Source organism: Psychroserpens sp. Hel_I_66 (assembly GCF_000799465.1).
GTDB lineage: Bacteria > Bacteroidota > Bacteroidia > Flavobacteriales > Flavobacteriaceae > Psychroserpens.
This window is the reverse complement of sequence record NZ_JUGU01000001.1, coordinates 2,367,844-2,483,186: the sequence shown is the minus strand read 5'-3', so window position 1 is coordinate 2,483,186 and position 115,343 is coordinate 2,367,844. Positions and strand designations below refer to the sequence as shown.

General features: G+C 35.0%; 98 protein-coding genes and 2 tRNA genes (2 of these 100 only partly in view). 57 read left to right on the top strand and 43 right to left on the bottom strand.

The features are described from left to right. The 13 genes from GQ40_RS11135 to GQ40_RS11075 form a co-directional block, all read left to right on the top strand. Positions 1–1,339, top strand: partial view of a TonB-dependent receptor gene (locus tag GQ40_RS11135; protein WP_047548200.1) — the 3' portion only. It extends 1,295 nt beyond the left edge of the window; the window shows 1,339 of its 2,634 coding nt (coding positions 1,296–2,634); its start codon lies beyond the left edge, outside the window; it ends in the stop codon at positions 1,337–1,339. A gap of 136 nt (positions 1,340–1,475) precedes the next feature. Then, positions 1,476–2,780 (top strand): MFS transporter, encoded by a 1,305-nt coding sequence (locus GQ40_RS11130; protein ID WP_047548198.1) that lies wholly within the window; start codon positions 1,476–1,478, stop codon positions 2,778–2,780. After that, on the top strand, positions 2,773–3,945 hold the full coding sequence (locus GQ40_RS11125; RefSeq protein ID WP_047548196.1) for a hypothetical protein: 1,173 nt from the start codon (positions 2,773–2,775) through the stop codon (positions 3,943–3,945). The genes GQ40_RS11130 and GQ40_RS11125 overlap by 8 nt, the downstream gene beginning before the upstream one ends. A 1-nt stretch (position 3,946) precedes the next feature. After that, a complete protein-coding gene (locus GQ40_RS11120) occupies positions 3,947–4,876 on the top strand; it encodes a carbohydrate kinase family protein (protein ID WP_047548194.1) in 930 nt (309 codons plus the stop codon). A 168-nt stretch (positions 4,877–5,044) separates the two neighbouring features. Further along, entirely contained in the window at positions 5,045–7,333 is a 2,289-nt protein-coding gene (locus GQ40_RS11115; RefSeq protein WP_047548192.1) for an NADP-dependent malic enzyme, read from the top strand. Positions 7,334–7,404: 71 nt separating this feature from the next. Next, positions 7,405–7,986: a Holliday junction branch migration protein RuvA gene (ruvA, locus tag GQ40_RS11110; RefSeq protein ID WP_047548190.1), complete on the top strand. Its 582-nt coding sequence runs from the start codon at positions 7,405–7,407 to the stop codon at positions 7,984–7,986. 4 nt (positions 7,987–7,990) lie between these two features. After that, positions 7,991–15,469 (top strand): cell surface protein SprA, encoded by a 7,479-nt coding sequence (gene sprA, locus GQ40_RS11105; protein WP_047548188.1) that lies wholly within the window; start codon positions 7,991–7,993, stop codon positions 15,467–15,469. Positions 15,470–15,528: 59 nt separating this feature from the next. Continuing rightward, the gene (gene gcvH / locus GQ40_RS11100) at positions 15,529–15,909 is read left to right on the top strand and encodes a glycine cleavage system protein GcvH (RefSeq protein WP_047548186.1); all 381 of its coding nucleotides are present in this window, start codon (positions 15,529–15,531) and stop codon (positions 15,907–15,909) included. Beyond that, positions 15,881–16,264 (top strand): VanZ family protein, encoded by a 384-nt coding sequence (locus GQ40_RS11095; RefSeq protein WP_047548184.1) that lies wholly within the window; start codon positions 15,881–15,883, stop codon positions 16,262–16,264. The genes gcvH and GQ40_RS11095 overlap by 29 nt, the downstream gene beginning before the upstream one ends. Positions 16,265–16,328: 64 nt before the next feature. Then, positions 16,329–17,054, top strand: coding sequence for an energy transducer TonB (locus GQ40_RS11090; protein ID WP_047548182.1), 726 nt, complete (start codon positions 16,329–16,331; stop codon positions 17,052–17,054). A gap of 120 nt (positions 17,055–17,174) precedes the next feature. Continuing rightward, positions 17,175–17,969 (top strand): energy transducer TonB, encoded by a 795-nt coding sequence (locus GQ40_RS11085; RefSeq protein WP_052184232.1) that lies wholly within the window; start codon positions 17,175–17,177, stop codon positions 17,967–17,969. Between the two features lie 140 nt (positions 17,970–18,109). After that, positions 18,110–20,227, top strand: a complete 2,118-nt coding sequence (locus GQ40_RS11080) for a hypothetical protein (RefSeq protein ID WP_047548180.1) — start codon at positions 18,110–18,112, stop codon at positions 20,225–20,227. Positions 20,228–20,272: 45 nt separating this feature from the next. Next, positions 20,273–20,746: a hypothetical protein gene (locus tag GQ40_RS11075; protein WP_047548178.1), complete on the top strand. Its 474-nt coding sequence runs from the start codon at positions 20,273–20,275 to the stop codon at positions 20,744–20,746. A 42-nt stretch (positions 20,747–20,788) separates the two neighbouring features. Here GQ40_RS11075 and GQ40_RS11070 read toward each other — a convergent pair whose 3' ends face one another. After that, entirely contained in the window at positions 20,789–21,673 is an 885-nt protein-coding gene (locus tag GQ40_RS11070) for an MBL fold metallo-hydrolase (protein WP_047548176.1), read from the bottom strand. A 157-nt stretch (positions 21,674–21,830) separates the two neighbouring features. Between GQ40_RS11070 and cyoE the strand changes: the two genes are divergently transcribed. The 15 genes from cyoE (at position 21,831) to tsaB (ending at position 35,229) form a co-directional block, all read left to right on the top strand. Next, positions 21,831–22,694 carry a heme o synthase gene (cyoE, locus tag GQ40_RS11065; RefSeq protein ID WP_052184231.1) on the top strand — a complete coding sequence of 288 codons (864 nt, stop codon included), beginning with the start codon at positions 21,831–21,833 and terminating at the stop codon, positions 22,692–22,694. A 1-nt stretch (position 22,695) separates the two neighbouring features. Beyond that, positions 22,696–23,277 carry a heme-copper oxidase subunit III gene (locus GQ40_RS11060; protein WP_047548174.1) on the top strand — a complete coding sequence of 194 codons (582 nt, stop codon included), beginning with the start codon at positions 22,696–22,698 and terminating at the stop codon, positions 23,275–23,277. Between the two features lie 138 nt (positions 23,278–23,415). Next, positions 23,416–24,393, top strand: coding sequence for a cytochrome c oxidase subunit 3 (locus GQ40_RS11055; protein WP_047548172.1), 978 nt, complete (start codon positions 23,416–23,418; stop codon positions 24,391–24,393). A gap of 20 nt (positions 24,394–24,413) precedes the next feature. Further along, the gene (locus GQ40_RS11050) at positions 24,414–24,854 is read left to right on the top strand and encodes a cytochrome C oxidase subunit IV family protein (protein ID WP_047548170.1); all 441 of its coding nucleotides are present in this window, start codon (positions 24,414–24,416) and stop codon (positions 24,852–24,854) included. Positions 24,855–24,922: 68 nt separating this feature from the next. Continuing rightward, positions 24,923–25,639 (top strand): hypothetical protein, encoded by a 717-nt coding sequence (locus GQ40_RS11045; RefSeq protein ID WP_047548169.1) that lies wholly within the window; start codon positions 24,923–24,925, stop codon positions 25,637–25,639. A 6-nt stretch (positions 25,640–25,645) separates the two neighbouring features. Next, on the top strand, positions 25,646–26,401 hold the full coding sequence (locus GQ40_RS11040) for an SCO family protein (RefSeq protein ID WP_047548167.1): 756 nt from the start codon (positions 25,646–25,648) through the stop codon (positions 26,399–26,401). 6 nt (positions 26,402–26,407) lie between these two features. Further along, complete coding sequence (locus GQ40_RS11035) at positions 26,408–26,956, top strand: DUF420 domain-containing protein (RefSeq protein ID WP_047548165.1); 549 nt, start codon at positions 26,408–26,410, stop codon at positions 26,954–26,956. Between the two features lie 4 nt (positions 26,957–26,960). Further along, entirely contained in the window at positions 26,961–27,188 is a 228-nt protein-coding gene (locus GQ40_RS11030) for a hypothetical protein (protein ID WP_047548164.1), read from the top strand. 135 nt (positions 27,189–27,323) lie between these two features. Then, entirely contained in the window at positions 27,324–28,025 is a 702-nt protein-coding gene (locus tag GQ40_RS11025) for an ABC transporter ATP-binding protein (protein ID WP_047548161.1), read from the top strand. After that, a complete protein-coding gene (locus GQ40_RS11020; RefSeq protein ID WP_047548159.1) occupies positions 28,018–29,262 on the top strand; it encodes an ABC transporter permease in 1,245 nt (414 codons plus the stop codon). Before GQ40_RS11025 ends, GQ40_RS11020 begins: the two co-directional genes overlap by 8 nt. A 1-nt stretch (position 29,263) precedes the next feature. Next, on the top strand, positions 29,264–30,523 hold the full coding sequence (locus GQ40_RS11015) for an ABC transporter permease (RefSeq protein WP_047548157.1): 1,260 nt from the start codon (positions 29,264–29,266) through the stop codon (positions 30,521–30,523). Positions 30,524–30,563: 40 nt separating this feature from the next. Further along, positions 30,564–31,721, top strand: coding sequence for an efflux RND transporter periplasmic adaptor subunit (locus GQ40_RS11010; protein ID WP_047548156.1), 1,158 nt, complete (start codon positions 30,564–30,566; stop codon positions 31,719–31,721). 55 nt (positions 31,722–31,776) lie between these two features. Continuing rightward, the gene (locus GQ40_RS11005) at positions 31,777–33,219 is read left to right on the top strand and encodes a TolC family protein (protein WP_047548154.1); all 1,443 of its coding nucleotides are present in this window, start codon (positions 31,777–31,779) and stop codon (positions 33,217–33,219) included. 3 nt (positions 33,220–33,222) lie between these two features. Beyond that, positions 33,223–34,527: an efflux RND transporter periplasmic adaptor subunit gene (locus tag GQ40_RS11000; protein WP_047548151.1), complete on the top strand. Its 1,305-nt coding sequence runs from the start codon at positions 33,223–33,225 to the stop codon at positions 34,525–34,527. Positions 34,528–34,551: 24 nt separating this feature from the next. Beyond that, positions 34,552–35,229, top strand: coding sequence for a tRNA (adenosine(37)-N6)-threonylcarbamoyltransferase complex dimerization subunit type 1 TsaB (gene tsaB, locus GQ40_RS10995; RefSeq protein ID WP_047548149.1), 678 nt, complete (start codon positions 34,552–34,554; stop codon positions 35,227–35,229). On the opposite strand, the gene GQ40_RS10990 is transcribed toward tsaB, so the two are convergent. From GQ40_RS10990 to GQ40_RS10975, 4 genes are all read right to left on the bottom strand, one after another. After that, complete coding sequence (locus GQ40_RS10990) at positions 35,226–36,038, bottom strand: mechanosensitive ion channel family protein (protein ID WP_047548147.1); 813 nt, start codon at positions 36,036–36,038, stop codon at positions 35,226–35,228. The two genes, tsaB and GQ40_RS10990, sit on opposite strands and share 4 nt — an antisense overlap. An 80-nt stretch (positions 36,039–36,118) precedes the next feature. Then, entirely contained in the window at positions 36,119–36,832 is a 714-nt protein-coding gene (locus GQ40_RS10985) for a hypothetical protein (protein WP_156115571.1), read from the bottom strand. Positions 36,833–36,914: 82 nt separating this feature from the next. Next, entirely contained in the window at positions 36,915–37,115 is a 201-nt protein-coding gene (locus tag GQ40_RS10980; protein WP_047548143.1) for a dodecin family protein, read from the bottom strand. 41 nt (positions 37,116–37,156) lie between these two features. Next, entirely contained in the window at positions 37,157–38,059 is a 903-nt protein-coding gene (locus tag GQ40_RS10975) for a NifU family protein (RefSeq protein ID WP_047548141.1), read from the bottom strand. Between the two features lie 349 nt (positions 38,060–38,408). Here GQ40_RS10975 and GQ40_RS10970 point away from each other — a divergent pair, with 349 nt between their 5' ends. Both GQ40_RS10970 and GQ40_RS10965 read left to right on the top strand, forming a co-directional pair. Then, positions 38,409–44,951 carry a T9SS C-terminal target domain-containing protein gene (locus GQ40_RS10970; RefSeq protein ID WP_047548139.1) on the top strand — a complete coding sequence of 2,181 codons (6,543 nt, stop codon included), beginning with the start codon at positions 38,409–38,411 and terminating at the stop codon, positions 44,949–44,951. Positions 44,952–44,957: 6 nt separating this feature from the next. Next, positions 44,958–45,971, top strand: a complete 1,014-nt coding sequence (locus tag GQ40_RS10965; protein ID WP_047548137.1) for a type IX secretion system membrane protein PorP/SprF — start codon at positions 44,958–44,960, stop codon at positions 45,969–45,971. A gap of 90 nt (positions 45,972–46,061) precedes the next feature. Here GQ40_RS10965 and GQ40_RS10960 read toward each other — a convergent pair whose 3' ends face one another. Genes GQ40_RS10960 through GQ40_RS10950 form a run of 3 tightly spaced genes read right to left on the bottom strand, consistent with a single transcriptional unit; the run spans position 46,062 to position 48,816 of the window. Next, entirely contained in the window at positions 46,062–47,216 is a 1,155-nt protein-coding gene (locus GQ40_RS10960; RefSeq protein ID WP_047548135.1) for a vWA domain-containing protein, read from the bottom strand. 21 nt (positions 47,217–47,237) lie between these two features. Continuing rightward, positions 47,238–47,789: a rhodanese-like domain-containing protein gene (locus GQ40_RS10955; RefSeq protein ID WP_197052672.1), complete on the bottom strand. Its 552-nt coding sequence runs from the start codon at positions 47,787–47,789 to the stop codon at positions 47,238–47,240. 10 nt (positions 47,790–47,799) lie between these two features. Further along, on the bottom strand, positions 47,800–48,816 hold the full coding sequence (locus GQ40_RS10950; protein ID WP_047548131.1) for an SIMPL domain-containing protein: 1,017 nt from the start codon (positions 48,814–48,816) through the stop codon (positions 47,800–47,802). A gap of 233 nt (positions 48,817–49,049) precedes the next feature. On the opposite strand from GQ40_RS10950, the gene GQ40_RS10945 reads away from it, so the two are divergent. From GQ40_RS10945 to GQ40_RS10935, 3 genes are read left to right on the top strand one after another with little or no spacing between them, the layout of a single operon-like run. After that, entirely contained in the window at positions 49,050–51,215 is a 2,166-nt protein-coding gene (locus GQ40_RS10945; protein WP_047548129.1) for a histidine kinase, read from the top strand. Beyond that, positions 51,216–51,950, top strand: a complete 735-nt coding sequence (locus GQ40_RS10940) for a LytR/AlgR family response regulator transcription factor (RefSeq protein ID WP_047548127.1) — start codon at positions 51,216–51,218, stop codon at positions 51,948–51,950. Between the two features lie 32 nt (positions 51,951–51,982). Then, positions 51,983–52,498 carry a gamma carbonic anhydrase family protein gene (locus tag GQ40_RS10935; protein WP_047551867.1) on the top strand — a complete coding sequence of 172 codons (516 nt, stop codon included), beginning with the start codon at positions 51,983–51,985 and terminating at the stop codon, positions 52,496–52,498. 34 nt (positions 52,499–52,532) lie between these two features. Here the strand turns inward: GQ40_RS10935 and murI are convergent, their stop codons facing one another. The 8 genes from murI to GQ40_RS10895 form a co-directional block, all read right to left on the bottom strand. Next, complete coding sequence (gene murI / locus GQ40_RS10930) at positions 52,533–53,315, bottom strand: glutamate racemase (protein WP_047548124.1); 783 nt, start codon at positions 53,313–53,315, stop codon at positions 52,533–52,535. Positions 53,316–53,385: 70 nt separating this feature from the next. Continuing rightward, positions 53,386–53,895: an OmpH family outer membrane protein gene (locus GQ40_RS10925; protein WP_047548123.1), complete on the bottom strand. Its 510-nt coding sequence runs from the start codon at positions 53,893–53,895 to the stop codon at positions 53,386–53,388. 32 nt (positions 53,896–53,927) lie between these two features. After that, a complete protein-coding gene (locus GQ40_RS10920; RefSeq protein WP_047548121.1) occupies positions 53,928–54,962 on the bottom strand; it encodes an OmpH family outer membrane protein in 1,035 nt (344 codons plus the stop codon). A gap of 180 nt (positions 54,963–55,142) precedes the next feature. Then, a complete protein-coding gene (gene bamA, locus GQ40_RS10915) occupies positions 55,143–57,728 on the bottom strand; it encodes an outer membrane protein assembly factor BamA (RefSeq protein ID WP_047548119.1) in 2,586 nt (861 codons plus the stop codon). Next, positions 57,700–58,440: an isoprenyl transferase gene (locus GQ40_RS10910; RefSeq protein ID WP_047548117.1), complete on the bottom strand. Its 741-nt coding sequence runs from the start codon at positions 58,438–58,440 to the stop codon at positions 57,700–57,702. Before GQ40_RS10910 ends, bamA begins: the two co-directional genes overlap by 29 nt. Before the next feature lie 2 nt (positions 58,441–58,442). After that, positions 58,443–59,132 (bottom strand): DUF6089 family protein, encoded by a 690-nt coding sequence (locus tag GQ40_RS10905; RefSeq protein ID WP_047548115.1) that lies wholly within the window; start codon positions 59,130–59,132, stop codon positions 58,443–58,445. A 109-nt stretch (positions 59,133–59,241) separates the two neighbouring features. After that, on the bottom strand, positions 59,242–60,117 hold the full coding sequence (locus GQ40_RS10900; protein ID WP_047548113.1) for an NAD kinase: 876 nt from the start codon (positions 60,115–60,117) through the stop codon (positions 59,242–59,244). Between the two features lie 3 nt (positions 60,118–60,120). Next, complete coding sequence (locus tag GQ40_RS10895; protein ID WP_047548111.1) at positions 60,121–60,777, bottom strand: CBS domain-containing protein; 657 nt, start codon at positions 60,775–60,777, stop codon at positions 60,121–60,123. A gap of 92 nt (positions 60,778–60,869) precedes the next feature. Here GQ40_RS10895 and GQ40_RS10890 point away from each other — a divergent pair, with 92 nt between their 5' ends. The 6 genes from GQ40_RS10890 to clpX all read left to right on the top strand — a co-directional run bounded on the left by GQ40_RS10890 (position 60,870) and on the right by clpX (position 66,370). Then, entirely contained in the window at positions 60,870–61,583 is a 714-nt protein-coding gene (locus GQ40_RS10890) for a pyridoxine 5'-phosphate synthase (protein ID WP_047548109.1), read from the top strand. Between the two features lie 62 nt (positions 61,584–61,645). Further along, positions 61,646–62,419: an alpha/beta fold hydrolase gene (locus GQ40_RS10885; RefSeq protein WP_047548108.1), complete on the top strand. Its 774-nt coding sequence runs from the start codon at positions 61,646–61,648 to the stop codon at positions 62,417–62,419. 12 nt (positions 62,420–62,431) lie between these two features. Continuing rightward, positions 62,432–62,779, top strand: a complete 348-nt coding sequence (locus tag GQ40_RS10880) for a phage holin family protein (protein WP_047548106.1) — start codon at positions 62,432–62,434, stop codon at positions 62,777–62,779. A gap of 110 nt (positions 62,780–62,889) precedes the next feature. Continuing rightward, positions 62,890–64,212, top strand: coding sequence for a trigger factor (gene tig / locus GQ40_RS10875; protein ID WP_047548104.1), 1,323 nt, complete (start codon positions 62,890–62,892; stop codon positions 64,210–64,212). Positions 64,213–64,300: 88 nt separating this feature from the next. After that, a complete protein-coding gene (clpP, locus tag GQ40_RS10870) occupies positions 64,301–64,975 on the top strand; it encodes an ATP-dependent Clp endopeptidase proteolytic subunit ClpP (RefSeq protein WP_047548101.1) in 675 nt (224 codons plus the stop codon). Between the two features lie 162 nt (positions 64,976–65,137). Beyond that, complete coding sequence (gene clpX, locus GQ40_RS10865) at positions 65,138–66,370, top strand: ATP-dependent Clp protease ATP-binding subunit ClpX (RefSeq protein ID WP_047548099.1); 1,233 nt, start codon at positions 65,138–65,140, stop codon at positions 66,368–66,370. A gap of 396 nt (positions 66,371–66,766) precedes the next feature. Here clpX and GQ40_RS10860 read toward each other — a convergent pair whose 3' ends face one another. After that, positions 66,767–68,287 carry a GH3 auxin-responsive promoter family protein gene (locus GQ40_RS10860; RefSeq protein ID WP_047548097.1) on the bottom strand — a complete coding sequence of 507 codons (1,521 nt, stop codon included), beginning with the start codon at positions 68,285–68,287 and terminating at the stop codon, positions 66,767–66,769. A gap of 53 nt (positions 68,288–68,340) precedes the next feature. Here GQ40_RS10860 and GQ40_RS10855 point away from each other — a divergent pair, with 53 nt between their 5' ends. Beyond that, positions 68,341–69,135: a DUF2797 domain-containing protein gene (locus GQ40_RS10855; RefSeq protein WP_047548095.1), complete on the top strand. Its 795-nt coding sequence runs from the start codon at positions 68,341–68,343 to the stop codon at positions 69,133–69,135. Between the two features lie 170 nt (positions 69,136–69,305). Here the strand turns inward: GQ40_RS10855 and rpsU are convergent, their stop codons facing one another. From rpsU to GQ40_RS10835, 4 genes are all read right to left on the bottom strand, one after another. Continuing rightward, a complete protein-coding gene (gene rpsU / locus GQ40_RS10850) occupies positions 69,306–69,500 on the bottom strand; it encodes a 30S ribosomal protein S21 (protein WP_033957818.1) in 195 nt (64 codons plus the stop codon). A gap of 28 nt (positions 69,501–69,528) precedes the next feature. Then, positions 69,529–70,392: an RNA polymerase sigma factor RpoD/SigA gene (locus GQ40_RS10845; protein ID WP_047548084.1), complete on the bottom strand. Its 864-nt coding sequence runs from the start codon at positions 70,390–70,392 to the stop codon at positions 69,529–69,531. 141 nt (positions 70,393–70,533) lie between these two features. After that, positions 70,534–73,170, bottom strand: coding sequence for an AsmA-like C-terminal region-containing protein (locus GQ40_RS10840; RefSeq protein WP_047548082.1), 2,637 nt, complete (start codon positions 73,168–73,170; stop codon positions 70,534–70,536). Between the two features lie 178 nt (positions 73,171–73,348). Beyond that, on the bottom strand, positions 73,349–74,053 hold the full coding sequence (locus tag GQ40_RS10835) for a queuosine precursor transporter (RefSeq protein WP_047548081.1): 705 nt from the start codon (positions 74,051–74,053) through the stop codon (positions 73,349–73,351). Positions 74,054–74,124: 71 nt separating this feature from the next. Between GQ40_RS10835 and folK the strand changes: the two genes are divergently transcribed. Both folK and GQ40_RS10825 read left to right on the top strand, forming a co-directional pair. Continuing rightward, positions 74,125–75,261 carry a 2-amino-4-hydroxy-6-hydroxymethyldihydropteridine diphosphokinase gene (gene folK / locus GQ40_RS10830; RefSeq protein ID WP_047548079.1) on the top strand — a complete coding sequence of 379 codons (1,137 nt, stop codon included), beginning with the start codon at positions 74,125–74,127 and terminating at the stop codon, positions 75,259–75,261. Positions 75,262–75,286: 25 nt separating this feature from the next. Next, positions 75,287–75,646: a hypothetical protein gene (locus GQ40_RS10825; RefSeq protein WP_047548078.1), complete on the top strand. Its 360-nt coding sequence runs from the start codon at positions 75,287–75,289 to the stop codon at positions 75,644–75,646. A gap of 77 nt (positions 75,647–75,723) precedes the next feature. On the opposite strand, the gene GQ40_RS10820 is transcribed toward GQ40_RS10825, so the two are convergent. Next, positions 75,724–76,260 carry an RNA methyltransferase gene (locus tag GQ40_RS10820; RefSeq protein ID WP_047548075.1) on the bottom strand — a complete coding sequence of 179 codons (537 nt, stop codon included), beginning with the start codon at positions 76,258–76,260 and terminating at the stop codon, positions 75,724–75,726. Positions 76,261–76,510: 250 nt separating this feature from the next. Here GQ40_RS10820 and mutS point away from each other — a divergent pair, with 250 nt between their 5' ends. From mutS to GQ40_RS10805, 3 genes are all read left to right on the top strand, one after another. Next, positions 76,511–79,159, top strand: coding sequence for a DNA mismatch repair protein MutS (mutS, locus tag GQ40_RS10815; protein WP_047548073.1), 2,649 nt, complete (start codon positions 76,511–76,513; stop codon positions 79,157–79,159). 102 nt (positions 79,160–79,261) lie between these two features. Further along, positions 79,262–79,333 (top strand) — tRNA-Gly (locus GQ40_RS10810). Between the two features lie 47 nt (positions 79,334–79,380). Beyond that, positions 79,381–79,464, top strand: a tRNA-Leu gene (locus tag GQ40_RS10805). A gap of 235 nt (positions 79,465–79,699) precedes the next feature. Here the strand turns inward: GQ40_RS10805 and GQ40_RS10800 are convergent. Beyond that, complete coding sequence (locus GQ40_RS10800) at positions 79,700–80,827, bottom strand: formylglycine-generating enzyme family protein (RefSeq protein WP_047548071.1); 1,128 nt, start codon at positions 80,825–80,827, stop codon at positions 79,700–79,702. A 243-nt stretch (positions 80,828–81,070) separates the two neighbouring features. Between GQ40_RS10800 and GQ40_RS10795 the strand changes: the two genes are divergently transcribed. After that, positions 81,071–82,447, top strand: a complete 1,377-nt coding sequence (locus GQ40_RS10795) for a sugar porter family MFS transporter (RefSeq protein ID WP_047548069.1) — start codon at positions 81,071–81,073, stop codon at positions 82,445–82,447. A gap of 76 nt (positions 82,448–82,523) precedes the next feature. Here GQ40_RS10795 and GQ40_RS10790 read toward each other — a convergent pair whose 3' ends face one another. Beyond that, on the bottom strand, positions 82,524–82,775 hold the full coding sequence (locus GQ40_RS10790; RefSeq protein WP_047548068.1) for a hypothetical protein: 252 nt from the start codon (positions 82,773–82,775) through the stop codon (positions 82,524–82,526). A 107-nt stretch (positions 82,776–82,882) separates the two neighbouring features. Further along, positions 82,883–84,109 (bottom strand): 3-deoxy-D-manno-octulosonic acid transferase, encoded by a 1,227-nt coding sequence (locus GQ40_RS10785; RefSeq protein WP_052184230.1) that lies wholly within the window; start codon positions 84,107–84,109, stop codon positions 82,883–82,885. Between the two features lie 89 nt (positions 84,110–84,198). Between GQ40_RS10785 and GQ40_RS10780 the strand changes: the two genes are divergently transcribed. The 3 genes from GQ40_RS10780 (at position 84,199) to GQ40_RS10770 (ending at position 86,889) form a co-directional block, all read left to right on the top strand. After that, positions 84,199–85,353 (top strand): DegT/DnrJ/EryC1/StrS family aminotransferase, encoded by a 1,155-nt coding sequence (locus GQ40_RS10780; protein WP_047551863.1) that lies wholly within the window; start codon positions 84,199–84,201, stop codon positions 85,351–85,353. 1 nt (position 85,354) lies between these two features. Beyond that, a complete protein-coding gene (gene galE / locus GQ40_RS10775) occupies positions 85,355–86,377 on the top strand; it encodes a UDP-glucose 4-epimerase GalE (RefSeq protein WP_047548067.1) in 1,023 nt (340 codons plus the stop codon). A 320-nt stretch (positions 86,378–86,697) separates the two neighbouring features. Then, positions 86,698–86,889, top strand: coding sequence for a hypothetical protein (locus GQ40_RS10770; protein WP_047548066.1), 192 nt, complete (start codon positions 86,698–86,700; stop codon positions 86,887–86,889). A 32-nt stretch (positions 86,890–86,921) separates the two neighbouring features. Here the strand turns inward: GQ40_RS10770 and lspA are convergent, their stop codons facing one another. The 4 genes from lspA to GQ40_RS10750 all read right to left on the bottom strand — a co-directional run bounded on the left by lspA (position 86,922) and on the right by GQ40_RS10750 (position 90,895). After that, entirely contained in the window at positions 86,922–87,416 is a 495-nt protein-coding gene (lspA, locus tag GQ40_RS10765; protein ID WP_047548065.1) for a signal peptidase II, read from the bottom strand. Positions 87,417–87,421: 5 nt separating this feature from the next. Further along, positions 87,422–88,315, bottom strand: a complete 894-nt coding sequence (gene fabD / locus GQ40_RS10760; RefSeq protein WP_047548064.1) for an ACP S-malonyltransferase — start codon at positions 88,313–88,315, stop codon at positions 87,422–87,424. Between the two features lie 71 nt (positions 88,316–88,386). Beyond that, on the bottom strand, positions 88,387–89,940 hold the full coding sequence (locus GQ40_RS10755) for an NAD(P)/FAD-dependent oxidoreductase (protein ID WP_047548063.1): 1,554 nt from the start codon (positions 89,938–89,940) through the stop codon (positions 88,387–88,389). Between the two features lie 25 nt (positions 89,941–89,965). Continuing rightward, positions 89,966–90,895, bottom strand: a complete 930-nt coding sequence (locus tag GQ40_RS10750; RefSeq protein ID WP_047548062.1) for a dihydrofolate reductase — start codon at positions 90,893–90,895, stop codon at positions 89,966–89,968. Between the two features lie 299 nt (positions 90,896–91,194). Between GQ40_RS10750 and GQ40_RS10745 the strand changes: the two genes are divergently transcribed. Next, the gene (locus GQ40_RS10745; protein WP_047548061.1) at positions 91,195–91,494 is read left to right on the top strand and encodes an isoamylase early set domain-containing protein; all 300 of its coding nucleotides are present in this window, start codon (positions 91,195–91,197) and stop codon (positions 91,492–91,494) included. 50 nt (positions 91,495–91,544) lie between these two features. Here GQ40_RS10745 and GQ40_RS10740 read toward each other — a convergent pair whose 3' ends face one another. From GQ40_RS10740 to GQ40_RS10715, 6 genes are all read right to left on the bottom strand, one after another. Next, positions 91,545–92,075, bottom strand: coding sequence for a hypothetical protein (locus tag GQ40_RS10740; protein WP_052184229.1), 531 nt, complete (start codon positions 92,073–92,075; stop codon positions 91,545–91,547). 39 nt (positions 92,076–92,114) lie between these two features. After that, positions 92,115–92,939, bottom strand: coding sequence for a thymidylate synthase (locus GQ40_RS10735; protein ID WP_047548060.1), 825 nt, complete (start codon positions 92,937–92,939; stop codon positions 92,115–92,117). 221 nt (positions 92,940–93,160) lie between these two features. Further along, a complete protein-coding gene (locus GQ40_RS10730; protein ID WP_047548059.1) occupies positions 93,161–94,873 on the bottom strand; it encodes a nucleoside transporter C-terminal domain-containing protein in 1,713 nt (570 codons plus the stop codon). 10 nt (positions 94,874–94,883) lie between these two features. Further along, positions 94,884–95,504, bottom strand: a complete 621-nt coding sequence (locus tag GQ40_RS10725; protein WP_047548058.1) for a bifunctional nuclease family protein — start codon at positions 95,502–95,504, stop codon at positions 94,884–94,886. A 115-nt stretch (positions 95,505–95,619) separates the two neighbouring features. Further along, complete coding sequence (locus GQ40_RS10720; RefSeq protein WP_047548057.1) at positions 95,620–96,582, bottom strand: electron transfer flavoprotein subunit alpha/FixB family protein; 963 nt, start codon at positions 96,580–96,582, stop codon at positions 95,620–95,622. Between the two features lie 88 nt (positions 96,583–96,670). After that, positions 96,671–97,417, bottom strand: coding sequence for an electron transfer flavoprotein subunit beta/FixA family protein (locus GQ40_RS10715; RefSeq protein ID WP_047548056.1), 747 nt, complete (start codon positions 97,415–97,417; stop codon positions 96,671–96,673). A gap of 330 nt (positions 97,418–97,747) precedes the next feature. Between GQ40_RS10715 and GQ40_RS10710 the strand changes: the two genes are divergently transcribed. Both GQ40_RS10710 and GQ40_RS10705 read left to right on the top strand, forming a co-directional pair. Then, the gene (locus GQ40_RS10710; RefSeq protein WP_047548055.1) at positions 97,748–98,725 is read left to right on the top strand and encodes a pyruvate dehydrogenase complex E1 component subunit beta; all 978 of its coding nucleotides are present in this window, start codon (positions 97,748–97,750) and stop codon (positions 98,723–98,725) included. A gap of 153 nt (positions 98,726–98,878) precedes the next feature. Then, positions 98,879–101,389, top strand: coding sequence for a DUF5686 and carboxypeptidase-like regulatory domain-containing protein (locus GQ40_RS10705; RefSeq protein WP_047548054.1), 2,511 nt, complete (start codon positions 98,879–98,881; stop codon positions 101,387–101,389). 91 nt (positions 101,390–101,480) lie between these two features. On the opposite strand, the gene mddA is transcribed toward GQ40_RS10705, so the two are convergent. From mddA to GQ40_RS10685, 5 genes are all read right to left on the bottom strand, one after another. Then, entirely contained in the window at positions 101,481–102,218 is a 738-nt protein-coding gene (gene mddA / locus GQ40_RS10700; protein WP_047548053.1) for a methanethiol S-methyltransferase, read from the bottom strand. Between the two features lie 30 nt (positions 102,219–102,248). Continuing rightward, positions 102,249–102,764: a nuclear transport factor 2 family protein gene (locus GQ40_RS10695; RefSeq protein ID WP_047548052.1), complete on the bottom strand. Its 516-nt coding sequence runs from the start codon at positions 102,762–102,764 to the stop codon at positions 102,249–102,251. Positions 102,765–102,922: 158 nt separating this feature from the next. Further along, positions 102,923–104,929, bottom strand: coding sequence for a helix-turn-helix domain-containing protein (locus tag GQ40_RS10690; RefSeq protein WP_047548051.1), 2,007 nt, complete (start codon positions 104,927–104,929; stop codon positions 102,923–102,925). A 242-nt stretch (positions 104,930–105,171) separates the two neighbouring features. After that, on the bottom strand, positions 105,172–105,348 hold the full coding sequence (locus GQ40_RS17735) for a hypothetical protein (protein WP_197052671.1): 177 nt from the start codon (positions 105,346–105,348) through the stop codon (positions 105,172–105,174). Between the two features lie 375 nt (positions 105,349–105,723). Beyond that, positions 105,724–106,104, bottom strand: coding sequence for a DUF4174 domain-containing protein (locus GQ40_RS10685; RefSeq protein WP_047548050.1), 381 nt, complete (start codon positions 106,102–106,104; stop codon positions 105,724–105,726). Positions 106,105–106,306: 202 nt separating this feature from the next. Here GQ40_RS10685 and GQ40_RS10680 point away from each other — a divergent pair, with 202 nt between their 5' ends. The 5 genes from GQ40_RS10680 to GQ40_RS10660 all read left to right on the top strand — a co-directional run bounded on the left by GQ40_RS10680 (position 106,307) and on the right by GQ40_RS10660 (position 112,355). Continuing rightward, positions 106,307–106,834, top strand: a complete 528-nt coding sequence (locus GQ40_RS10680; RefSeq protein WP_047548049.1) for an inorganic diphosphatase — start codon at positions 106,307–106,309, stop codon at positions 106,832–106,834. Positions 106,835–106,966: 132 nt separating this feature from the next. Then, on the top strand, positions 106,967–109,405 hold the full coding sequence (locus GQ40_RS10675) for a sodium-translocating pyrophosphatase (RefSeq protein ID WP_052184228.1): 2,439 nt from the start codon (positions 106,967–106,969) through the stop codon (positions 109,403–109,405). A 112-nt stretch (positions 109,406–109,517) separates the two neighbouring features. Continuing rightward, positions 109,518–110,039: a hypothetical protein gene (locus GQ40_RS10670; protein ID WP_047548048.1), complete on the top strand. Its 522-nt coding sequence runs from the start codon at positions 109,518–109,520 to the stop codon at positions 110,037–110,039. A gap of 36 nt (positions 110,040–110,075) precedes the next feature. Continuing rightward, positions 110,076–111,344, top strand: a complete 1,269-nt coding sequence (locus tag GQ40_RS10665) for an MgtC/SapB family protein (protein ID WP_047548047.1) — start codon at positions 110,076–110,078, stop codon at positions 111,342–111,344. Between the two features lie 9 nt (positions 111,345–111,353). Next, the gene (locus GQ40_RS10660) at positions 111,354–112,355 is read left to right on the top strand and encodes an App1 family protein (protein WP_047548046.1); all 1,002 of its coding nucleotides are present in this window, start codon (positions 111,354–111,356) and stop codon (positions 112,353–112,355) included. Positions 112,356–112,360: 5 nt separating this feature from the next. Here GQ40_RS10660 and ppk1 read toward each other — a convergent pair whose 3' ends face one another. The 3 genes in view from ppk1 to GQ40_RS10645 are tightly spaced (at most 53 nt apart) and all read right to left on the bottom strand, a layout consistent with a single transcriptional unit that may run on beyond the window. Next, entirely contained in the window at positions 112,361–114,379 is a 2,019-nt protein-coding gene (gene ppk1 / locus GQ40_RS10655) for a polyphosphate kinase 1 (RefSeq protein ID WP_047548045.1), read from the bottom strand. A 53-nt stretch (positions 114,380–114,432) separates the two neighbouring features. Next, on the bottom strand, positions 114,433–115,047 hold the full coding sequence (locus tag GQ40_RS10650) for a deoxynucleoside kinase (protein ID WP_047548044.1): 615 nt from the start codon (positions 115,045–115,047) through the stop codon (positions 114,433–114,435). 2 nt (positions 115,048–115,049) lie between these two features. Beyond that, a protein-coding gene (locus tag GQ40_RS10645; protein WP_047548043.1) for a hypothetical protein crosses the window boundary here: on the bottom strand, positions 115,050–115,343 show its end. It continues 489 nt past the right edge of the window; 294 of the gene's 783 nt are visible here — the last part of the coding sequence; the start codon falls outside the window, past its right edge; its stop codon occupies positions 115,050–115,052.

Below are 115,343 nucleotides of genomic sequence, written 5' to 3'. Positions count from 1 at the left end.
AGCGGGTGATTTCGCTACAAACAATGGATATGACTCATTAGTTTACGCAAATGGAGATGGTGTTGTAAGCGGGACATCTTTATTAACACCAGTAGTCTTATTTGATACGCAATTAAACAACTTTAACAACTTTATGAATGACATCCGTTTGACTAAAAAGTTTGACAATCTAGATGTTACTGTTGGTTACTTTAAAGGTATTCAAAATGTATCTATGTCTTGGTTATGGAATTCTTACTTGTTAGAAGCGTCTGGTGACGATGCGAGATTGATTGATGCGCTTGATAGTACAGGTAATCCACTTTCTGTAAATGGATTGGTAGCTTACGGTGCTGCTTTTTTCGGAAACTGTTGCCAACGTAGCTACGATACAAGGTACAATACGTCTGCACCATATGTGGCTTTAGCGCTTGAAGCTTCTGAAAAATTGAATTTCGATGCAAGTATCCGCTATGATAAAGGTAAAGTAGATGGAACATTCTCAGGACCTGTAACATCTCAATACGACATTAACAATGATGGTGAGATTTCATTGCCAGAGCAAACAGTTCAAGCTATAGATTTAGCAAATCCAACAACCGTAAACTATGATTATGATTACGTATCTTTTTCAGTTGGTGCTAACTATTTATTAAAGGATAACGAAGCTGTATTTGCTCGTTACAGTAGAGGTGGAGCAGCAAAAGCAGATCGTATTTTATTTGCAGGTTTAGATTATACAAACAGCGATGCGATAAATGCTTTGGATTTTATCAATCAGGCAGAAGTAGGTTACAAAAGAGGTTTTGAAAAAGGATCACTTTACGCAACAGTATTCTTTGCAAAAACAATTGAAGAAGGTGGTTTCGAGGCAACATCAAACAGTATTATAGAAAATGATTATAAATCAGTTGGTATAGAATTAGAAGGATCTTATAGATTTACTGAAGATTTTGATATACGTGGTGGACTAACGTTTACAGACGCACAAATAGACTCAGGAGACAATGATGGGAATACACCAAGAAGACAACCAGATTTTATTTACAATTTCATTCCAACCTATAACTTCGGAAAAACAAATAAAAATGCAATCGGTTTAAGTTTCATTGGGCAAAGCAAAGCTTACGCTCAAGATTCTAATGAGTTAGTATTGCCAGGATTTGTAATTATAAACAGTTTTATAAACATAGGTATTACAGATAATTTAAACGCTAACCTTTCAGCAAACAACCTTTTCGATTCTCTAGGCATTACAGAGTCTGAGGAAGGAAGTATAATTGAAGGTCAGACTAATTATTTGAGAGTAAGACCAGTGCCAGGACGATCAATCTCATTGGGTCTTAACTATAGTTTTTAATAAATTTTAAGTGTTAATAAATTTATTGAGTTTTAAATTGATTTGAGTTAAGAGAGTCAATGCCTTCATATAGCATTGGCTCTTTTTACTAAAAATTATAATACATTAGTTACTTTAACAGTTAAGAACGAATTAAATGATTACGAAACCAAAATTAAGCTTCTGGCAAATTCTAAATATGAATGTTGGTTTCTTCGGAATTCAATATAGTTTTGGTTTACAACAAAGTGCGGTAACTCCAATTTATGACTTCTTGGGCGCAAGTCCAGATCAAATACCTTTATTACATCTTGCTGGTCCAGTAACAGGATTATTGGTACAACCTATTATTGGAGCATTAAGCGACAAAACATGGAGTCCAAGATTCGGTAGGCGTAAACCCTACTTTTTAATAGGTGCTATTTTATGCAGTTTAACGTTGCTGGCATTTCCTTTTAGTAGCTCATTGTGGATGGCTGCGGGTCTATTATGGATTTTAGATGCAGGAAACAATACAGCTATGGAACCTTACAGAGCACTCATAGCAGATAAATTAGATGACGAACAGCAACCTATGGGCTTTCAAATGCAAAGTTTTTTTACCGGTTTAGGACAGGTATTGGCTAATCTATCTTTATTCATATTCCCGTTAATTTTTATTGGTACAACAGGTTCATTGCCAACTTGGGTTTACGCGTCATTTTTCTTGGGAGCAGCGTGTTCTATTGGTACAATCTTGTGGAGTATTAGCAAAACAAAGGAAATCCCTCCAACCCAGGAAGAGTTGGCAAAACTGAAAAGTGAAAAAAGAAGTCTTTTAGGTCCTTTAATAGAGATTTTTGCAGCAATCAAAGACATGCCAAAAGTACTGTGGCAATTAGCATTGGTTTATTTGTTTCAATGGTATGCTTTATTTTGTTACTGGCAAAACTCATCCAAGAGTGTAGCACTTTCCGTTTGGAATGCCACACCCCAAAATAAAGAAGCTTACAGTGAAGCGGTGAGCTGGACGGGTTTGGTAAACGGTTGGTACAACGTAGTGACTTTTTTAGTGGCTTTTGCATTAGTGGGATTTGCAAAACGATATAGTGCAAAAAAAGTACATGCATTCTGTTTAGTAATTGCAGCATTAGGTTTCTTGGCATTTCCGCACATAGAAAATAAAAATTTATTGTTCTTTGCTATAACTGGTTTTGGTATTGGCTGGGCAAGTATGATGGGAATTCCTTATTTAATGGTTGTCGCAGATATCCCTAAAGAACGTTATGGTGTTTACATGGGGATAATCAATATGATGATTGTAATCCCAATGATTTTTCAAACATTATCTTTTGGATATATCTTGAAAAATTTTCTAAATAACGACCCAAGAAATGCAATCACCTTTGCAGGAATATTATTATTGGTAGCGACGGTATGTACATTATTTATAAAAACGAAAAAAGCAAAGGTAGATGAGTGAAGCATATAAAAAATCAATAGACTTATTGTTTAAATGTTCTTCTTCGGAAGGATTTCTGGCAAGCGCCCAAGATATTTCGAACTATAAAAGAGTTTGGGCGAGAGATGGTGTTATCTGTGGATTAGCTGCTTTGGCATCTCAAGATGAAGAACTTATATCTACATTTAAAAAAACGTTAGAGACACTATCAAATCATCAGCATGAGGTTGGTACAGTTCCTTCAAATGTTGGATTTCAAAATAATTCTGTAGATGTGAGTTATGGTGGATTGGCAGGAAGAGTTGATGCTGTGACATGGTATATAATAGGTATTTGTCAATACGCATATAATCAAAGTAAGCCAGAATTTGTTGAAAAATACAAAACCAATATAAATAAGTGTATTAGTTTATTGGATGCTTGGGAATTTAACAACAAACACCTTCTATATGTGCCTTTATCTGGTAATTGGGCAGACGAATACATAACAGATGGTTATGTGCTGTACGATCAATTATTAAGGGTTTGGGCATTAAAAAGCTACAATTATTTTAAAAAGAGTGAAGAGCTTTCAAATAAAATTGAAAAGATAATAAGTCAAATTGAGGCTAATTTTTTTCCAGATTCCGAAGAAGAGAAATTTCATGAAAGAGCTTATAATGAAGTTAAATTTGATAGATATCTTCCCTGCTCGTTCTCGCCATCTGGTTACAGAACACAGTTTGACGCTTTTGCAAACTCATTAGCATTATTGTTAAATATAGGAGACAGCGCATTTCAGGAAAAACAAATTGAGTATGCATTTGATTTGGCATCCAGTACCAAATTGGGGTTATTGCCTGCGTTTTGGCCACCAATATTTCAAACAGATGAAGAGTGGAGTTTGCTAAAAAACAATTGCAAGTACGAATTTAGAAATTTTCCAAACGAATTTCACAATGGTGGGAGCTGGTCTATGGTCAATGGCTTTTTTGGTTTGGCGTTGTACAATAAACACAAAATACAAAAGGCAGATTTTATTTTAGAAAGAATAAATCTTACTAATGAGATAGAGGCATTTTCTTTTTATGAGAATTTCAACACAAAAACCAGAGAACCAAATGGAGTTAAATATTGCGCATGGAGTGGAGCAGCAACAATTTTATTACATCAAACGAGGTTTAACGATTTTAAAATTTTAGTGTAATTTGAAAAGTATAGATATCATAAGTGTTGGAGAGGTTTTAATAGATTTTATTGGTCATGAGGTCAATACGTCAATAAATAGAACCAAAAATTACCACCGCTTTTTAGGAGGTTCACCAACCAACGTAGCTGTGAATGCAGCGCGATTAGGATTAAATTCTTTGCTCGTTGCATCATGTGGACAAGATGGACTTGGTGATTACATATCAAGAAAATTAAAAAAGAACAATGTAGATATTACTTGTTTAAATAGATGTGAATTAGAACCAACCTCAGTAGTATTTGTGTCTAAATCTACCGAAACTCCAGAGTTTATAGCGTATAGGCAAGCCGATTGTAAAATTGTTAAAAATCAATTATCTAACGATAAAATTGCTCAAGCCAAATTTTTTCACACTACATGTTTTGCATTGAGCAAGAATCCTGCTCGCGAAACTATTTTAGAAAGGTCAAAAAAAGCAAAACAATTAGGTTTAAGATTGAGTATAGATATTAATTTTTCTGAAAAAATATGGTCAAATAGGGAAGAGGCTAAGATGGTTTTAAAAGAATATTTATCTAATGATCCTCTGGTTAAATTAAGTGAAGATGATTGTTACAGATTATTTGCTGAAGTTAAAACTGAAGATTTTATTTTTGAATACTTTCATGGTTTGGGAGCTACAACAATTTGTCTCACCAAAGGAAAAAATGGAGTTGCAGTCTCAGATAAAAATGAAGGAATAATTTTTCAAGAGGCTAATAAGATAAAAAAAATTAAAGATGCAACAGGCGCTGGTGATGCTTTTTGGACTGGATTTTTATTCGCTCAAATCCAAAATAAGACTCTAGAAGAAAGTATTACCATTGCTCAAAAACTTGCTGCAATCAAACTTCAAAATGTGGGAAGGTTACCAACCAAAATGGATATTAACAAAATTATCTTAGAATAATCTATTCTAAACATATTAATATTTTACTTCAAAAAAAACACTTGAAAAAAGTCAATTAAGAATCTATATTGAGAGCACTCTTTAGTAAAAATTGTCTCATAAATCACTTACATTTGTATCTAGGTTTTTCAACACCTAATAAATGTAAATTGGTTAATCCACAAATATATGAGCAAGCAAAGCAGACGAAGAGAAGCATTAGTATATCATGCAAAACCAAAGCCTGGTAAAATTCAAGTTGTACCAACAAAAAAATATGCAACCCAAAGAGATTTATCTTTAGCATATTCTCCAGGTGTTGCTGAGCCTTGTTTAGAAATAGAAAAAGATAAGAACAACGCTTATAAATATACTGCCAAAGGTAATCTCGTTGCTGTAATTTCTAATGGTACTGCTGTTTTGGGATTAGGTAATATTGGTCCGGAAGCTTCTAAACCTGTAATGGAAGGAAAAGGAGTTCTATTCAAAATATTTGCAGATATTGATGTATTTGATATTGAAGTTGGAACCGAAGATATCGAAGAGTTCATCCAAACCGTTAAAATGATTGCACCAACATTTGGAGGCATCAATCTGGAAGATATCAAAGCCCCAGAAGCGTTTGAAATTGAACGTCGACTCAAAGAGGAATTAGATATTCCCGTAATGCACGACGACCAGCATGGGACAGCCATTATTTCGGCAGCTGCGTTAATTAACGCATTGGAAATTGCTGGAAAAAAAATTGATGAAGTTCAAATAGTCATTAGCGGTGCTGGAGCAGCAGCTATCTCATGTTCACGATTATATCAGGCATGCGGCGCCAAGCGCGAAAATATGGTCATGTTAGATAGTAAAGGTGTGATTAGGGATGATCGTGAATATCTTTCAATAGAAAAAGCAGAATTTGCAACCCATAGAAAAATCGATACTCTGGATGAAGCCATGAAAAATGCCGATGTTTTCATCGGTTTATCTATGGCAGATATTGTTAGTCCAAGTATGCTTTTAGCAATGGCAAATGACCCTATAGTTTTTGCTATGGCAAATCCAGATCCAGAAATCCCTTATGATATCGCTATTGCGACTCGTAAGGATATTATTATGGCAACAGGGCGAAGTGATCATCCTAATCAAGTAAACAACGTACTTGGTTTTCCTTTTATTTTTAGAGGTGCGCTTGATGTGAGAGCTACAAAGATCAATGAGGCCATGAAAATGGCTGCAGTTTATGCTTTGGCAAATTTAGCGAAAGAGCCAGTGCCTGAGCAGGTTAATATCGCTTATGGTGAAACGCGTTTGACCTTCGGAAGGGATTACATCATCCCAAAACCTTTTGACCCAAGATTAATTGCTGAAGTGCCTCCTGCAGTTGCAAAGGCAGCGATGGAAAGTGGAGTGGCAAAAGAACCAATTGAGGATTGGGAAAAATATCGCGATGAATTATTAGAACGTTTAGGGTCTGATAATAAAATTGTAAGACTGCTTATCAACAGAGCAAAAATGAGCCCTAAGCGCGTTGTTTTTGCTGAAGCAGACCAACTTGATGTTTTAAAGGCAGCTCAAATTGTTCATGATGAAGGAATTGCCATACCAATATTATTGGGCAGACGTCAAACCATTGTGAAATTAATGGAAGAGATTGAGTTTGATGCAGATATTGAAATAATCGATCCAAAATCTGACGAAGAAGAAGAACGAAAAAACCAATATGCAAAAGTGTATTGGGAACAGAGAAAGCGCAAGGGTGTGACGCTTTATTCCGCAGAAAGAATAATGCGTGAGCGTAATTACTATGCTGCAATGATGTTAAATGTTGGTGATGCAGATGCACTGATTTCTGGATATTCAAGAAGTTATCCTTTAGTGGTAAAGCCCATATTAGAACTTATTGGCTTAGCTCCAGGATCTACAAAAGCAGCTACTACTAATGTGATGATGACCCAGCGCGGACCAATGTTTTTGAGTGATACGTCCATAAATATTAATCCGTCGGCAGAGGATTTAACTCGAATTGCGCAAATGACAGCAGGTGTCGTGAAAATGTTTGGGATGGAGCCTGTAATGGCAATGATTTCATTTTCAAACTTTGGATCATCCAAATCCCAAACTGCAATTAAAGTGAGAGAAGCTGTAGATTATTTGCATAAAAGACATCCTAATTTACTTGTAGATGGAGAATTGCAAACGGATTTTGCGCTTAATAGAGAACTTTTGGAGGCAACATTTCCATTTTCAAAATTAGCTGGTAAAAAGGTGAATACATTGATTTTCCCTAATTTGGAATCTGCAAATATCACCTATAAATTATTGAAAGAGCTTAACAAAGCAGATTCCATAGGACCAATTATGATGGGTCTGAAAAAACCTGCTCATATTTTACAATTACATGCTAGTGTTGATGAAATAGTAAACATGACAGCAATTGCTGTTATTGATGCACAACAAAAGGAAAAACAAGCTGAAATGAAGTCATAGTCTTTAGCTTGATAATCGCCTTTGAAATGCAAATAATTTTATTACATTTGGTTTTTTAACCCAAATGAGTAATGATTACGCATATTCAAGGTAAATTGGTAGAAAAGAATCCTACAGATGTAGTGATAGACTGTAATGGTGTAGGCTACCTTTTAAATATTTCGCTGCACACATTTTCTCAAATCCCAGATCAAGAGGCGCTCAAATTATTCACACATTTAATTGTTCGTGAAGATTCCCATACATTATTCGGGTTTTCTTCCACGACAGAACGTGAAATTTTCAAGCTTTTATTGTCGGTTAGTGGGATTGGAGCAAATACTGCGCGCACTATGTTATCCTCATTATCACCACAACAAGTCAAAGAAGGAATCGTGCATGGAGATGTCGCTTTAATACAGTCAATAAAGGGTATCGGAGCTAAAACTGCTGCACGTGTGATATTGGATTTAAAAGATAAAGTGCTTAAAGTATATGATATTGACGAAGTTTCTGTTAATAAAAACAATACCAACAAAGATGAAGCGTTATCTGCTTTAGAAGTTTTAGGATTTAATAAAAAACAATCCGAACGTGTCGTAGATAAAATTGTATCTCAACAACCAGACGCAAGTGTAGAAAACATTATTAAAGCAGCCTTAAAAAATTTATAGAAATTTGATTACATCTAACTATACGCTACAAAAATCATACCGACTAGTATCTATAATTGCTTTAGTGTTGTTTAGCGGTTTTGGATACGCACAAACAGATCCAATAGAACAAGATTCTACTAAAACAGGATTTTCTTTAGGTAGATTAAGTATCCCAAATCCTCAAAGTATAGTATCAAAATATACTTACGATCCAATTACAGATAGATATATTTATACTGAAACCGTTGGGAAATTCAATATCAACTACCCGATTATTTTAACACCTGCGGAATTTCAAAGACTTGTATTATTAGAACAACAACAAAAATATTACAAGCAAAAAATTGATGCTGCTGCTGGTCAAAAAGAAGGTACAGAAGAAGAGCAAAAAAATCTATTACCAGAATTTTACGTCAACTCTGGGTTTTTCGAAACGCTTTTTGGAGGCAACACGATTGAAGTGATTCCTCAAGGTTCCGCAGAAGTAGATTTAGGAATTTTATTTACAAAACAGGACAACCCAACATTCTCGCCAAGAAACCGAAGTAACTTTACCTTTGATTTTGATCAACGTATTAGTTTAAGTTTACTGGGAAAAGTAGGTACACGACTACAGGTAACGGTTAATTATGATACCGAATCTACATTTGATTTTCAGCAATTAACAAAATTAGAATATACACCAACCGAAGATGATATTGTAAGAAAAATTGAAGTTGGTAACGTAAGTATGCCACTTAATAGTTCTTTAATTACAGGAGCACAAAGTTTATTTGGTGTCAAAACAGAATTACAATTCGGAAAAACCAGAGTGACAGCTATTTTTTCTGAACAAAAATCCCAGTCCCAATCTGTCGTTGCAGAAGGTGGTGGTACTGTTGAAGAATTTGAATTCTTTGCAAGGGATTATGACGAAAATAGACACTATTTCCTGTCTCATTACTTTAGGGATACGTACGACCAATCCATGTTGCGCTATCCTTATATAGCCAATAATGTACAGGTTACACGTATAGAAGTTTGGGTAACCAATAGAAGTAACCAAACAGAAAACGTTAGAAATATCGTCGCTTTACAAGATTTAGGGGAGTCAGATTTTGATCCTGCAGATCCAGCTAATGATAATATAGGTCTTGCAAATCCACCAGCAGGATTTATAAATGTTCCTCCAGGATCGTTTCCAGACAATGGAAACAATGATTTTGATCCTACAAATATAGGTGGAGCAGGTTCATTGCTTTCTACTGCAGTTAGAGACATTACAACAGCAGAGCAAGGTATTTTGGTGCCTGCAAATGAAGGTTTTGACTTCGGAAAATTAGAAAACGCAAGAAAATTAGAGCAAGGAAGAGATTACCAGTTAAGCCAACAATTAGGTTATATATCTTTAAACCAAAGGTTGCTAAATGACGAAATCCTTGCAGTAGCATTTCAATATACCATTGGTGGTGAAGTGTACCAAGTTGGTGAATTTGCAAATGGTGGCGTAAGTTCTACCTCAGATGGTAACGATATTGACGGTGATAACATTCCAGACTCTATTGATGCAGATGCAGAAGGAGATGGCACAATAGAAAACGGTCCAGATACAGATGGCGATGGCATTAATGATGTTGGTGATTCAGATGTAAATGGCGACGGTATTATAGATAACGGTCCAGATGTAAATGGAGATGGTATCAATGATAACTTTGTAACCGTTCAGGAAGGGACAACGCAAAGTTTAATTGTTAAAATGTTAAAGAGTCCAATTACAGATGTCAATCAGCCAATCTGGGATTTAATGATGAAGAACATTTATGATACTGGCGCATTTCAGCTTGATCGAGAAGATTTTAGACTTAATATTTTTTATACTGAAACGTCGCCTTTAAACTATATCGTGCCTGTTGATGGGACAAATTTCCCAATATTTGAAAATAATACACCTTTTGATACTAATGATGATCAAGAAATTGTAGATACACCATTAATACAGTTATTTCATTTAGACCGATTAAACTTTAATAATGACCCACAGTTAGGTGGTGATGGATTTTTTGATTTTGTTCCAGGTCTCACGGTTTTGACACAAAACGGAAAAATTATATTCACAAAAACAGAGCCTTTTGGTCGTTACCTATTTGATATTTTAGATGATGATGGTAGTGCGATAGACAATGAGGCAGATTACAATTACGATGGTCCGGTTATGGGTAGCCCCTATAACTTAAACCAGGAGAAATACGTATATGATATTCTCTATAAGCAAACCAAAACAGCAGCATTGGATGAAGCTGAAAAAAATAAATTCCAAATTAAGGGACGTTATAAATCTTCGGGAGGCGATGGGATTCCCTTGGGAGCTTTTAATGTGCCAAGAGGATCTGTAATTGTTACAGCAGGAGGTCGAACGTTAGTAGAAGGTCAGGATTATACGGTAAATTACCAAATAGGTCGTGTTTACATTATTGACGAGGCGTTGAAATCATCTAATATACCAATTAATGTTTCCGTAGAAAATAATGCAGTATTTGGTCAACAAACACGTCGTTTCACAGGAATAAATGTGGAGCATCAATTCAATGAGAACTTTGTAGTTGGTGCAACATTATTAAATTTAAGTGAGAGGCCAATAACACAAAAAGCAAATTACAACACAGAGCCAATCAATAATACAATTTTTGGTTTTAATGGAAACTATTCTACTGAAGTTCCATTTTTTACGAGATTAGTTAATAAACTTCCAAATATAGATACAGATGCCCCTTCAAATCTTTCGTTTAGAGGTGAGTTTGCATATCTAGCTCCAGGAGCTCCAAAAGGTACCGATTTTAATAACGAAGCCACTGCTTACGTTGATGATTTTGAAGGGACACAAGGTGCTATAGATTTACTGTCACCTCAATCTTGGTTTTTATCAAGTAGGCCAAGAAATTTAGGTAAAATTTATGCAGGTTTTGGTGATGAAGATGCTAATGGGATTCAAAACGGATTTGATAGAGCATTCTTAAACTGGTACACTATTGACCCTATATTTTATAGCAATCAACGTCCGGGAGATATTAGTGACGATGATGTTTCAGATTTATATACCAGGCGTGTATTTATCGATGAGGTATTCCCAGAGATTGATATAGCACAAGGTCAAAGTACAATAATCAACACACTGGATTTAGTGTATTACCCTACGGAAAGAGGTCCATATAATTTTGAGCCAGATGCTGTAAGTGGGCTTACCGCATCAGATAGTTGGGCGGGAATTACGAGACAGATCACCTCTACAGATTTTGAACAAGCCAATGTGGAATACATTGAGTTTTGGTTGATGAATCCGTTTATGGATGATGACGGAAATACAATACCTGGTTCATCTCCAGGAAAGCTATTTATCAATTTAGGTAACATTTCCGAAGATGTATTAAAAGATGGTAAAAAGCAGTATGAAAATGGCCTTCCGGAAGATGGAAACATTACACCATTACTTCCAGCTACAGCTTTTCAAACTGTAGTACCAAGAAATCAATCTTTGATTTATACATTTTCTACAGGAGGTGAAGAGCGCGCCAACCAGGATGTTGGATATGATGGATATGATGATGTTGAAGAGTTGGCACAATTTGGTGGTGGTTTTGGAGATGACCCTTCAAAAGATAACTATTTATACTATTTAAATACTGAAGGTAATATTTTTGACCGCTACAAGCAATATAATGGCCAACAAGGTAACTCGCCAGATGTATTTACAGACACCAATCGTGGATCTACTCCACAACCAGATGTTGAGGATATCAATAGGGATAATACAATGAATACAATTGATAGCTACTTTCAATATGAAGTAGAAATTGATCCAAACACATTAAATATAAATAATCCACAAATTAATGATATTAAAGATCGAGTGGTCAACTTGCCAAATGGTCAATCTGCAACAGTAACTTATTACCAGTTTAGAATTCCAATTTCTGAACCTACGGAAGCTATTGGTGGTATTTCAGATATTAGATCGGTTCGATTTGCACGTTTGTTTTTAACAGATTTCGCAGAGCGAACAGTGATGCGTTTTGCGACCTTAGATTTAGTTCGCAGTGACTGGAGACGTTACACGTTGACTTTAGATGATGAACCAAATAACGATGGAGATACAGATACAGAATTCACCGTTGGTGTAGTTGGTTTACAACAAAATGATGGAAATTATGTATTACCTCCAGGCGTCGTTTTAGAACAACTTAATAACAACAACAATATTATAAGACAAAACGAACAGTCCCTACAATTGGAAGTTTGTGAGTTAGAACCAGAAGATTCTCGTGGTGTATTCAAAAACATAAATGTAGACATGCGACAGTATAACAAGTTGCGTATGTTTATTCATGCAGAAGATGGAGAGACAGGATCACTAAATGATGGAGATTTGGTAGGGTTTATCCGTATGGGAAATGATTTTACACAAAATTATTACCAAATTGAAGTGCCTCTTACGGTCTCTTCTGGATTATCTTCACCAGAAACCGTTTGGCCAGAAGAAAATGAAATCAATATCAAATTAGATGTTTTAGAGCAGATAAAATCCTTAGGTATTGCAAATGGTACGCTAGCGAATATTGAACCAACATTTTATGATGTTGTTGGAGATCAACTTACCGAGGTTGGTGAATTTGATGCCTATCCTCCAACAGGCACAGAAAAAGTGCAAAGGGTAGCTATCAAGGGTAATCCTAATTTTGGTGATGTAAGGGTGTTGATGGTAGGTATAAAAAATCCAGGCCAATCAGGTATGAATGCCTGTGGTGAAATATGGTTTAATGAATTGCGCCTTTCAGACCTTGATAACGAAGGTGGTTGGGCAGCAGTTGCAGCGATGGATACAAATCTTGCAGATTTTGCAAACGTAAGTGCAACAGGAAGAAAAAGCACAATTGGTTTTGGTTCTGTAGAGCAAAGACCAAATGAGAGAAGTAGAGAAGATGTTGAGCAATACGATGTCGTTACGAATGTTAATTTAGGACAGTTGTTGCCAAAAAAATGGGGTATTCAATTGCCATTTAACTATGCCATTGGAGAGCAAACCATTACACCAGAGTATGATCAATTTTATAAGGATATAAAACTAGATGCAAGGCTGGAAGCTGCAACCTCAGCTGAAGAGCGAGAAAATGTATTAACACGATCTGAAGATTATACAAAGCGTAAAAGCATCAATTTTATAGGCGTACGAAAAAACAGAACAGGTGATACCAAACCACGTTTTTATGACGTAGAAAATCTAACTTTCAATTACTCCTATAATAAAGAGGAGCATCGTGATTTTGAAATTGAAAATGCATTGAGCCAACAAGTAAGAGCTGGAGTTAATTACGCTTATAGTTTTGAGCCTAAAAATATTGAGCCTTTTAAAAATAATGATTCTTTATTTAGAGGTAAATATTGGAAGATTTTAAAAGAATTCAATTTCAACCCAATACCAACTAGTTTCACTGTAAATACAGATATCATCCGCCAGTTTAATAAACAGAAATTCAGGGAGGTGGATTTGGTAGGTGACAATATTGGTTTGGATGAACTTTTCCGAAGAAATTATAATTTTAACTCACAGTACGCCATCAATTATAACTTGACTAAGGCATTGAGCTTAAACTTTACTGCAGCTAACTCTAATATTGTAAGAAACTATTTTGTTGATGATATCATTAACGGTAGGCAAAATCCAAATCTAGATGTTTGGGATGGATTCTTTGATTTGGGCGATCCAAATATTCAAAGCCAGCAGTTACAGGTAAATTATGAAATTCCGTTATATAAAATTCCAACTTTGAGTTTTATGCGTGCAACGTATTCATATACAGGTGATTTTCAATGGCAAAAAGGGTCGGATATTAATAACAGTTTACCGGGAATTCCAGACTTAGGGAATTCTATTCAAAATGCAAACACACATAATATAAATTCTACATTTAATATGGAGACCTTATATAAATATGTTGGTTTGACAAAAAAGAAAAAAAATACCCGTGCTGCAAGACGACCAACTCCAGCAGGTTTAGATAAAAACGGAAAAGCAAATGAGGCAGCAAATCCTCAAAATCCAAATAGTAAAAAAGGGGCAGGCTCAAGAATTTTGGATGGAGCCATAGATTTGGTCACAGCTATAAAACGAGTTCAAATTAATTATACCGAAAATAATGGTACATTTTTACCGGGATATTTAAAAACACCAGGTTTTATAGGGACATTCAAGCCTACTCTAGGTTATACGTTTGGTAGTCAAAGTGATATTAGAGATTTGGCTGCTCGAAATGGATGGCTAACCGTTTTCCAGGATTTTAATCAACAATACAGTGAGACTACAAATAGGATTCTTGATATTTCAGCAGATGTTGAATTGATAGAAGATTTAAATATAGACATTACAGGAGGTCGGGTTTATTCAGAAAACCAAACGCAAAATTTTAGAGTGGAAGACTTAGATGGAGACGGTGTTTTAGATTATAATCCTTTGATTACGAATGCCTTCGGAAATTTTAATATTTCAACCGCTTTAATAAAAACAGCCTTTAGTAAAAGTGATGAAAACCAGTCTGAAGCATTTGATGATTTTAGAACCAATAGGTTAGTAGTCGCAAGGCGATTGGCGAGAGAATTTTATGGTAATGATAACTTTGATGTAGATGCAGAGGGTTATCCGTTAGGTTTTGGCAAAAACAACCAAGCTGTATTGTTACCTTCGTTTTTAGCAGCATATAAAGGAACCACTCCCGATAAAATTAGTTTATCTGCATTTAGGGATATACCAATTCCTAACTGGCAATTAAAATATACCGGTTTCATGAAAATGAAATGGTTTAAAAAGAATTTTAAGCGTTTTTCTTTGACTCACGGTTACCGTTCCAGCTATACCATTAATCAATTTAGAACAAATCTAGATATAGATCCAAATGATTTGCAACGAGGAGTAGCTTATGAAGATCAACCAAATTTAATTGATGTTGTTGACCAATCTGGTAACTTTAAAAATCGTACCATTTTCAGTAATATCAATTTAGAGGAGCAATTTAGCCCATTATTTAGATTAGACTTTGAGATGCAAAACTCGGTCAAGATTTTAGCTGAAATGAAAAAGGATAGAATTCTTTCTTTGAGTTTTGATAATAATCTATTAACCGAAATACAAGGGCACGAATATATTTTAGGCTTGGGTTACCGTATTAAGGATTTAAGGATTCGATCAAAATTAGCAGGACCAAAGCAAGTCATAAAAAGTGATTTGAATATGAAGGCAGATATTTCAGTAAGAAATAATAAAACCATAATAAGGTATTTAGATATTGATAACAACCAAATCACGCAAGGTCAAACAATTTATGGATTAAAGTACACTGCAGATTATGCGTTTACTAAAAACCTTACTGCAATTTTTTACTTTGATTATACATTCTCAGAATATGAGATTTCTACTGCATTTCCTCAAACGACAATTAGATCAGGTTTTACGTTGCGTTACAATTTTGGAAATTAAGTAGTAAATACTATCTAAAAAAATTACATTTGTAATCATACATAATTCTAATTTATAAGATGAATATACCATCAAATTTAAAATACACCAAAGATCACGAATGGGTGAAAATAGAAGGTGATACAGCTACGATTGGCATTACGGATTTTGCACAAGCAGAACTTGGGGATATCGTTTATGTTGAAGTTGAATCGGTTGATGAAACCTTAGATATCGAAGAGGTATTTGGCACTGTTGAAGCTGTCAAGACAGTTTCCGATTTGTTTTTGCCATTATCTGGTGAAATTGTTGAATTCAACGAAAGTTTAGAGGACGATCCAGAAAAAGTGAATACAGATCCTTATGGAGATGGTTGGATGATTAAAGTAAAATTTTCTGATGCTTCAGAAATAGATAACCTTTTATCTGCCGATGATTATAAAGCTCTTATCAACGCTTAAAAAGTGGGCCTTACCCTTAGTGGTTGTCTACACGATTGCTTTATCTGTAGGAAGTCTTATCAAATTAAATGATATCCCAAGTATTGGTTCTTCATTCGATGATAAAATTTACCATTTTATTGCTTACTTTTTATTTACAATATTAGGCTATAACTATTGTAAGGTAAACAAATTGAATAATCCTGTACTAATTTCAGCAGTGGTAATCATTATTTATGGCATTATTATTGAGGTAATGCAATATGTGATGACAACGTATAGATCACTAGATGCATATGATGTTTTAGCAAATTCATTAGGAGCTGCATTTGCAGCTTTAATCTTAATTTACAGGAATAAACTAAAGTTAAAATAAAATAATAGCTTGCTTTTTTAACAAAAAATTGGTTAATTTAGCATTCAGAAAACCTTTTAAGCACATGGAACCTAAAAAAAATATTAAATCAGATGTTAGCAGAAACAGTTCGCTGTATTTTGCTGTCGGTATGGCTTTAATGATGGCATTAACTTACATTACCATTAATTACAAGTCATATGAAAAAGAGGCTATAGATATAGGTCAGTTAGATTTGGAAGATCTTGAAGAAGAAGATATTCCAATTACTGATCAAAAAATAATTCCACCACCACCACCACCTCCACCACCAGTTGTGCCAGAGGAAATTGAAATCGTGGAAGATGAGAAAGAAATTGAAGAGACTGTAATTGAGTCTACTGAAACTGATCAACAAGAAGAAATTGTTGAGGTTGAAGAAATTGAAGTAGCTGAAGTCGAAGAGGACATCGATGTGCCTTTCAACGTTATTGAAAATGTTCCAATTTTCCCAGGTTGTGAAAACGAAAAAGGAAACGAGGCTAAAAAGCAATGTATGTCTGATAATATCACTAAATTTGTAGGTAAGAAATTTAATACAGAATTAGCTGGTGATTTAGGTTTATCAGGAAGACAACGTATTAATGTGATATTTAAAATTGATAAAACTGGAAACATTGTTGGAATTCAAGCAAGAGCTCCTCACCCAGGTTTAGAAAAAGAAGCTAAACGTGTTATTGGTTTATTGCCTAGAATGAAACCAGGTAAGCAAAGAGGTAAGCCAGTTAATGTGCCTTATTCTTTACCAATTTTATTTCAAGTACAAGACTAGTTATAGTATATTATAAAATTATAAAATTTCAAAATCCCATCTAAATTAATTAGATGGGATTTTTACTTTGGTATGCTTATTGTGATTTTATCATAATATTAACATTATAAATCAAATATTATGAAAGATTTTAAAAAATCGCACGATATTGCTGGTCAGAGCAATAAAGAAGTGCAAAAATCACAAAAGCACGATGCAAATTTACAAAAAAACTCGTCGTTGTATTTTCAAATCGGACTCATTCTTTGCCTACTGGGCACTTACGCTTTGTTTGAGATGAAGTTTGAAAATAAAGTTTACGAGGATGATTATGTATTAGCCGACTTTGAGGATAAACCGTTTTTTTCACCAACTATTGTTATTGAACCAAATGCTCCAAAAGTTGTTGAAGTTAAAAAGACTAAACAAATTCGCATTACTAAGGATCCAATTATCGTAGATGACAAAACCCCAATTATAGAAAGTATTGACGTTACAACCGATCCTCCAACGGTAGATCAACCCGTACATCCAACTAAGGTAAAAGATCCGGTAAAACCTGAACCATCCATTGAGGGACCTGTTTACCTTGATAAAGTAGAAATCGTACCAGTATATCCAGGTTGTGAAAAAATGAATTCAAATAATGATCGCATTAAATGTATGAACGAGAAAATAACTAAGCTGGTACAACGTAAGTTTGATGTGGACTTGGCTAGTGAGTTAGGGTTATCTGGTACACAGCGAATTAATGTTCAGTTTAAGATTGACCAAAATGGTAATGTTACTGAAATCTTAACTAGAGCGCCACACCCGAGCCTTGAGAAAGAAGCAGAACGTGTCACGAATAAGATTCCTCAAATGACACCAGGTTTGCAAAGAAAGAAGCCAGTATCGGTAATTTACAATTTACCAATCGTATTTAAGGTAAATTAGAGTAATCTATTTTCCGAATAAAAAATGAAAGCGGTCATGAACTATAATGGTTTTGAGACCGCTTTTTAATTGGCTAAACGTATCCCATCTATTTTCAAAAAAATAGTATCTTTCGGCAACTAATACGATGCAATTGCTCTATGAAGAATAGCTTCTTATTCCTTTTTTTATGTTTAGGTTTTTTGTTGTCTGCTCAAGAGATTTCAAATTTTGAGAAATCACCAATATTTCCAGGTTGTGAGTCAAAACCGATAGATGAATTAAAGACGTGTTTCAATACTAAAATGAACACTTTTATTTTTGAGGAATTTAAAGTTCCGCAGGTAGCAATAGATAGTAATTACAAAGGAGAGGTCAATGTGCTTTTTGAAGTTGGCAAAGATGGCGAAATATCAATAATTTACGTTGATGCTGTTTATGACGAGCTCAAAATAGAGACTCAACGTGTTTTTGATTCCTTGCCAAAAGCAAAGGCAGGCTCATACAATGGTAAACCCATATTTTTTCAATACTCTCTGGGTATAAAAATACCTTTGGTTAATCCTTCGGAAATTCAAACCCAAGAAGTCATCAACAATAAAATTGATATTAAGGCTCTAACGGAAGAGGATTTAAATACAGATGTGAGTTCAGAATATGAAAATGTAAACGATAGCATCGTCAAATACACAAAAAAAGAATATAGTAGCCAGTTAAATATCCCATTCACACATAATTATTATGCAAGGTTCGATCAGCAAATGAATGGTCTGGGTACAAATAGCCATACAGCTGCAAAACCATTTACCTATGACGAAGTTTCAACCTATTATGATTTTAAGGCAGAAAAAGAAGCCTTAATTAAGGGAAGTGACAGTTGGTGGTCAAAAAAATTATGGAATGAGCATCTCGTTGAGGTCCAGGGAAAAGACTATTGGTTTACGGTAGATCCTATTTTTGATTTACAAGTTGGAAAGGATACCGAAGCAGATTTTAATACAACCTACAATAACACAAGAGGTATTTTTATACAAGCAGGATTGGGGAAAAATTTCAATTTTTCTACATCTATCTATGAGAGTCAAGGTAGATTTGCGCAATATTTCAATCAATATGCTGAAAGCTTGCAAGCCGAAGGTGGCGAACCAATTGTACCGGGAAGAGGATTGTCTAAGCGTTTTAAAAATGGCGGATTTGATTACCCAGTTGCAGAAGCCTACTTATCATACACACCAGCTAAGTTTTTAAACATCCAATTTGGTCATGGTAAAAACTTTATTGGTGATGGTTACCGCTCACTATTGCAAAGCGATGCCACAAGTCCATATCCTTTTTTGAAATTGAACACCAAATTCTGGAAAATTAAATACACCAATACGTGGATGTGGTTAAGAGATGTAAGAGCAGAAGTTACAGAGGATGGTGCATTTTTAACCAAATATATGGCAAACCACTATTTAAGCTGGAATGTTTCAAAACGGTTAAACGTAGGTTTGTTTGAGTCTGTGCTTTGGGCAAACGACAATGATCGAGGTTTTGATATCAATTACTTAAACCCGGTGATTTTTTACAGAGCCATAGAATTCTCTACAGGTCAAGATGCAGGTAATGCAATCTTGGGAGCTTCAGCAAAATATAAATGGAATAATAAAGTCAATATTTACGGTCAATTTATTTTAGATGAATTTGCCATTAATGATATTACAGCAGGTAATAAAAGCTGGAGAAATAAATTTGGTTACCAAGTAGGTTTCAAATATTTTGATGCATTTAAAATTGATAATCTATTACTTCAGTTAGAATATAATAGAGTTCGTCCTTACACGTATTCTCACAATTCCATTATATTAAATTACGCACACAATAACCAACCTATGGCACATCTTTGGGGAGCTAATTTTAGTGAAGCCATTGCCATTGGTCGATACAATTACAAACGATGGTTTGCAGATGCCAAATTTATCTTCGGAAAGCGAGGCTTTGATTTCAATGAAGGCGAGGATTTTGCAAACTACGGAAGCAATATTTTCCGAAGCGAGGTCAACCGAAACGCAAATACAGGAGTTACCGTAGGACAAGGAAACACAACAAATGTCTTTCAAGCAGATTTAGGTGGTGGTTACATCATTAACACTGCAACCAATTTAAGACTCTTTACAAATATTACGTTTAGAAATTATAACCCACAAGCCAATACAGCAGCAGCTTTAAATACAAGCACAGCTTGGTTTACCGTTGGCGTTAGAACAGATTTGTTTAACTGGTATAATGATTTTTAATTATAAAGTTAAATTAAGTTTATACCTTTAAAGAAAAATCCAAATATGAAATATTCTAAAATTTTTTCAATATTATTTTTTTGCTCTGCAGTATGTTTTTACAGTTGCGATGACAAGAATAAAAATTCAAAAAAAGAAACTGTGGAGACTGTAAATGTTCCAGATACAAAAGAAGAGAAAGCTCCCACTGCAAAACTTAAGGAGCCAGCTCAAAACGCAGATGGTGTTTGGCACTACACTTGCAAAATTGGATGTTCTGGTGGTGCAGGAACCGCTACAAAATGCAAAACATGCGGAAGTTTTTTAGCACACAATACCGAATATCACGCTAAATCCAGTAGTTCATCTACAGCTGCACCCTTTGCAAATCCATCGTCAGCAAAAACTCCAGAGCCGGCTCAAAATGCTGCAGGAGTATGGCATTACACATGTAAAAATGGTCATGCAGGTGGAGCAGGATCTGCTGTGGCTTGCAATACTTGCAGTACAACTTTAACTCATAATTCAGCCTATCATTAATAGGTGGTGAAGGTGTTGGGGAGAAATAAAGATTACCATATTTTAGTTGGTCAAACTCAAATAAAAAGTACGCCTTATCTTTTCAGAATTAATAAAACCAGTTCCATAATCTAAATCATCGTACATTTTAGTTAATGCTTCGTTTTTAGCGACGTCATCTTCGGTTTTGCCTGCTTTTATTTCTTCGGAAATGTTTGTTTTTAAATACTCGAGCATTTTTAAAAAGGATTGATATTCATCTTTATTGGATAAACTCCCATGACCTGGTATGACTTTGGTATCTTCATCAATAAATTGAAGACCGAGCTTTACAGCATTGATATAGCCATCAACACTTCCGCCAGAATCTAAATCTATATAAGGATAGCGACCTTTAAAATAGGTGTCTCCTGTATGAAGAACGTTGCTCTTTGTAAAATAAAGAAGTACGTCACCATCGGTATGTGCATTATCTGCATGAAATACTCCAATTTTCTCTCCGTTGATATATAAGCAAAGCTCATCGTTAAAGGTGATGATTGGCAAGGCTGCTTTAGCTTCCGAAGTGCCATCACGCTTTGGAGTTGTTTCTAAACGTTGTCTCACATTATCGTGGGCAATTATAGTTGCGCCAAGTTGTTGCATATTTTCGTTGCCACCCGTGTGGTCGCCATGGTGATGCGTATTGGCCAAAAATTTAATGTCTTTGTCGCTTAGGGCCTTTATTGCTGTATGAATTTTTTCTGTAAGCGGAGCAAATTGGTCGTCAATCATAAAAACGCCATCTTCTCCAATGGAAACTCCAATATTTCCGCCTGCGCCCAATAGCATATATACGTGGTCTGAAACTTTTACGGTTTCGATTGTGACATCGTCAAAGCGTTGTGCGCTGGCGAAATTTCCGAAGAGAAAAAAGAGGATACTTGTTAAAACAAATACATATTTCATGTGAGATCAGTTTTTAAAAGAGTCTCATAAAGATAATCAAACTTACAATGCGTTTAATTAATTAAGTTTTGAATTGTTCAAAACCTTTTTTAAAAGTATCTTTGCAAACGCAATAAAATCTCTCATATTGAGCACTGTAAAATCATCTGTGAACGACATGTCTTTAATTTCCGATTTTAAGGAAATTACAAAAATGAGGCTGTCTATAAGTGTCGTTTTTTCTGCACTTGCAGGTTACTTGCTTGGAGCAGTTCAAGTTGATTTTTACACTTTGTTATTATTGGCTTTTGGCGGTTATTTTATGGTTGGCGCATCTAATGCATTTAACCAGATCATTGAGAAAGATTTGGATGTATTGATGGATCGTACAAGAAACCGACCGGTTCCCGCAGGTAGAATGAGTGTGAAATCTGCATTTATTATCGCTACTGTTTTTACGGTTTTAGGGCTTATGGTTCTTTATGTTATTAATGAAAGGACTGCTATGTATGGTGCAATTTCAATTTTTATTTATACCTGCGCTTATACGCCTCTAAAAACAAAAACCCCTTTAGCTGTGTTTGTTGGTGCCATACCGGGAGCCATCCCATTTATGTTAGGTTGGGTTGCTGCAAGAAATGATTTTGGTATAGAGGCTGGAACTTTGTTTGCCTTACAGTTTTTTTGGCAATTTCCGCACTTTTGGGCTATTGGCTGGTTTTTGTATGAAGATTATGAAAAAGGAGGTTTCTATATGTTACCAACCAGAAAAAGAGATAAAGGTACAGCTGTACAAACTATTATGTATACGATTTGGACGATTCTCATCTCCATTGTTCCCGTTTTTGGAGTAACAGGTGATTTGAAGCTTTCTATAGTAGCAGCAATTATTGTCTTTTTATTAGGCATGGTAATGTTGTATTATGCTTTTGAATTATTTAAAAAGAGAACTGCAAAGTCAGCAAAGCAGTTAATGCTTTCAAGTGTATTATATATTACTTTAATACAAATTGTTTACGTTGCAGATAAATTTATAAGATAGAATGGATTTAACAGAAGGAACATTAAAAGAAAAAACCAATAGAGCTAAGAGCATGATGCTTTGGTTTGGGATTGGTTCTCTCATCATGTCTTTTGCTGGGTTGACCAGTGCGGTTTTGGTGAGTAGAAAACGCGAAGATTGGATGCATGATTTTGAAATGCCAAGTGCTTTCTTTATTAGTTGTGCATTGATTCTTGTAAGTAGTTTAACTTTCATTTTAGCTAAAAGAGCATTAAAAAAGAACAAGAGGAGTTTAACGACAGCAATGTTGCTTACAACTTTTGGCTTAGGTGTCGCTTTTATTTTGAGCCAGTTTGAAGGTTTTAAACAAATTGTAGATTCTGGGTATTATTTAACAGGAGAGACGTCTAATGTAACAATGAGTTTTATTTATGTTATTGCTGCAGTTCATATTTTGCATGTAGTAGCTGGTCTTTTGTCTTTATTGGTCGTAATTTATAATCATTTTAAACAAAAATATTCACCAACAGAAATGCTTGGTATGGAACTCTCTGCTACCTTTTGGCATTTTGTAGATATACTGTGGTTATTCTTGTTTTTATTTTTGACATATTTGGTTTAATTTTTTAATCATTTTAATAGGCGTAAAGGTGTGATTTAGGCTAGTAAAGAAGTATGTTTCTAATTTTTAGAAAAGGATGTTTTTTTAGATAGATAAAATCATTATTTTTGTGCAACTTTTAACAACTAAATGCTTTATATGGATACTACAGTAGCAAATACTGGAACAGAGGGCAAAGTTTGGGGTGGCGGAAGAGCTCCACTTCAATCAAGTTATGGCAAAATGATGATGTGGTTCTTTATCGTGTCTGATGCCTTAACGTTTTCTGGATTTTTAGCAGCTTATGGCTTTTCAAGATTTAAATATATTGGGTCTTGGCCAATAGCAGATGAGGTGTTTACACACGTACCGTTTTTTCATGGGAATTATCCAATGATTTATGTTGCGTTTATGACATTCGTACTTATTATGTCTTCTGTAACTATGGTTTTGGCTGTAGATGCAGGTCATCATATGAATAAAACAAAAGTAACTTGGTATATGTTCTTGACCATTATTGGTGGTTTGATATTCGTTGGCTCTCAAGCTTGGGAATGGGGAACATTCATTAAAGGAGATTATGGAGCAGTACAAACTCAAGGAGGTAATATTCTTCAGTTTGTTGATAAAGACGGTCATAGAGTTGCAGTTAGTGATATTGCGTTACACGGGGAAAGTGAACGTGTAGCACATGAGAATAAAAACGGACTTTGGTTTGTAGATGAAGGAACACTTCCAGAATTCACTGTTGACGAAGTATATAATGGTTTAATCGCAAACCCAGATGTTGTTATAAGAACCCAAATAATTAACGAAGAAGGAGAAAAGACAGTATTGTCTAGAGAAGAATCTTTAAGCAAACTTAAAAAAGAAGGTAGATTGGTAGTTCATGGTGCTAACTTAAAAGTTAACGAATATGGAACTTCGCTATTTGCAGATTTCTTCTTCTTTATAACTGGTTTTCACGGTTTTCACGTATTCTCTGGAGTTGTAATTAATATTATTATTTTCTTCAATGTAATTCTTGGTACTTATGAAAGACGAGGAAGCTACGAAATGGTTGAAAAAGTTGGATTATATTGGCACTTTGTCGATTTAGTATGGGTATTTGTATTTACATTCTTCTACCTAGTATAATCAAGAATAAAATTTAAAAAATGGCACACGAGCATAAATTAGAAATATTTAGAGGAACTTTAAAGTTTAAATCTAACACCCAAAAAATTTGGGGTGTTTTAATTTTCTTGACACTTGTAACAGCAGTAGAAGTTGTTCTTGGTATTTATAAGCCAGAATTCTTAATGCATAACTGGATGACCCCTTTTGAAGGTGGCTTTTTTGCAACACTTGGTAACATTTTATTGTCACCATTCATATATATGAAACCATTAAACTTGATATTTATCTTTTTAACAATTGTTAAGGCATATTATATCACTTGGGATTTCATGCACATGAGAGATGAAACTAGTGCCTTAAGACGCATGGTAGTTTGGACAGGCGTATTCTTGATCTGTTATTTGATTTTTATCTTATTACAAGAAGGAGGTTATATAGAAAGCGTATATTCTAATGGTTATATAAAAAGAGATTTTTAACATACCATTATCATTATAAAGTATAGTAAAAGACGGTTTTTTAAACCGTCTTTTTTTATTTTTGCACTATGGATAAAAGCAACATAAAACGTAACCTTGTATTAGGCATATTATTCTTTTTGCCTGTCGCATTTTTGTTGATGTTGTATCCATCAACTCACAATTACGACCCTTTAGAAGTCGTTGATGATAGCGTGACCGATCTAGAATTGTTTTTATCAAATTCTGAAACCGATGTTCTTCTCAAAGATCATATAACCATTCTTGGTTTCCTCGGAAATGAGCCCACAAACCACGTCATCGCTGCTTCAAACCTAAAAGAACTCGTTTACGACAAGTTTAAAGGCTTCAAAAAATTTCAAATTGTTATTATACTGCCAAAAGGAAATGAAGCCAATGCAGATGCGCTTCAAAAAAAAATCAATAATTACGATGATATGCGTTTTTGGCATTACGTTTTTGGAGAACCAAATGATATCAAAAAGGTTTTTAATAGCTTAAAATCGGAAGAATCCTTAACCAATGATCTATTTACAGACCACATTTTCATCATAGATAAAGATTTAAAACAGCGCGGAAGATTAGACGATCGTAGCGACAAAGAAAAAGAACGAAAGGAAGCGATTTATCCATTGTATTCCTACGACTGTATTGAAATAGATGAAATGAAAAATAAAATGAGTGATGACTTACGCATTTTATTTACCGAATACAGGCAAAAACGAAAAGGCGATTTTGATTCTTCAACCAGACGTGCAGACGAGTTAAACGCTAAAGATAAATAAAACGTTATGAGCACTAAAAAAACAAACTATTCTTACATAGGTATTGCTTTTATTCTTTTAGTCTTCGGAATTATTTTTATTCCTAAAATAGTAGATAGAATAAAAGGTAATGATATCACAAGAGATGAGAGCAGATCAAAAAATGTTTCAACAACTGCAGATGGTTTTGTTTCAGATTTGATGTTTTTAGAAATAAATGGAGAGCCAAAAAAAGTACCGCCATTCTCATTCTTAGACCAAAATGGTGATACTATAACCAACCAAGATTATGCAGGTAAAGTCTATGTTGTCGAGTTTTTCTTCACCACATGCCCTACAATTTGTCCAAGAATGAACCGCAATCTAGTACAGATTCAAAACACATTTTCAGAATTTGAGGATTTTGGTGTCGCATCTTTCACAATTAATCCAGAGTATGATACGCAAGAAGTCCTTAAAACATATGCAGATAACTACGGAATCAAAAATCCTAATTGGCATTTAATGACAGGAGACCAAAAAGCAATCTATGCTTTGGCAAATGTTGGTTTTAACATTTATGCAGGAGAAAACCCAGATGTTGATGGTGGTTTTGAGCACTCCGGAAATTTTGCGCTTATTGATAAAAACGGATTTATGCGCTCCAGACAAGATAACTTCGGAAACCCTAAAATCTTCTACAAAGGCATCATAAGCGAAGAAGAAAAAATGGATGAGGATGGCGAAACCGAAGAAATAAGCATGCTTAAAGAAGATATTGCCAAACTATTAAAAGAAGATTAAGATAGTATGAATACTCGCGAAACAATTTCTGCAGAAAAAAAATATAATAAATGGATAGTCATTTTGGCAATTGTAGTACCTATTCTCGTTGCGATTTTGTCAAGAGTAAAATTACAAGATTTTGGTATTGAGGTAGAGCCCTTATCGTTTTTGCCTCCAATATATGCATTGATAAATGGATTGACTGCTGTTATTTTAATTATTGCATTTATTGCAATAAAAAACAAAAAAATAGTACTTCATGAGAATTTAATGACCACTGCGATTGGCTGTTCGGGAGTTTTTCTAATCATGTATGTTGCTTATCATATGACGAGTGACTCCACAGAGTTTGGTGGAGAAGGTGCTGTGAAATATGTATACTATTTTATTCTTTTGACGCATATCCTATTATCAATTATTATCATTCCTTTTGTTTTGATTACCTATGTAAGAGCAATTACCAATAATTTTGAGCGTCATAAAAAAATCGCAAGAATCACATTTCCGCTTTGGCTGTACGTTGCTGTAACGGGTGTTATAGTGTATTTAATGATTTCACCTTATTACGTATAATTATATGAAGCAAAAGATTGTCATTTCAATTTTCTCCATGTTTCTTTTTATAGAAACAAATGCTCAATGTGCTATGTGCAGAGCGGTTTTAGAAAGTGAAGAAGGTCAATCTACTGCAGAAGGTGTTAACGATGGGATCATGTATTTAATGACAATCCCATATTTACTTGTTGGTGGAATCGGGTTTATGATTTATTGGCAATTCTTCCGAAGTAAAAAGGAAAAGCTATAAATTATTGTCTCTAACTGTAACATTTTTGATTTCTTATCGTCTTCTATATATCAATCAAAAATCAAATTCTTAACAAATACTTGGCATAAACCGTTTTTGGTTTTTATTAGTTTTGTGAGCATTAACCATCCAGCTATGATTCAAATTAAGGATTTACATAAGTCTTATCACATGGGAAGCAACTCGCTTCACGTTCTAAAAGGTATAAATTTTGATGTAAAAGAGGGGGAATTAGTCTCTATAATGGGTTCTTCGGGATCTGGAAAATCTACTCTTCTTAATATTTTAGGAATGCTGGATGAAGCAGACGAAGGTCAGTATATACTTGATAATGTGCCTATCAAAAATCTAAACGAAAAAATAGCTGCAAAATATAGAAATGAATTTCTCGGGTTTATTTTTCAATCTTTTAACCTTATCAATTACAAATCTGCACTAGATAACGTATCAATGCCATTGTACTACAAAGGTGTTAAGCGAAAAGAACGTACCGAAAGAGCAATGCATTATCTCGAGAAAGTAGGTTTAGATAAATGGTCACATCATTTACCGAGTGAATTATCTGGTGGGCAAAAACAACGTGTAGCAATAGCACGAGCACTAGCAAGTGATCCAAAAGTATTATTAGCAGATGAGCCTACAGGCGCACTGGATACCAAAACATCTTACGAAGTTATGGATCTTATTCAAGGTATTAATGATGAGGGAAAAACAATTTTAGTCGTTACACACGAGCACGATATCGCACAAATGACCAAACGTATTGTCAACCTAAAAGATGGATTGATAATTGACGATAGTAAAGTAGAACAGGTTAGAGCGTCACAACATGTTTGATATAGAACGTTGGCAAGAAATATTTGAAACGCTTAGCAAAAATAAATTGCGAACGTTTTTAACCGGGCTTTCGGTAGCTTCCGGGATTTTTATTTTGGTTGTGCTTCTTGGTTTTAGTAAGGGAATAGAAAATGGGGTAACATCTCAGTTTGAACAGGATGCAACTAATAAGATTTCAGTTTGGACAGGGGTAACAACAAAGGGCTATAAGGGTCTAAATCCTGGTCGGTACATTCAGCTAAAAAATTCTAGTTTTGATGCTGTTGAGCAAAAGTATGATGACTATTTTGAATACCGATCTAAAGATTATATGATTTGGGGAGGAACAGTTTCTTATAATAACGAATCTGGAAACTATAGAGTACGTGGAACCTTACCAGACAATCAATTTATTGAAAATGCAGATATAGGTTCTGGACGGTTTATAAGTCAGTCAGATATAAATAGCTCCAAAAAAGTCGCAGTAATTGGTAATAAAATGAAAACCGATCTTTTTAAAGGAGAAGACCCAATTGATAAAAATATTCAAGTCTTCGGAATGAACTTTAAAGTCGTTGGTGTCTATTTTGATCCAGGTGGAGATCGTGAAGAAAGTCAGGTATATATTCCAGTTAGTACTGCTCAAAAAGTATTTAATGCTGGAGAGGATATTAGAAACATGTCATTCACAGTTAAAATGGCAGACAATTTTGATGAGGCAGTAGCAATGTCAAATGGTATTGCTACAGGAATGGAACAGCAACTTAAGGAAATCCATACGGTTGCTCCAGATGATTTAAGTGCTGTTAGAGTTAATAACACATTGGAAGAAGCCAGGAAAATTTACTCATTGATAGCAACTATACAAGGGGTATTTTGGTTTGTCGGTATTGGTACTATCATTGCGGGAATTGTGGGTGTTGGAAATATAATGCTCATCATAGTTAAGGAAAGAACAAAAGAAATTGGAATAAGAAAGGCACTTGGCGCTATGCCAATGTCTATTGTTGGTATGATTTTACAAGAAGCTGTATTTGTGACCATGTTTTCTGGATTATTTGGATTGATATTTGGGCTTGGTCTATTAGAGGCAGTTGGGCCATTAATAGATAGTGATTTTATAAAATACCCTCAAGTAGATTTTAATGTAGCATTAACAACAGTGTTTTTGCTTGTTTTTGCAGGAGCTATAGCAGGTTTTATTCCAGCTTACCGAGCAGCCAAGATAAAGCCTATTGTAGCACTAAGAGACGAATAATATGTTTAGCAGAGACCGTTGGGACGAAATATTAGAAGCATTAAATGCAAATAAGTTTAGAACTTTTTTGACAGCATTTGGTGTGTTTTGGGGAATTACAATACTTGTCCTATTGTTAGCATTAACCAACGGGCTTAAAAATGGAGTAACTGCAGATTTTGGTGATTTCGCAACCAACTCCATGTTTATGTGGACGCAAGGCACATCTAAACCATACAAAGGCTTACCAAAAGGACGTAACTTTAACTACAAAATAGGTGATGTTGCAGCTATAAAATCTGAAGTTCCAAATATCAAATATGTATCTCCAAGAAACCAGTTAGGAGGTTACAATGGAGCAAACAATGTTATAAGAGGTACTAAAACAGGTGCCTTTGAGATTTATGGTGATTATCCAGAATATATTAAACAGCAACCAATGGATATTCTTCAGGGTCGTTTTATAAGTTATTCAGATATTGAATCAAAACGTAAAATATGTATTATTGGCACTGGAGTTGAACGTGGACTTTACGATAAAGGCGAAGAGATTTTAGGAACTTACATAAAAATCAACGGTGTTAATTTTTTGGTCGTTGGTACTTTTAAAATGAGTAATAGTCAAGGTGATGGCGAACAAGATGCAAGTACAATTTATATTCCGTTTACAACATTCGGACAAGCATTTAACAGAGGCGAAAATGTAGGTTGGATGGCTATAACTGCGGAAGACGGAACAACAATTACCTCTCTAAAACAGCAAATTTTTGATCTAATGAAGTCAAGGCATAAAGTGCATCCAGATGATGAGCGAGCAATTGGTCATTTTGACTTATCAGAGCAATTTGGACGCGTGAATGGATTGTTTTCAATTTTAACGCTTGTAGGTTATTTTGTTGGAGCATTGGTGCTTATGTCTGGAATAATTGGTATTAGTAATATAATGCTAATCGTTGTGAAAGAGCGTACCAAAGAAATTGGCGTTAGACGAGCTTTAGGGGCTTCTCCTTGGATGATCAAATCTCAAATTTTACAGGAAAGTCTAATATTGACGATATTATCTGGTATGGTAGGTATCTCATTTGCAGCATTTGTAATTTGGCTAATGAATACTATTTTGGACAGCGTTGGCACTGTAGAAAATTTTGCCAACCCAAGTGTGAGTATGCAAGTCGTATTCACTGCCTTGTTAATATTAGTTTTTTCTGGAGTTTTAGCAGGATTGATTCCAGCTAATAGTGCGACCAAAATGAAGCCAGTAGATGCACTAAGAATAGAATAATAGAAATCAAAATAAATAGAAATTATATAATCATCAACCAATGAAAAGAACAAGAACTGTAATATTATTGATTTTAATCGTCGTCGTATTTGGAGGCGCATTATTTTATTTATGGCAAAAAAATCAAGAGGACCCAATAAAATATACTTCGGAAAGCCCAACCGAGCAAACCATAGTCGTAAAGACAGTAGCAACTGGTAGTATTGTTCCGAAGGAAGAAATTTTAATCAAGCCAAACATTTCTGGAGTTATTGAGGAGATATTTATTGACGCAGGAGAATATGTGAAGCAAGGTGACTTAATTGCGCAAATTAGGGTAATCCCTAATGTGTCTTCTTTAACCAGTGCAAAAAACAATATAGCCTCAAATCAAACTGCTTTTCAAACTGCAAAAATCAATTTACAAACGCAACAATCTAATTATGATAGACAAAAAGCTTTGTTTGATAAAGGTGTGATTTCAGCAAATGATTTTGAAGGTGTGAAAAATACATATTTACAGACCAAGCAAGCGGTCGAGCAGGCTAGGATCAATGTGAATTCTGCAAATCAAAATTATGATATCATAAAAACAGGTACTACGAGCGGTTTGGGTAACATTGCTCAAACGCAAGTTAGAGCTACGGTTTCTGGGATGGTTTTAGATGTGCCTGTAAAAGCTGGTAACCAAGTTATTGAAGCAAATAATTTCAATGAAGGGACATCAATAGCGTCTCTCGCAGATGTTAAAAAAATGATTTTTGAAGGGAAGGTTGATGAGAGTGAAGTAGGTAAAATAAAAGAAGGTTTACCTTTAGAAATTACCGTTGGAGCCATTGAAGATGAAAAGTTTGATGCGGTTTTAGACTACATTGCACCCAAAGGAGTAGCAGAAAACGGAGCTATTCAATTTGCAATAAAAGGAACTTTAAAACAAATAGATTCTACTTTTATTAGAGCAGGATTGAGTGCGAATGCTTCTATTATTTTAGAAAAAGCAGAAAACGTTCTTGCAATTAAAGAAGCGTTGGTTCAATATGACAAAGAAACTAAAAAACCTTATGTGGAAATTGTAACGGGTGATCAGGAATTTGAACGTAGGGATGTAGAATTAGGAATTAGTGACGGTATTTTTGTTGAGGTTAAAAGTGGAATTACTAAAGATGACAAAATCAAGGTTTGGAATCAAATTCAAGGAATTCCAAAATACGCCCAATAAAAATTTTAGGATTTAGTGTAACACTTTACAAATTTTAGATACTTATAGATTAATCATGAAAAAAATAATAAGCATAATCATTGTTTTTATAACAATAAGTTCTCAAGCTCAAACTAAGAAATGGACACTTATTGAATGTGTTCAGTACGCGTTGGAAAACAATATTTCTGTTAAACAAAGCGAACTAGACTTAGCAACTACAGATATAGATAAGCTTACTGCAATAGGTAACTTTTTACCATCATTAAATTTAGGCAGTAGTATTTCAGAAAATACAGGACTTAGTTTTAACCCGGTAACAAACAATGCACAAACCACTACATTTTTATCGGTCACTGGAAATGTAAATGTAGGGTATACTCTTTTTGACGGTTTAAGAAATGTGAGAACTTTACAACGTGCCGAAATTTCTAAATTGGCAAGCCAGTACCGTTTGGATAAAATGAAGGATGATATTTCTCTTTTTGTAGCCAATGGATATTTAACGGTTATTTTAAATAAAGCAAATCTGGAAGTTTTAAAATCTCAAAATGCGGTAACACAAGAGCAGATAGACCGAACAGAACAGTTAGTTGAAGCAGGATCTTTGCCAAGAGGCGACCTCCTTGAAATTAAAGCTATAGACGCTAGTGAGAAACAAAATATAATTAATGCTGAAAATAATATTACCATATCACTCATTAGTCTTGCGCAATTATTGTTAATTAAGGATTATGAGAATTTTGATATTGAAGATGAAGGGTACGATATTGTTGATGGTGGAATAGCAGATAAAAGTATTTCAGAAATTTTGTCTAAAGCTAAAGAGACACGCTCTGAAATTAAGATTGCAGAGCAAGATGTAGAATTGGCTAAAAAAGATTTACAGATTGCAAGAGGAGCTAATTATCCAACATTGAGAGCATTTTTTGGATATGATACGAGATATACCAATGCTACGTCGTTTATTCAGGTAACAGATCCAGATAATCCATCTGTAACGCAAGAAATTGGTGTAGTGGAGGGTACTGGTCAATCTGTAGTGGGTACATTTCCTAATACAGTTGCTCGTCAAGTTGGAGCAGATCCATTTCTTGATCAATTGTACCAAAATGATGGTATTGGTTATGGGTTAAGTTTAAACATTCCTATTTTTAATGGATTTTCAACAAAAGGAAACATTAAAAGAAGTAAGATAAATTTACAACGTAGCGAGTATCAATTAGAACAGGCAGAGTTAGATTTAGAATCAAATGTTTACCAAGCTTATGTGGATGCAAAAGGAGCTTTCAAATCTTTTGAAGCTGCAGAAATTGCTTTAGAGTCCCAGCAGTTGGCTTATGATTATGCAAAGGAACGTTATGACGTAGGGTTAACAAACGCTTTTGATTTTAGTCAATCTAAGCTTAGATTTGACAATGCTAAAATAGAAGTAAATCGTGCCAAATACGATTATATATTTAAGTTGAAGGTTCTTGAATTATATTTTGGGATACCAGCTACAGAATTAAAGTTTTAAAACATGAGTAAAAAAACTAAAATCATTCTTGCAATTGTTGTGCTTGTACTTATTGCCTTAGTTGCAGGAAAATCTATGGGATTATTCGGTAAGAAAGGAAATATTAAAGAGGTAGAATTTAAAAAGGTGACTTTAGTTGATATTGTTGAAACTGTTTCTGCAACAGGGAAAATACAACCAGAAGTTGAAGTCAAAATTTCCAGTGAAGTTTCTGGAGAAATTCTTGATCTTCCGTTTAAGGAAGGACAACAAGTAAATAAAGGAGATCTTTTAGTTCGCGTAAATCCAGATCTTATTCAGTCTGCAGTAAGTAGATCACAAGCCTCATACCAGAATGTAAGAGCAGGTTTAGAGCAAGCAGAAGCGTCTCTCAAGGAGGCAAAAGCAAATTATGATAGAAGTAAATCGTTGTTTGACAAAGGTGTTATTTCAAAATCTGAATGGGACCGAGCAATTGCTGCTTATGAAACTGCCCAGGCATCAAAAAGTTCGGCTTATTATAGTGTGCAAAGTGCAGCAGCAACCGTAAATGAAGCTAAAGACAACTTAGGCAGGACTACTATATATGCGCCAATGAGCGGGACTATTTCACTTCTCAATGTTGAATTAGGTGAGCGCGTCGTTGGTACGCAACAAATGGCAGGTACAGAAATTTTAAGAGTAGCAAATCTCAATAATATGGAAGTTGAGGTAGACGTTAACGAAAATGATATTGTAAAAGTACAAATCGGTGATTCTACCATTGTTGAGGTCGATGCTTATTTAAAAAAGGAATTTAAAGGGATTGTTACAGAAATTGCAAATTCTGCAGCAAGTACCCTTACAGCAGATCAAGTAACAAATTTTAGGGTTAAAGTAAGAATTTTAGAAGAGTCTTACCAAGATTTAATGCAAGGTAAACCAGATAGCTATTCTCCATTTAGACCAGGAATGACCGCAACAGTTGATATCATTACCAATAAAAAAAATAATTCTATTGCTGTTCCAATTAGCGCTATTGTAATTAAGACAGCGTCTGAAATGACAGATAAAAAAAGTGATGGGAAAGCAGCACTTCCCGAAGATGGAAGTTTTGGAGATGAAGAGAAATTTGAGTGTGTGTTCATTAATGATAACGGTGTAGCAAAATTAGAAAAAGTAAAAACCGGAATTCAAGATGATACAAATATTGAAATAATTTCTGGTGTAAGCGATGGTACCGAAATCATCACAGGACCTTATAATATGGTCTCAAAAACATTAAAGCCAGGCGATAAGGTTGAAGCAAAGAGCGACGTATCTAAACCTGAAAATATTTCCGAAGAATAAATAATTATCACATAAATATATACGATGTCTATAATTTTAAACATAGAAACATCAACAACAAATTGCTCTGTCTCTCTTTCTAAAAAAGGAGAGACTTTAGTTTTAAAAGAAGATAATAACCGCAATTACTCTCATGCAGAACTATTGCATACTTTTATTGACGACGTTTTAAAGACTGCCCAAATAGATAAATCTCAAATTGACGCGATTGCAGTTAGTAAAGGTCCTGGTTCATACACTGGATTGAGAATAGGAGTCTCTGCAGCAAAGGGATTGTGCTACGCGCTTGAAAAACCATTAATTTCTATTTCCACACTTCATGCGCTTGCACGTCAAGTTGAGATCAAAGATGGTTTTATAGTGCCTATGCTAGATGCGAGACGTATGGAGGTATACTCGGCAATTTATGATTTTGAATTTAATTTACTTCGGAAGATTGAAGCGCAGATTCTTGATCCTTCTTCATTTAATCAATTATTAGAAAAAGGAAAAGTTGTTTTCGTCGGAAATGGAACTGAAAAAACCAAAGCAATCATTGATCATCAAAACGCTTTCTTTATTGACGATAAGCTACCATCGGCGAATGAGATGGGAAAACTGGCCTATGAAAAATATAAAATAGGTGACACTGAAGATGTCGCCTATTTTGAACCTTTTTATTTAAAAGATTTTATTGCTTTAAAACCAAAAACAAAGTCTTAATTTTCTTTATGTATTTCTACTTGGTGCGGATAAGGAATTTCTATGCCAGCTGCATCAAAAGCTTCTTTGGTTCTTTCTATCAAATCAAATTTAACCGCCCAGTAATCTTCTTTTTTAACCCATACTCTTGTAAAGAAATTGATAGAACTATCTGCCAATTCAGAAACATTAATAGCAGGTGCAGGCTCTTCTAATGTAAACTCATTAGATTTGATAACTCCCAAAATAACATCTTTTGTTTGTTTAATGTTAGAGTCGTAGCCAACGCCAAAAGTAATATCTACACGACGTAAATCCTCTGTAGAATAATTTACAATATTGCCATTGGATAAGCTCCCATTTGGAATAATCACTTCTTTATTATCTGGTGTAGTTAGTTTTGTAGTAAAGATTTCAATCTCTTTTACCGTTCCAGATTGCCCTTGAGCCTCGATGAAATCGCCAATTTTTATAGGCTTAAAAATCATTAATAAAACTCCACCAGCAAAGTTAGCAAGTGAGCCTTGCAGTGCTAGACCAATAGCTAAACCAGCTGCTGCTATGACAGCTGCAAAAGATGTGGTTTCTACACCTACTGTGCCTAATACAACAATAATTAAGACTATTTTTAAAATCCAACCCGTTAGATTAAGAAGAAATTTTTGAAGACTTGGGTCAAACTCCTGTTTGTTCATAGCCTTTCGCATTCCATTGACTATTATTTTAACAATCCATGCACCAACGATCCAAATGGCTAGAGCTGCTAAAACTTTCGGACCAAAATCAACTATTATTTCATAGCCTTTATCAATCCATTTCTGTAATTCCATAATTTTATTTTTAAAAATTTTAATAAAAAAACCCGAGCGTTTTATAAATCGTTCGGGTTTACAAATTTAGTTAATAATTTTTAGAGTGAGTTGACATAATTAATTAATTGTATCAGGTCTTGCTCTTTGGATGTTTTTATTCTTTTCTTTTTTATAAAGTTTAAAACATCTTTTGAGTTTTTAGGAAACAACTTTGCAAGATCTTTTTTGTTTGATGGTAATTCACGTGCATAGCCATCATTTATAGAAACGAAATAGGTGTCGTCTACGTTTTTAAATTCAGCAGGCCTATCATTATCATAACTGGTTTTTGCAGGTCTTGCTTCATAGTACTTTATTTCTTTTTTTGAAAATAACTTTACTTTATCGTTATTGTCTGTTAAAGAAACTAAATAGCCAGGTTTTACACCATTATCACCATCAATCAAGTTTACAGAAGTGAATTTTAAATCATCGTTGAGCATAGTTATAACAACGCCCTTCATATTCTTATTAAAATTCTGAATATTATCTTCGTCAATCATGACTTCAATTTCATCGTTATAAGCATTATATCTTACTTTATAGGTCTCATTTTGCATTGCAGAAATTTTAGCAGGCATAAATGTCTCAGTAAGATAAGGTGAACCAATAGCTTTATTGTCTTTATTGTTTAATGTAATAATAGAATTACCACTAACATTACTAAATAAAGGTAATGCTAGATTTGATCCTGTTTCCTGTGCTTGAAAAGATTGAAAACTAAATGTCATTATTAAACATAAAGTTGTAAATAGTAATGTAGATTTTTTCATAATACTTTGTTTTTATTATTTACATCAAAAAATATGCCTTTTTATAAACTATATATAAAAATAGTTTAAAATTTATAATCTATCATTTAACCTCAAAAGTCAATTTCAAATTAACTCTAAATTCTGTTACCTCATTATCCTTAACTATTGCACTTTGCTCTTTCACATAAACAGATTTAATGTTTTTCACAGATTCTGAGGCCTGCTTCACCGCTTTTCTTGTTGCGTCTTCCCAACTTTTATCTGAGTTTGATAATACTTCAATTACTTTTAATACTGCCATTTTTATAGTTTTTTAAAATTCATATTTATAAAGATAAAAAATTATCCGTTAATTGCTTCAACAGTTTCAACCTTGTCTTTCATCATTTCTCTTAACATATTTTCAATACCGCTTTTTAAGGTAAAAGTTGAAGAAGGGCAACCACTGCAAGCACCTTGTAAAATTACTTTCACATTTTTAGTTTTTGCATCGTAAGATTGAAATTCAATATTTCCACCATCGCTTGCAACTGCTGGCTTAACATATTCTTCAAGAATGTTTATGATTTCTTTTGAAATATCATCCTTTGCCTCATAGCTTGCGTCTAATTGTTTATTCTGTTTTGCTTTTGTTTCGGGTGCACTTGGATCTATTATTATTTTACCTGCCTCTACGTAGGTTCTTATAAATTCTCTTAGTTCAAGAGTTATGTCATTCCATTCTGCAATATCAAATTTTGTTACTGACACAAAATTTTCATCTATAAATACACTTTTCACGAATGGAAAATGAAACAATTCTTTCGCTAATGGTGCATGTTTTGTATCATCAATTGTGATGAACTCATGAGAGCCTGTAGAAAGTTTTTTATTGGCTACAAATTTCAAAACAGAAGGGTTGGGAGTACTTTCAGCATAAACAGTTACTGGGATTTTCTTTTTTCCTTCGGAAGAGATAACAACTTTTTCTCCAGAATTTAAATAGTTCTCAATTTGTTCAGCAACTTCATTTTGCACATCGCTCCACTCAACAATATTAAAACGCTCCACAGCAATGAAATTATTTGATATGTAAACTTTTTTAACAAATGGCAAATAAAATAATTGTTGTGCTAAAGGCGATGACTTTGCCTCGTCAATATTATCAAATTCAAAACTTTCGTGTTGGGTTATGAATTGGTCTGCTTCAAATTTAATAATTGAAGGATTAGTGGTTTCTTTAATGGAAATTGTATGTGAATTCATAAAATTTATTTCAGCAAAAATAAGAAAGAATAAGATCAATTTCCATATTTTAAGAATATCATAACTATTTACATTTCGATTTATTTTGAATAATAAATTGTGTGAATGAAAGTTATTTTAAAGAGTATGTTAGGAGTTTTAGATGTTAAACTGTTATTTTTAAAATGATTTACAAGATATAATTATTTAATTTTTATTAAATTTCGCTCTTATTATCAAAATATCTACTTGTAGCTCAACTAAAATATGTTTTTTTAGATAAAAATATGATAGTTAGTTATTTTTTCAACCAGTTATAGTTGTTGTGAATAGACATTTTAAATAATAAGTTTAAACTATTTTAAACACTATGAAAAAGTTTTACTTAATCCTTGTTTCGGTATTAATTTCTTCCCTCTCTTTTGCTCAGGATTTAAACATGCAAAATGGTAGTTTTAACAGATGTGATCCTGATAAATTTTACGATTCTGGAGGTCCAGGAGGCTCATACAGTAGCGACGAAAATTTTGTGATTACAATATGCGCAAATAATGCTGGAGAATTTATTATTCTAGACTTTTTAGCTTTTAGTACACAACTTAATGTAGATGTTTTAACAATTTATGATGGCGATGATACATCAGCGCCACTTGTTGGCTCTTATAATGGTGCTAATAATCCAGGTACTATAATTGCCTCAGATACTAATGTTAGTGGTTGTATAACTGTGGAGTTTATTTCAAATGGCTCAGGGACTACTACAGGTTGGGAGGCAGATATTATTTGTGCTGTACCTTGCCAAACCATAACGCCATCAGTCGATAGTACAGACCCAGCAATTAATGCATCAGGATCAGTACAGGCTAATGTTGGTGATATTATAACATTTAATGGTAGTGCAAATTTTTCTACAGATGGCACAGGAGCTACTTATCAGTGGAATTTTGGTGACGCAAACACAGCTACAGGGACTTCAGTAACAAATACATATGCAGCCCCAGGAACTTATACTGTAACATTAAGTGTAACAGATGCTAATCCAATTGGATGTACCGAAACAACAACTATTTCTGTGTTTATTGTAGGAGAGAATATTGTAGTAGATCAAACAACTTACACAGTAGAAGAATTAGTAGAAGACGTTTTAATAAACAGTGATTGTGCTCAAATTAGCAATATTACATTTTCTACAGGAACTAATTTTGGCACAGATAACGGTATAGGTTATTTTATAAATGATGGCAGTTTGTTTCCGTTTACAGATGGACTTCTACTAACATCTGGTAATGCAGCAAATGCCAGAGGTCCTAACAACAACGCATTAAGTGATGGAGGTTTTGGTTGGCCTGGTGATACAGAATTAGATGCAGCAGTTGGTATAAATTCAAATAACGCATCTATAATAGAATTTGATTTTGTACCACTTGCAGATAGTATAAGTTTTGATTTTTTAATGGCTTCGGAAGAATATGATATGGGAGGATTTGAATGTACCTTCTCCGATGCATTTGCCTTTTTATTAACAGACCCAGCTGGAAATGTAACTAATTTAGCAGTTCTACCAGGAACTACAACTCCAATTTTAGTTACAAATATTCATCCAGATAACGGTTCTTGTCCAGCCATTAATGAAGAATATTTTGGCGCCTATACAGCAACAAATGCACCTCCATCCAGTTTTGATGGTCGTACTGCGGTCTTTACAGCGCAATCTCCTGTAGTCCCAGGTGATACATACCATATCAAATTAGTCGTTGCAGATGCATCAGATACCGCATTAGATTCCGGAGTATTTTTAAAAGCTGGAAGTTTTGATCTAGGTGGGGATTTAGGTGATGATATAACAATTGCTGCAGGAAATGCCGAGTGCGAAGGTCAAACCATAGTTCTTGATACTCAAACACCCACTGCAAACCATGTATGGTATAAAGATGGAGTCGTAATACCAGGAGAAACAGGATCTACTTTAAACGTGACAGAATCTGGAATATATGCTGTAGATGTTATTTTCTCCGGAATTTGTCAAGCAAACGATTCCGTAGTGGTAGAATTTAAACCCAATGCAGTTGCAAATACACCTCCAAACTTATCCATCTGTAGTACGGATGGTATAGGGGAGTTCATCTTAACCGATAATGACTCTGAAGTCTTGTTAGATCAAGATCCAGCAGATTATATTATAAGCTATCACTTAACGGAACAAGAGGCAATTGACAATGTCAACCCTTTAGCGAGTCCGTATACAAACATTTCAGATCCACAAACCATTTATGTGCGCATAGCAGAATTAACCCAAGAATGTTTTGACACAACATTTTTTGACTTAGAGTTCACGAGCTTAACCATCAATACAACATTAACACCACTACAAGAGTGTGATGACAATAACGATGGTTTCGCAATGTTTACGCTTACAGATGCTAATTTGGAGGTAATTAGTGATTTAGATCCTGCTACAGTATCTGTATCATATCATTTTTCTTTAGCAGAGGCGGAAGACGGAATGAACCCATTATCCGATACTTACACGAATACGGTGATAGATAATCAAACCATATACGTTAGGGTTGAAAGTAATGATAGTGCAGATTGTTACAACACAACATCTTTAGATTTAATTGTTAATTCATTGCCAGTTCCAATCCCACCTTTACCTTATGAAGTTTGTGATGATGATAATGACGGTTTTTCCATTTTTGATTTGACATCAAAGGATGATGAAATATTAGGAGTTCAAACAGATATTACAGTGACCTATCATGAAACTCAAATAGAAGCCATTGACGGTGTAAATGCACAGGCAAGTTCTTACAATAATATTTCAGCTGGCTCTCAAATTATTTTTGTTAGATTAACTAATGATCTTACAGGTTGTTCAAGTATAGAAGAATTAATATTGATTGTTAACTCATTACCTTCTGTAGGAGCAATTTCCGATTATGAACTTTGTGATGATAATAATCCTGGTGACGAAACCGAAGTTTTTGATCTTTCAACTAAAGATGCAGAAGCTATAGATGGTCAAACAGATGTTACGGTATCTTATCATGAAACTCTTGATGAAGCTATAGATGGATTAAATTCATTACCTAATCTCTATAGCAACATTGACAATCCACAAACCATATTTGTCAATATTACAAATACTACAACAGGTTGTACTAATGTTGGTAGTTTCGATTTGATTGTAAATCCATTACCTTCTTTAGTTGCACCCACCGCTTTAGAAGTTTGCGACGACGGTACACCTGATGGGATCACGAGCATCGACCTTACGATAAAGAACACTGAGATCACGAACAACGATTCGGACTACTCCGTAAGCTACCACCTTACCCAGGAGGATGCAGATGACAACGTAGATCCGTTACCGATCCCGTACACAAATACGTCCAACGGACAGATCGTATATGTAAGGGTCCAGGACATCAACACAGGCTGTTACGACACCACGACGCTGGAGCTAGTGGTTGAGCAGGCACCCATTGCGAACACGCCACTGCCCTTGGAGTACTGCGATCCGGACAGTGACGGATTCGGTGTCTTCGATCTAGAGAGCAAGACCAACGAGGTGACCGGAGGCGACCCTAGCCTAACGGTGACCTACCACGAGACCATGGCAGATGCCAACAACGGTGTCAACCCATTGGATAGCCCATATAACAACATCGTGGAGAACATGCAGACGGTGTACGTGCGTGTGGAGAGCGCGACGATAGCGACCGACTGCGCCACGATCGTTGAGCTCGTGCTCGTGGTCAACCCGACACCGCAACTGGGCGCGGCACCGACCGCACTTGAGGTCTGTGACGACCTGTCCGCTGATGGCATCGCACAGTTTGACCTGACCAGTAAGGAGGACGAGATCCTCCAGAACCTGGCAGACCCAACGCTATATACGGTAAGCTACTATACGAGCGAGGCCAATGCGGATATGCCCACCGGTCCAATAACAAACCCGACCAATTATACCAATACGATAGCGTTCAACCAGATCCTTTGGGTACGCGTTGAGGACAGCGCAACGGGCTGCTACAAGCTCACCACCTTGGAACTGATCGTCAATGCACTACCGGTACTGGTACAACCGGCACCATTGGAGCTCTGTGACGACAACAACCCTGGCGACGAGATTGAAGTGTTTACCCTAGAGGACGCCAGCGACGAGATCCTGGACGGGCAGACAGGCATCAGCCTCACCTATTACGAGACACAGCTGGACGCGGACACGCAGACCGACCCGGTCACCAGCCCATATACGAACATCGAGAACCCACAGACGATCTTCGTGGTGGCGACCGACGACGTTACGGGATGCTCGGTAAGCACCACGGCGACAATATTATTAAGGGTCAACCCGATCCCATCACCTACGGCGCCAACGGACCTTGAGGAATGCGACAGCGACAACGATGGCTTCGCGAGCTTCGACCTGGAAGAGCGCACCCTGGAGATCATAGGCGGAGAGCTGGACACCGCGGTGACCTACCACGAGACACTTGAGGACGCCAACATGGGGGACAACCCGCTGTCAAGCCCTTACACGAACATCGTGATCGACCAGCAGACCATCTACATCAGGCTCACCAATACGGAGACCGGTTGCTACAATGCTTCGGAAACGTTGACGATCCGTGTGCTGGAATCCCCAGAGGTACCGATCACCATAGACGACTATGTGATCTGTGATACCAATGCGGACGGGATCGCACAGTTCGACCTGACCACCAAGAACGATGAAATACTGGGTACACAGACCGATGTCACGTTGACCTACCACGTCACGCTGGCAAACGCACAGTCGGGAGCAAGCCCGATAGCCAATGTTGGCAACTATACCAATACCAGTAACCCACAGACCATCTACGTAAGGTTGTTGAGCGGCACCAATGGCTGCGTGGATACGGGACAGTTTGAGATCAGGGTAGAGCTGCCACCTGTGGCGGTACAGCCGGCACCATTACAGTTATGCGACGATGAGATCGACGATGAGGTCACTGTGTTCGACCTTACGGTAAAGGACAACGAGATCACAGGGGGCGAGGCGAGCTGGAGCGTAAGCTACTATGAGACGCAGGCCGATGCCGATGCACAGGAAAACGCAGTTGACGCAGAAGCCTATACCAATACAGCAGTTGGCACAGCACCAGCCAACCCACAGACCCTTTATGTGGTGGTCACCGATACGGATACTGGATGTACGGACCAGGTGACGCTCACCATAAGGGTGCTGCCAAACCCAACACCTACCGAGACCATCCCTGACCTGGTACTCTGTGACGATACCAACCCAGGGGACATGGAAGAAGTGTTCGACCTGACCACTGACGAGCTGTTGATACTCAATGGCGAGACCGGGGTCACACCTACCTACCATGAGAGCCTAGAGGACGCCGAGGATGGCATCGGCGCCATAGCGGACCCAACGATGTACACGAACACCGTTACACCACAGGTCATCTACGTAAGGGTGACCAATGACATCACGCAGTGCTATACGGTAGTCGACTTTACGATCATCGTCAACCCATTGCCGGACGTGGTAGCTGTCACCGATTTTATCGCCTGTGAGCTCAACAACGACGGTTTCTACGACTTTGACCTTACGATGAAGGATGGCGAGGTGCTCAACGGTCAGGACCCATCACTGTTCACGGTGACCTATCACGTGAGCCAAGAGGATGCGGACGATCTAATGAACGCCCTTGTGAGCCCATATACGAACGTCACCAACCCACAGCAGATCTTCGTGGCGATCACCAACAACGATACGGGATGCTCGATAAGCACACCAAGCTTCAACATAGAGGTACAGGAGGCAGCGGAGGCCAACAGCGATATGGAGGCGATACTGTACGAGATCTGTGACGATGAGATGGACGCGGACAACGACCCGACCAACAACAGTGCACAGTTCGACCTTACCGTGCAGAACGGTGAGATCCTGGACGGTCAGGACCCAGCGAACTATACCGTGAGCTATTATGCAAGTGAGACGGATGCTGAGCTAGGGGTGAGCCCATTACCGTTCCTTTACGAGAACATTGTCAATCCACAGGTCATCTGGGCAAGGGTGGACAATGACACACCGGATGCAGCGGGAATGGATACTTCGATCTGTTATGAAGTCGCATCGTTGACGCTACAAGTGAACCCGTTACCGGTATTTGACTTGCAGGAGAGTTATATTTTATGTGTTGACCTTAACGGTACAGAGGTTTTAAACCCATTATTATTAGACACAGGTCTGAGCACGCCAACCTATACCTTTGAGTGGTTGTTCAACGGAGCACCGATAGCAGGAGCGACCCAAGGCAGTTATATGCCTAGCGAAGGAGGGACCTACACTGTAAACGTTACCGATGCGACAAGCTCAGCGGAAACGATGTGCGTTGGCAGCGATATAACAGAAGTGATCGAGAGCGCACCGCCGACGGTGACAGCGGTCGTGGTGACGGATGCCTTTGCGGACAGCCACGTGATAGAGGTCACGGTGGATGGACCGGGAGAGTACGAGTACAGCCTGGACGGTGGCCCATGGCAGGACCAGAGTACGTTCGTGGACGTATCCCTTGGAGAGCACATTGTGACCGCAAGGGACAGGAACGGTTGCGGTGAGGCCAGTGACGAGGTGATCGTGATGGACTACCCTAAGTTCTTCACGCCTAACGGTGACGGTTACAACGATACATGGAACATTAGTGCGATAAATAGCCAACCAAGCGCAAAAATTTATATATTTGACAGATACGGAAAGTTGCTCAAGCAGCTCAGCCCGACGGGAGCAGGTTGGAACGGTACCTATAACGGTAACCAGATGCCGACCAGTGACTATTGGTTCGTGGTGGAGTACAACGAGCCGAGCACCGGTGAACGTAAAGAATTTAAAGCCCATTTTACCCTGAAAAGATAAATTGATATGAATCTAAAGAAGTATTGCATAATTGCATTTTTAGCACTGTTTACAAAAATTGGAACAGCTCAAGAAGGATTGCCCATTTATTCAGATTATTTGACTGATAATTATTACTTGATCCATCCATCTATGGCGGGAGTAGCAAACTGTGCAAAGGTTAGACTTACTGCACGAGCGCAGTGGTTTGGTCAAGATGAAGCACCAAACCTTCAAACGTTGAGTATCAATAGTAGATTAGGGGATTCACCATCTGCTATAGGAGCTATTGTTTATAATGATAAAAACGGTTATCATTCACAAACAGGTGCATACTTAACTTATGCACACCATTTGATGTTTTCTCGTAATGAGATTGATTTAAATATGTTGTCATTTGGTTTGAGTGCTGGTTTTATTCAGTATAAATTAGACGAAACAGAATTTTTGGAAGATGGTTTTGATCCAATCATCGCAGGTGTTGAACAAAGTGCAACTAATTTTAATGTTGATTTTGGATTTTCATATCATCTTATAGATTTTTATGCTCATGCGACAGTAAAGAATGTTTTAAACAACGATGGAATTAACTTCAATGAACAAGGTCTAAGTTATGACAACCTAAGAACTTATATTTTTTCTGCTGGAAATACATTTAGTAAATTTGGAAGTGAATGGAGTTTTGAGCCTTCTTTAATGTTTATGTATAGAGATGCTACAGAAGAAGCTTCTTTTGATATTAATGCCAAAGCTTATAGAGAAATGGATTTTGGTAAGATTTGGGGTGGTTTATCTTACAGAAGAAGTTTAGATGGAGCAGAATTCCAAAATGGTAATGGATCTGGAATAAGTAGCCAAAAATTACAATACTTTACACCTTTTGTTGGTGTTGATTATAACAATTTTGTATTTGCATACACGTATTCTTATCAAGCTAACTCGGTTGTATTTAATAATGGTGGATTCCATCAAATAACTTTAGGTTACAACTTTAACTGTAGAAGAGAGAAATATGAATGTAACTGTCCTGCGATTAACTAGGATAATTTCAATAATATACTAAAAAAAAGTCTCGATTTATTCGAGACTTTTTTTGTGGAGGTTTTGGAGATATTTTCGATTATCAATTGTTTACCAATTATACTTCTTTTCTTTCGCTTGAGTTTTAATGGCTTTTATCATCGCATTTTCTAACCCATTATTATCATCTTTTTGCTGTGATTTTATATACAGCCTTCTTTTCTCGTTTAGTTGCTGAATTTCCTTCTGAACCGATTCACGCTCTTCACGTTTTGTAGCTATATAAGCCTTAATTTCTGATGTGCTTTTATTTTTAAGCTCTTTTGGTAATTCTTCTTTTTTTAGGGCATCATATTTAAAATCCTTTTCTTTTTCTGCATCCACCAAATCCCACGTTGCATTTTTGTACAAATGTGAACTTTTACTCACTGTTCGACTTACTGCATTTTCATCGCTATAGCCTTTGGCGTTATCATCTTGTTCTTCTTGTAGCGCCATTTTTGTTCTACCGATATTTCCGTAGGCAACATAAGTTCCATTAAGTTTTTGATTAAGGTTTAAGATTTTATCGTCGTAAGGGGTCGCTACATACGTAGTCTCATGGTTATGGTTAATTGCCATATAATCACCATGACCTAGATTTGCACCATCTTTCCAAAAGTTAGAAATACCCAAATTATATTCTCCGCAAAAAATGGTGTTGACGCTTATACCGTTTTTATGCGCTTGTTTTGTTGCATCTTGATAACTTATTTTACCTTGAGAAAAGGGTTCATTTCCTGCTATAAAAATCAGTTTTAGATCATCTTGATTCTCTCCCCATTTTAATTGGTTTAATGATGTTTGAATAACTTGACCACAATATTCATTTCCGCCATTGGTTGTTAAAGAGAATAGCTGTTTTGAAATTTCATCCAAATCATCACTAAACTCTAATACCTGTCTAATATAGCCTTCGTCACTGTTTAAGTTATCATTGCCATATTCGTATAACGCAATTTGAAGATTGGGTTGCTCATCTCCGCACTTGGCGTAAGATAATTCATTGACAATTTCCCAAAGTTGTGCTTTTGCCTGATCAATCAAGCCATCCATGCTATTGCTTGTGTCTAACAATAAAGCCACTTTTATGGATTGTTCGTTTGTGTGAGTGGTTTCAGTTTCTAAAAGCGCTAATTGCTCTGTTGCTTTTTTTTCTTTTGCATTGCACGATACAATTGTCATTGTACAGAGCAATACTAATAGAGTTTTGAAATTTGTTTTCATCCTTTTGTTTTTTAAAATTATTTATTGATTTAATGAAGTGCCTTCATATTTTATGCTTTGATCAAAAAATGAAATAAGTTCATCCAGTTCGTATATGTTTTCATAACCGTAGCCATATAAATTGATATAGGTTGGCACGTTTAGAGCTAATGAGCGTGTCTTCTTTTTTTCTTCTTCGGAAGGTGGAAGTCTAACAGTTTTGCTCATAAAATGAATTTCATCACCATTAAAATTATTATTGCAATAAATTAAAATGGTTGTCTTTTTATTCGGGATTATTTTGGCCAAGTTACTTACAGAGAAGTCTGAGAAATTTAAATGCAAAGCTCCTTCAATATGTTTTTTATCAAACATTTCTTTTGAGCGCGTGTCTAGAATTATCACATTATCCTCATTACATTTGTCCATAAACTGGCTGAGACTCAATAACCTTTCTTCTCTGTGGCTTTTCACTTCTTTCACCAATTCTTCAAAGTCTGAATAACTTACTTTAGCTTTCGGGTAATCAAGTTTTTGAGTTTCCGAAGGAGACATTAATAGTACTGCGATACATAAATTAATTGTTGTTTTCATGATTATTATTTTAATCGGTTTGCAACGCTTTGATATCTAGAGTACCGTTTGGTGAAACAACGTAGTATTTATGTTTAATTTCGGTTTTAACAACAGGTTCTGTTTTTGCTTCTATAGGTTTTGGTGTGTATTGTAACCTAATATTCATCCCAATTTGAACCACAGGTTCTAAAATTGACGGATTTACGACCACATCATAATTCTCATAAGACAAGGGTTGGTAATAATAGGAAGTCTGTTTTTTCGCAGTAGTGACTCCTTTTTTCTTGTGAATAGCTTCAAAGGAAACACTATTAAAGGCTTGGTAGCTTTGATAGAAATCTTTTGGGAAATAGCAGTATTGGTCATCTGCAATAGCAACATTATAATCTGCCAAATCAAAGCCTAAAATTTTATAGTAAGCTTTTTTATCCTCGATTAATTTGAGGAGTTTGGTTTGTAGGTTTTTATAGACCTCTGCAATATTCTCTATGTAATAATCCACTTTTACCAAATTATAGATTTCACTTTTTGCACATGCGGTTAAAATACTTTCAAACTGATTGGTTTTTGTAAACTGAATATGTAAATTTTGCTGAAGCTCAAAACCATTGGGAACTTCAGTATATGTTTTGCTAAAGAGCTTTTTTTGAACTTCAATCTCATAATTGGGAACAAATGAAATCACATCAATTGCGAAGTCATCTTCGGAAATTCCTATAGCTTTAAGCTCATTTTTAATGTTGTCAATTTTTTGGTTGATTAACAAATTTGTGCTGTCTGCGGTTGCTCCAATTTGAGAAATATTAAAAATTGCTGTGTACGTTGTCGCTTCAACATTTTGTAATGCCTTAACATCAATAAATACGTGTGTGCTTGGATTTAATACTTTATTGATTTGCTGTTGTACAGTTGGGTTGTAAATGGTTGCATTTCCAGAATGCAATACGTTTTGGCGTGAGATCTGGTCGTAATTTCCTTTGTGTTGTGCGTTTGCATTTCCGAAGAAAAATAAAAATAATATTAAGGTAAGCACATGATTTTTCATTATCTGAATTGTTTTTTGATTCTTGCTGTAAATCTATGTGCAACTTTAATTTATAAAAAGCGAGAATGAGTAAACGCAGGTTTTTGATTAGGGAAAGTTGAAAGTAAATGAGTGAACCTATCTATTTCTTGAAGAAAAAATACTGTATTGGCAAATCTCTATTTTATTTAATCAATTAAAGTATGTAAGTTTATTCCGTTCAATACTATTATACCCATTTAGATGGGCAAAACATGAAACGATTACTTATAAATATTATGATGGTTTTGTTGTTATTTTCCTTCGGAAATGTAGCTGCACAGCAAAACGATGCCTATAAAGCAAAGAGTGAATCTCCATTGTTTACAATAAGGGGTTCGGTTAGGGAAAGTGATACTTATAATCCCATTTCAAAAGTAAATGTAGAGGTCAATGGAGGAGCTTACACTATGACTGGTTTTGATGGTAGTTTTATTATACGAGCAAGAAAGGGTGATGAATTAATGATACGCCATAAAGATTTTGAGACGGTTTATTACACTATTAAAGACGATGAACGCATTACTGTAGAAGTAGAGCCAGCCATTGAAAGAAAGCAATCCAGCCCTAAATATAAAGACAATATTAAAGCATTTAATGCCTTAATTGATTCGATTGGCAAGTATAAAAAATTAGATGTAAGTAAAAGTATTGATTTTGCAGGAAAGGCCATTTCACAAAGCAATTCCCAACAACAAAATGCAGAAGCTTATTTGGTTTTAGCTGAAGTTTACATGCACTGGAAACAATTTGATTTGGCAGTAACAAATTACAGAGTAAGCTTGCAAAATAGAGAATCTAATGAGGCTAAATTAGGTTTGGCAAAAGCTTATGAGCGCAACAAAAACTATCAAGAAAGTATTGATACTTATAAAGCTATTGATAAAAAACAACTGAGCAATTATCAATTGGTGACATTATATGAAGGTTTAGGTGATACGTATTTTAGTATTAAAAATTATGCATTATCAATAACTGCCTATAAAAAAGGATTAGAGGTTGCCAACACACACTTGATCAAACCAAAGGTTGTGGATCTCAACTCGAAAATAGCACAGGCTTATAATGGTGATGGATTTACTAAAGAAGCAGGATATTTTTTCGATAATTCTTTGGAATTGGCAGAGCAGACCAATAAAAAACGAGCATTAGAAGAAAAGGAAACAGTTGCGGAATTTAATAATGTGAATCGCAATTATTCCGAAGAAATACAACTTAGAAAAGAAATTGTAGATGATGTTGAAGCTGTAGAACGAGATTCTATTATAGATAATGAAAGTCCGCTCACACTTCAAAAACAAAATTATAAGATTGGTAATGCCTATTTTTTACAAAAGGATTACGACAAAGCCATCCCGTACTTAGAAAAAAGTATTAAAGAGGCAGATGCAAAAGGCGATTTGGTCGTAAAAAAAGATGCAACGCGAAAAATATCTGACGTGTACGTAGATGCTGGCGATTTTGAAAACGCACGATTAGCTTTTGAAGATTATAAAGTCGTTGTAGATGAGTTGTACATCAAACGTGAACAAGAATTATCTCAGGCAGATCGCTTTAGACGTAATATCGTAGAACAACAAAACCGAATTACGAGCTTAGAAAGTGACCGTAAACTCAATAGAAGTTTGGTTGAGGCACGAAGCAAAAATCAAGATATTATAATTTATTCGCTTATTACAGGATTGATTTTATTGTTGATCACTGCTTTTTTTATGTATAAATATATCAAGCAGCAACGTTTGGCAAATAATTTACTTGCTTTAAAATCGTTGCGTAGTCAAATGAATCCGCATTTTATATTTAATGCCTTAAACTCGGTAAACAGCTTTATAGCCAGTAATGATGAGCGTACAGCAAATAAATATCTGAGTGATTTTTCACATTTAATGCGAGCAGTTCTAGAAAATAGTGAAGAAGATTTTATTCCTTTGCAAAAGGAGATTGAGCTTCTAGATTTATATACTAAGTTGGAGCATTTCAGGTTTCAGGATAAATTTGATTATGATATTACGGTCAATGATGATGTTGTGGTTGGTGAGTATCAAATTCCGCCAATGTTATTGCAACCCTATATTGAAAATGCGGTATGGCATGGATTACGATACAAGAGTAAAAAGGGCCATCTACAAATTACAGTAGCCAAAAAGAGCGATAATGAAATAACCATTACAGTTGCAGATGATGGCATAGGGAGAAAACGCTCCAAATCACTAAAAACAGCAAACCAACAGAAGCAGAACTCAAAAGGCATGGGCAACATTAAAAAACGGGTTGCGATTCTCAACAATATGTATAAGGATAAAGTTGATGTGCTGATTGATGATAATTCTTCGGAAGAAGATTGTGGCACCAAGGTGGTTGTAACTCTAAAAAAAGATTAAATGAAACTAAAATCAATAATCGTAGAAGACGAAGAAACGAGTAGAAAAATTCTTAAGAATTATCTCAATAAATACTGCCCAAATGTTGACGTTTTAGGAGAAGCAGCAAATATAGAAGAAGCTTTGGTCTTGATTCGAAATAACGAATTGGACTTGGTTTTTCTTGATGTTGAAATGCCTTATGGTAATGCTTTTGATTTATTGGATAAAGTTGGTGATGTAAATTTTGAAACCGTTTTTGTGACTGCTTATAATCATTATGCAATTGAGGCTTTAAACGCTCACGCATCTTATTATTTAATGAAGCCAATTTCTATTGATGAGCTTATCAAAGCTGTAGATTATGTAACCGAAATAAGAGTAAAGGAAGATGCGCTTCAAGATCAAGTATTAGTTCCTAAAACCACAACGGTACAAGGTAAGATTACAATACCACAACAAGACGGATTTGAAGTGCTGCAAACCGCAGACATCATGTATTGCAAAGCAGATGACAATTATACCGAAATCTATCTCAACAACAATAAAAAGAAACTCGTAAGTAAAACTCTAAAGTATTTTGAAGACGCACTTACTGAAAGTGGTTTTGCCAGAGTACACAAAAGTTATTTGGTGAATGTTAACGAAGTAACAAAATACATCAAAGGAAAAGGAGGAAGCGTATTATTAAGCAACGGAAAAGAAATTATGGTATCTGCCTCTAAAAAATCTGATTTATTGTCTTATTTTAAGTGATAAATCAAAAAACATTAGCTAAACACAATATCATGCCAATCATAAAACCAGTAAGAGGTAAGCATCCACAAATTTCAGACGATTGCTTTATAGCAGAAAACGCTACAATTGTTGGTGAGGTTTCCGTAGGAAAACAATGCAGCATTTGGTTTAATGCAGTCGTTAGAGGCGATGTGCATTTTATAAAAATAGGAAACAAAGTCAATATCCAGGATGGTGCAGTAATTCATGCAACGTATCAAAAATCACCAACGACCATTGGCAATAATGTTTCGATTGGCCACAATGCGATAGTTCACGGTTGCACTATTAAAGACAATGTTCTCATTGGTATGGGAAGCATCGTGATGGATGATTGTGTGATAGAAAGCAATAGTATAATCGCAGCAGGAGCAGTGGTAACAAAAAATACGATTGTTGAGTCTGGCAGTATTTATGCTGGAATTCCAGCTAAAAAAGTAAAGGATATTAGTGAAGCATTAATTTCTGGTGAGATCAATCGTATTGCAGATAATTATGTGGAATATTCCAGTTGGTTTAAAGAATAAATTAATTGTTTTATTTTCTTCGGAAATTTGATGACTAAAAGTCCAGTGCTTTGACAGTGAATTTTTTATCTACGATATTTTTCAATACAGTTACATTTCCGTTGGAATAAAAAATATGATCAGGTTTTTTATTAGTTGTGTTGAGTATATTATTCTGCTCTAAGATATTTTTTGTTTGCTTAGCTACAGCTAATCCAGAATCTATAATTTTTACATGTTTAGGCAACATTTTTAATAGCATAGGGATAAGATATGGGTAGTGTGTGCAACCTAAAACTAAATAATCTATATCTGCCTTTAGCATTGGTTTTAGATACTCATTTAAGAGCGATTTCATAGCATTACTATCGGTTTTACCATCTTCAATAAGTTGTACGATACCCTCACCAACCTGTTCAATAACGTTGATACCTTGACTGTATAGATCTGTAGTTTTATGAAACAATTCACTGCTTAAGGTTCCCTTTGTGGCTAAAATGCCAATTGCTTTCGTTTTTGTGTTAAGTGCTGCGGGTTTAATGGCTGGCTCTATACCTATTAATGGAATATCATAGGTGGCACGTAAATAAGAAATGGCATTTGTTGTAGCAGTATTGCAGGCTACAACGATAAGTTTACAGTTTTTTTCTAAAAGTAACTCTGTGTTTTTGATGCTTAGTTCAATAATTTTAGATTTACTTTTATTGCCATAAGGTGCATTTTTGCTATCTGCCAGATAAATAGTATTTTCATGAGGTAACAGCGCATGAATTTCTTTGAAAATCGATGTGCCACCAATTCCAGAATCAAATATACCTATGGGTTCACTACTTCTCATATTACAAAAATAAAAAAAGCCACTTATTAAAAGTGGCTTCATTATCGTTTAATTTATAAATTCTAATGGATTAGAATCCTAATTCTTTTTTTACATCTGCTAAAAGATCTTTACCGTCTGATACTAATACACCACCACCTTGAGTAGAGTCTAATACATATTGGTAACCTTGCGCTTTGGCAACTTTACTAATTGCAGCTTTAGCTTTCTCGAAAATAGGCTTTAATAAAGCAGCTTCTTTTTTACCAAGATCTTCTTGTGCACCTGCTTGGTACTCACGAATACTTTGTTCCATTTGCTGAACTTCTTTAGCGCGCTTAGTGTTTTCTTCTTCAGTTTTAGTTTCTGCCTCAGCTCTATATTGCGTCACTTTATTTTGAAGTTCTGTTACCATTGTCTTATAATCTGCATCATAAGTTTTAGATAACTTTTCAATCTCTGCTTGAGCAGCTTTCATATCTGGCATAGCCTGCACAAGATCTGTTGTATTTATATGTGCAATTTTACTTTGTGCTGTTGCAAGACTTGTTGTGCCAACAAATAGTATAGCTGCTAATAAAAGGGTTTTTAAGTGTTTCATTTTTAAATTTGTTACGTGTTTAATTATTATTTTTAGTTATCGTCGGGAACGGAGTCATTTTCTTTTTCTTGTGCCTCACGCTCTTCTTTTGCTTTTTTTCTCTCTTCGAGTATTTTCTTTTTTCGCTCTTCTAAAGCTTTTTTGCGTTCTTCGCGATCTTTTAGTTTTTGTTGTTTCTTCTCTTCTGCTATTTGAGCTGGTGTTTTTGTTGCACCACTTTCTTTAGCTTTTGAAGAATCTTGTTTTTTAGCGTTTTCTCCTTTTTCTGTTGTTGGAGATGTTCTGCTACCTGTGCTGTCTCTTTCTTCTTTTGCTTTTGCTCTTTCGTCTAATATTTTTTGACGTCTTTCTGCAGCAGCAGCCTTAAGAGAATCTCTTCTTTTTAATTGTGCTTCTTGTCGCTTAGCTATTTCTGCTTCACGAGCTGCTTTTTTATCTTCAATAGCTTGTTGACGCTCATCTAATTCTTTATTTACCACGGGCACGACATCTTCTTCTTCCGCTTGTCTGCGCTCTGCTCTTGAATTTGCTTGTGTTCGCTTAGATGATCTTGTAATGCTTCTAATGACTAGTTCGCTAAGGTCAAAACGTTCCGCAGAATATAACATTACCACGTCTGCAGATTTATCAAAAATGAAATCATATTTTTTACCACCTGCAATTTCTTGTACTGCAGCAAAAATTTGATCTTGTATTGGTTGTATCAATTGGTTTTTTTGAATCATCAAATCGCCATTTGGTCCAAATCTTTTTTGCTGATAATCTAAAACTTCTGCTTCTTCAAAAGTGATATCCTCTAAGCGCTCTTCGTACAATTCTTTAGTTAATAATACACTTTCACTATTTAATTGTTTCTTTTTTGTATCGATTGCTGTGAGGCGTTGTTCAATTTCAGTCTTCCATTGTTGAACTTTACTTTCTAACTGCGTTGTTGCTTCTTGGTACTCAGGTATATTTTCTAAAATGTATTCTGTGTCAATATAACCTATTCTAACACCACGTTGTGCATTGGAAACAAAGCTCACTAGACTTATTATGGCCACTAAAAAAAGAACTTTACTTTTCATCTGTATAATTTTATTATTTATGATAATTACTATAAATTTTAAAATGACAGATTAAAATACGATTCTGTCAAATGTGTTTAGTTTTTCAAATTAACGAAATATATTTAGAAAAATTTTAACACAGACATTAAATCGTCATATTGTTAATTATTATGGTATATAGAAAATATCGTGCCAAAATTAAAATTGCTGTCCAATAATGAAGTGAATTTCTTGACCGTTCTTTTGTGTTTGTCCAGGTAATGGGTCGAAACCATATCCAAAGTCAATACCAAGTAAACCAAACGCTGGCATAAAAATTCTTAGCCCAACACCTGCAGATCTTTGAAGATTAAAAGGATTGTAATCTCTAAAATTGTCAAAAGAAGCACCAGCCTCAACAAATGTAAGTCCGTAAATTTTTGCCTGTGCACCTAGAGTAATAGGGTAGCGTAATTCCAAAGAAAACTTATTGTAAATGGTTCCTCCATCTTGAGAAGATAAGGATTGATTTGGATATCCACGAAGTTGTATCACTTCTCTACCATCTAGAGCAAAATTACCGAGTCCATCTCCTCCAAGGAAGAAACGCTCAAAAGGCACAACACCTCTATCTTGGTTATAAGCGCCCAAGAAACCAAATTCCATTCCAGATTTGAATACTAACTTATCCCATATTCTAGTGTACCAGTCTCCCTTAAACTTAACTTTATAAAATTCAAGCCAGTTAAAGCGTTCTTGATCTATTTCACCAATTCTAGCTAAATCATCAGCATTTGTTGGGTCTAATTGGTCACGTTCGTTTTTTAGAGCTTCATAATCCACATTATTAAATAACGAATATGGTAAAGAGAACTTACCAGTAATAGCAAAACTAGAACCTCCTGTAGGGTAAATTGGATCTACAGATAGATTGTTTCGAGATAGCCCAATGGTATAGGATAGGTTATTGGAATAGCCATCACCAAATGTGAATAGACCGGTATTATAATTCTTTAAATTGTAATGTTGAATTGCAACTGCCTGAGATAATGTAAAATAATCATCTGGTACTTTCAAACGCTTCGCAATACCAACAGAAAGCCCAGTAATATTGAATCTTCTATCTTTATCTGCGTCCCTTGTGATAGGATTAAATAAAAATTGTTTGGTGTGGGAAATTGATGTAGATAATTGAACTGGACGTTTTCCTCCTAACCAAGGTTCAGAAAAAGAAAAACTATAGGTCTGGAAAAAACGCGATGCTTGTAATCTTAAAGCTAAACTTTGTCCATCTCCAGAAGGAATTGGCTTATAGGCTTCCTTATTAAAAATATCTTTTATGGCAAAATTGTTAAAGGATAACCCTAAAGTTCCAATAAAACCACCACCACCATAACCACCTTGTAATTCTATCTGGCTAGATCCACGCTCTACAACTTGATACTCAATATCAACAGTACCATCCTGTGTATTGAAATTTTTCATGTTAGGTGTTAACTGCTGTGCATCAAAAAATCCAAGTTGACCAAGCTCTCTAATCGTTCTAATAACATCACTTTTACGATATAGAGTTCCTGGTTTTGTTCTCAATTCTCTATAGACAACGTGGTCATTTGTTTTATCATTACCACTTACAGATACATTATTGAAATATGCAGGTTTTCCTTCGGAAATTCTAATCTCCATATCTATCACATTACCATCGGCACTAGTCTCTACTGGATTGATGGATGAGAATAGGTAACCACTATCTTGATATAAATTTGTAATATCTACAGCATCAGGTTTCGTTTCATCTGCAATACGTTTACGAAGTTCAACACCATTATAGGTAGAGCCTTCTTCAATTTTTAAAATAGACTGTAATTGCTGGTCTGTAAATACAGCATTACCAACGAACTTAATTTTACCAAATTTATATTGTTCTCCTTCCTCTACATCTATGTATAAGGATATCGTTTTGTCATCTTCATATACTATAGAATCACCCAGAATTCTAGCATCACGATACCCATTTTCTTTGTAATTGTCTATAATGCTTACTAAATCTTCTTTATAGTCGTCTCTGATAAATTTTGAACGTTTAAGTATACGTAAAGGATTTTTCTGCTTGGTATTCTTCATTGATTTCCTAAGTTTTTTATCAGAAATCTTTTCATTTCCATTAAAAACAATGTCGTCAATTTTTACTTTTTCACCTTTATCAATAAAAACTAGCATGTTAACTCTAGCTTTTTCAATAGAGTCATTAGTGACTTCCTTAGTTGTAACCGTTGTTTTTGTATTTAAAAAACCTTGTTTTTTATATTTGTTTGTAATATAATTACGGGTTGTCGTAACTAAATTCTCAGTAACTTTTGTTCCTTTAGAAAGATTGTTTTCAGTTATTAATCCGTCAATCTTACCTTTTTTAACGCCTTGTATGGTTACCTCGTTTAATTCTGGTAAATCAACAAGATTGATTTCTAGATAGGCTTTATTTCCTTCGGTTTTTGCAAGATATACGTCGATACTACTAAATAGATTAGAATCCCAAAGTTTTTTAATGGCATTACTTATTTGCTCACCAGGTATTTCAATTTCTTCTCCTACTTTTAATCTTGAAAAAGATATAACTGTAGATGGGTTAAAATTTGTGTTACCTGTAACTTTTACATCTTCTAGAATGTATGTTTTGCCTTGGTTAAAATCGGTTTGTTGTGCAGTTACTACAAAGGATGTAATAAAAATGAATGCGGTAAGTAGTGACTTAATATAAGTTTTCAAAAGTAAGTTGTTAGGTAAGTTGTTCACTTGTTTTTCCAAATCGTCGTTCTCTATTTTGATAATTAATCAAAGCTTCATAAAGGTCCTTTTTCTTAAAATCAGGCCAAAGAATGTCTGTAAAATATAATTCTGCATAAGCGATTTGCCATAATAAAAAATTGCTTATACGCTGTTCACCGCTTGTTCTGATCAACAGATCAACATCTGGTAAATTTTGCGTGTAAAGATGCTTATTAATAATCGATTCGTCAATGTTTTCAACAGAAATTATATTATTTTTAACTTTCTCTGTTAATTCTTTTATAACGTTAACAATTTCTTCTCTTGAGCCATAACTTAGTGCTAAAGTCAAGGTCATATGGGTATTGTTTTTTGTTTTATCAATGACTTCTAATAATTCTTGATGGGCTTTTTTTGGTAGATCATTTAAATTGCCAATAGCATATAATCTAATATTATTGTCTTGAAGTGTTTTGATTTCCTTTTTAAGGGATTTTACCAAAAGCTTCATTAGTGTTTGAACTTCCAGTTTTGGACGTTTCCAATTTTCCGTAGAAAAGGCATAAAGAGTTAGGTTTTTGATTCCAATTTCCGCACTTGCCTCAACGACGTCTCTAACAGATTTTGTTCCGTTCTCGTGACCAATAACTCTAAGTAACCCTTGCTGCTTAGCCCAGCGTCCATTGCCATCCATAATGATTGCAATGTGATGCGGTAATTTTTCGCTTATAATTTGATCTTTTAATTCCATTTTTAAAAATTACAATAGCAAGGTCTTTGACCAAAGGTGTAGGTTAGGGTGAATCCTGTAAATACATACCAGTCGTTGCTGTTTATATTTCCGAAGGAAAAATTCTCTCGAGAGGGATCATCTGGCACGCTGCCATCCAGCTCATCAGAAAACGTATATCGTGCGCCAACCTCAAAACCCAATATAAAGTGATTGGTAATATTTGATTTTATACCTAGGACCATTGGGATACCAAATGCCCAACTTTTTGTGTTCTCAGAGACTTGTTCTCCAGCATTATCAAAATAGAAATTGGGATGTCTTGCGGTAGAAATTCCAGAATATAGATAAGGGACTACTTTAATCCCGCTTTGATGTAGATCAAAATCCCAAAAGTTAAATTCCATTCCTGCGGAAAACTCCAGTAAATTAGAGTCAAATTTGTAATCACGTGCAACACGTCTAGGGTCATCAGAATTTTCATCAAAACCTATATAATCTGAATATTTTATAGAAAAACGCCATGAATGTCTTGGGCTGCGATTCCATTTTAAGATACCTCCCAAAGTTACTGTGTTAGGGGCAACATAATCTGTTGGGCCAACATCGGCAATAGGGTTGCTGCCACCAGCAAAAATGCCAAACTCATAAATTTGGGAGTGGCTTTTTTGTATGAAAATTATACTCAATAAAAATAAGATTAAATACCTCATAAATTTTTAAAAGTTTGCAAATATAATAAATATGATTTGCCTTTGGTAATTTGTGGCAAATAGTCTTACTGAAAACTGATTTTAAAAGGATTTATTGTCTATTGTAATCTCAGTTTCTCTTGTCTTCGCCCCAAAGCATTTTTTGTCTTAATGTATCAATAAAACTCTCATCAAGCAACTCTACCATTTTAATTTTAAAATTGGCTTTTTTTATGGTGATTAAGGTAGCGTTAGAAAGGGTTACAATTCTTGAGTCCAATGACATCAAATGTTGATCTTCACGACCGTCAACCTTTAATTTTATAGTCGTATCATCAGGAATCACCAACGGTCTGGCATTAAGATTGTGAGGCGCAATGGGAGTTAATACAAAACTGGTAGCGTCTGGAGTAATAACTGGTCCGCCACAACTCAAAGAGTAACCTGTTGAGCCAGTAGGCGTAGAAACAATAAGCCCATCTGCCCAATACGATGTCAAGTAATCATCATTTAAATGGGTGTCTACAGTAATCATTGAGGTAGTGTTTTTTCTACTTACTGCAATTTCGTTGAGTGCAAAATTTGTTTCCTTAAGGCTTTCGTTTTCAGGATTGGTCTCAACGCTTAAAAGCGTACGTTCAGAAGTTTTGTAATTGCCATTTAAGATATGCTCAATGGCAGTTTTAATTTCATCAATTTGTATCGTTGCCAAAAAACCGAGTCGTCCCGTATTTATACCAACAATGGGTATTGAAAGATTACGAACATAAGTAATAGCTCTCAAGATTGTCCCGTCACCACCAACGCTGATTAAAAGATCAAAACTTTCGTTAAGCTCTGTAAAGGATTGAAGTTTATTTATTTTTTTTTCTTCGGAAATGAGCTGATTGTAAAATTTGGCTTCAATATAGATATCAACACTATTTTGCTCAAGCACATCAATAAGCTCATCAAAAGATTCTGAAGATTTATCTGGATAGTAAAGGCTATAAACAGCTACCTTCATAAATTAAATGTCTAAATATTTCTTAAGGTATTCAGAGCGTTCTTTCAGGTTTTCGACATAGGTGTCTTCTTCGTGCCCAGAAATTATATTATAACTGTAACGTCTAAATGTTTGTACAACATCGTTTAGGCCTGCATTGCCAATTTTAAGAGTAACCTGTATTAAACCTCCTTCCATTTTAGAAATAAATGCACCTAAGATTTTTGCGTCGTTAGATTCTACAATTTGGCTTATTTCGCTAAAAGAGTAATCTGTAATTCCTTTTTCAATGATTAAAATTCCACCAGGCTCAGCAAAAAACGGAGTCTCGTTAAATAATCCAATAATATCTCCAAGCTCATAATAACCTAAATAATTATTATGTTTATCAAGAACAGGCATAATATTACAGGAATTTTGAGCAAAGGTTTCTAGAACATCAAGCCAATTGGTTTGAGATCTTACAAAAAAGCCTTCGATAGCATAATTACAATCGGCAATCGTTTTTTGCGATTCAAAACAGTGCGCATCATTTTCCGAAATACAACCTTGATAAACACCATCTCTTTCAACAGGAATGTGTGAATAGGTCAATTCATTAAATAAAAGTTTGACGTCACTAACCTTCTCATTTACATTGAGAGGTTTTATATCGTTTATGATGTATTGTTTTAAAGGCATAACTATCTATTATTCTATTCAAAATTAATTAAAAATAACCACAAATAAGCAGTACGGACTTTGTATTTTTGTGTTTGTAAATAAAAGGTACAATGACAAAATTAAGTGTAAATATTAATAAGATAGCTACGCTAAGAAACTCTCGTGGAGGAAATACACCAAACGTTTTGCAGTTTGCAAAAGACGTTCAACGTTTTGGGGCACAAGGTGTGACCGTACATCCTAGGCCAGATGAGAGACACATTCGTTATCAAGATACAAGGGATTTAAAACCAGAAGTCTATACCGAGTTCAATGTAGAGGGAAACCCTGTGCAATCTTTTATGGATTTGGTATTAGAGGTAAAACCTACACAGGTTACTTTGGTGCCAGATGCAGAAGATGCCATCACTTCAAACGCGGGTTGGGACACCATTAAGCATAAAGATTTTTTAACAGATGTGATTGCTCAATTTAATTCCCACGGAATACGCACCTCAATATTTGTAGATCCAGATCTTAAAATGATAGAAGGTGCCAAGCTTACAGGAGCAAATAGAATAGAACTTTACACTGAAAGTTTTGCGCATCAATACAGTTTGGGCAACAAAAAAGAAATCGAGTTATTCGCAAAAGCTGCAGAATTATCAAATGACATAGGTTTGGGAGTCAACGCTGGTCACGATTTATCTTTGGATAACATTAAATTTTTTAAGGATAATATTCCTGGATTGTTGGAAGTCTCGATTGGTCATGCTTTAATTTCCGAAAGTTTGTATTTGGGAATTGAGAATGTGGTACAAATGTATTTGCAGAGACTTAAATAATTAAAATTGCTATTTGTCATTTCCAACGCTATTAGAAATCTCATTATTAAAGATAAAACCGTATGAAACTACACTCACAAATCATAGGAAAAGGCAAACCCTTTGTCATTCTTCACGGATTTCTAGGCATGAGCGATAACTGGAAAACACTTGGTAATAAATTTGGAGATGCAGGTTTTGAAATCCATCTCGTAGATCAACGTAACCACGGTAGAAGTTTTCATAGTGAAGACTTTAACTACGAGGTGTTATCTAAAGATTTAAAAACCTATTGCGAAGATCATGATCTTGAGGATATCATTCTCTTGGGCCATTCTATGGGTGGAAAAACTGCAATGCTTTTTGCTACGGAATTTCCAAAATTGGTTTCTAAATTATTAATTGCAGATATAAGTCCGCGTTTCTACCCAACCCATCACGATGCCATTTTAGAAGGATTATCTTCACTGGATTTTCAAGAATTAAAGAGTAGAGGAGCAGCAGATAAGCAATTATCAAAATATGTTCAAGAAGCTGGAACGCGCATGTTTTTGCTCAAGAACTTATATTGGATAGAAAAGGGTAAACTCGCTTTGCGTATCAATCTGGACGTTTTAAAAGAACATGTTTCAGAAGTTGGAGAGGCACTTCCAATCCATTCAAAATTTGAAAAGCCAACCTTGTTTCTAAGAGGTGATAAAAGCGAATATGTGATGCCAACAGACGAGAAATTAATAAAGCAGCACTTTCCGCTTGCGGAAATTAAAACCATAAGAAACGCAGGTCACTGGCTCCATGCAGAAAACCCTGAGGATTTTTACGATGCTGTGATTAATTTTATAACTTTAACTAACTAAAAACACATCAAAATGAATTTAATAATTAGACTTCTAATAACTGCGTTAATTGTTATGCTTTTAGCACATTTTTTGCCAGGAGTGGGCGTTACTGGGTTTGGCGCAGCAATCATTGTGGCCATAGTTTTGGCATTACTTAATTTTATTGTAAAACCTATTCTGGTCGTTTTAACCATCCCGATTACAATTGTCACATTAGGTTTATTCCTGTTTGTGATCAATGCGTGTATTATTTTATTGGCAGATAAGTTTATAGACGGTTTTGGCGTAGATGGCTTTTGGATTGCTTTACTGTTTAGTATTTTATTATCTATTTGCCAATCTATTGCGAATTCGCTTTTGAAAGAAAATAAAAATTAGACTCAAACACAATCCATTAAACGTATTGTAGGGTTGCAAAAAATATTGTATTTTTGCAGCCCTTTTTAAGGTATAATATTAACACCCTTAGTGGTTTTATAATACATATAATGAATATTACAAGAGAAAACATTGACGAGCTAAATGCAGTTGTAAAAGTCGATATCGCTAAAGAAGATTACAGCGATAAAGTAGAAAAAATATTAACCGATTACCGTAAATCGGCAAACATACCTGGTTTTAGAAAAGGGCATGTGCCAATGACTATGGTAAAGAAGCAATACGGTAAAGCGGTATTAGTGGATGAGGTTAATAAGTTGTTACAAGACGCTTTAGGTAAATATCTAACTGAAGAGAAATTAGACGTTTTAGGTAACCCATTGCCAAAACCTCAAGATGATCTGGATTGGGATAGCGATAATTTTTCTTTTGAGTTCGAATTAGGTTTAGCTCCAGAATTTGAGGTCAACTTAAAAAGTAAAAAACCAATTACACATTATAATATCGTTGCCGATAAAAAAATGATCGACAACCAAATAGAACATATTAGAAAACAATATGGCAAAATTATTTCCCAAAAGGAAGTGACCAAGGATTCAGAAATAACTGGAGTTTTTGAAAACGAAGAAAAAGAGATCAATAATTCTACTACCATTACTTTAGATAAATTTAAAGGTAAAGCAACAGAGAAGCAATTTATTGGTGCTAAGGTTGGTGATGTCGTGACTTTAAAAACTAAAAAGTTGTTCAACGATGATCATGATTTAATGAACTTTTTAAAAGTGTCCCATGACGATGCTCACGATCTTGATGTAGAAGTCAACTTTACAATCAACGAGATAAATGAAAGAGAATTAGCAGATTTAGACCAAGAATTGTTTGATAAGCTCTTCGGAAAAGGAACCGTAACATCGGTCACAGAACTCAAAGAGAAAATCAAGGAAGATTCCGAAAAGCAATTTGCGCAACAAGGCGATCAAAAACTATTGAATGACGTTACCGAGAATTTAGTGGAAAACACAAAATTTGATTTGCCAGCATCATTTCTGCAAAAATGGATGCAAACTGCGGGAGAGACAGAGATGGATGCAGATCAAGCTAAGGAGGAATACGAAAAGTCTGAAAAAAGTATGCGCTACCAGTTAATTGAAGGTAAACTAATTGAGAAGCACAACTTGCAAGTGACTTTCGACGATTTAAAGGCACATGCCAAAGAAATGATTAAAGTACAAATGGCACAATTTGGTCAAATGAACTCTAGTGACGAAGAATTAGAAGGTATCGCAGCAAGAATTTTATCAAATAAAGATGAAGTTAAGCGCCTATCTGAACAACTAATGAGCACTAAACTGTTAAATCTTTACAAAGCAGAGGCTAATTTAAAGACAAAAGAAATAACTTACGATGATTTCGTAAAAGAGTTTTACAGCTAAAAAATTAAAGTATAAATTAGTATATTTGAGCGTAAAACTGAATGGTTTTACGCTCTTTTGTTTAAAATAAAATTTCAGAAAAAAATATATGGATTACGGTAAAGAATTCGAAAAATTTGCAATAAAAGATCAAGGTGTAAGCAGCACCTATTATAATAAAATTGTAAGCAGCATGTACCCAACAAGTATGACGCCTTATATTATAGAAGAGCGTCAACTTAATGTATCCCAATTAGACGTATTTTCTCGTCTAATGATGGATCGTATTATTTTTATGGGTACAGCAATCAATGATCAAATTGCAAATATCATACAAGCGCAATTATTGTTTTTAGAAAGCGCAGATGCCTCTAAGGATATTCAAATTTACATCAATTCCCCAGGAGGGAGTGTGTATGCAGGTTTGGGTATTTACGATACGATGCAGTTGATAAAACCAGACGTTGCAACCATTTGTACAGGTATGGCAGCTTCAATGGGAGCAGTGTTGTTGGCAGCAGGAGAAAAAGGAAAACGCAGTGGTTTAACACACTCACGCGTTATGATTCACCAACCTTTGGGAGGAGCACAAGGTCAAGCTAGTGATATAGAAATTACAGCTCGAGAAATTGTAACCCTTAAAGAAGAATTGTATAAAATCATAAGTAAACACTCCGGTCAAGACTACGAAAAGGTGTATGAAGATAGTGACCGTGATTACTGGATGAAAGCTGAGAAGGCTAAGGAATACGGTATGATAGACGAAGTGCTGTCAAAAGGATAATATAAATTTTACTTCGGAAATTGAAACTCTCAAGCATCTTGCAATTGCATTTAAAATTTAGAGTTTCAGTTATATTCAGGTAAATATAAATAACAAGAAAAAAGTTTAAGTGAGTTCGAGTAAGAATTTTCAGCTTTAAGCTTTTAACTTTTAACATGAAAAATGGCAAAGGAAGAATTAGAATGTTCGTTTTGTGGTAGGAAAAAGCCAGAGACCAATTTATTAATAGCAGGTTTAGATGCACATATATGCGATCGCTGTATAGAGCAAGCGCACGGTATTGTTATAGAAGAGTCTAAGCAATCTGATAATGAAGAATTATCTTCAGAGTTAATGCTTAAAAAACCACAGCAAATAAAGAAATTTCTTGATGAATATATTATTGGTCAGGAATACACAAAAAAAGTAATGTCTGTTGCGGTTTACAACCACTATAAACGTTTATTGCAGCCACCGAGTGATGATGATATAGAAATTCAAAAGTCAAATATCATAATGGTTGGTGAAACTGGTACAGGTAAAACCTTAATGGCAAAAACTGTTGCGAGAATGCTTAATGTACCATTGGCAATTGTAGATGCAACGGTATTGACAGAAGCTGGCTATGTTGGTGAAGATGTTGAAAGTATTTTAACAAGATTACTTCAAGCTGCAGATTACAACTTAGAAAAAGCAGAAAAAGGTATTGTTTTTATTGACGAAATAGATAAGATTGCACGTAAGAGCGATAATCCTTCTATAACCAGAGACGTTTCTGGCGAAGGTGTGCAACAGGCACTACTAAAATTATTAGAAGGAACTGTTGTTAATGTACCGCCAAAAGGCGGAAGAAAACATCCAGATCAAAAATTTATTGAAGTCAACACAGAGCATATTTTATTTATAGCTGGTGGTGCATTTGATGGGATTGATAAAAAGATTTCTAAACGATTAAATATGGCAGCCATAGGTTACAAAGCTGCTCATGATGCAGAAGCATTAGATATAGATAATCTGTTACAATATATAATCCCGAAAGATTTAAAAGATTTTGGATTGATACCAGAAATTATAGGTCGTCTTCCAGTATTGACCTTTATGGACCCGTTAGATGCCAAAACGTTAAGAGCTATTTTAACAGAGCCTAAAAATGCCATTATAAAGCAGTACAAGAAGCTTTTTGAAATGGATGAGGTAGAAATGACGATTACTGAAGGTGCTTTAGACTATATCGTTACAAAAGCAATTGAGTACAAATTAGGTGCGAGGGGATTACGTTCTTTATGTGAAGAGATTCTAACCGATGCTATGTTTGAAATGCCAAGCTCTGGTGATAAAAAATTGAATGTAACAAAATCTTATGCTGAAGATAAATTATCAAAAACAACGCTTAAAAAGTTGAAAGCAGTGTCTTAGATTTTACATTACAAAATATAAAAAAAGAAACCACTCTTTTCCCGAGAGTGGTTTTTTTATTGGATTTAATAATTAATATTGCTTAACAATATCTTTGAATAACTTCTTTAAGTTTTTAGTCTTTTTAAATGCTTCAATAGTTTGCTTTTTCTTCAAGACTATGTAAATATAGGTGCATTAATTTCTTAAAAAAAATGACTTTGCACCTTTTGGATAAACACTACCATATTTTCGTTGTGTGGGAAAATACTGTGTTGTTTGTCGGTTTTTTTTTTCTCAAAGTATAAAGTAATAAATAACATCAAAAGGAATATTTGTCATTGTTGGGACTTCATCGTAAATACAAAAACCCAACCGTATTTACCTAAGTTATTTTTTAAGTTAGCAGTGAGTCAACTATTTTGTGGTATTCAGTAGTAATAGTTCATCAAGATATTCTCTACTATTAGATAGTCTTGGGATTTTATGTTGGCCACCAAGTTTATCACGTTGTTTTAGCCAGTCGTAAAATAAACGCTCTCTCGCAATATGTACGGTTGGCATATTCAATGTCATGTTATTGAGTCGTTTAGCCTCGTAATCTGAATTTAGGGATTTTAGTTTTGTATCGAGAAGTAAGTTAAAATTTTTTAAATCTAAAGGAGGTGTTTTAAATTCTATAAGCCATTCGTGAGAACCTTTATCTTTCCCTTTCATAAAAATTGGAGCAGCTGTGTAATCTACAATTTCCGATTGTGTGCAGTTGCACACCTCTCTCAAAGCATCTTCTGCATTTTCAATTATTAGTTCTTCCCCAAACGCGTTGATATGGTGCTTTGTACGACCAGATACTTTTATGCGATAAGGATTTGTAGATGTGAAGCGTATAGTGTCGCCAATTTTATAACGCCAAAGTCCTGCATTAGTGGTAATGATTACTGCATAATTAACATTGACTTCAACTTCGCTAAGAGGGATTACTTTTTGATTTGAAGTTCCGTAGGCATCCATTGGTATAAATTCGTAAAAAATCCCGTAATCTAACATGAGCAATAATTCACTGCTATTGTTCTGGTCTTGGATGGCGAAAAACCCTTCCGAAGCATTATAGATTTCATAATACTTAAAATTCGATTTTGGTAAAATCACCTTGTATTGATCAACATAGGGCACGAAGCTAACGCCACCATGAAAATAGACTTCAAGATTAGGCCAGATGTCAAATAAATTATTTTTTCCTGTGGTTTCTAGAACATTATTTAAAAGTACTAACATCCAAGATGGAACTCCAGCTAAACTTGTCACGTTTTCATTTCTTGTCTCGTTGACTATAGCCTGCATTTTATGTTCCCAATCATCCATTAAGGACACTTTATTGCTTGGCGTGCTACTAAACTCAGCCCAAAATGGCATGTTGTCTATTAATATAGCAGATAGATCTCCAAAAAAAGTACCGTTCTCTTTATATAATTCCTTGCTGCCACCAAGACGTAAGCTTTTACCTGTAAACAATTGTGATTCTTCATTGTTGTTGAGATACATGCATAATAAATCTTTGCTTGCAGCGTAATGGCAATCTTCTAAAGATTCTGTACTTACTGGTATAAACTTACTTTTTGCGTTTGTCGTCCCGCTCGATTTTGCAAACCAACGTATGGGATTTGGCCAAAAAATATTGTACTCTCCCCTGCGGGAACGCTCAATCATATCTTTACAATCTTCATAGGTAGAAATTGGAATACGCTCAGCAAATGTTTTATAACTTGAAATGGTGCTAAAGTCGTATGTTCTACCAATTTCAGTATCCCGTGCAGTAGAGAGGAGCTGAAATAGTAATTCGTTTTGTACTTCGTTTGGGTATTTTAAAAACAATTCAATTTGATGAAATCGCTTTTTTAAAAACCATGAAGCAATAGAATTTACTAATGGAATCGGCATATTTTAAATATGTTGAACTATCTTTAAGTTTTAAAAATAACACTTTTTTTCATATGTTCTATCAAGGAGTTTTAACAAAGATGCAAACCGAGTTTGCAGATCCTATTCAATACTATTTAATACTTGAGAATGATTTCTTGAATATGAATCAGTTACTCGATAAAACCATCACATTGCAGTTCGTAAAACACCAATGTTTAAAATGCGGATTGGACAAACCAATTTACCGTCAAGGGTTCTGTAAAGAAGACTTTTTTGATATTCCGCAAGCTGGAGATTGGATCATGAGACCAGAATTAAGCACTGCACATTTAGATCAAGAAGACCGTGATTTGGAATATGAAAAAAAAGTGCAATTGCAACCACATATTGTGTATTTAGCAAATTCAAGTAATGTAAAAGTGGGTGTGACACGAAAAGCGCAGGTGCCAACGCGATGGATAGATCAAGGTGCTCACGAAGCCATAGAAATTGTTGAGGTCCCCAACCGCTATTTGGCAGGAATAACCGAAGTGGCCCTAAAAGACCACGTAGCAGATAAAACCAATTGGCGCAAAATGCTTAAAAATGATATTGAAGATGAAAATCTTGTAGAGTGGCGAGAACGTTTAAAGGGTTTTATTCCTTCGGAAGCTCAAGAGTATTATATCGCATCTAATACCGAAACCAACATTCATTTTCCAGTATCTAGATATCCTGAAAAACCTAAAAGTCTAAATATCGAAAAACAGCAATCTTACACCGGGAAGTTATTAGGTATAAAAGGACAGTATCTCATTTTTGAGGATAATACTGTTTTTAATGTGAGAAGCAATGAAGGTTTGGTGTTGAGATTTGAAATATCTTAATCTTATAAATACTAATTCAGCATTCTATTGGCTTGTTTCCAATACTATAAAAGATTATGGTAAATAATTCTGATTCTTTTTCCGAAGAAAATTTCATTAAAAATTTAAAACAACAAAAGGCGCATCCATTATAGATGCACCTTTTGGTATATATTAAAGCAAAAAAACTACTAAATATCCTCTTGATCTCTCAAGTTTTGGATATATCCAGCTTTTTGGATTTCGCGTCTTCTTTTTACCGATGGCTTTGTGAAAAACTGGTTCTCACGTATGTTTTGCATCGTCTTTACGTTACGGTGTTTTCTTTTGTAACGTTTTAAAGCACGTTCAATGCTTTCTCCTTCTTTTACTAAAATTTTGATCATTGTAATACTTGTAATTATTGGTTTAGGACTATCCTAAATACGTTTTTAATATTTTACTCTTAGAATCTTGGCGTAAACGCTTAATTCCTTTTTCTCTAATTTGTCTAACACGCTCTCTGGTTAAATCAAATGTCGCTCCAATTTCATCTAATGTCATTGGTGGCTCATCACTTAATCCAAAGTTTAAACGAATAACATCACTTTCTTTTTGAGATAATGTGTCTAACGCTCTATTTATTTCAACATTTAAAGACTCTTTCATCAATTGCATATCTGGATTTGGTGATTCACCAGATTTTACAACGTCATATAAACTTGACGTTTCACCTTCTTTTAAAGGCGCATCCATTGATAAATGTCTCCCAGAATTTTTTAATGACTGCTTCACTTCAGAAAGTGTCATGTCCAATTCTTGTGCTATCTCCTGAGCACTTGGAGGTCTTTGATGTGTTTGTTCTAAAAACGAAAACGCTTTATTGATTTTGTTGATAGAACCAATTTTGTTCAAAGGTAATCTAACTATTCGAGATTGTTCTGCTAAAGCTTGTAAAATTGCTTGTCTAATCCACCAAACTGCATAAGAGATAAATTTAAAACCTCTTGTTTCGTCAAAACGTTTAGCTGCTTTTACTAAACCAGCATTACCTTCGTTAATTAAATCTGGAAGTGTAAGACCTTGGTTTTGATATTGTTTAGCAACAGAAACTACGAAACGTAAGTTAGCTGTCGTGAGTTTATCAAGCGCTACTTGATCTCCTTCTCGAATACGCTGGGCTAGCTCAACTTCTTCTTCAGCAGTAATCATTGGGAGTTTACTAATGTCTTGTAGGTACTTGTCTAGGGATTTTGATTCACGGTTGGTAACTTGCTTGGTAATCTTTAATTGCCTCATATATTTTGTCTTGTTTTAAAAAGTTCGCAAGAGTCTAATGTAACTTTTAATTTGACAAAAGCAAATAAAAACCATCTTCTTTATGAAAATTAGCTAAAAATAACGATTTTTTAAGAAAATATTAACTTTTAGCCTCTAAAATCATGGTTTTTGAGTAGAATCTTTTTTCTTTTTTCTGTTCTTTAAAAGACCTCCTAGAATGTCTTTCACACCTTCTTGTACAGTATTGGTTTTTGTTGAATCTGTTTTGACGGTTGTAGAGTCTTTTGGCATTTCATTTTTGGTGCCACCTAGTATGCCTCCCAATATGTCATTGACCTTATCTTTGCCTTGACCTATTAATTTCTGTTTTTCAATTTCAATTAATTGCTTTGTAAGGTTAGAGACACCACTTGTTAAATCTGTTTGTACTTTTGGGCTTGTGTAGCTTCCAGTAATATTAGCGGTAACAGGAATTGTTATTTTGTTTACCTCATTATCATTTATTTTACCGATCAATCTATTTACCTCACTTCCCAAATATTTTGCTGGTACTTGAAAAACTGCATTATAATTTAAGGACTTGTCAAAACCGTGACCTCCTGAAACCACAATATTAATATCATTGTAATTTAAGTTGAAAGGTTTAACGCTTACTTGACCATTGGCAAATGTCAAATTAGCTTTTAAATCATTTAAGTTTAATTTACTGAAATCAATAAAATTTAACGCACCATCTAGCTTGCTTAGTAATGAAGCTTGGTTTTCGTTAATATCTGTAGTTAATAACTCAGCAAACGCATCACCAGAAATTGTAGATAAATTTGGAGTGAAGTCATTGCCCAAAGTTCCTTGGAGTTTAATAACTGTATTGAGCTTTCCTTGAAGTGCTTTTGCTATTGGAGCTAAATTTTGCAACAATTCCAAATCATTGAAGGATTGCGAGATATCAAATCCATCTGCTCCAATATTAAGGTCAAAAACAGGAGTATCTGTTCTTGTTGATACTTTTCCTGTTAATGCCAATACACCGTTAAAAAGATTTGAGGTAAGGTTTTTTAAATTTGCCTCTTGGTCTTTGATCAATAATGTTCCATTTACATCCTTAAGTGTAAGGTTATCATAGATGACTGTATTTGCATTAGCATTGATCGTACAATCCAAAAAATCTGGAATTTTCATAGATTGGGATGTTGAGGTGGTTTTATTGGAAGTTTCGGTAGTGTTTTTGTCCTCTACCATAAAATCACTCACGACCAATTTATTGGAGTTGAGATTGAAGGTTCCTTGTAATTTCTTATCACTCAGTAAAAAACCAATAAGATTATTTATTTTTCCGTTTGCGCTAAAATCGCTACTTCCTGTTTTTGCGTTAAAGCTGTTAAGAGAAACGTTTTCAGTATTAAACGTCATATCTGCATTATCAATTTGAATTGGATTTACCAGATCTTCCGAAGAGAAAACAAAATCACTCAAGCTCGCGGTTCCCGAATTCTTGATTCGTCCATAGGCGTTCGTCTCAATCGCTTCCATATCAAAGGATGTGTTGATTTTTGCTTTTAAAATTCCACTTAATTCCTTATCAAAATCAATAGGATATGCTTGTGTTAAGTTCGCAAGGTTTAAAGTACCATCAATATTGGCATTTACCAACATGTTTTTAGTGAGATTTCTTATTGTTGCGCTCGATTTGAACACATCATTGTCAATTTTAAAATCAAGTGTTTTAATCTCTACAAACGTATCATCGACATTCCCTGTGGTGTTTTTTATAGACGTATCAATATTTATATTGCTAACTCTTTTTGGTAAATCTGGATATTTGAAAGACGCATTATTAGATGTAATATTAATGTCTAAAGTAGGGATTGTTTCTTCGGAAATTTTCCCTCTAACAATACCATTTACCTTAAAATCACCAGTGGTCTCAACGTTCTCGATATTTTTAGAATACGTTTCTGGTATTACAGCAAGAAAATCTTTAAAGGAAGATTCTGGATTTTCAAAAGTAATATCAATGTCCTGACCATCTTCAAGAACTTGAACATAGCCATTGAAAACAAGGGGTAATTGATTGATGAACCCTTTATTTTCCATAAATGTATATTTTTGCTCGTTAAGATTCATCCCAATAAGCGCATCCAATTTTACTTTATTTTGATTAAGATATTGTGTGCTGTCAATGCTCATGCTCACATTGGCTTCACTCTTCGTGTCGAGTTGCGATTTTTCTTCGGAAAACGTACCGTTACCAGTATGATTAAGTTCTGTAATATATATTTGGGTATTTGATTTTTCATCTATGTAAGTCAAAGCACTCTTATTAATGCTGTAATCTTTGATGTCAAATGAAAATCCGCCAGAAGAATCTACAGTTCCCTGAGCATTCTCTTTCTCTTTGGTGATGTCATAATTGTTATTGCCTAAAGCGTCCTTTTTTAAGGTCATTAAAGCTTCATCAATATCAATAGAATTTACAATGATAGGCTCATCGCTGGCATTTTTAAAAAGTTCTTTAATAGACATTTCAAATGAGATCGTTTTAGCAGTAACAAACGTTTCACCCTCAAAAGGCTTAAAATTTGTAATCACCAAGTCATCAACACTTACGTGTGCCTGAGGAAAACTGCGAATAAAACTCAAATTCACATCGCTAAACTCAACTTTTGCATTGAGATTTTGATTGATAAAGTTCTTGACGATGTCCTTGATTTGACCCTGAAACGCAAAAGGGATAATCACCAATAAAGCGATGATTATTAATAAAGTAATACCAATTATTTTAAATGCTTTTTTCATCTTTACTTTCCGCGAAAGCGGTAATCTTTAAGTTATTTATATGAATTATTTTAGTTTGTCAATTTTTCCGAAGAAAAATTTAATCTTAATATCTTATATACGTTAAGATTAGAATTTATGCCGAATTAAAGCAAAAGTTTAATATAAATTTAACCCATTTCAAACGAATATTTGCGCGTTAGAGTAATTCAATTTCCTGATTAACAGATAATTTAAATCGCTTTCTAAATAAGTAGACACCTAAATATAATAATGGTGTATCTAAAAGTGCGACGAGAACCTTAAAAATAAAGCCACTTATTAATAAGCCTTTAAAATTTTCCCATGGGATAATCCCAAAAAAGCACAACAAGATTAAAATGGTAAATGTGTCAACAAATTGTGAGGTCCAGGTAGAAAAGTTATTTCTCAACCATAAATGTTTTCCTTTGGTAAGTCTTTTCCAAAAATGATATACCTGTATGTCCACAAATTGAGCAAACAAGTAGGTGATCATACTAGCAAAAACTGCAATGGCAGAATTGCCAAATACTTTTGTAAACGTTGCATCATTCACGTATGACCAAGTTGTCGCTGGCACATGATTAGAGACCAAAATTATTAGCAAAGAAAATACCGACGCAAAAATACCAGCCACTACAACCTGGTTCGCGCGCTTTTTGCCATAAATCTCACTAATCAAATCGGTGATCAAAAACGTAATGGGATAGGGTAAAATCCCAACCGAAATCTCAAAAAGCTTTGAACCAAAAATCTCGACATCAAAAGGATACCAGTAAAAAAACTTTTGAAAAATTAAATTAGAAACCACCAAAGACGTTATAAACAGCGCAGCAAGAAATAAATAGATTTTTTGCGCAGCAAGTTTGTCTTTTATGGTCATAAATTGTGAATAAATACTTAGTGCAAATATACGATAATACCATTTTGTTTTCATTAATTTGAACATTCAATATGAATTCTACACATCACGTTTACATCGCTCTTGGCAGCAATAAAGGCGACAGATTAAAATATCTGCAAGACGCTGTAGATGCTGTTTTTACTCAAATTGGTAATATAAACGCCATTGCAAAAGTCTATAATACGCCAGCTTTTGGGTTTGATGGAGACGACTTTTTAAATACCTGTATTTATGTGGAATCCATATTTTCTGCGGAAGACATTCTCGCTAAGCTCCAACAAATAGAAACCCGATTAGGTCGTGAGCCCAAGCAAGGCGATGGTTTTGAATCCCGAACCATAGATTTGGATATTTTGATGTTTGATTGCGATATCATTTCTTCGGAAAATTTAAACGTACCACACCTTCAACTACCGAAGAGAAAATTTGTATTAAAGCCACTTCATGATATTGCCTCAAAACTGAAACATCCACAATTGGAAAAAACAGTGGCAGAGCTTTTAGAAACTTGCGAAGATGAGAGCCATGTGGAAGCGATTAATATTTGGCTGAAAAATCCATCAAAGCAATTTGACTTTTCGAAATACAATTACATCGCGATCGAAGGTAATATAGGCGCTGGTAAGACAAGTTTGGCGCAACAAATTGCAGCAGATTTTAACGCCAAACTCATTTTAGAGCGTTTTGCAGATAATGCCTTTCTGCCAAAATTTTACGAAGAGCCACAACGTTATGCATTTACTTTAGAAATGTCATTTCTCGCAGATCGTTATCAACAAATAAGCGATGATCTCTCACAATTGGATTTGTTTAAGGATTTTATGGTGAGCGATTATGACATTTATAAATCCTTGATTTTTTCAAAAATCACTTTACCAGAAGATGAGTTTAAACTCTACCGTAAACTTTTTTATTTAATGTATAAAGACATCGCCAAACCAGATTTGTATGTCTATTTATATCAAAACACGCAACGACTCCAGGAAAATATTAAAAAACGCGGACGCGATTACGAGCAAAACATAGACGACGAGTATTTAGAAAAAATCAACTCAGGTTATCTAGACTTCTTAAAAAATCAAAGCGAGCTCAATGTGAAAATTATCGATATTTCAGATAAGGATTTCGTAAATAATCGTACGGATTATTTGTGGGTTTTGGGTGAGATTTGTTCGTTTTCCGATTAATACTCGTTATTAAATAAATCAAAATTTGAAAGATAATCAGTTATTCATAGGTAAAGTCATCGCTCTAATCCTTGTTATTATTTCTATTTTTTATGCTATATATCAAGTAAAAGATTTGAGAAACAATTCTACGATTTCAGTTGCAAGAATTTATGATATTTCACATACTAAGTCTATTTCAAGAAATGCTCTCTATGAATATTATTATAACGGTGAAAAGTTTAAAGGAGTAAAACGTTTAAAAAATGAAAAAGAAGAAAATGTATTGAAAAAGTTTTTTGAAGTTAAATTTTCTAAAGAGAATCCCAGAAATAGCGAGATCAATTTAGCTGTCGAAATTATAGATACTTATACTATTAAGAAAGCCAATTTAAATTTGAAATAATCTGTCATTCCTGCGAAGGCAGGAATCTACTTGCCATTAGAATTATATAGATTCCGAGTCAAGCGCGAAATGACAGGTTAAGATATATTTTTCATCTTACTAAACAAATCCCAAACCACAACACCACAACTCACCGAAATATTAAGTGAATGCTTGGTTCCAAATTGAGGGATCTCAATCACAATATCACTGGCGTCAACAACATCTTGAGCTACACCTTTCACTTCGTTGCCAAATACTAAAGCATATTTTTGATCAGTTTCAGGTTGAAAAGAGTTGAGCATAGTTGCACGTTCTGCTTGCTCAATGGAAATGACCTTGACGTTTTGAGATTTTAGTTTGTTAATGACATCGATGGTGTGTTCAGCATATTCCCAATCTACAGTTTCAGTGCTTCCTAAAGCGGTTTTTCTAATATCGTTGTGTGGCGGTGTTGCTGTTATTCCGCAGAGATAAATCTTCTCGACCAAAAAAGCATCACTCGTTCTAAATACAGAACCTATATTGTTTAAACTTCTAATATTATCGAGAATTATTATGATAGGCGTTTTTGTGGCTTGTTTAAATTCATCGACATTTAATCTATCAAGTTCGCTGTTTTTTAATTTTCTCATCTTTAGTTTCCGCAAAAGCGGTAATCTTTTAACTGTCATTCCTGCGAAGGCAGGAATCTAAATATTATAATTGGTCATTTTGGTGGATTCCTGCCTTCGCAGGAACGACAATTTATTGTTGAAATCTACCAACAATTGTAGATAACTTCTAGGTGTCACGTTTCAGAAAACATCAAAATATAAGTACTTTTGAAAACTTACGGTTTTGAGAATTTCCGCAGTAAAATTACAAATTTAAAAGAAAAGCAAATTGGCCAAAAAAGTAAAAAAAGTAACACCATTAATGAAACAATACAATGCCATTAAGGTTAAATATCCTGATGCGTTGTTGTTATTTAGAGTGGGTGATTTTTACGAAACTTTTGGTCAGGATGCTGTGAAAGCTTCAAAGATTTTAGATATTATTCTAACTAAGCGAGGCGCAGGAAGTGAGAGCGAAATTGAGTTGGCAGGTTTTCCGCATCACTCGTTAAACACCTATTTGCCAAAGCTTGTAAAAGCTGGAGAGCGTGTGGCGATTTGTGACCAATTAGAAGATCCAAAACAGACTAAAACCATAGTCAAGCGTGGCGTTACAGAATTAGTTACTCCAGGTGTAGCCCTCAACGATGATATCTTACATTCTAAAACCAATAACTTTTTAGCTGCGGTTTATTTTCCGTCAACCAGCTCAGCTTCACAATCCAACGGAACAGTTTTTAACAGCGTTGGAGTATCCTTTTTAGATGTCTCAACAGGAGAGTTTTTTATCTCTCAAGGGAATAGCGAATATGTAGATAAGCTACTCCAAAATTTTAGACCCAGTGAAGTGTTGGTTTCAAAACCCAACCGTAAAAAATATAGTGAGGCTTTTGGTAATGATTTTCATGCGTTTTATTTGGAAGATTGGGTGTTTCAAGATGATTATGCCAATGAAACCTTGCTCAAACAATTCAATACAAAATCGCTCAAAGGCTTTGGAATTGACGATTTGTACGAAGGGATTGTTGCCTCTGGAGCCATTTTACATTATTTGGGCGAAACCCAACATCATAAATTACAGCATATTACGTCTATTCAGCGACTTATAAAAGGAGAACATGTTTGGATGGATCGTTTTACGATTAAAAATTTAGAGTTGTACCAATCGACTAACCAAAATGCGGTCACGCTTGTTGATGTGATTGACAAAACGATTTCGCCAATGGGTGGGCGATTGTTGAAACGCTGGTTGGCATTGCCATTGGTTAACATGTCGCAAATTAATCAGCGTCATGATGTCGTTGAGTATATCAAAAGTGATAGTTTGATGTTGGGCAAATTTCAGCAGCAATTAAAACAAATAGGAGATATTGAGCGATTGATCTCAAAAGTGGCTACGGTTAAAATTACGCCTCGCGAGGTGGTTCAGCTTAAAAATGCTTTAGAAGCTATTGTTCCTATAAAAGCTTTGGCGCTCAACACCAAAAACAAAGCCTTACAGCATTTAGGAGATCAAATGGATGCTTGCGAGGAATTGCGAACTCGAATCAAAGCGACTTTAAACGAAGAAGCTCCGGTAAATATCTTAAAAGGGAATACGATTGCTTCAGATTTTTCTTCGGAATTAAAAGAACTGCGAGCACTCTCCACTTCTGGAAAGGATTATCTAGACAAAATGCTCGAGCGCGAAAGCGAACGCACAGGCATCACATCGCTTAAAATAGGATCAAATAATGTGTTTGGCTATTACATTGAAGTACGCCACACCCACAAAGATAAAGTGCCCGAAAATTGGATTAGAAAACAAACGCTCGTGAGCGCAGAGCGCTATATTACAGAAGAGCTTAAAGAATACGAAACCAAGATTTTAGGTGCAGAAGAACGTATTTTAATGATTGAGCAGCAATTATTTGCAGAGCTCGTAAGTTGGATTACTAATTTTATCCAACCTGTTCAGAAAAACTCAGCATTAATAGCGCAATTAGACTGTTTAACTGGTTTTGCACAGTTGGCTATCGACAATAATTTCACTCGACCAATGCTGACAGAGGGTTACGAACTCGACATCAAAAACGGTCGCCATCCCGTCATAGAAAAGCAATTGCCACATGGCGAGCCCTACATTGCCAACGATGTGTATTTAGATAGGGAACAACAGCAAATCATTATGATTACGGGTCCAAATATGTCTGGTAAATCGGCAATTTTACGACAAACCGCATTAATTGTTTTATTGGCACAAATGGGAAGTTTTGTTCCTGCGGAAATTGCAACGATTGGATTAACAGATAAGATATTTACTAGAGTAGGAGCTAGCGATAATATTTCAATGGGAGAATCGACGTTTATGGTGGAGATGAATGAAACTGCTTCTATTTTAAATAATATTTCAGACCGAAGTTTGGTGCTTCTTGACGAAATTGGTCGCGGAACAAGCACCTATGATGGGATTTCAATCGCTTGGGCCATAAGCGAGTATTTGCACGAACATCCAAGTAAAGCAAAAACTTTATTTGCTACACATTATCATGAGCTCAATGAAATGACTGAAACGTTTGATCGCATCAAAAATTTCAATGTATCGGTAAAGGAGTTAGAAGATAATGTTTTATTTCTTCGGAAATTAGTAGCAGGTGGAAGTAATCATTCCTTCGGAATTCACGTCGCGAAAATGGCAGGAATGCCTCAGCAAGTAATACATCGTGCCAATAAGATCTTAGCACAATTAGAAAAGTCACATTCTACCGAAGAATTGAACGACAAAGTAAAAACGCTTAACAATGAAATGCAATTGAGTTTCTTTAATCTCGATGATCCATTATTGGAGCAGATAAAAGAAGAAATTGTCAATATAGATATTGACACATTAACACCAGTAGAAGCCCTTATGAAACTCAATGAAATTAAGCGTATGTTATTGAAAAAGAAGCGCGCATAAAAAAAGTTTGATTTTTTAATAAAAAGGCTTTGCTTTTCTGATAAAAGTCTTAAATTTGCCCTCGCAATTACAATAAACGTTCATTTCAATAATTGCTATAATGCGAAAGTAGCTCAGGGGTAGAGCATCACCTTGCCAAGGTGAGGGTCGCGGGTTCAAATCCCGTCTTTCGCTCTACGCTTAAACATATACCAATTTTTTTTAGTCTGCTGACTAAAAATGCTGAAGTGGTGGAATTGGTAGACACGTTGGACTTAAAATCCAATGTCCATTAGGACGTACGGGTTCAAGTCCCGTCTTCAGTACAGATGAAAAGTCGAAACGAAAGTTTCGACTTTTTTGGTTTTAAAAAGTTACCGAATGCTCACATTCAAGGAAACTTTTTAAAACCAAAAAAGCGATTCATTTTTATGGATCGACTTTTCTCAACCTGTTGAAACAGGACTCGGCGAAGCCGATTTCCGTTTTATTTAATTTCTTAATGCTCGCCTTCAATGAAGCGTTGTGAAACCAAAAGCAATTCTTGATTTTTGAATACGTTTATTCTTCCGAAGAAAGCATCTTAACCGTAGCAACAGTTCTAAACCCTGTGTGGTCTGACCCAGAATCTACAGCTGTACCCATGCGTGCCGAAATCCTGAAACTTGCGCAATATGAGGCGTGACATAGAAATGAACCTCCTTTTATGATGTGTTCTTTTTGATTTGGACTATCTGGGTTGTAAGCATTTTTGGCTCCTGAGGGATTGATGGTGATTTTTGAAGCGTCCATTTCTTTATAATGGTTTGCATTGAACAAATCACTGGTGAGTTCCCAAACATTGCCCATCATGTCGTAAATGCCCAAATCATTTGCAGGATAAGATTTTACAGGTGCAATCAACTCAAAGCCATCAATACTTTCGTTTTTTACTGGGAACGCACCTTGCCACGTATTGGCGTAATCGTTTAATTTGCTTGGGTCATTTCCCCATGTAAATATGTGGTCTGTTGCTTTGCCTTGTGCAGCAGCTTCCCATTCTGCTTCTGTTGGCAATCTTCTATTTGCCCATTTGCAATAGGCTTGAGCATCTTCGTAGGCAATATGAACAACTGGGTAATTGTCTTTTCCTTTGATAGAGCTTTTTGGACCTTCTGGATGTTTCCAATTGGCACCGATTTTCCATGTCCACCATTGGCTATAGTTTGCCATATTGACTACAGTATTTACGTTTTTGTTAAAAATCAAACTTCCTGGTCGTAAAATGGAATCGTGAGGTTTTGGTGTGTTTGGAGGAAGTTCTTTTTTCATTTCTTCCCAATCTATTGGTCGCTCTGCTATTGTTACATAATTAGTAGCATCTATAAAGCTTTTAAATTCTTTATTTGTGACCTCAGTAATATCTATAAAAAAGCCATCTACGATGACTTGGTGAGCGGGTTTTTCGCGCATCATGGCAAATTCATCACCATCTTTTGCCCCCTGTAAAAATAGCTTTCCAGGTACCCAAACCATACCGTCGGGAGTTTGTATGTTTGAAGGCTTTTCTTTTAGAATCTCGTAACCTGAATTCTCATCTATCTTGCTGATGTCCGAATTATTATCCTTTTGTTTGACTTCGTTTTTACAATTCAGTATCAAAAAAAATAAAGCAAAAAGCAGAAAATAATTTAAAATTATAGATTTCATTGGGCAAGATTATTTTAGAGAAAAGCTATTACATTTATAAATAACTAACAAATATAAGTGTAGAGGTTAAAGACTTATAATTTTTTTTCAAAGTAAATATTAATTCAGAAAATAGTAAAGTCACAAAATATTTCCATTTCAAATAAATATTCTCAAAAATTTTAAGATTTATTTGAATTTTTATTCGGTAACTTTATTTTAACTATTTTTAGCTAATCAAAATTTAACTAACTAACTACAAAGATGAATAAACAAACTTATTTAATACTTATTGCTGCTGTGTCGGCATTAGGTGGATTACTATTTGGATATGATACAGGTGTAATTAATGGTGCACAGTTTTTTTTAAGTAAATATTTTGATTTAGATGCAGCTACCAAAGGTTGGGTTGTAGGAAGTGCTTTATTAGGGTGTTTTGTAGGAGCTATCGTTGCTGGTCCGTTAAGTATAAAGATTGGGCGTAAATGGTCTTTGATTATTTCTGCAATACTTTTTTCAATGTCTGCATGGGGCTCTGGATTACCAGAAATATTCCCAGAGACAGTATCTGTTCTTGTAATATTTAGAATTATTGGAGGTCTTGGTATTGGGATTGCGTCAATGAATGCGCCAATGTATATTGCCGAAATTGCGCCAAGTAACATTAGGGGACGCATGGTGACCTATTACCAGTTAGCCATCGTTATTGGATTTTTTGTGGTGTTCTTAGCCACCTATTTTATAGGAAACGGATTAACTGAGGCTGAAAATATTCAATTTGGGTGGAAACGTATGTTTTGGTCAGAATTGATACCTAGCGGGTTGTTTTTAATTCTTATGTTCTTTATACCAAAAAGCCCACGTTGGCTTGCATTAAAAGGTGAAGATTATAAAGCATTGGCTATATTGAATAAAATACATGGTGAAGAAGAAGCGTTAATAGAAATACAGGAAATCAAACGTTCTCTCGATGCGGAAGATAATAAGATCAAGGTCAATTATTTTTCAAAGGGTATTTTGGCGATAATTGTTATTGGTACTGTTTTGTCAATGTTACAGCAGTTTACAGGTATTAATGCAGTACTTTATTATGGAGCAGATATCTTTGAAAAAGCATTAGGTTTTGGTAAGGATGATGTTCTTAAACAACAAATTCTATTGGCATTTGTTAATCTAGTCTTTACATTCATCGCTATGTTTACAGTAGATAAATTTGGTAGAAAGCCATTACTTTATATAGGATCTGTTGGGATGATTTTAGGGTTTTTACTTTTAGCTTTATCACTTCAGTTTAATGCAGTTGGAGTAATATCGTTAATAGGAGTATTGATATTTATAGCATCTTTCGCATTATCAATGGGACCTGTAGTTTGGGTTTTATTATCAGAAATGTTTCCTAATAAAATTAGAAGTGTAGCCATGTCTGTAGCTGTTGCAGCGCAATGGGCTGCAAACTATATGGTTTCACAATCTTTCCCTGTTGTGATGGATAGTGAATTGAACAATAGTGCAACTTGGAGTGGAGCACTACCTTATTATATATTTATTGGCTTCATTATATTGATTGCAATAATTACATATAAGTTTATCCCAGAAACAAAAGGAAAATCCCTTGAGGAGATTGAAAGTTTTTGGAAGTAGAACAAACTTTCAAAATAAATTAAATAAAAAAAGGTCTGATTTTCATCAGACCTTTTTTGTTGCTTTATACTAATTTCTAGTTATCGTCATTTGATACTTCTTCAGCAGCTTCTTCAGTTGCTTCAGCAGCTTCTTTAGTTTCTTCAACAGCATTATCAATTGCCTTTCCAGCTTTCTCTAAAGCGCCTTCAGTAGCATCAGCAGCATCTTCAGCAGCATTTTCTACAGCATCAGAAGCATTTTCTGCTCCATCCTTAGTGTCTCTACATGACGTTACAGACACAACAAGTGCCAATGCCAATGCGATGTTTAAAATCAATTTTTTCATTGTTATAGTTTTAGGTTTGTTTTATAATGCGCGAAATTAATAACTTAAATTTAATATTTATAAAAAACATTAAAATTCTTGTACCAATGATTTCGCAAATCAATGTGTTATATACGTATGTAGTTGCTAATTTGGATGACAGCACCTTTATTTTCTTTGATAAACTCTAAATTTTTATTGCCCAGCGAGTTGCGCAATTCATAATTAGATATAAGGTCGTTTAAAATTGTGTTTAAATCCTTTTCATTTTCTACGGAAATCACTCCAGCATTCTCAATCATATTCGAAGCCTCTGGGAATTTGCTGTGATTTTTCCCAATTATAATTGGCACTCCAAATACCGCAGGTTCTAAGATATTATGTAAGCCCGTTTTTCCCATCGCACCACCAACGTATGCAATATCTGCATAACTGTAAATTTTTGAAAGCAAGCCAATGGTATCAATTACGAAAACATCAAAATCATTCAAATCTTTATCAGTTCTTTCAGAAAATAAAATGTTTTTTGTACTCAATTTAGAAACAATAGATTGAATATGGCGACTATTGATTTCATGCGGAGCAATGATGAATTTTAAATTTTCCGAAGCATTGGCATTTATATAAGGTATTAAAATGGACTCATCCTCTTCCCAAGAACTCCCAATAACCAAGCAAGTACTTCTACCTTTAAATCTCGAGATAAAATCAATCTCATTATCAATTAATAATTGATTGCTAACCCTATCAAATCTGGTGTCACCAGTAATCGTAACACTATTATAGTTTATAGAATTAAGGAGTGATTTTGAGATTTCATTTTGGGTAAAGATATGTTCAAAAGCAAATAACGCTCGCTTTTGCTTATCACCATAACTCTTAAAATAAATTTGATTTCTTCTGAAATTTGCCGATATCAAAATCGCTCGTTTTTGTCTTCGCTTTAACTCCAATAGCAAATTTGCCCATATGTCATATTTTACAAAAATTGTAAATTCTGGGTTAACGAGATCTAAAAAACGTTTGGCATTTTTTGTAGTGTCTAAGGGAAGATATGCAACAACATCTGCAACTGTTGTGTTTTTTCTAATTTCATAACCAGATGGAGAAAAAAACGTAAGAACAATTTTGTGAATTGGATAGCGCTCTCTTAATATTTCAAAAACGGGTAGGCCTTGTTCATATTCACCAAGAGATGCACAATGAAACCAAAACGTTCTGTCGCCATCTTTTATAGAGCTTGCTAAGATCTTGAAGGTTTTTTTACGACCATCAACACCCAATTTAATTTTAGAATTAAAAGGTGAAATAAGCTTTAAAAAAAATGAAAGTAATGAGATCCCTAGGTTGTACAAAACTTAAAAATATATGGTTGATGCTAAAATAGGGTTCTTTAAAATAATTTCATTGCTTAATGCTAATGAATTTCGTAATTTCGTTAGATATGAAAAAAATTCAAATGGTTGACCTAAAAGGTCAATATACCAAAATTAAAGAAGAGGTAGACAGCTCTGTTTTGGAGGTTTTAGATTCTACAGCTTACATAAACGGACCAAGAGTCCATGAGTTTCAAAAAAATTTAGAAACGTATTTAGGAGTTAAACACGTCATCCCATGTGCCAATGGTACAGATGCATTACAAATTGCAATGATGGGATTGGGTTTAAAGCCAGGAGATGAGGTTATTACTGCAGATTTTACCTTTGCTGCAACTGTTGAGGTGATTGCACTATTGCAATTAACTCCGGTTCTAGTAGATGTTGATCCCGTAACATTCAATATAGATGTTGAGGCAATCAAAAATGCAATCACTCCAAAAACCAAAGCAATTGTCCCGGTTCATCTTTTTGGGATGTGTGCCAATATGGAAGCGATTATGCAAATTGCTAAAGAACATAATCTCTATGTCATTGAAGATAATGCACAAGCCATTGGATCAAATTACACTTATAGTAATGGTAAAAAAGCAAAGGCTGGTACGATAGGTCATGTCGCTTCAACGTCATTTTTTCCATCAAAAAATTTGGGATGCTATGGTGATGGAGGTGCGATTTTCACAAATGATGATGATTTGGCCCACACTATTAGAGGTATAGTAAATCACGGTATGTATGAACGTTATCACCATGATGTGGTAGGTGTGAATTCGCGATTAGATTCTGTTCAAGCTGCAATTTTAGATATTAAATTAAAGCGACTTGATGATTATAATACTGCAAGACGAAAAGCAGCGAGAGCCTATAATCACGCATTTGCAGGTCAAGATCAAATCGTGATTCCAACAGGAAGAGATGTGTGTTCTGGTATTTGTGATACCTGTGACTGTCATGTTTTCCATCAATATACCTTGCGAATCTTAAACGGTAAACGTGATGAATTAGTAAAGCATTTAAATGAGAATGGAATTCCCTGCGGTGTATATTATCCAATTCCGCTGCATCGTCAAAAAGCTTATCTGGACGAAAGATATAACGAAAGAGATTTTTCGGTAACCAACCAACTTGTTAAAGAAGTCATTTCCTTGCCAATGCATACCGAGTTGGATGCAGAGCAAATAGAGTTCATTACATCAACCGTTATCAATTTTGTAAATTCTTAAAATGAAAAAAATTCTAGTTACAGGAGGACTTGGTTTTATAGGTTCACATACTGTCGTGGAGTTGCAAAATGAAGGTTTTGAGGTTCTATTAATTGATGATTTATCTAATTCTTCGGAAAGCGTCTTGGATGGAATTACATCCATTACAGGAAAAAAGCCAACGTTTACAAAACTTGATTTAAAAGAAAGATCTTCCGTAGAAAATTTCTTTAAACAACATGAGGATATTTCTGGTGTTATTCATTTTGCTGCTAGTAAGGCTGTTGGAGAGAGTGTTGAAAAGCCATTGCTTTATTACGAGAACAATTTAAATACGCTTATTTATATCCTAAAGGAAGTAATCGGCTTAAAAGATTCAAATATCATATTTAGTTCTTCATGTACGGTTTATGGTCAGGCAGAAAAAATGCCAATTACAGAGCAGGCTCCTACTCAACCTGCAGAGTCTCCTTATGGTAACACTAAACAAATTGGTGAAGAAATAATAAAGGACACTTGTAGGGCCAGTGTACATCTTAAAGCAATTGCTTTGAGATACTTTAACCCAATAGGAGCACATTCTAGTGCAAAAATTGGAGAATTGCCAATTGGTGTACCACAAAACTTAGTTCCTTTTATAACCCAAACAGCAGCTGGTTTGCGTGATTGTCTTTCGGTTTTTGGAGATGATTATCCAACAAAGGATGGTACGTGTATTCGAGATTATATACATGTTGTAGATTTAGCAAAAGCACACGTAATTGCTCTAAAGCGGTTACTTAACAAAGATAATACATCAAATTTTGAAACCTTTAATATTGGCACAGGTGTGGGCAGTTCTGTACTTGAGGTCATAAAATCTTTTGAGAATGTTTCGGGTAAATCACTAAATTATAAAATTGCTCCAAGACGAGAAGGCGATGTGATTTCAGCATTTGCAGATACAGAAAAAGCAAACACCAAATTAGGTTGGAAAGCTCAATCCAGTCTTGATGATGCAATGCGTTCTGCGTGGAAGTGGGAACAGAAAATTAGAAATCTATAATTTACATACAGTGAAAACCATACTTCAATTTGTAATCCTTTGCTAACAATTTCAGCAACTGGACAAGATATTTATTTGCACTGCGGAAAAATATTACCACTATGGAAAACGTCATTTTTGTGATGAAAGCAGGAAAAGTGTACAAAAATCAATTATAGATATTCTATAATTTATGCTCTATTGTTGAGAATACAATAATTATAAATAACAATTTTTGAGAATATAAAATTTAATATGTTGATTAACAGTGTTTTAATATTTAAAATTTGCTATTGGTCAATCATATTCGTTTCTTTGTAGCTAATGATAAATGAAAACCAATGAAACTGATTAGCATTAAAAGAGAAACGAAACCAGAACTTCGTTTTACACAAAAGATGGGATCTCTGTCTACCAATGTAACTTACATTAAGAAGCAATTTTTGAGAGTTCCTTATAAAACACTCTATAAATATAGAGAAACCTATTATGGTGAAGTAAAAGATTGTGAGCAAATTAGCTTAGCGAGATAAAAAAAATCCTCTTCAATTTGAAGAGGTTTTTTTTATGCTTTATTTTTCTTTTTAAAAACTATTGTCGCCAATAGAAGAGCTATCATTCCAAATGTAACAGACATATCTGCGACGTTAAAAATTCCTGTTCTAAAGACACCTCCTAAATCAATATGGAAAAAGTCGGTAACCGATTTAAATACAATACGGTCAAAAACATTCGCAATACCGCCTCCAGCAATACAGCTCAAAGCTATGATACTTACTTTGTCTAAATCTTTATTTGTCAAAATATAATAAATCAAATAACCAAGAACCAAAGTAGGAAGTATAAGAAGCAATATAAGTTTTAGAGTAGGATTCATGTCACTTCCCATACCTAAAAATGCACCAGTATTTTCTACGTACTGCATTACAAATACATCTCCTATCAATCGCTTTGTTTCGCCATAAGCAAAATTAGCGCGAACCAATACTTTTGAAATTTGATCAATGGCAATATTAACCGCAATAATTAAGATGATACCTAAAGGTTTTGATATTTTCATGTAGATTATGCGTTAGTTTCTAAAGTTGCAGAAGCAGTTTCTGCATCTCTATGAATTTTTTTCACAAGTCCTTGCAATACTTTACCTGGACCAACCTCAGTGAAATGTGATGCGCCATCTGCAATCATTTGTTGTACAGATTGCGTCCAACGAACAGGAGCGGTTAATTGAGAAATTAAATTCGCTTTAATTTCGTTTTCATCTGTAATAGCGGTTGCAGTTACATTTTGATATATTGGGCAATTAGGTTTGCTAAATGTTGTATTTTCAATAGCTGCAGCCAATTCTTCTCGTGCAGGCTCCATTAAAGGAGAATGAAATGCGCCTCCAACAGGTAGTACTAAAGCACGTCTTGCACCCTCTTCTTTTAAAGTTTCACATGCTTTGTTAATAGCTTCAACTTCCCCTGAAATAACTAATTGACCTGGACAGTTATAATTTGCAGCAACCACAACACCTTCCGTAGTGGCACATATTTTTTCAACGATATCATCATCCAGCCCTAAAACTGCAGCCATCGTACTTGGTTGCAGTTCGCATGCTTTTTGCATGGCTTGCGCACGTTGCGATACGAGCTTTAATCCGTCTTCAAAAGTAAGAGCTCCAGCAGCAACTAGTGCAGAGAATTCTCCAAGCGAATGTCCTGCAACCATATCTGGTTTGAAGTTGTCACCCAAAGTTTTTGCTAGAATTACCGAATGTAAAAATATGGCAGGTTGCGTCACCTTAGTTTCTTTTAGATCTTCAGCAGAACCTTCAAACATGATATCTGTGATATGAAATCCTAAAATATCATTTGCTTTTTCAAAAAGCTCTTGTGCCAGTGGTGAATTTTCGTATAAGTCAAGTCCCATTCCTGAGAATTGAGCACCTTGACCTGGAAATATATATGCATTCATTTTTAATCAATTTTAAGGGACAAAAATAGGAATATTTTTTTTACTGAAAACTGCGAATTTCCGAAGAAAATTTAAATGCACGCAGCCTCAGCACATCGCTCACCATCCATTGCTGCAGAAATGATTCCGCCAGCATATCCACCACCTTCGCCACATGGGAAGAGGTTTGTGATTTCGGGATGCGCTAAATGTTCGTTTCTTGGGATATTAACGGGAGATGAGGTTCTGGATTCGACTCCTATAATATTTGCTTCGGAGGTGTAATATCCATGCATTTTTTCTCCAAAGGCTTTAAAACCTTTCCGAAGAGAGCTTCCAATTAATTTTGGTAGAAGGGAGTGCATTGGAGCAGAGTTCAAGCCTGGTTGGTAGGAGGTAGGATTTAAATTTACAGATAGCTTGCCTTCAACAAAATCGGTAAGTCTTTGTGCAGGCGCGGTTTGTGTTCTGCCACCAGCAGTAAATGCCAAACGCTCTAAATCTTTTTGAAACTCTAAGCCTTTTAATTCGCCATATTGTTCATATTTATAAAGATCTTTTTCTGCATTTATTTCTACGACGATTCCAGAATTTGCGAACTCATTATTACGCTTTGATGGTGACATACCGTTGACGACCACTTCGCCATTCGCAGTGGCTGCAGGTACGATAAAACCTCCTGGGCACATGCAAAACGAATATACACCTCGGTCATTGATTTGATTAACCAAGCTGTACGATGCTGCAGGAAGAAGCTCATCTCTTTGCTCTCCTTTGCAATGGTATTGAATCCCGTCTATAATTTGTTGCGGATGCTCTACACGAACTCCCATCGCAAACGATTTTGCCTGTAACTTGATGTTTTTATCATTCAATAAATAATAAATATCACGAGCAGAGTGCCCTGTTGCCAGGATGACTTTTTGGACGTCTATCTCATTTCCGTTTTGAAGAGTAAGTGATTTAATAGTTTTATTTTTAATATTGAAATCGGCCACACGTGTTTCAAAATGAATTTCACCACCAAATTTTAAAATCGTTTCACGAATATTCTTTACCACTTTTGGAAGTTTATTCGTGCCAATATGTGGATGTGCATCTACGAGAATTTGATCTGTTGCACCATGAAATACGAGATTTTCAAAAATTTTCCTAACATCGCCACGCTTAAGACTTCTGGTATATAATTTCCCATCACTGTATGTGCCAGCTCCTCCTTCACCAAAGCAATAATTGGAGTCTTCATTTACAAAATGATCTTGGTTTATGGCCTTTAAATCACGTCGTCTATCTTGTACATTTTTACCACGTTCTAATACTATGGGCTTAAATCCAAGTTCTATACATCGCAAAGCTGCCCACATTCCTGCAGGTCCAAAACCGATGATGTGAATTGGTTTTGCATCGGATACATCTTTGTAATCAAATTTATATTCAGAATTTTCAGCAGGTTGCTCGTTTATGAAAACCTCGACTTTATAGTTTAAAATGATGGTTTTTTTTCTGGCGTCTATTGATTTCCGTAGCACTTTTACTGCGGAAATGTCTTCCATTTTAACATGTAATGCTTGCGAGGCTTTTTTGATCAAAATATCCTCTTGTCGTTCTTCTTGAAGTGTAATGCGGAGTTGGAGTTGTTTGATCATTTAATTTTCGCGAAGATTTAAAATTTTATTTCCTCTCATAAGTCAAAAACGTAAAAGAATAGGCATGTTTATCATCTTTAGGATGAAATTTACTGTGGGTTTCTTTCCAAAGATTTAAATCAATTTCTGGGAAAAACGTATCTGCTTCTGGGAATTTGTGATGTACACGAGTAAGTTCAATTTTATCAGCAAAAATCATAGACTGTCTGTAGATTTCTCCTCCACCAATAATAAAAGGTTGGGAGTCACTGCGACCAGCATCAAGGGCATCTTCCATATTATTTACAACGATAACGCCATTTGGGACTTGGTAATTATGTTGTCTGGTAATTACAATATGCGTGCGATTTGGTAATGGTTTAGGGAAACTCTCAAACGTTTTGCGTCCCATAATGATATGATGTCCATTCGTTAGTGTTTTAAAACGTTTGAGGTCATCACTCAAATGCCAAATCAAATCATTATTCTTACCTATCGCATTTTGCTCACCAGCAGCGACGATTAAGGTGCGCTCAGTCTTTTTTTTTTGAGTGGGCATTGAGGTATCTATATTTTCATTATAAACCTCCTCCTTAGCCATTTTGGTTTCTTGCTGGTGAAGTTCTAATTTAATCTTCTCAATGCGCTCTCGTTGTTTGGCAACCAAAGCATTTCTTTGCTGGTCTTCCCATTCTTTACCCATAAATGAGTTTGTAATAAACACTTTTATAAAATGATAAATAAACAGAGCAAGCCAGATAATAATGGCGATCACAAACCAGTTAAGACCAGCAATGGTAAAATCCTTGCCAATGCCCAAAACAGTATTCGCTAAAATCAAAAAAACAGCTCCAATCAAAAAAATAACGAAATGTATGTACACGCGTTTTTTTTGTTTGATGCGCTTTTCGGCATATTTGATCTGTGCCAATTGCTCTTTGTCTATTTGTGGTGTGGGTTTCTTTTTTCCGAACATAAAATCATAAAATTATCAATGGTAAAGTTACTATTTTTAGCGCAAACGTTGTAATAATTTTTTTCTTCGGAAATTTTAAAAATTCGAAATCGTTGTAGCTGTTAAGTTTTTGAAAATCAGTATTTAAGGTCTTGCTGTTTTCTTGCGAATATCTCAATATTGTATGTAATTAATTTAATAATTTAGAATAATTTTTACTAAAATTTATCAAAATCACAAATCTTTAATATAATAATGCAATGATTTGACTATCAAGGATTCTTTTATAAATTTGCACTAGATATTAATTCATAATTATTATGGCAATTACAAAACAATTTTTAAAAAGCAAGCCAATTTGCAAGGTAACATTTTTAGTACCAGCAGAAGAGGCTAAAAAAGTAGCAGTAGTAGGGACATTCAACGAATGGAACGAGAAAAAAGCTGTTCAACTTAAAAAATTAAAAAACGGTACTTTTAAAGGAACTGTAGATTTAGAAAAAGACAACTCTTATGAGTTTAGATATTTAGTTGATGGGACTTACATCAACGATGAACAGGCAGATGCTTACGCTTGGAGCGATTTTGCAGGTGCAGAAAATGGTGTTTTAAACGTATAATCACCAGTTTTAAAATATTTAAAAAGGCTTTTCGTTAGAAAAGCCTTTTTTTAGTTTGTTCTTTTTAGTTGTTTTCTTTGTTTTTTGTTCTTTTTTTTAGAACTATTATCAATAGCAAAAACAATTGGAAGAGCATACGGTACTATAACAGGTTTGCCCCTTTGAATACCTGGTTTTTTCATATCAGGAAGTAAAGAAATAACTCTTTTCGCCTCTTTTTCAAGTTCTGGATGAGGTGCTCTTGTCAAAATATCAATGACTTTTCCTTCTGTATCAATTTTAAATACAACATGAATTCTTACGATTCCATCTGGTAGACCTAAAGAAGAACCTAATTTTGTATTGAAGTTTTTTACTACATGTCTATTGATTTTATCACTCATGCACTGTTTAAGTTCTGCATTAGATAGTTTTTGATTACAATCTCTATAAACAGGAACATTCTCAATAACCGCAAAAGGGACTTCGTTTGTGTCTTCTATGTTTACTTTTGTATCATCATTAATGATTACTTCTTCGGTTTCTTGGGCACTAATTGTTGTAGTAAATACTAAAAATAGTATGATGTAAAAATTTCTCATGTTTTAATTTTGAATGTTGATTGTAATTTATTTTCCAACTTAAACAGCAACAGCGCCTTTAATATGTGGATGCGGATTATAATCTTCTAAAGTAAAATCTTCAAACTTAAAATCGAAAATATCTTTTACTTCAGGATTGATTTTCATTTTAGGCAATGGTCTAATATCTCTAGATAGTTGTAACTCTAATTGTTCGTAGTGATTACTATAAATATGTGCGTCTCCAAATGTGTGGATAAATTCACCAGCCTGATAACCACAAACTTGAGCCATCATCATAGTGAATAGAGCATAAGAGGCAATATTGAAAGGAACTCCTAAAAAGATATCTGCACTTCGTTGATATAATTGACAAGATAATTTCCCGTCAGCTACATAAAATTGAAAAAAGGCATGACAAGGTGGTAACGCAGCTTTTCCATTAGCTACATTTTCGCTAAAAGATTTTGAGGTATCTGGTAAAACCGAAGGGTTCCAAGCAGAAACCATCATACGACGACTATTAGGATTGCTCTTTAGTTGTTCAATAACATCTTTGATTTGATCAATGTCGTCATTATTCCAGTTGCGCCATTGATGTCCGTAAACTGGACCGAGATCTCCATTTTCATCTGCCCAATCGTTCCATATACGAACGCCATTTTCTGTTAGGTAATTGATATTTGTATCACCTTTTAAGAACCATAGCAGCTCATAAATAATAGATTTTAAGTGTAATTTTTTCGTGGTGACCATTGGGAAACCTTCATTCAAATCAAAACGCATTTGATAACCAAAAACACTTTTGGTTCCTGTTCCTGTTCGATCTCCTTTTTCGTTTCCTTGCTCTAAAACGTGTTTTACTAAGTCGTGGTATTGTTTCATGGGCCTAATTTCTGCGAATGCAGAAACCTCTTAATTAATTATGATATTACTGCAATTCAAAACTGGATTTGCAGATACGAATTTAAAGAAAAGAAGCCTTTTTGATGAAATGAGAAAAAGATAAATATCAAAAGTTATCAACGAGAGAAAAACACCGGTATACCATTATTATCGATAACAAGCCTTTTTTAAGTCGTTAATGGTTTCCGAAGAAAATAAAACTAACCAATTATAGTTCCAGCGATTGTAGCAGAGATCAATGATGCAATAGTACCTCCAATTAAAGCTTTGATGCCAAATTTTGATAGTTGTGTTCGTTGTCCTGGCGCTAAAGAGCCAATACCACCAATTTGAATTCCGATAGATGCAAAATTAGCAAAACCGCAAAGCATATAAGTTGCCATAATAATAGATTTCTCATATTTTAAATGGGTTGCATTTGCAGCATTTTTTAAATCTGCTAATTGAATATAACCTATAAATTCACTTGCTGCCAATTTTATACCTAAAAGTTGTCCCATTAGTGCCATATCTTCTATAGCAACTCCTATAAGCCACATCAAAGGTGCAAATATATAGCCCAGAATAAGCTCTAATGACAAGGCTTCATATGGTGTGTTTGCAGCGATAATTCCGTTAAGCGAGGTCACATTGCCAATAAGTCCCAATATGCCATTTGCCATTGCAATAAATGCGACAAATACCAACAGCATCGCACCAACGTTGACCGCGAGACGAAGTCCTTCGGTTGTGCCATTTGCAATGGCATCTAAAAAGTTAGAACCGATTTTTTCTTGAGATACGTGCACATCTGTATCAATTTTTTCTGTCTGCGGAAATAAGATTTTAGAGATAACGATTGCTCCAGGAGCAGCCATCACAGATGCAGCCAATAAGTGTTTCGCATAAAATAATTGTAAGGCTTCATCCTCACCTCCTAAAAAACCTATATATGCAGCAAGAACAGCACCAGCAACGGTTGCCATACCGCCAATCATAACCAAAAGAATTTCAGACTTGTTCATTTTTTCCAAGTAGGCCTTAATCAATAAAGGCGCTTCTGTTTGTCCTAAAAAGATATTACCTGCAACACTTAAGCTTTCTGCTCCAGAAATTCCTAAAAGTTTTGTGAGCAACCAACCCATAGCTTTTACAACTTTTTGAATTAAGCCTAAATAAAATAAGACTGAGGTTAAAGCAGAAAAGAATATAATGGTTGGAAGTACTTGAAAAGCAAAAATGAACCCAAAGGAATTCACGTCCAGCATACCACCAAATAAAAACTCACTACCTGCTTGTGTGTAGCTTAAAATTTCTATAAAACCTTTTCCTATCATTTCAAAAGCAGTTTTTACAAACCCAACTTTTAAAACACCAATGGCAATAACTAATTGAAAAGCTAAACCTAAACCAACAGTTTTCCAGTTGATCGCTTTACGGTTACTACTAAATAAAAACGCAATAAAAATCAAGGAAACCATGCCTAGGGTACCTCTCCACAAACTGTTCATAGAAAATCCCTGACTTGGTACAATACTACCTGAAACGTCCTCACTTAAGATGGGAGTTGATATTTCCGAAGTATTTATAAAACTAAAACTCTTGTCTTTATTTGCAAATACGAGCGTGCTATCTGTTAATTCTGAAATTTTAAAACGCTCGATTTTTTCAATTGGAGTATCATAATAAAGCACCAATAAATTATTCTGAAACATATAGTTTCCAGAAAAATCCCCCAAGGTATCTATCGCCTTAATTGAATATTCGAATTCTCCATCTTTGAGTTGGAATTCATCTGAATCTTGAATGGAATACAAGCTAACACCCGAATCATTTTTTACAGCTTCAAATTGCCAATTTTTTTCTAAGCTTTGACCAAACGTCAAGGTAATTCCAAAAAAAATAGCTGTAATAGCTAGTAGAAAATGCTTCATAAGAAAACTGTTATCGTTTGTCAATTTCGTCTCGAATTTTTGCTGCCTTCTCGTAGTCTTCGTTGTTGACAGCTTCATCTAAAAGCGTATGTAGCTCTTGAAGAGACTTATCCATATAATTATCTTTGATACTGGCTTCAATTTCTTCAACAACCATGTCATCTACAAGTATGGAATCTTGATCGAGATCTTGTTCTTCATCGTCTTTTTTAGGATTTACTTTTAAGTAAATGCCCGCTTTATCAAGTATATTTTTATATGTAAATATTGGAGCTTTAAATCTTAGAGCTAGAGCAATGGCATCACTGGTGCGAGCATCAATGATCTCTTCAATTTTATCACGTTCACAAATGAGGCTTGAGTAAAATACACCATCAACCAATTTGTGGATAATGACTTGTTTGACAACGATATCAAAACGATCTGCGAAATTTTTAAAGAGGTCGTGTGTTAGAGGTCTGGGAGGTCTTATTTCTTTTTCAAGAGCAATCGCTATAGATTGAGCTTCAAAAGCACCAATCACTATTGGTAATTTACGATCACCATCTACTTCATTAAGAATTAGAGCATAAGCACCATTTTGAGTTTGGCTATATGAAATTCCTTTAATATTTAATCTAACTAAGCTCATAATTTATAAAACGCAAAGAACTGTTTTAATTTGGACTTTAACAACTGCAAATTGCAGATTTATGTTCTAACAACCAAATCAAAACAGCCCTTTTTACAACTACAATTTATAAAAATTATGCGTTTTGAGCTTTAAAAGCTTTTAATTTTTCAATCAATGCTGGTACAACTTCAAAGGCATCACCAACAACTCCGTAATCTGCAGCTTTAAAGAAAGGTGCTTCTGGATCTGTATTGATAACAACTTTTACTTTAGAGGCGTTGATACCTGCGAGGTGCTGGATTGCTCCAGAAATACCTATAGCAATATATAAGTTTGAAGCAACCGGTTTTCCTGTTTGACCTACATGTTCTCCATGTGGTCTCCAACCTAAATCGGATACTGGCTTAGAACAAGCTGTTGCTGCTCCAAGTACATCTGCCAGCTCCTCAATCATTCCCCAGTTTTCTGGACCTTTAAGTCCACGTCCTGCAGAAACTACAATTTCAGCATCTGCAATTGTTACTTTGTCTGTAGCTTTATCTACAGATTGTACGGTAACTCCTGCTTCTGGTAATGATGGTGAGAAATCTTCCGAAGAAGCATTTCCGCTAGATTCTTTTAACCCGAATGCATTTTTTGAAACACCTATCACTTTGACATCTGTATCTATGGACGTCATATTAAATGCCTTATTGGTAAAAGCAGTACGTTTTACCGTAAAAGGTGATGTATTTGACGGTGCTTCAACAACGTTTGAGGCGTAACCTGCATCTAATTTAACAGCTACTAAAGGTGCTAGATATTTACTATCTGCCGAAGAACTTAAAATGATTACTTTAGAATCTTCTTTTTTTGCAGCCTGCTCAATAACACTTGCGTAAGAATTGGCATTAAATTTTTCTAGGTCGTTATTGTTGATGTTCAATACTTTATCAACACCATATTTACCTAATTCTGAAGTGTCATTAGCATTAAATGTAACAGCTGTAACAGTTGTTCCCATTTGATCTGCAACTGCTTTTGCGTAAGAAGCTACTTCAAAAGATGTCTTTTTAAATTTTCCTTGTTCTGATTCTGTATATACTAAAACTGACATGTTTTTTCTTTTTTTGTCATCCTGAACTTGATTCAGGATCTCATTATTATTAATTTTTTAGATTCAAGCTTGCGCAGGAATGACAGTACTATATAACTTTAGCTTCGTTATGAAGTAAGTTTACTAATTCGTCTAGATTATCTGCATCCACTAGAGTTACTGCACCCTTTGGCACAGGCTTTTCAAACTTAACTGAGCTTGTCTCGGTTTCTGCATTACTTGGTTCCACCACATTTAATGGTTTTTTACGAGCCATCATGATCCCTCTCATATTTGGAATACGAAGATCGCTCTCTTCAACCAATCCTTTTTGACCGCCAATAACTAATGGCAAACTTGTAGAGACGGTTTCTTTACCACCATCAATTTCACGAATAGCTGTAGCGTTTGTGCCATCAACTTCTAAACTGATGCAGTTGGTAACAAAATTAGCATCTGTAAGTCCTGCTAACATTCCTGGTACCATACCACCATTGTAATCTATAGATTCACGACCTGCAATAACCAAATCGTAACCACCGTCTTTTACAACATTAGCTAATTCTTTTGCTACTTGGTAACCATCTTTAGCTTCAGTATTTACTCTAATTGCTTCGTCTGCACCAATAGCTAGGGCCTTACGAAGTGTAGGCTCCGTTTCTGGTCCACCAACATTAACTACAGTGACGTTTGCGCCTTGTTTTTCTTTAAACCACATGGCACGAGTTAAACCGAACTCATCATTAGGGTTGATTACAAATTGTACACCATTAGTGTCAAATTTTGTATTGTCATCTGTAAAATTAATTTTTGAAGTCGTATCAGGTACGTGGCTAATACATACTAATATATTCATATCGAAATTATTTTTTAAGTGTAAATTTTTTCCTGAGCACGAAGATAATTATAAAAATTCTAATTTTACTATGCATGCATAATAAAATTTTGTGAAAATTAGTATTTTATCCATTTTTTGACGATTTGATAATTATAAGTTGAATAAAATTGCAATTTACTAAGTAATTGTAAGAATTTTGATTTGTGTATTTGGCTCATTTCCGAAGAAAATAACATAAGCAGCGTATTGAAAAATATAATCTGCATCTAGTTTTAGTTTCAACATTGATTTTATGATATTTTATGAGCAATAATTATTATTTTTGCTATTCGAATAAAAAACTGATACATGAAGACAATTCAATTTAGAGAAGCGATTTGCGAGGCCATGAGCGAAGAGATGCGCAGAGATGAAAGCATTTTTTTAATGGGTGAGGAAGTTGCAGAATATAATGGAGCTTACAAAGCTTCAAAAGGAATGTTAGACGAATTTGGAGCAAAACGTGTGATTGATACACCTATTGCAGAGCTAGGTTTTGCTGGGATTGCCATTGGTTCTACAATGACCGGTAATCGCCCAATTGTTGAGTACATGACCTTTAACTTCTCATTAGTTGGTATTGATCAAATTATAAATAATGCTGCGAAAATTAGACAAATGTCTGGTGGTCAATTTAATTGTCCTATCGTTTTTCGTGGACCTACAGCCTCTGCAGGACAGTTGGGAGCAACCCACTCTCAGGCCTTTGAGAACTGGTTTGCAAACACACCTGGTCTAAAAGTGGTTGTGCCATCTACACCTTATGATGCTAAGGGTTTATTAAAATCTGCAATTCGCGATAACGATCCAGTTATTTTCATGGAGAGTGAGCAAATGTATGGTGATAAAGGTGAGATTCCAGAAGGAGAATATACGATCCCATTAGGAGTTGCCGAAATTAGAAGAGAAGGAACTGATGTGACTATCGTTTCCTTCGGAAAAATTATAAAAGAAGCCTACAAGGCTGCAGATGAATTGGAAAAAGAAGGAATCTCTTGTGAGATTATCGATTTGAGAACCGTTCGCCCAATGGATCGTGATGCCATTTTAAAGTCGGTTAAAAAAACCAACCGATTGGTGATCCTTGAAGAAGCATGGCCTTTTGGAAATGTTGCGACAGATATTTCCCATATGGTACAATCTGAAGCATTTGATTACCTCGATGCACCAATCATAAAAATTAATACAGCAGATACACCTGCACCTTATTCTCCAGTTTTATTGGAAGAATGGTTGCCTAATAAAGATGAGGTCATCAAGGCAGTTAAAAAAGTGATGTACAAATAAATAATAACGTATGTTGCGTTATCAAAACTTCATTAGCACGATTGTTGATGAAGTTTTTTTATTAATAACCCAAATTATAATTTAGTTTGCAGTCTATAATACGACAAAGATGATTTGTGTCACATTGTGAAATTGCAAACACCATTAAATTAAATGAAAAAAAAGCTCCTCATTGTATTGTTTTTCTTCGGAATATTTTCCGCATACGCACAAACCAAAGTCAGTGGTTACGTGTTTGATGAATTCAATGAACCTGTGGCATTTGCCAATATCTTGTTTAAAGGTTCTACAGAAGGAACGATTTCTAATGAAGATGGTCGTTTCTATTTAGAATCTGATAATACATGGGAAACTCTTGTGGTATCCTTTTTAGGTTATGAACTTCAAGAAGTCAAACTCGCAAATAAAGTAAACTACGATTTAAAATTCATTTTAAAGGAAGAAGCAGGCGCACTTAGCGAAGTTTTAATAGTCACAGGAAAGCAATCCAAAAAAGCATCAGAAAACCCTGCCATTAGAATTCTGCAAAAAATATGGGAGCGTAAACGACAAAACGGTCTGCGACAATTTGATCAATACCAATACGATAAATACGAGAAAGTTGAGTTTGACCTCAATACCATAGATAGTGCGCTTATAAAAAGTAAACTGTTTAAAGGGATGGAGTTTGTGTTTGAAGAAGTAGATACCTCAAATATTACAGGTAAAACCTATTTGCCAATCTTTATTAACGAAGCAGTAAGCAAAGTGTATGGAGATAATGTAATCAATAAGGAAAAGGAAGACTTAAAAGGTAATAAAAATTCAGGTTTTAGTAATAACCAAGTCATTATTGACTTTGTGGATGATCTCTATGCAGATTTTAATATCTATGATAATTACCTCAAGTTTTTTGATAAGAGTTTTGTAAGCCCGCTGTCTCGAACAGGCATACAGACATATAATTATGTATTGTCAGACAGTGCATTTATAGATAACAAATGGTGTTACAACATCATTTACTACCCAAGGCGAAAAAATGAATTGACCTTTAAAGGTGATTTCTGGGTCAATGACTCAACGTATGCCATCAAGGATATAAATCTTCAAGCTTCAAAAAGCGCGAATATTAACTGGGTAAAAGAAATTTATATTGAACAGGAATTTGATGTAATAAATGACTCGGTATTTTTGATCAAGCGTGATTATATGTTGTCTGATTTTGCCTTAAATAAAAAGGAAAAGTCCCGTGGTGTCTACGGAAAAAGAACAACGCTTTACGATAATTACGTTTTTAACGAGCCCAAAGCCGATGATTTCTACGATGTAGAAGTTTATAATTACAATCAGGACATCTATAACCGTGATGACGATTTCTGGGAAACAAACCGAATGGAATCCCTTAATAAAGATGAAAAAGGGGTCTACAAAATGCTGGATACTTTAAAGACTGTAAAAAAATTCCAGCGACTTTATAATATTGGAAGTATTCTAGCTTCCGGTTACGTAGAAGTCCCAAGTGCCAATTTAGACATTGGTCCCGTATTTTCCGTTTTTGGTTACAATGAAGTTGAAGGTGTGCGAATTAGAGGAGGAGGACGAACCTATTTTGGACCTAATGATCTTTGGAGGTTAGAAGGTTTTCTGGCTTACGGTTTTAGAGACGATAAGTTCAAATATGGAATCTCAGGAAAGTGGTTACTTGATAAAAAGAATCGATTTATAATTTCCGCTGGTAATAGACGAGATGTAGAACAGATAGGCGCAAATTTAACAGCCTCAACAGATGTTTTAGGTCGTAGTTTGGCATCCTCTGCAGTAGTTGGTACTAGTGCCAACGACAAATTGACCAATGTAAATCTTACAACACTTGCTCTAGAAATGGAGCCAAGTAAGAACTTTGTGATTAGAACGAGCGGAACTTACAGAACATTAGAATCTGCATCGCCAACCTTTAGTCTGGATTATAACGATCCCGATTCTCCAACTGGTATTTCTTCGGAAATTACGCAGTACGAAACCGCGTTGTCATTATCCTACTTTCCGAAGAGAAAAATGACAGGATTTGGGGTAGAACGTCGCGTTGCCAATGATGGATTTGCAAGTTTATTTGCCCAGGTCACTCGTGGAGATAAAGCTTATTTTAACAGTGATTTTGATTATACAAAAGTACAATTATCATACATACAGCCTTGGCAAGTGGGTGGTTTTGGCAGATTGACCACAACTGTAGAAGCTGGTAAAACCTTTGGTGCAGTGCCTTTGGGGTTATTGAGTGTTGTGCCAGGAAACCAATCGTATTTCTCTATTTACAACACCTTTCCACAACTTGATTTCTATGAGTTCGTGACAGATACATACACGTCAATGCACATGGAGCATAATTTTAATGGTCGCATATTTTCTAGAATTCCATTTCTTAAAAAGTACAACTTAAGAGCCATTGTTGGTGTAAGAGGTGTTTGGGGAGATATTTCTGCGGAAAATGTAGCGCTAAACACGACAGGAAATCCTGTTGAAACACCATTAGTGGCTCCAAACGATGAAATTTATTATGAGTACAGTTTTGGTGTGGGCAATATCTTTAAAATACTACGTATAGATTTTAACTTTAGAGGAAACTATCTAGATACTCCAGAGGCACGACCTTTTGGTGTGACTGGAAGTTTTGGATTTAGTTTTTAATTAAGGTTAACGTTCGGTTTCATGATTTTTGTTAGAATATGATTCTTAAGAGAAATGTATAGTTATATATCTTTTAAGTGTAGCAATTAATTTATCCCTTTTTTATTTTAGTAAAAGGAAATATCATTGGTACTTTTTTTTGGTAATCCTCATACGCTTTACCTATAAATTTTTTTAAATCTCTCTCTTCTAAATATTTAACAGCTATCAAAATATACGCTGTAGTTACTGTAGCAAATAACAGGCGACCAACAGTCATTGTAGGTGCTGCCCAAAAAGCAATTATAAATCCTAACATAATGGGATGTCTAACTAATTTATAAAACCAATTTACTTGAAATTCTGGAGCTGTTATTGATTGATTTTTAAAGTTTCTATAAATTTGTGTAAGACCAAATAATTCAAAATGACTAATCATTAAGGTTGAAAGGAATACAATCATCCAACCTGATAAAAACACCATAAATAGAACAGTTGAAGTTAAGCCTTCAGTATCCCAAAAAATTGTAGGCATAGGTTGCCATTTCCAGTACAGTAGAAGCAATATGAGGCTAGAAAGCAAAACATATGTGCTTCGTTCAATAGCTGGGTTGGCATATTTAGTAAACCATTTTTTAAACGCAGGTCTTGCCATAATGCTATGTTGCAACGCAAAAAGACTCATAAGGCTTAAGTTAATAATCAAGGAGTATATGAGAGATGTTTGCTCACCAGAATCTATCGATTTTGGTACAAGAAAATTGCCAACAAATCCAATGGCGTATAAAAAAGAAACGAGAAAGACGATGTAGGCAATGGTTCCATAGATAATGACGAGTACTTTTTTCATGATGTTTGGTTTTTTTTCTTAATTCAAGTTTTATAAATCTTTTTTTATGGGTGAATGATGTTCGTGGACTATTTTCCATCCCGCATCTGTTTTTACAAATAGCAGTGTAATTTGGTCATTAACAATTACAAGGTCTTCTCCAAATTTTAAATGAAAATCAGAGTGAAAGGTCACATTGGCAACATCTCCATAAACTGCAATTTTCATGTCTTTTGAATCGAATTTAACCACTTCGGTTACGTTGCTAAAAACCTTTCGTTCGTAGGCTTCGTTTGCTTCACCATCATTGCGTAGTTCTCCATCTTTAAACTCGGTAAATTTTGGACTGTAGGCATGTAAAGCAATAAGTTTATCCATATCACCTTCTTTAAGGATCTGAGCAATTGTATTATAAGTTTCCATTATTTCCTGTTTGGCCTCAGGAAATTCATCATTGATTAAATCAATCTTCACTTCTTCAATTTTCTTTTTTTGTTCCTCTTGTTTACATCCTGTCATTAGAACTCCTAAAGTCATAACTAATGCAAAAATCAATTTTACGTTCATAATATTATATTTTTATAACTGCTTGATACAAAGATGGAAAGAATTGTTATGTGCAACATAACAGACATGTTGTAAGTGTATTAAGTTTGCGTTCAGCCCTTTAAATTATGGTGCAAAACCTTTAACTTATGTTGAAATAGGTAGTAAAAGACTTATTTTTAAAAAGCTGTTTTGATTGGTAGTCCGATATCGGAAAAACCTACTTTATCGTAAAGTTCTTTGTAGCGAAGGTCAGTTCTTATAGGTGCTAATAAGGGCTCTTCACGTAGCCAGGTCATTTCAACCTCGTGCCTTTCATAAGATTTTTGAAGCCATTCGAATGTTTTGTCGACGTCTTTTATATAGGCATAATAAAGAGCTGTAAACCAAGCTGGACTACCGGAAGAACCTTTACTGTATTCGTTTTTTAGTGCTGCCAAATAATTTTTTGCTTCCGCAGAAGCTCCATCCATCTGAGCATAAATACTATTAAACCACATCAATATTGGTGGATAATCGGAAAACTTATTTAAAATTTTATTGAGTTGAATTCTTGATTTTTTATAGTCTTCCAAATAAAAATACAACTTAGTAGATTCTCTTAAATAAAAAAAGTTATCGCTATACAAAGGGTCGGCATCATTTAATACATTTATGGCTTCTTGTTTTTTGCCTAAAAAAAGTAAGGATTCCGCCTTGAAAAAGGGAAAAAACACGTTTGAAGGCTCCATTGAGCTAAAATATTCACTGGCTTTCAAAGCGTTCTCGGGCCTTCCTGTTTTAATGGCATAATCAAGGGAGATCACCGGTGAGTTGTCATAGAAAGAATTTGGTAAAATAGTTTGGTAATAGTCTTCAACACGTTTAAAGTTCCAACCATAGAAAAATTCCCCAGTAAGTAACTCTTCTTCTGCTTGACTATTGTCTGGCTCTATTTCAAGTACTTTTTCTAAAAGGACTTTGCCCTTGTTCCATGCTTCCTGTTCATCATAAAAACCCCATACACCACCACCCAAATTATATATATTGGCCATATCCAAATAGGGCTGAACAAAATTAGAATCTAATGCAATCGCTTTTTTATAAAGGGTAAGGGCATTTGAGTAGGACAGTTCACTTGCTTTATTCTTTTGAAAATCGCCTTGAAGAAAATAGGAATAAGCCAGCTTGCTTTTGGTAGGGATTTTTTTAATGCTTGCCAATTCATCTTTTGCTATTAAGGCATTCATTTTGTCTGCAATGTCTTCTACAACTTCGGTCTGCATTTCAAAAATCTCTTCACTTTTCCATTCTCGAACATATTTTTCTGACCATATATGTTCGTTGGTACGACTATCCAACATTTGTAAATTGATGCTAATTTGATTGCCCGAAATCTGGAAATTGCCTTGTAAAAGTGTTGCTACTCCCAACTCACTTCCAATTTCATCAATGGTCTTATCGGTTTGCTTAAATTTTAAGGTTGACGTAAATGGTATTACTTTATCAAGTGCACCTATTTTTGTTAATCTCGAAATAACAGCATCTGTCATGCCATCACTAATATATTCCAAATCGGGATTTCCAGTCCAATTTTTAAAGGGTAGTACAGCGATCGATTTCTCTTTGGTTGTATTCTCGACTGTTAAACTTGCTTTATTTTCTGTTTGATTAGTTTGGTAAATATAAAGAGCCAAAGGTGTCATTAATAGTAGCAGACCAATCCATAACAGGTTTTTTTTACGTTTACTTCTGTTGGGTTTACGATTTTCCTCGTTTACAGATAAAATATTTTCGGTTTCATTATTGGATAATTCACTTCCTACATAAGTTTCCCTACTGGTTTTAGATTTCACTTCTCCAGGAGTATAACCATAAAATTTATGGAAGCAGGTATTAAAATAGGTCGCGCTATTAAAACCAACACGATAAGCAGCTTCAGAAACAGTAATATCCTCATGGCTAAGGATTTCAAAAGCTCTTTTTAACCTATATTCCCTCATAAACTGGCTTGTAGAGCAACCAGTAGCTTTATGTAGTTTTCTATGCAAACTGGATCTACTCATCCCGACTGATTTTGCAAGACTATCCACGCCAAACTGTTCATTATTGAGATTGATCTCAATTTCTTTAGACAGTTTATAGACCAATGTATTTCTCGATGGTTTGTCTTTAAAATCTGTATTCAAATTTTCTTCGGAATTCATTTAAACAGTTGATTTCTTGTGAGAAGAGTACAAGTTAAACAAATTAAGGGAACAATTGATTGTAAGATTAAAGATGATTTCTACAGAAATAAAAACGAGCGGTTTTGAGCTAAATCTTCTATGACTTGTGTAAATGGGTTTTACAAAATCTTAAAATTGAATTTTTAGGTCGCTAATATATTTCCGAAGTAAAAAGTAAAACAAACTAGATTTGACAAAATATATAATAAGATACGTAGCAATTATTTACTACTGTCCTCTTTGTTGGCTTTGTCGTAAGCTTCAAAGATTTCTTTTTTTTCAAGCTCGGGATAATTGTTTTTCTTTTGGGTCTTGTGTGAAATATAAATATTCCAAAAAGTTAGATATATATACACAGCGAATATAATACCTCCTATTATTAAAAATCCTTTATTCATGATCTTCTTCTTTGTCTAATTGCGATGGCGAACAATAGTATAGTCGCAGGCCAGTGCGCTGAATACTGAGCCTCTTCTGTCATACCAAATAGACCGAGCCCTACAGAGTATAATAGACATAGAAATGCTAGAATTACTGGATACCATTTTAAAATTTTTTTTTTCATAATACTGTTTTTGCGTTTTCTTGAAATTACAAAATAAGCCGAAGCTTTAGGTAGTGAATTACTATCTAGCAGTAGTATGTATTTAGATTAAAAAAAAATAAAGACAATCGGTTTTTCCTTATGAAGAGTCTGTTTGAGAATGCGTAAATTTAAAGTTGGCTCAAACTGAAAAAGAAATTTATAATAACGATTTTGATGTTGGTTGCTACTAATTTTTATTCCTAATCTCAGCACGTCGCATAGGCATCGCATCAATAATACTAAATAATTTTTCAGTAGTTAAAACTGTATGCTGTCTCAATTTATCACCTCCATCCAAACCAATTAAAATGATCTCAAAAGGTTTGTCTTTGGTTTTAAAGTCTTGGTAGAGATTTGACGATGTTATCCAATGATCGTCGTTATCAAATCCTGTTTTATGTTGTTGAGGTATAACTTGGTATATAATGAGTTTTCGTTCTTTAAGTCCGTTGATGTCTTTCTCAAGCGTTTCTATTTGAGTTTTGAACTCTTGGTTATTGATATCATCTGTTAAGACCAATAATAGTCTGTTTTTCCATTGGTGTTTTTGTAAGTCTTGAGCGTTCATGGGCCAGATTGATATAGATAATAGAATTGTTATTAAAGTGATCTGTTTGGTCATAATGTATAGTGCAGTCGTTTAATCACTAAGATCGACAATTTTTAAGAGAAACTCAAATCCAATTTTAATTGCTTAAGTCGAACAATACATTATCTTTGCAGCCCGAAAATAGTATAGAATCTATTTTTCCGAAGTAAAAAATAAAGTAATGAGCAAAACTGGAGAATTAACCTTTGATGTATTAATAGAAATCCCAAAAGGAAGTCGTAACAAATATGAATACGATTTTACATTACATAAAATTAGATTTGATCGTATGTTGTTTTCATCTATGATGTATCCAGGAGATTACGGATTTATACCAGAAACATTGGCATTGGACGGTGATCCCTTAGATGTTTTAGTGATGGGTACAGAGCCAACTTACCCAATGGTTGTAATGGAAGTAAGACCTATTGGAGTGTTCCATATGACCGATGAAAAAGGACCAGATGAAAAAATTATTTGTGTACCAGTTTCAGATCCTATTTGGAATAATAATAATGATATCAGTGATTTAAACCCACATCGTTTAAAAGAGATTGAACATTTTTTTCAGGTTTATAAAGATTTGGAAAAGAAGAAAGTTGACGTTGGTGGTTGGGGAGATGCAGAGGAAGCTGTAAAAATTTATCACGAATGTGTGCAACGCTATGATGACAGTGAACATAAAAAGAAACGTACATTTACAATTTAAGAATCAAGTATTTTTTTTAACAAAATTCTAGTAAAAAAGCAATATCAACTAATTGATATTGCTTTTTTGGTAAAATATGTTTGATTTTACTACTTTTGCCCAGCTAATTAACAAATCAAATCAAATTAAAATATGGAATCACTAATGATTTACATGCCAATCGCTTTGGCGCTTTTAGGATTAATTTACATGCTTATAAAAAAGTCATGGGTTATGAAACAAGATGCTGGAGATGGTAAAATGAAAGAAATTTCAGATTATATCTACGAAGGTGCACTCGCATTTTTAAAAGCAGAATATAGATTACTAGCCATTTTTGTGGTCATCGTTTCAATATTATTAGCAGTCGTATCTTTCGTCGTGCCAACAACGCATATCTTGATTGTTGTAGCCTTTATTTTTGGAGCAGTATTCTCTGCCTATGCAGGAAACATTGGGATGAAAATAGCAACCAAAACAAACGTAAGAACAACACAAGCAGCACGTACAAGTTTACCAAACGCATTAAAAATCTCTTTTGGTGGTGGAACAGTCATGGGACTTGGAGTTGCTGGTTTAGCTGTATTAGGTTTAACCGCTTTTTTTATTGTCTTTTTCCATGTGTTTATGGATGGCACTTGGGCTTCCCAAGTGATTGACGGTAGAACTTACGAAGCTGGAGAATTAATGACCATCGTTTTAGAAACGTTGGCTGGTTTCTCATTAGGAGCAGAGTCTATCGCATTATTCGCTAGAGTAGGTGGTGGTATTTATACAAAAGCTGCCGATGTTGGTGCAGATTTAGTTGGTAAAGTAGAAGCTGGTATTCCAGAAGATGATCCTCGTAATCCTGCAACAATTGCAGATAACGTTGGTGATAACGTAGGTGATGTAGCTGGTATGGGAGCCGATTTATTTGGATCTTATGTAGCAACTGTTCTTGCAGCCATGGTTCTTGGTAACTATGTGATTAGAGATATGGGCGGAGATATCATCACATCTGGATTTGGTGGTATTGGTCCAATTTTACTGCCAATGGCAATTGCTGGTGTAGGGATAATAATTTCCATCATTGGTACCATGTTAGTGAAAATTAAAAATAACGATGCAAAGGAAGCTCAGGTTATGGGCGCTTTAAATGTGGGTAACTGGACATCTATTGTTTTAGTTGCAGCAGCATGTTTTGCATTATGTAAGTGGATGTTACCAGAAACAATGCAAATGGATTTCTTCGGAAATGAGAACCTGGTAGAAATTTCTTCAATGAGAGTATTCTATGCAACTTTAGTAGGGTTGGTCGTTGGAGCTGTGATTTCATCAGTAACAGAATACTATACAGGTTTAGGTAAAAAACCAATTCTAAATATCGTACAGCAGTCAAGTACAGGAGCAGGAACTAACATCATTGCAGGTTTGGCGACAGGTATGATTTCTACATTCCCATCAGTATTATTATTTGCTGGAGCCATTTGGGCATCTTATGCGTTTGCAGGATTTTATGGTGTGGCATTAGCAGCTTCTGCGATGATGGCTACAACAGCGATGCAATTAGCGATTGATGCTTTCGGACCAATATCTGATAACGCAGGTGGTATTGCTGAAATGAGCGAACAAGAACCAATCGTAAGAGAACGTACAGATATTTTGGATTCCGTAGGAAATACAACAGCAGCAACCGGAAAAGGATTTGCTATTGCTTCTGCTGCATTAACGTCTTTAGCATTATTTGCTGCCTATGTAACGTTTACAGGAATTGACGGAATTAACATCTTTAAAGCACCAGTATTAGCGATGCTATTTGTTGGTGGTATGGTGCCAGTAGTGTTTTCTGCTTTAGCAATGAATGCTGTAGGAAAAGCTGCTATGGAAATGGTAGAAGAAGTACGTCGCCAGTTTAGAGAGATTCCGGGAATTATGGAAGGTACAGGAAAACCAGAATATGATAAATGTGTGGCAATTTCTACACAAGCGTCTTTAAAAGAAATGATGTTACCTGGTTTATTGACTATCGGTTTCCCATTAGCTATCGCCTTTTTACCAATGTTATTTGGTATGGATCATTTAGCAATTGCTGAAATGCTAGGTGGTTATATGGCTGGTGTTACAGTATCTGGAGTATTATGGGCAATTTTCCAAAATAACGCTGGAGGTGCTTGGGACAACGCTAAGAAATCTTTTGAAGCTGGTGTTGAGATCAACGGAGAAATGACATATAAAGGTTCTGATGCTCACAAAGCTGCGGTAACTGGTGATACCGTTGGTGATCCGTTTAAAGATACGTCTGGACCATCAATGAACATCTTAATTAAATTGACGTGTTTAATCGGTTTGGTAATTGCTCCAATTTTAGGTGGACATGCAGATGAGACTGGATTAGCAATTAATGAAGTTGAGGTGTCGAGATCTATTTCTGTAGAGACTGAAAATGGTGTTAATTTACCAAATACTGCAAAAGCTACAGTTTCAACAACATATATGGAAGATGGTCAAACAATTGTAATTAATAAAACTTTTGAAGGTGATTTGGAAGAAGTAACCGAGAAATCTGGTGCTTATGCTAAAACTCAGCAAAACAAAAATAATAAGAAATAATTCCATTTGAAATACATTAAAAAGCCACGTTTATCGTGGCTTTTTTAGTTTTAGTAATCAGGTAAATTTACCTATTGATAGAAGGTTATTTTAAATTTATCTTTATAAACTGATGGGCAGTGCTAAAGATATATCTCAATTATTGGAGTTCATTCAATCATTTCAAGTCGTGAAATGCAATATGCATCACGAAGGTGTTGCTGTTGATGAAGATAACCATCCCATCTTCCGAAGTGAAAATAATACCATCATTTTTAAACGTATCAATCTTTGCGATCCTAAACTGCGATCTATCCGATTAGGTTGTGCGCATTCCCATTCCAATCTTAATTTCCAAAATGCTTTAGATCATCTTTCAAAAGCACTACCTGAATATAAAGAGCATATTTCCGAAGTAAAAAAACGGTTCATCTTAATTATCTCAAAAATTTATGAGTTGGATCACAAGGTTGGGCATTTAGAGCATGATACCGCGTTGGTAAAGATTGAAAACGATCTTTGCCCAAGTATTTCGATGAAAGCAGATTTGCAAGATTTAAAACTTGAGCATCGCCAACTCATGGACCAACTACTAAACATTAAAACTGAAATTGAAAATCTTATGGCGATGGCGTTCATAAATGAACATAAATAAGTTAATTTTTTTCCTTGAATTTATTATCTTCATATCATGAACTATGACGACTTAACGACTTTAGGGATTGCTTTTGGTTTAGGTTTATTGGTTGGGATGCAACGAGAAAAAACCGATAACCATATGGCTGGCGTACGAACGTTCACATTAATTTCGGTGTTGGGTGTTATGGCTGGTTTTTTGACTCGGAGTTATGATAATCCGTATATTTTGCCAGTTTTGGGATTGTGTATTACTGCTATGTTGATGATGGCAAATATTATTAAACTCAAAAAATTTGATGAAGCAGATGTTGGGCAAACCACAGAGGTCGCTGCATTGCTCATGTTTGCAATTGGAGCTTACCTTGTTTTGGGTAGTACGTTAATTGGTGTTTTGGTGGGTGCAGCGATGGCTATTTTGTTATATGTTAAAGAACATATTCATGAATTTATTGACAATCTCAAACAAAAGGATATTTCAGCAATAATGACGCTTGCTGGTATTAGTTTGGTCATTCTTCCCATTTTGCCAGATAAAACCTATGGTCCTTTAGATGTTATCAACCCAAGAAACATATGGTTGATGGTAACCTTGATTGTCGGGATTAGCGTTGTGGGTTATTTCATCTATAAATATGCAGGTAAAAAAGTAGGTGTGATTTCTAACGGGATTCTTGGCGGACTCATTAGCAGTACTGCAACAACCGTTGGTTATGCTAGAAAAACTGCAGATAATACCTCAATCACCAAACTTGCGGTCTTTGTTATTACTACAGCATCTGCAGTGTCTTTTGTACGCGTGCTTTTTGAGGTAGGTGTTATTATTCCTGAAAAACTACCAATAATCGCAGTACCCATTGCAGCAGTAATTTTAATTATGGCAATTACTTGTGTAGTATTATTCTATATTATTAATAAGGATGATTCCGAAAACGAAAAAATGCCAGAACCCGATAATCCAGCGCAATTTAAAAGCGCATTGATATTTGGATTACTCTACGGTTTTATATTATTGGCAGTCGCCTTTACCAAAGAAAAATTTGGCAACAATGCACTCTATGTGGTTTCAATTATTAGTGGATTGACAGATGTTGATGCGATTACACTATCTTTGTCACAATTGATAAAAGAAGGATCACTAAAAGCCAATTTTGGTTGGAAGCTAATCTTGCTTGCAGGTTTGTCTAATATGCTTTTTAAAGGCATTATGGCTATTGTTTTAGGTGCCAAGCAAATTGTAAAATGGATTATTATTTCCTTCGGAATAACCATAATATCAGGATTGTTGATCATCTGGCTTTGGCCAGCTAATTGGCATTTCTAAAAGCAGTTTATGTTCAAAAAAGACCCACTACAAATTATTTCATTTCAAAGTTATGGCACAAAATCGCATTTCTATGCTCGCGGTCGTGCTTTAGAGGATGAATCTATAGATCTCGAGTCCCAAAAAATTTGGCATTTGGCAATCAATACCTGGAAGCGTTTTGAAACCGATGAAATAAAGCACATCGGCTTAAATGTAAAATTGCCCAATAATAAAATTTTTAAGGCAACGACAGATGAGAAAGGTTATTTCAAAATTGATGAGAGCATAGAGAATCTAAAGGAGATGGCAAATGAAGAAGGTTGGGTTGCTTTTGAATTGTCCTATGATGACGTTAATATTAAGCGCACGATTCAAAATGACAATAGATTTCCTGGAGAACTGTTGATCCCCTCTGAAAAAGCGGATTATGGGGTTGCCAGTGATATTGACGACACGATTTTACATACTGGAGTTGTCTCTTTATTGAAATGGAGAGTGATTTATAATTCTATTTTTAAAAATGCTAAAAACAGAACACCTCTAGAAGGCGCTGCGGAATTTTACCACCAATTACATCGCGGAAAATCAGGAGAGAATGCAAATCCGATTTTTTATGTAAGTCATAGCCCATGGAACTTGTACCGTTACCTGGAATTATTCTTAAAACAAAACAACTTCCCAAAAGGTCCAATATTACTGCGTAGTTTAAGTAATTTTCTTCGGAAAAAACCTGAAAATGAAAAACCTCAAAAACAAAAAGAGATCCTAAATTTGTTAAAGACCTATCCCAACTTACCATTTATTTTAATTGGTGATAGTGGAGAGCACGATCCCGATATTTACATGGAAATTGCGGAAGAATTTCCAGACCGAATTCTCGCCATATATCTACGAAGCGTAAAACACAAAAAGAGAATGCTACGTGTAAAAGGACTCGTAGAAAATTTTAAAACCACTATGGTGTTAATGGTAGAGAGCAGCGAACAGGCTATAGAGCACGCTAAAGAACATGGGTTTATTAAAATGTAATATCGCTACTTTTTGAAATACGCATAGGTAGCATATTGAGCCCTCACTTTTTCTTCGGAATTTTCAACATACACATTTTTCTGTTCTGCATCAATAATTCTAGCTTTCACATTATCCTTAAGCTGGATATCAATTAAATCTCTTAGCATTTTGTGAATATCGCTGTCCAAAATAGGAGTAAGCACCTCAATGCGATGGCTTAGATTACGGGTCATCCAATCTGCAGATCCAATGTACATTTGTTCGTCGCCATTGTTTCCGAAGATATAAACACGACCATGCTCAAGAAAACGGTCAAGTATACTTATCACTTTAATATGCTCACTTTGGTTTTCAATTCCAGGTACCAAACTGCACATGCCTCTTACGATCAATTCTATTTTTACGCCAGCATTATTGGCTTTGTAAAGTAGATTAATCATCGATTTGTCTTGAAGGCTATTCATTTTCAAAATGATATAAGCGTCCTTGCCATCACGAGCATTTTCAATTTCGCTATTAACGAGATTTTCGAGTTTCATGCGTGTTGTAAAAGGAGACACCAAAAGACGTTTTGTTTTTGGCACGATCGTAACTCCTTGCAGTACCATAAAAACTTTATTAAGATCTTTGGTGATTTTTTTATGAGCTGTCATAAGCCCATAATCTGTATATAGTTTTGCGGTTTTCTCGTTAAAATTACCAGTACTTATGTAGGCATAACGCTTGGTTTTGTTTTCAACTTCGCGTTCAATGTAAAGAATTTTAGAGTGTACTTTAATATCTGGAAAACTGTAAATAACCGTAGCACCATTTTCTTTAAAAATCGTTCCCCATTTAATGTTGTTTTCTTCATCAAAACGTGCTTTTACTTCAATAAACAGTATGACTTTCTTTCCGTTTTTTGCAGCTTGTGCAATGGCAGTATTTAATCGGGATTCCTCTGCCAAGCGGTAAAGGGTCATTTTAATTGTAGTGACTTTTGGATCCTTTGCAGCAGTTTCTACAAGATTGATAACCGGTTCAAATTCTTGGTATGGATAATGGAGTAATTGATCTTTTTCATCAATAGTCTCAAATATGTTCTTTGACTTTGATAAGACAGGATGAGGTATTGGTTTTAATTCTTTAAACGTTAAATCTTTTTCCGTAGGATTTGGAAAGGAGAAAAAATCTTTAAAATTGTGATGTCTTCCGCCTAAAACTAAATCGGCATTGTAAATGTCTAAGGCGTCTTTTATTATCTCCTGAAGTTTCTCAGGCATACGTTTGTCAATCAAAACGCGAGTTGGTTGACCTTTGTCTCTCTTAGGAAGGGAGTCCTTGATTTTTTTCATCAGGTTTCCAGAGAATTCGTCTTCGATATATAGTTCTGCATCCCTTGAAATTTTTAGTGCATAATATCTAACGGAATCGTCTGGATGTATTTTAGCCAGACTATACTTTAAAATATCATCTATAAAGGTGATGTAATGATTTTCATTTTCCGAAGGAAACACAAAAAAACGAGGCTCACTATCTGGAATTTTAACTAAATGTAGCGTGTTGCCAGACATCGTGGTAAGATAAGAGGCTTCATTCTCTACAAAGATCGAATCTGGATTTTCGTGGTAGGAATTCTTAAGATCCAATAATGGTTTTAAGGTCTTTTCAAAGTACGAGTTAGCAATATCCTGTTGTGATTTTGAAAACTCATGGTAATCTATAAGATGAATGCCCTCTTCTTTTAAATCTGGTTTGATGTCTTCATTAAAAAGTTTTCCTAATTCTTCCTGCTGGAGATGAACTTGCTTCTTTATCTCTTTTAAAACCTTGTTGGGCTTAGTAATGAGTTTTTTACGAAGTGGTTTTTCTAAAGATTTGATTTGTCTAATATCTGAAACACGAACTCTAAAAAATTCATCGAGATTTGACGAAAAAATGGCTAAAAACTTGATGCGTTCGTATAGCGGATTGCGTTTATCTGCAACTTCTTGAAGCACACGATGGTTAAATCGTAACCACGATAGATCACGATGATAATTTTTGGAGTTATACAATTTCATAGGTGTAAAATAAAACTATTAAGGTGGAAATTGTGTTAGCTAAATGCTAAGATTTAGAAGAGACCGTTAATTTGAGCATCGATTTTGTTAATGATGTCTCCAAGGTCTTCAGGATTGGCAACAAAATCAAGATTGTCTACATCAATAATCAATAGATTTCCTTTGTCGTAACCATGAATCCAAGCTTCGTAACGCTCATTTAATCTGCTTAAGTAATCTATACTGATAGAATTTTCATAATCGCGACCTCTTTTATGAATTTGTGCCACTAAATTTTGAATAGAACTGCGTAAATAAATCAATAAATCTGGACCTTGAACAAAAGATTCCATAAGATCGAAAAGCGAACGGTAATTTTCAAAATCTCGATTGGTCATCAATCCCATAGCGTGAAGATTTGGTGCAAAAATATGTGCGTCTTCATAAATGGTTCTATCTTGAATGATGTCTTTGCCACTCTCACGAATCTGGGCCACTTGACGAAACCTACTGTTTAAGAAATAGACCTGTAAATTAAAACTCCAACGCTCCATTTGGTTGTAAAAATCGTCTAGATAAGGATTGTCTACCACATCTTCTAGTTGCGGTTCCCACTTGTAATGTTTAGCTAATAATGTAGTAAGTGTAGTTTTACCTGCACCAATGTTTCCTGCGACAGCAACGTGCATATCTATTTGATTTTTAGTTGGTATTTATGAAGTTTTATCGAGTCGTAAATATACAAGGTTTCGTTGGTCAATAAAAACTGTTTTATTAACAATTTTGGCGTTTTCAGCTTGATGATATTATCACTATTTTCTAATTTATAGTAGAGAGAAGTCTCACCTTTTAAAATGAGATTCTCATCGCTAATTGCGATATCTGTATAGCCTTTGTTTTCGGTTTTTGAGATTAAACTTCCGAAGTAAGTATATTGATACAGATACTTTTCGGTCAACATCCAACAATAATTATAATCACTTTT

Bases quoted from the DNA above. Each gene is read 5' to 3' on its own strand.
- GQ40_RS10745 (WP_047548061.1), top strand. From the start codon at position 91,195: ATGGCAATTACAAAACAATTTTTAAAAAGCAAGCCAATTTGCAAGGTA.
- mddA (WP_047548053.1), bottom strand. From the start codon at position 102,218: ATGAAAAAAGTACTCGTCATTATCTATGGAACCATTGCCTACATCGTC.
- GQ40_RS11070 (WP_047548176.1), bottom strand. From the start codon at position 21,673: ATGAAATATGTATTTGTTTTAACAAGTATCCTCTTTTTTCTCTTCGGA.
- GQ40_RS10800 (WP_047548071.1), bottom strand. From the start codon at position 80,827: ATGAAATCTATAATTTTAAATTATTTTCTGCTTTTTGCTTTATTTTTT.
- GQ40_RS11055 (WP_047548172.1), top strand. From the start codon at position 23,416: ATGGATACTACAGTAGCAAATACTGGAACAGAGGGCAAAGTTTGGGGT.
- GQ40_RS11115 (WP_047548192.1), top strand. From the start codon at position 5,045: ATGAGCAAGCAAAGCAGACGAAGAGAAGCATTAGTATATCATGCAAAA.
- tsaB (WP_047548149.1), top strand. From the start codon at position 34,552: ATGTCTATAATTTTAAACATAGAAACATCAACAACAAATTGCTCTGTC.
- GQ40_RS10820 (WP_047548075.1), bottom strand. From the start codon at position 76,260: ATGAGAAAATTAAAAAACAGCGAACTTGATAGATTAAATGTCGATGAA.
- GQ40_RS10880 (WP_047548106.1), top strand. From the start codon at position 62,432: ATGAATTTAATAATTAGACTTCTAATAACTGCGTTAATTGTTATGCTT.
- GQ40_RS10860 (WP_047548097.1), bottom strand. From the start codon at position 68,287: ATGCCGATTCCATTAGTAAATTCTATTGCTTCATGGTTTTTAAAAAAG.
- GQ40_RS11080 (WP_047548180.1), top strand. From the start codon at position 18,110: ATGAAGAATAGCTTCTTATTCCTTTTTTTATGTTTAGGTTTTTTGTTG.
- GQ40_RS10695 (WP_047548052.1), bottom strand. From the start codon at position 102,764: ATGAACGTAAAATTGATTTTTGCATTAGTTATGACTTTAGGAGTTCTA.
- GQ40_RS10725 (WP_047548058.1), bottom strand. From the start codon at position 95,504: ATGAGCTTAGTTAGATTAAATATTAAAGGAATTTCATATAGCCAAACT.
- GQ40_RS10945 (WP_047548129.1), top strand. From the start codon at position 49,050: ATGAAACGATTACTTATAAATATTATGATGGTTTTGTTGTTATTTTCC.
- GQ40_RS10835 (WP_047548081.1), bottom strand. From the start codon at position 74,053: ATGACCATAAAAGACAAACTTGCTGCGCAAAAAATCTATTTATTTCTT.
- GQ40_RS17735 (WP_197052671.1), bottom strand. From the start codon at position 105,348: ATGAATAAAGGATTTTTAATAATAGGAGGTATTATATTCGCTGTGTAT.
- GQ40_RS11090 (WP_047548182.1), top strand. From the start codon at position 16,329: ATGGAACCTAAAAAAAATATTAAATCAGATGTTAGCAGAAACAGTTCG.
- clpP (WP_047548101.1), top strand. From the start codon at position 64,301: ATGGATTACGGTAAAGAATTCGAAAAATTTGCAATAAAAGATCAAGGT.
- rpsU (WP_033957818.1), bottom strand. From the start codon at position 69,500: ATGATCAAAATTTTAGTAAAAGAAGGAGAAAGCATTGAACGTGCTTTA.
- GQ40_RS10965 (WP_047548137.1), top strand. From the start codon at position 44,958: ATGAATCTAAAGAAGTATTGCATAATTGCATTTTTAGCACTGTTTACA.
- GQ40_RS10920 (WP_047548121.1), bottom strand. From the start codon at position 54,962: ATGAAAAGTAAAGTTCTTTTTTTAGTGGCCATAATAAGTCTAGTGAGC.
- GQ40_RS10755 (WP_047548063.1), bottom strand. From the start codon at position 89,940: ATGATCAAACAACTCCAACTCCGCATTACACTTCAAGAAGAACGACAA.
- GQ40_RS10670 (WP_047548048.1), top strand. From the start codon at position 109,518: ATGGGCAGTGCTAAAGATATATCTCAATTATTGGAGTTCATTCAATCA.
- folK (WP_047548079.1), top strand. From the start codon at position 74,125: ATGAATTCTACACATCACGTTTACATCGCTCTTGGCAGCAATAAAGGC.
- GQ40_RS10790 (WP_047548068.1), bottom strand. From the start codon at position 82,775: ATGAAAAAATTGATTTTAAACATCGCATTGGCATTGGCACTTGTTGTG.
- GQ40_RS11095 (WP_047548184.1), top strand. From the start codon at position 15,881: ATGATTATAAAGCTCTTATCAACGCTTAAAAAGTGGGCCTTACCCTTA.
- GQ40_RS10955 (WP_197052672.1), bottom strand. From the start codon at position 47,789: ATGAAAACAACAATTAATTTATGTATCGCAGTACTATTAATGTCTCCT.
- GQ40_RS10665 (WP_047548047.1), top strand. From the start codon at position 110,076: ATGAACTATGACGACTTAACGACTTTAGGGATTGCTTTTGGTTTAGGT.
- GQ40_RS10970 (WP_047548139.1), top strand. From the start codon at position 38,409: ATGAAAAAGTTTTACTTAATCCTTGTTTCGGTATTAATTTCTTCCCTC.
- GQ40_RS11050 (WP_047548170.1), top strand. From the start codon at position 24,414: ATGGCACACGAGCATAAATTAGAAATATTTAGAGGAACTTTAAAGTTT.
- GQ40_RS10705 (WP_047548054.1), top strand. From the start codon at position 98,879: ATGAAAAAAAAGCTCCTCATTGTATTGTTTTTCTTCGGAATATTTTCC.
- GQ40_RS10950 (WP_047548131.1), bottom strand. From the start codon at position 48,816: ATGAAAAATCATGTGCTTACCTTAATATTATTTTTATTTTTCTTCGGA.
- GQ40_RS11005 (WP_047548154.1), top strand. From the start codon at position 31,777: ATGAAAAAAATAATAAGCATAATCATTGTTTTTATAACAATAAGTTCT.
- GQ40_RS11130 (WP_047548198.1), top strand. From the start codon at position 1,476: ATGATTACGAAACCAAAATTAAGCTTCTGGCAAATTCTAAATATGAAT.
- GQ40_RS11030 (WP_047548164.1), top strand. From the start codon at position 26,961: ATGAAGCAAAAGATTGTCATTTCAATTTTCTCCATGTTTCTTTTTATA.
- GQ40_RS10730 (WP_047548059.1), bottom strand. From the start codon at position 94,873: ATGAAGCATTTTCTACTAGCTATTACAGCTATTTTTTTTGGAATTACC.
- GQ40_RS10845 (WP_047548084.1), bottom strand. From the start codon at position 70,392: ATGAGGCAATTAAAGATTACCAAGCAAGTTACCAACCGTGAATCAAAA.
- GQ40_RS11020 (WP_047548159.1), top strand. From the start codon at position 28,018: ATGTTTGATATAGAACGTTGGCAAGAAATATTTGAAACGCTTAGCAAA.
- cyoE (WP_052184231.1), top strand. From the start codon at position 21,831: ATGTCTTTAATTTCCGATTTTAAGGAAATTACAAAAATGAGGCTGTCT.
- GQ40_RS10940 (WP_047548127.1), top strand. From the start codon at position 51,216: ATGAAACTAAAATCAATAATCGTAGAAGACGAAGAAACGAGTAGAAAA.
- GQ40_RS11035 (WP_047548165.1), top strand. From the start codon at position 26,408: ATGAATACTCGCGAAACAATTTCTGCAGAAAAAAAATATAATAAATGG.
- galE (WP_047548067.1), top strand. From the start codon at position 85,355: ATGAAAAAAATTCTAGTTACAGGAGGACTTGGTTTTATAGGTTCACAT.
- GQ40_RS10990 (WP_047548147.1), bottom strand. From the start codon at position 36,038: ATGGAATTACAGAAATGGATTGATAAAGGCTATGAAATAATAGTTGAT.
- fabD (WP_047548064.1), bottom strand. From the start codon at position 88,315: ATGAATGCATATATATTTCCAGGTCAAGGTGCTCAATTCTCAGGAATG.
- ppk1 (WP_047548045.1), bottom strand. From the start codon at position 114,379: ATGAAATTGTATAACTCCAAAAATTATCATCGTGATCTATCGTGGTTA.
- GQ40_RS10795 (WP_047548069.1), top strand. From the start codon at position 81,071: ATGAATAAACAAACTTATTTAATACTTATTGCTGCTGTGTCGGCATTA.
- GQ40_RS11085 (WP_052184232.1), top strand. From the start codon at position 17,175: ATGAAAGATTTTAAAAAATCGCACGATATTGCTGGTCAGAGCAATAAA.
- GQ40_RS11075 (WP_047548178.1), top strand. From the start codon at position 20,273: ATGAAATATTCTAAAATTTTTTCAATATTATTTTTTTGCTCTGCAGTA.
- GQ40_RS10780 (WP_047551863.1), top strand. From the start codon at position 84,199: ATGAAAAAAATTCAAATGGTTGACCTAAAAGGTCAATATACCAAAATT.
- GQ40_RS11125 (WP_047548196.1), top strand. From the start codon at position 2,773: ATGAGTGAAGCATATAAAAAATCAATAGACTTATTGTTTAAATGTTCT.
- GQ40_RS11040 (WP_047548167.1), top strand. From the start codon at position 25,646: ATGAGCACTAAAAAAACAAACTATTCTTACATAGGTATTGCTTTTATT.
- lspA (WP_047548065.1), bottom strand. From the start codon at position 87,416: ATGAAAATATCAAAACCTTTAGGTATCATCTTAATTATTGCGGTTAAT.
- GQ40_RS10855 (WP_047548095.1), top strand. From the start codon at position 68,341: ATGTTCTATCAAGGAGTTTTAACAAAGATGCAAACCGAGTTTGCAGAT.
- GQ40_RS10980 (WP_047548143.1), bottom strand. From the start codon at position 37,115: ATGGCAGTATTAAAAGTAATTGAAGTATTATCAAACTCAGATAAAAGT.
- GQ40_RS10985 (WP_156115571.1), bottom strand. From the start codon at position 36,832: ATGAAAAAATCTACATTACTATTTACAACTTTATGTTTAATAATGACA.
- GQ40_RS10735 (WP_047548060.1), bottom strand. From the start codon at position 92,939: ATGAAACAATACCACGACTTAGTAAAACACGTTTTAGAGCAAGGAAAC.
- GQ40_RS11010 (WP_047548156.1), top strand. From the start codon at position 30,564: ATGAAAAGAACAAGAACTGTAATATTATTGATTTTAATCGTCGTCGTA.
- GQ40_RS10680 (WP_047548049.1), top strand. From the start codon at position 106,307: ATGAGCAAAACTGGAGAATTAACCTTTGATGTATTAATAGAAATCCCA.
- GQ40_RS10895 (WP_047548111.1), bottom strand. From the start codon at position 60,777: ATGCCTTTAAAACAATACATCATAAACGATATAAAACCTCTCAATGTA.
- GQ40_RS10975 (WP_047548141.1), bottom strand. From the start codon at position 38,059: ATGAATTCACATACAATTTCCATTAAAGAAACCACTAATCCTTCAATT.
- GQ40_RS11000 (WP_047548151.1), top strand. From the start codon at position 33,223: ATGAGTAAAAAAACTAAAATCATTCTTGCAATTGTTGTGCTTGTACTT.
- GQ40_RS10925 (WP_047548123.1), bottom strand. From the start codon at position 53,895: ATGAAACACTTAAAAACCCTTTTATTAGCAGCTATACTATTTGTTGGC.
- GQ40_RS10690 (WP_047548051.1), bottom strand. From the start codon at position 104,929: ATGAATTCCGAAGAAAATTTGAATACAGATTTTAAAGACAAACCATCG.
- GQ40_RS11025 (WP_047548161.1), top strand. From the start codon at position 27,324: ATGATTCAAATTAAGGATTTACATAAGTCTTATCACATGGGAAGCAAC.
- GQ40_RS10770 (WP_047548066.1), top strand. From the start codon at position 86,698: ATGAAACTGATTAGCATTAAAAGAGAAACGAAACCAGAACTTCGTTTT.
- GQ40_RS10910 (WP_047548117.1), bottom strand. From the start codon at position 58,440: ATGGAATTAAAAGATCAAATTATAAGCGAAAAATTACCGCATCACATT.
- GQ40_RS10960 (WP_047548135.1), bottom strand. From the start codon at position 47,216: ATGAAAACAAATTTCAAAACTCTATTAGTATTGCTCTGTACAATGACA.
- murI (WP_047548124.1), bottom strand. From the start codon at position 53,315: ATGAGAAGTAGTGAACCCATAGGTATATTTGATTCTGGAATTGGTGGC.
- tig (WP_047548104.1), top strand. From the start codon at position 62,890: ATGAATATTACAAGAGAAAACATTGACGAGCTAAATGCAGTTGTAAAA.
- GQ40_RS11045 (WP_047548169.1), top strand. From the start codon at position 24,923: ATGGATAAAAGCAACATAAAACGTAACCTTGTATTAGGCATATTATTC.
- GQ40_RS10890 (WP_047548109.1), top strand. From the start codon at position 60,870: ATGACAAAATTAAGTGTAAATATTAATAAGATAGCTACGCTAAGAAAC.
- GQ40_RS10905 (WP_047548115.1), bottom strand. From the start codon at position 59,132: ATGAGGTATTTAATCTTATTTTTATTGAGTATAATTTTCATACAAAAA.
- clpX (WP_047548099.1), top strand. From the start codon at position 65,138: ATGGCAAAGGAAGAATTAGAATGTTCGTTTTGTGGTAGGAAAAAGCCA.
- gcvH (WP_047548186.1), top strand. From the start codon at position 15,529: ATGAATATACCATCAAATTTAAAATACACCAAAGATCACGAATGGGTG.
- GQ40_RS10885 (WP_047548108.1), top strand. From the start codon at position 61,646: ATGAAACTACACTCACAAATCATAGGAAAAGGCAAACCCTTTGTCATT.
- GQ40_RS10660 (WP_047548046.1), top strand. From the start codon at position 111,354: ATGTTCAAAAAAGACCCACTACAAATTATTTCATTTCAAAGTTATGGC.
- GQ40_RS10685 (WP_047548050.1), bottom strand. From the start codon at position 106,104: ATGAACGCTCAAGACTTACAAAAACACCAATGGAAAAACAGACTATTA.
- GQ40_RS11060 (WP_047548174.1), top strand. From the start codon at position 22,696: ATGGATTTAACAGAAGGAACATTAAAAGAAAAAACCAATAGAGCTAAG.
- ruvA (WP_047548190.1), top strand. From the start codon at position 7,405: ATGATTACGCATATTCAAGGTAAATTGGTAGAAAAGAATCCTACAGAT.
- GQ40_RS10900 (WP_047548113.1), bottom strand. From the start codon at position 60,117: ATGAAGGTAGCTGTTTATAGCCTTTACTATCCAGATAAATCTTCAGAA.
- GQ40_RS10740 (WP_052184229.1), bottom strand. From the start codon at position 92,075: ATGAGAAATTTTTACATCATACTATTTTTAGTATTTACTACAACAATT.
- GQ40_RS10675 (WP_052184228.1), top strand. From the start codon at position 106,967: ATGGAATCACTAATGATTTACATGCCAATCGCTTTGGCGCTTTTAGGA.
- GQ40_RS10840 (WP_047548082.1), bottom strand. From the start codon at position 73,170: ATGAAAAAAGCATTTAAAATAATTGGTATTACTTTATTAATAATCATC.
- GQ40_RS10650 (WP_047548044.1), bottom strand. From the start codon at position 115,047: ATGCACGTTGCTGTCGCAGGAAACATTGGTGCAGGTAAAACTACACTT.
- GQ40_RS10750 (WP_047548062.1), bottom strand. From the start codon at position 90,895: ATGTTCGGAAAAAAGAAACCCACACCACAAATAGACAAAGAGCAATTG.
- GQ40_RS10710 (WP_047548055.1), top strand. From the start codon at position 97,748: ATGAAGACAATTCAATTTAGAGAAGCGATTTGCGAGGCCATGAGCGAA.
- GQ40_RS10715 (WP_047548056.1), bottom strand. From the start codon at position 97,417: ATGAATATATTAGTATGTATTAGCCACGTACCTGATACGACTTCAAAA.
- GQ40_RS10935 (WP_047551867.1), top strand. From the start codon at position 51,983: ATGCCAATCATAAAACCAGTAAGAGGTAAGCATCCACAAATTTCAGAC.
- GQ40_RS11015 (WP_047548157.1), top strand. From the start codon at position 29,264: ATGTTTAGCAGAGACCGTTGGGACGAAATATTAGAAGCATTAAATGCA.
- GQ40_RS10720 (WP_047548057.1), bottom strand. From the start codon at position 96,582: ATGTCAGTTTTAGTATATACAGAATCAGAACAAGGAAAATTTAAAAAG.